The following is a 115,343-nucleotide window of genomic DNA, read 5'->3' on the forward strand; positions in this document are numbered from 1 at the left end:
ACACTTGGCATCATGGTGATGACGTTCAAATGAGTCAAACCGGTGGTGTACGCTTTTTTGGCCGTAGTGATGCCACCCTCAACCCGGGTGGCGTCAGGATCGGCAGCGCTGAAATTTATCAGCAAGTGAACCAGTTGCCAGAAGTCCTTGATTCTATCGCGGTTGGGCGCGTAAAAGAGGGAGACGAAACCATTGTCCTGTTCGTCCAGTTAGCAGAGGGGGTAATACTCGATGAGAGACTCAAAGCTGCCATCACCACTCGACTCAGAAGCCAATGCTCACCACGCCACGTACCCAGCGAAATTTACACGTTGAGTGATATACCCAAAACCAAATCTGGCAAGTTAGTTGAACTGGCGGTGAAACAAGTGCTTCATGGCGAAACAATAAAAAACCTCGGTGCTATTGCTAACCCCGAGGTTTTAGAAGAAGTTCGTCGCTATCAGCATTAAAAGCAAAGACACTCAAGCTCTTAGCGAATTATTTTTTGGCTATCGCCATCAAAACCGGCAGCTTGCCGTGTGGGGTATCTATCGCGAACGGTACAGAAGTCAGCACTTCACTAAAACCAACACCGGTGAGCACTTGGTTCACGTGCTCCTTGCTCATTCCGCTCTCTTGATTGCCGTCAGAGAGCCAATCCCAATGAACAAAGTGGCCACCGGCATCAAGTAGGCTGTAAACCACGTCGGCGGTTTCCGCGTAGTTAGGAAGAAAACTGCACACCGAGGAGGCCACGACGAGATCAAACTGATGTCGAAAAGCCGGGTGCATGGCGACTAAGCCGCGTGAAAGAATATCGACGACGGGCTCAACATTGGCGAGCTCTTTGAGATCGAGTTGTTCAATCATCGCTTCCGAGCTGTCTAGCGCGACGATGTCTTTCACCAATGGAGAGAGTTTTTGGCTCAGTAATCCTGTACCGCAACCAAAATCTAACACATGTGTATTTTGAATGCGGACTGCATTCTCCAATGACTCGAACGCCTTTTGCGCATAAAGGCTGGTGGACTCATCTTTCTCCCAGTCCGGTGCGAGTTCATCCCAAGTTGCCGCCATCATGATCTCCCTATAACATCTTCATTTGGCATAGCAGAAGATTACCAAACCTGCATGAAATTGATAGCATTTCGCTACTGAAAACAGACAGACATCTGTTATTCGTATAAGATCGATGATAACCCAACCAAATTGACCAAAATATGAACTTATCGCAAATTGAGGCATTTTGTACCATCGCCGATACGGGTTCCGTCTCAGAGGCGGCTCGCCAGTTAGACTGCAATCGAACTAAGCTCAGTATGGCCATTAAAGCGTTGGAAAAAGATCTGCAAATCGACCTGTTCATTCGCACTGGCAACCATTTGACCCTCTCTGAGGCCGGCAAAGCCATCTACAAAGATTGCCAAAACTTGCTGGTCACCGCCGCGAGAATTCGCCAAACCTGCGCGCAAGTCTCAGGTGAATTTAACGCCGAAGTGTGGATCGCTCGTGACGATTCATTGCCTGATGATATGTGGCTGGATCTTTCCCACAAACTCAACAACCAGTTCCCTGCCACCTCATTCAACCTCGTCTTGGCATCCAGTGGCGACTTGGCAAACTTGGTCGCCACCGGGCAAGTCGATTTTGCCTTTGGTGTGGATTACGAACGCATCGACGACCCACACATCGCCTACCAACCCTTAGGCAAAATCCGCATGATGTCAGTATGCAGTGCGGATCATAAGCTCAGTCAGTTGCGCCGAGTATCCGACGATGAGCTGCGCAATGCCATGCAAGCGGTCATGGTGTATCTTAATGAGAAAGACAACCCAGAACTTCAGCCTTTTTCATTGCGACACATCGGTTTTTCAAGCTTCGATTATATGCTCAAAACCATTATGGAAGAGGACGCATGGGGCGTGTTACCTGAACCCTTGATTCGCCATTTGTTGCGTCAGCAAAAGCTCTCGGTCATCAAACATACCTACGGACTTACTCAGGAAGATTACTGCATGTTTACGTCTGCGGGCATGGCGGAGCACCCAGGGATGACTTGGCTTGCGGATCGCCTCAATGAATATTTGTTTGATTTCTAAACCGACCGACAGCCAGCGTCAAATTTATTGACACATAATTTTCTTGTTAACCAGCTGATTTATAATAAAATATTTACCAACCCTTCCTTTCACCCTTCGACCATGCACATTTCTCAGTTGTTTAAATGTCCGCTTAAGTAAAAACTATAAGCGTGTTTACGACAGAGATGATGTTATGTGTGCTCAAACCAGCTTGAATGAAAAACGAATACTGACCTTTTCAGCTCTTATTGCGTCTGGCTTTGCTGTGGGTGGTTTGGTACTCGGTTCATTGGTTGGATCACTGGTTATCGTCTTTGACGGCGTCTACTCACTTGTTAGTTTGCTGTTAACTTTATTGTCGCTCGCGGTATCACGTTACATCCAGAGCCCACAGAAAAGTCATTTTCCTTTTGGTAAAGCGGTGTTAGAGCCGGTGGTCATCGCCATCAAAGGAGCGGTTATCTTATCGATTGTTGGGTATTCGCTGTACTCCGCACTTATCGCTGTTGCGAATGGCGGCCGCGAGGTTGATCCTTCGATTGCGTCTCTGTTTGGCATCGTGAACGTCATTGGCTGTGGTTATGCATGGTGGATGATCGCGAAAAAATCTCAGCGTTTTTCCTCTGGCCTGATTGAGGCGGAAGCCAAGCAGTGGCAAATGGATACACTGCTTAGTGTCGCGGTTACGCTCGGTTTCTTACTCGCTTTGGCGCTAACCTATTCGCCGTTCGCGCACTACGCAGTATACGCAGACCCGATGATGATGATTGCCATGTCGTTTTACTTTATCAAAGTACCGTTTGATATGATTCGCGATGCGATGCGAGAACTACTGATGATGGCACCAAGCAAAGAAATTCTGCGCCGCGTGGACAAAGAAGTGAGCGCCCTTGACGCGCAACTTAGCTCGCAACTTGAAGTGGCTGGCGTGACGAAAGTGGGTCGTGAGCTGCGTGTCCGCCTCGATGTCACCACCGACCAGAAACAGCTGAAAGTCTCGGAGTTGGACACCATGCGTCAAGTGCTGAAAACCAAACTCGCCTCGCTGTCGTTGGATTTACAGCTCTCCATGAACATCGCACGTTGAACATCACCACTTCAGTACAGAACCGCTCAAATAAGGAGACCTCGCTAAGGCGAGGTCTCTCTTTTGTTTCTCTTCTCTTTTTTACTTCTTTTTTTTTCTTGTCATACCCAAGGTTGACAAGCCTAGATAAGCAATCGAACTACTTGCGCAGAGCGTTGAGTTTGGCCTGCGCAATACCAAAGATGGTGTCAATCGGGTAGCTGCCCTCATCGCTCGGCTGACCAGCGGCTTTGCCGGTAAACAACTCAATCGCCTCCGTCACATGATCAATCGCCCAAATGTTGAACTCGCCTTTCTCCACCGCTTTGACGATGTCAGGACGCAACATCAGGTTGTGCATATTTGAGCGAGGAATGATCACCCCTTGATTTGGCGAGCGACCTTTGATGGTACACACATCAAAGAAGCCCTCAATCTTCTCGTTGACGCCACCAATCGGTTGAGACTCGCCAAATTGGTTCATCGAACCGGTGATCGCTATATCCTGACGATTGGGCTGCTTAGAAAACGCCGACACCACCGCGCAAAACTCCGCCATGCTGGCGCTGTCGCCATCTACCCCGCCGTAGGACTGCTCAAACGTAATCGTGGTGCTGAGCGGCACTTTCGCGGTTTTACCAAACACCGATGAGAGATAGGCGGTTAAAATCATCACGCCTTTGGAGTGAATGCTGCCACCAAGGTCGACACTGCGCTCAATATCAATCACATCACCATCACCATAACAGGTGGTGGCGGTGATGCGATTCGGCGCGCCAAACATGTACTCGCTGGTACTGAGCACCGACAACGCATTGACCTGACCGACCGCCTCGCCTTCCACTCGAATCAGAGTTGTGCCGTTGGTGAACCCTTCCATCACGGTGTCTTTCAAACGGCTCACTCGCATCTCTTGATTAGCCAGTGCCTCTTCGACGTGGCTGACGCGTATCATATTGGAGTTGGCTTGACGCGCGACGTAGTTCGATTCACGCAACAAATTGGCGATATTGGCCGAATGGAGTGATAACTTGGTTTGATCGCCCGCCAATCGTGAACTGTGTTCGATGATGCGCGCAATCGCTTTGCGGTCACAATGCAGCATACTGTTGTCGTTCACGACACTTGAAATAAAGCGCGCATAGTGCAATTCCGATTCAGGCGTGCGCGTCATCTCATCTTCAAAATCGGCGGTGACACGGAACAGTTCGCTGAACTCAGGATCGTAGTGTTGCAGCAACTGATAGGTGCGATAGTCACCAAACAGGATAATTTTTACATCCAAAGGAATCGGCTCAGGATCGAGTGAGACGGCGCCGGTGAGTGTCACCTCTTTCTCTAGCGCCGTTAAACTGAGCTGACGCGCCCTTAACGCCCGCTTAAGCCCATCCCACACATAGGGCTGTTCTAACACCTTTTGCGCATCCATCAGCAATACACCGCCGTTGGCTTTGTGCAAGCTCCCCGCGCGTATCAACGAGAAGTCGGTGAAGACTGTGCCTTTAAAGGTAGCGGTTTCGATGTAACCGAACAAAGTGTGGTAGTTCGGATTCTCTTCCACCACAATGGGGAACTTACTCTCTTTACGGCTTACCAAAACGTTAACCTTGTAACGGCGAGGCAATTTTTTGTCCAGTGAAGCCGCGGCCACCTCTCCTTGCTCAGCGCTCTGCTCAAGAAAGATGTCGGCATTCTCGACGATGTCTTGTGAAAGTTCACTCAGGTAGGATTTGATCTCTGGGTATCCTGAGTAATCCTTTTTCAACTGTTTGATAAAGTGCGTAATCACATCGAGTGTCACGTCATCATTGAGTTTTTTGATTTTTTCGCTGTAGGCTTCTTCCCACTCGGTGAGCTGACGCACCATGTTTCTCAAGTTGACTTCAAGCTCATCAATGGTCGCGCCGAAGTACTCCTGTTCTTTTTTGCTCAGTGCATCAAACGACTCTTCGGTGTGCATCTCTTCGCCGTTCATCGCAACAAACTGATAATCGCCTTGCGTCGTGATGGTAAGACTGATGCCTTTGGCTTTCGCTTCTTTAGTAATACTGGCAAGCTCAGCTTCTTGCTTGGCGGCCAATTGGTTTTTCAATTTGTCCGCACGGCTGTAGTAGAGTTCGTTATCAAACGCGAGAGGCATCGCATTGACTAACTTGCCCATCAACTTTTCAATGTCTTGCTTTAATCGGCTGCCGACACCACAAGGGAGCTTCAACACTCTTGGCGTACGGATATCCTCGAAATTCGCCACATAGCACCAATCGTACAACGCACTCTCATCGTGTTTGTGGCGGTTGAGGTAACGTAAAATCATGGTGCGCTTGCCCAGTCCATTCTGGCCAATCGCATAAATGTTGTATCCCTTCTCCTTGATCGACATCGCAAACTCTACCGCTTTCTGCGCGCGCTCTTGACCGACAATCTCATCAATAGGGGCCAACTCTTTGGTTGATTTGCTGTCGAGCTTTTCTAGCTCCGCAAAATGATACAGCTGGCTCGCCTCAAGTCTTTGAATAGCCATAGTTCGGTCCTTCATTGTTATTGTTCTGTTTCCTTAGTTTAGGTCAGTTTTATTTAGTTTTTAGTGACTTACACAGTATTCACGTTCAACTGCTCAAATAACCAGCAAATCGCCCCAACAAAATAACAAATGATAATTATTTGCATATAATAACCAATTGCATTTAAATACGCAGTGTGCCGTTTAATGTGGAGTGATATCAATGGATTTACAGCAATGCTGGACACACTATCTCAAAGCCGAACAATTGCTGGAGCAAGGACATTGGCCTGAAGCCTATTACCTGTACGATCAAGTGTTGGCCTACCTACCCAGCCATGTCCAACAGGCGATGGAGGATGACAACACCAAGCCATGCCAGTTTCGCTGTTTGACGACAGCATTACGAGATGCCGCCATCACACAATCAGAAATCCTCAACAAAATGGGGCAACATCATCGTGCCTTTGAACTGCTCAACCAAACCTACGCCCAACTTCAGTTTATGTCGATTGAGTCCAACCCATTGGTTGAGGCCATCAGTCATATTCTGCACCACCAGTGCGAGGATCTGCTCCACCATATGACCGCATTTTGCAGTGCTCAGCGCAGTGCACAATGGATGCTAGAGCTACAAGAGGTACAAAAAGCCCATCACCACTTTGCCACGTTGAAGAACAGAGTATTTGACAAAACCCTAAATGCAGCCATCGAAGTTCATTAAATTAAATATCTACACCTTGATACGGGAAAATAAATATTAAAACTGAAATTAAATTATTATTTAACCTGCGTTTTTATCCAAAAAATTCGACTCATTTATCATAATTAACTCAGTGTTACAATTGCCAATATTATTAATAGTTCTTATCGAAAGAAAATATATTGACTTCTTACTTGGTTTGATGAAAATCATAGCCATCATATTTGGGAGTCAACCGATGAGTTGTGATAAAAGTAAACTTGATTTAAGCGCGCTTCGGATATTTTTGGAAGTCTATCGTACTGGTTCAATTACCGCCGCCGCGGATAAACTGGATATGACCCAACCGGGTGTCAGTACCGCCATAAAACGCTTGCAAAACCAGATCGGGGCCGCCTTGTTTGTTCGCCAAGGGCGCTCTATCACTCCTACGCAAAAAGGCATTAACTTTGCGGAACAACTGAAACAATCCATTTACTTATTAGATGATGCGGTTGACTCTCTTTCTGAATTTACTCCCGCACAACATCGCACATTTAAAGTATTAGTTAACGAAGCAATGCTAAATATTTTACATCCAGCGATAGAGCGAGATAACGAACTCGAAAATATTACAATCGAACTGCATCCTATTCCTATTTCCGAAGAATTATTAGAAGAACAATTGAGCTTAAGTCAATTCGATTTAGCTATCGATATTTATGTGCCGCAGAATAAAGCGTTTATGAGTGAATTGTTAATTGAGGATCACTGCGTGGTAGCGTGTCGCCAAGATCATCCACGTATTCATGATCACATCAACGAAGCGCAGTTTTACGCTGAGAAGCACATCATTATGATGATGGAACGCGGCAGTATGTCCCTTGCTCAGCGATTCACTAAATCTTACATCCCGACCCGTGATATCAGCTCGGTCAGCGATTCTTTGCTCGGGGCCTTACATCTCGCCAGCATGTCGGATTGCTTGTGCACGTCCAGCTACCTACTCGGCCAACAAGTCGAACACCGCTTAGGCATCAAATTGCTCCCTTACCCACTCGACAGCATCTCTATCAACCATACGATGATCTGGCACCGTCGAGACAGTAACTCCGATGCCGGTATTTGGCTGCGCGATAAAATTAAGCACTACATCGCGAGCGCCAAGCACTGAGTTTGGGTTAATTTTCCTACAAAGCAACGCGGCGCCTCAGGCGCCGCGTTTGATTTTGGATTGTTCTCAACCCAATAACACCCGTTACCAAGTCACAAAATAGTTGATCACCAAGGCGTTGACCACATCGATGAAAAATCCGCACACCAAAGGTAGAATGATAAACGCCTTATGCGCGGCTCCGTATTGCTGCGTCACCGCGGTCATATTGACAATCGCGGTGGCGGTCGAGCCTAATGTCACCCCGCCAAAGCCGGCGCACATGACAGCTGCTTCATAATCTTTGCCCATCGCGCGGAATACCACCCAGACGGTAAACACAATCGACAACAAGACTTGAGCACTCATGACCACCGCAAGGTAACCCACGCTACCTTGCAGCTCCCACAATTTGAGGCTCATCAGCGCCATGGTTAAAAACATCCCCAAGCAGATATCTTGGATAAGTGAGAGCCCTTTTTCGGCGTCTTCGGCGTAAGTGTTAAACTCCTCGCTGCGCAGCTTGGTCAAAATCCAGCGACCGAAGTTACCCAGTACAATACCGCCTATCAAACACGCCACAAACATGGGTAGCTTGAGGCCCGCTGCCTCTAGCGACAAATCCAAAAAGTAGCCAATAATTAAAGAGACATTCAGCCATAGCCAAGCGCGCAGCACACCAAAATAATCCACCGAGATGTCTTTTTTGCTGCTGGTGTGCGCCATACCAATATCCAAATCGTGGGCACTATTGGCGCTGATAGCGTGTCGCTTCATCAAATACGCTGCAATCGGGCCGCCGATGACACACGCCGAAATCAAGCCTAGCGTGTTGGCAGCAATGCCGAGTTCCATCGCATTAGCAATACCGAGATCGTCAATAAAGGTGGGCGCCCACGCAACGGTAGTGCCTACGCCACCAATCAGCGAAATCGAACCTGTCATTAACCCTGCTTTCGGGTCAAAACCAAACAAGGTCGCGACGCTGATACCGAGTACGTTTTGCAGTACGATGTAGACACTCGCCAGCAGCAACAATACCATCAAGGGCTTACCGCCATTGAGCAAACTGTCGATGTCTGCTTTAAGGCCAATTCCGGCAAAAAAGTAGAGCAGCAAAATGTCACGCACCTGCAAGTTAAACTGGATCTCTTTCCCAAACAGGTAGTAAACCAAGGCAACCACCAAAGTACAGATAAAGCCGCCAATCACCGGCTCAGGCAAACTGTATTTTTGCAGCACACGACTGCGCGATAAGACGAACTTACCGATAAAAAGTAGGATGATAGCGATAGTGAAGGACACAAAATCCACCACTTCGATGGTGTCGATCACCGATTTCTCCGATAGGGCCATATTACTCTCTGTTTGCCTCTTGTGGGTGAGTGCCTTGATAGATGAAAAGCGCCAGCTCTGGGTGTGTCATTACTTGTTGGTAGCCGTGTTCAATCAGCCGCGTGACCTGCGCTTCTTTGAGATGAAAATCGGTTGGGATGGACTGAACAAAAGCCTGGTCCTCCGCCGTTGAGAGATTGATATCGACAAACAGATAGCGCCTATCAGGCTGCTGTGCTTGCCACTCATCCAAAATCATGCTGAGGTAGGTTTTGGACAAATCGTTGTAACGGTGGATCTGCACGTCACTGGCCGAACCCAATAGATTCGCCATTGTCGGCTCTTGCTTTTGATGGCCGATTTCCCAATCTGGACGCACCGCAGCATCGACCGAAATCACCACCACGGTTTGCAGGCGATCTTTCTCAGCAACTAAGCCAAAATCTTGGGTCGTCACTAAGTCATACAGGGCGTGCAGCCCGAGGTTGTCACTGATGCCACCATCGACCAAATGCAGATATTGATAACGCTCTCTGTCCTCAAATTTTTTCAGCGAACGATTGGTGGCGCTGTGTAAGGTACGGTGCCGACTCTGCGCGCTGTAGACCGCCCGCTCACAGCCGGGATAATTCTCGAGCAGGACAGGTGAGAAGAGCAGAGGAACAGCACTGGACGCTGTGACAGCGTCACTAATTGAGTAGCTATTTAAGTCGGAGCAAATGAGATCAAAATACTCTTGGGTAAATGAAAAACGCGCGCCGGTCGAGAGATCGGTGGCATTGATAATGATCATCGGCCCATCATCGCGTAGCGCCGAGAAGGTGGTATCTTGGAAAATATGCGCGTTGTAATAGTCCGCCGCCGCGGCCGAGCGCGCATGTTTGGAGAACCAGTACTCGGGGCTCATGACGATGTCTTTCAAACTTGTCGTCACATCTTTGTATAAAAACGCCTGTTCAAAATCGTCAAAGATGGCTTCGCCGTACAAGCCGTAATAGGCAGAGGTAAAACTGCCACCAGAGACAGAGCTGATGGCGTTAACCTGATCGAGCAAACGATGGGGTTGCCCTTGGTACTCATAACGGTAGTCACGCAGTCCTTTCATGACACCGTAGGAAAACGCCGCTGCACGAGTGCCGCCGCCAGAAAAGCTCAGCAACACCACCGTATTGTCTGGCAGCGTGGCGATTTTTTCGCTCACTGTATAACGCGGTTCAGCCGAACTCGTCAGTGGTTGGTTGGTTTTTTCGGGGATCGATGAGCAGCCAGCCAAAGCAATGGCGCTGCACACTACCCAAGCGTTGGGTTTCATGTCAGTTCCTTGGAGAAGAAAGCCTCACTGCCCATGAGGAGGACCAGTACTCATCGAGCAGTAAGACTTTGATTAATGGTTAGGTTTACCCGCGTTATTGCACCGACCAATCACCGCCGAGCGATTTGTACACCGCCACGGTCGCTTGCGCCGTTTGCAGTTTGGCGGCAACTTGGCGATCTTGCATCACGCGGTGCTGACGCTGGGCGTCCAGCAGCGCAATGTAGTCAATCAGCCCCGCGCGATAGAGTGACTTGGCTTTATCCAGCGCCCGATCGGTCGCCTGCATAGCAATGTCAATTTGATCGCGGTTTTGTTGGCTGCGGCCATAGGCAAACAGCGTCGAGTCCACTTCAGCAATCGCACTATTCACCGTGTGCTCGTAGCGCAGCGCGGCGTTGTTCAAGCGTGATTCCTGAATCTCTACGTTGGCCTTGCCACGTCCGCCATCAAACACGTTCCAGCTCACGCCAGCACTGCCCGCCCAGCCGAATGAATCACTTTTAAACAGATCATCAAAGCTGCCAGCAGAGACACCTGGCGTACCAGTAATAAAGAACTTCGGATAGCGATTGACCATCGCCGCGCCAAGCTCCTCATTGATGGCGGCCATGTCACGCTCCGCGATACGAATATCTGGGCGGCGGGTCAGCAGTTCAGACGGCAAACCGACAGGAATCAAGCCTTGCAACTCAGGCACATTCTGATGCGTGGCTAGCTGGGTATCGATTTGAGTCAGCGGCACACCGAGTAAAATCGCCATGCGATGCTTATGCACCTGCTCCGCGATCTCTAACTGTGGAATGATCGCCTGCGTGGCCGCCAGCATGGCTTCGGCTTGCGATTGGTCAAGCGCCGAGCCGTAGCCACTGTTCACCACACTCGTCACCAACTTGAGGGTCTTCTTTTGATCCTCAATGTTCTCGAGCGCCAATTGCTTGCGCTGATGGGCGCCGCGATACTGCAAGTAGTTGTGAATCAGATCCGCGCTGAGCGCCAGATTCAACCCTTCACGGTAGATCTCGGCTTGTTCGACACGAATTTTCGCCGCTTCCGATTGCTTATCAATGCGGCCAAACAGATCCAACTCCCATGAGAGATTCGCGCGTAAAGCGAATCCGTCATGTTGATTGTCCATCAAGGTCATCGAACCGAGCCCCGGAGCAATGTTGTCGAGCCCCGGCACACTCTGACCAAGCGGGTTAAGGATCGGGCCTAGCGCCGAATCGTTCTTACTGAACTGGTAGTTGTAGTACCCTGCACCCACATTGACGGTGGGCACTTTGAACGACTCCACAATGGTTTGGTACGCATTCGCCATTTGGATGCGCTCTGCTGCCGTTTTCAGGTGGATATTTTGCTGTTGCAACTGTGCCACCAATTGATTGAGCGTCTCATCACCGAGGGATTGCCACCACAAATCTTGGGTTGCTTGCTCACCGTGCTCGGCGTTGAGGTAAGCCTCGGCCAAGGTCATACTTGGCGCTTGATAATCGGGGCCGACTGCACAGGCCGAGAGCGATAACGCCATCGCAACAGGCAGCAGTTTGTAAGTAAAACGTGTCATCATGATCATTGACCTGCTGGTTGGGTATCGAAGTTAAACGCGTCATCGCCGCGCGTCGGTTGGTCTTTGGTGGTGAGCATGTACACCGCAGGCATCACCATCAGTGACAGCACGGTAGCTGCCGCAAGGCCGCCGATAATAGTGGCTGCCATTTGGTCAAACAGCAGATCACTCATTAGCGGAATCATACCTAGCGCCGTGGTCAACGCGCCCATCGATATCGCCATGGTGCGGTTAAGCGTCGCGGTTTTGACCGCATCGGCCAGGCCAAGCCCTGCTTTGCGCTCAAGCTCAATTTGATCCATCAAGACAATGCCGTTTTTGATGATCATACCGGTCAAGGTGACCGCACCAATCAGCGCCATAAATCCAAACGGTTTATCAAATGCCACCAGCGAGAACACCGCCCCTGTTGCAGCCAGTGGAATGGTCGCGAGGATGATGATCGGCTGTTTAAAGCCGTTAAACATCGCGACCAAGATGATGATCATGATGATCATTGCCTTAGGCAGTTGCATCAAAATATCGGTCACCGCTTTGTGTTCATCGTAATACTCACCGCCCCACTCCATGGAGTAACCGTCTGGCAGTTCAATTGCTTCAATGCGCTCTTTCACCGCGTCACGCACTTGGGCTGGCGTGGCATGACGAGCGACACCTGCTTGCGCTGTGATGGTTTTCACTCGATCTCGGCGCCAAATCATCGACTCCTCTGGGTAGAATTCAAAACCATCCACCACTTGACCAAGCGGCACAGTGTGCATGCCAAGAATCGATTTCACCGGCAAGGTTTCAAGCGACGCCATAGTGCGCTCTGTCGCGCGAACTTGAATGGGGATCAGTTCGTCGTTAAGATTCATCATGCCGACCGTCAATCCGTCGGATGCACGTTTCATCGCCAGCGCAATGTCGGCACGGTTAATGCCTGCGCGGCGCGCTTTGTCTTGATTGATAACCGGCTTCATCACTTGCGTCTGCTGGCGCCAGTCGTCACGCACATAACGTGCATCTGGGTGGCTAGCAAAAATCACCTGAGCCTGCTCAGATAACTCATGCAGCACATTGGCATCTGGCCCTGAGAAGCGCGCTTCAACGGCAAACTTATCAGACGTCGCGAGCTTCAAGGCGCGAAAACGTGGCTGCGCATTCGGGAACTGCTCCGCAAGGTAGCGATCACCACGAGCAACCAGATCTTTGATGCCGTGAAAATCATGCGTATTGATGAGGATCTGCCCATAAGCCGCATCCAATGGCTCCGGCTCCACCGTCACAGAGAAGCGTGGCACGCTTGCGCCCACCGCCGTTGAAATGCTCTCGACTTCAGACTGAGCGAGCAGCCATTGCTCAATCTGACGCATATCACTCGAGGTTTGCTCGATTTTTGCGCCATTAGGTAGCCAGTAATCCAAGAATACGATTTCACGATCCGATTGTGGGATGAAGTTCATTCCGACCAACGGCACTAGAGCAATCGTCACGAGAATAGTTGGCACTAAGGTTGACAAAGCCTTTTTCGGGTTATCGACAATCCAGCCAGTGATCTTCGCCAGTCGATGACTGCTGCCCTCGCCCTGCTGCGCTTTTTTACTGGGTTTGATAAACAACCAACACATCAAGATGGTAAACACCATGGCGACTAGCCAAGAGAGCAGCAATGAGGCTGCGATGATGTCAAACACCGACTCTGCAAATTCCGCCGCATCCGTCTGGGAGAACACCACAGGACTTGCGCCCATGATGGCAATCACGGTCGCGCCAAGCAGAGGGATGGCGGTCTCTTTGAAAGACTCGATCGCTGCGACAGTGCGGTGTACACCTTTGTTGATTTTCACGATCATCATATCGGTGATCACGATGGCGTTGTCCACCAACATACCGAGCGCCAAAATAAAGGTGCCCAGTGAGACGCGGTGCAAATCAATCTCACGCACGTTCATGTAAATCAAGGTCAGCAGAATGGTCAGGATCAAGCTACCGCCGACAATCGCCGCACTTTTGAATCCCATAAAGACCAGCAACACGATGAAGACAATCGCCACGCTCTCGGCCAAGTTGCCAACGAACTCATCGATCGACTTCTGTACCTCTTCTGGCTGATAAGCGACGGTGGATACACTCACACCCAGAGGCAGTTCGGCATTAAATTGTGCGATCATCTCGGTGATGGTATCTCCAAGCGCGACAACGTTGATGCCATCAACCGGACTCACCGCCAAGGTCACTGCTTGTTCGCCGTTAAAACGGCTTTGAGTGAGCGCCGGCTCTAAATAGCCCATCGTCACATCCGCGACATCGCCCAAGCGAATCAAACCCGTGCTCAGCTCGCTGACGCCGCCTTTGATCACCAAGTTTTGAATGTCATCGATGGATTGAAATTCACTGCTCTGCTCGACGCGAATACGCTGTGAACCCGCATCAAAGCTGCCAGCATCAAAAGTCGTGTTTTGTGCGTTGAGTTGATTCAAAACTTGAGTCACTGACAAGCCATACTGCGCCAAGCGCTCATCGGGCATATCAATGTGCACCACGCGCTTTTGCACGCCGTGTAGCTCAATCTTTTTGATACCAGACACGGCTTTCAGTTGGCGCTGCAAGGTCTCGGCGTAGCGACGCAGCTCTTCCGGTTTTGCGTCGTCGCCATAAATGGCGAACAGCATGCCGTAGACTTCTGAAAACTCGTCTTGCACTATGCTGATCTGCGCAGTGGATGGCAGCAGCAATTTGACGTCATTGATCTTGTGACGCATCAAGTCCCAAAGCTGAGGTAACGCTTTAGAATTGGTTGACTCGTGCAGATCAACAAACACCATCGAACGCCCCGGAACAGAAATGGAGCGCAGCTTATCCAACGCGCCGATTTCTTGCAGCTTGGTCTCTATGGTGTCGGTGACTTGCTGCTCGACCTCTTCAGCGCTCGCACCAGGATAAAGCGTTACCACCACGGCGGTTTTGACAGTAAAACTGGGATCTTCGAGCTTGCCAAGATCAAAATAGGAAAACAGACCGGCAATCACGCTCAACGCAGTAAAAAACAGCACAAAGGTGCGCTGTCGAATGGCAAATTCGGCTAGATTCATCATGCTTGCATCTCACCCTTAATCTGCTCGAACCAGAACATTCGCCACTTTTTGTCCATCAGACAAATAGTGCGTACCGCTCACCACCACCTGCTCACCTGCCGAGAGTTGTCCGTCAACACACGCAGTATTGGCATTGAGTGAACGAACGGCGACAGCGCGCTTCTCAACCTTCTGATCACGGATGAGGTGTACGTGCAGTGTGTCTTGCTCGCCCACCAAGGCCGAGTAAGGCAAGCAGTAAGCCGGTACCTGCTGAGCGTTAGTGGTCGACACAACAACAGATTTACCAATAAAGAGTTCGTCACTTGGCTCAGACAGCGCAAGTTTGACCGTGTAGGTTTGTTTAATAAGGTGAGGAAACGGTGCTATTTCGGTCACTTTGGCCGCACGCTGAGCCTCGCTGCCGTACCAGCTCAATGTCGCCTCTTGGCCAGTGTTGATAGAGGCAATCAAGTTTTCCGGCACATCAATTTCCACTTGCAGCGCGTTAGGGGTTTGCAAGCCAATCACCGCCGCGCCCGGCAGCACTTGTTCAAATTCATCATACGCAATACGGCCCACTAGCCCAGAAAACGGGGCGCGCAACTCGGTGTAGCGCAACGCATCTTGCGCGCGCTGAATGTTCTTCTCCACCACTTTGACCATCGCCGCCGAACGCTCATACGCACTCATAGCACGATCAAGATTGACACTGGCGATCGCGTCATCGGCGCGCGCTTGCTTAACGCGTTTCAGTTCATTGCTGGCAAGAGCGTGCGCCGACTTAGCTTCCAGCATCTTCGCTTCTAGCTCTTCAAGCGCGACTTGGTAGTCATGCTTATCCAGTGTGGCGAGCAGTTGGCCTTTTTCAACGAAGTCGCCTTCATCGACCAGCAGCGTCTCTATGGTGCCAGCCACGCGAAACGACAGCCCTGCGCTATTTTGCGAGCTGATGATGCCATTAAAGTGCTTGAGGGTTTGCGAGAAAGGGCTTTTAAGCTCAACCACCTGTACGGTGGTTTGCTCTACGGCAGTCGACGGCAGGGTCACCTCGCCTTCACTGCACGCGGTTAAGCCGAGCGCCATCGCCACCAGTAAACTGTTGTGCGTAAACGTATTCATGGGTTAGGGTCCTATTGGTATGTGAGCCACTGGCTCGTGACAATCGGTTGAGATTGAACGCACCGAAGCGGCCAAACCACTTCGGTGCGGGGGATAACGTTAGAAGTCGTAGCGGATACCAAGCGCTAGCTCGTCTTCTTTTTGCCACTTGTATTGCACATCGCTGTCAGACAAGTTGTTGAAGTTGTATGAGATATAGCCACGGAAGTTCGGCTGGAAGTAGTAGGTCGCATCAATCGCGATGTTATCGGCTGCGTCGCTCTTCTCACCGGTGTATTTGTTTTTCTCTTCTAGGTAGTTGTAGGTCGCAGTAAAGACCGCTTTATTCAGTGTGTACGACGCCGCCACTTCATAACCTGACAGGTCAGACGCTTGTCTTAGGGTGCGGTTTTTATCTTCACCATCGACATACGCGGCGGCAAAGTAGAAGTCACGGAATGCAACCGAGCCTGCGAGCATAAATTGGTCACGTTCAATCACGTAGCCTCGCTCATCAAATTCATTGCCGTCGGCATAACCTAGGCCAAGGTTGATACCAAACTCATCGATATCAAACGCGTAGGTGGACGAAAGTGAGTAGCCATCGGCATCATTGTTGTCGAATTTATCGAGTTTGCCAGTCGCATCTTCTGTAATACGGTCTGCAAAGCGGTACGAACCTTTCACGCCCAAGCCACCAAATTTACCGGTATAGGTGAGCATGTTGTCGGTGCGATCAGCAATGGCGATTTTGTACGCCGCCGAGTTGCCGTGGTAAGCCATGATGTCGGTAAAGTCGGTGATGACGCCCAGCGCGCCTTCGTTCTTACCGTAAGTCACTTCACCAAACAGGGAGCCAAAGCCTGCGTATGCGTAACGGTTGGTGAGGTTATCTGCGTCAGTATCGGTCGCTTGACCTTGCTCATTGGTGGTGAATTCACCTTCGTAGAAGCCGATGCCGTAGAAGCCGTTGGCCAATTCCGCTTTACCTAAGAAGTTAAGACGGATACGTGAGCGATCTTCGAATTCGCCGTCCATGACTGACGCACGCGCTTCTGCGCGTCCACCCATTTGGATCGAGTTTTTACCGTCATTGTAAATTTCTGAAGCCGACACAGAGGTTGCCGTTAGCGATGCGATGGCCAAAGCCAAAAGTGTTTTGTTGCTGTTCATTTGTAAGCCCTCGAATAATTATTGGTAATTGAACGGTGTGCATAATAATTTTCGATAAGCGTAAAATACATAAAGCCAAATTTATTCAAAACATCTTCAATCGTTATGAATCTGATGAATTCTCGATCAACCCGATCGCTTATCTTGGTATGAAAGCGCCATCATCGCCAAGAAGATCACATTTCCTCAGCAATCCTGCACCATTACATCTCCACTTGTTATGCAATGTATAACTGAGCATGCCTGTACGGTGATGAATCAAGATCACTAAAATGGCGCCAACCGCGCGCTCCAAGGCGCTTTTCTTCCTCTTGCAACCAAGACATCTTGATGACTATGACTCTCAGCTCGCCCCCAACGCCCATTGCTCGCTTATGTCTCTCTCTGCTGCTTATTACCAGCCTATATTCCAGCCACGTCACGGCGACGCCATATCGATTTCCCGATTTTTTCGGCATTGGTATTGGCAAAACACCGGAATATCACGGCGCCAAAGAGAGCATGACAGGCGCAGTACCCGGCGGACGCTACGCGTTTGAATCGGGAAGGTATATGGAGTGGTATGGGCCTTATGCGGGCATTAAAGTCAACACTGACTCACACTTTGAATATGGTCCCGCCGTGCTGTACAAACTGGGTCGAGATGAGGTCAAAAATTCGGCGGTGGATCAGCTCAACGCCATAGAGTCCGGCACCGAGTTGGGGCTGTTTGTCGGCTACAGCGTCGTGAACACCGACTACGCGTTACCGTTTCGCTATCGCGCTGGCGCACTCGCAAGCCATGCCTTTAGCGGTGACACCGAAGGCGCCAACATTAACCTCTACAACAGTGTCTGGGTGCCGGTTAACCAAGAAACGTTTGTCGGCGTTGGTGCGGGTCTGACTTGGGCCAACGGCGAGTTTATGCGCAACAACTTTTCCGTCAGTGACCAAGAGAGCCAATTGACCGGCATTGCGCCTTTTGCAGCCAGTGGTGGGCTACGTCAATACTACGCCTGGACGGGAGTAGTCCATCGCCTCAATCGCCACTGGGCACTGGGTGCAGGCGCCTATATGCAGCAACTCACTAACGATGCCAAACACAGCACTATCACCGCTCAACAAGGGGACGATGTACAAGTGACGTACGGGATCGGGTTAGGTTACTTCTTTTAATTGAGGAAGATATTTAATTAAGGAACACATTTGATTAAGGAACATTTAGCATGAAACGCACCACATCGACATTGCCTGTCACCCTAGACTCCATCATAGAGATTCGCTCCGTTCGCACCGCCCTGTTGCTACTTGGCAGCGTCCTATTAACAGGATGTAGCTCCAACAGCGCCACCAGCTCTATTTTGACTTCACTTTGGAAAAACGAAGACGCGATCATGGCTGAGCAAGAACGTTATCGCACCTGCATTATCCATGCTGGTGATACCAGCGCTGTCAATCAGCAAGCGCTCGCACTGATGGTCAACACCGCCTTTGAATCCGACTCCAATGAACTGAAGATTGAAGCGCTGCGTGCCTACTCCGCCGGGGTTTCTCATCAATACAAACGCTCGCAAAGCATTCAGCTCTATCGAGATGCCTCCTTTGCGCTGTGCCAAGCCTATCAATCCGGCATGCTTAGCGAGCCCAAACGGTTCTCTCAATCGGTCGCGAAACTACTCACTCTGCTCACCCATAACGCGACATTAACGCAACTAGACGATGATCAACACACATTGACCCCGGAAAGTGAACGCACCTTCATGCAGTTGCAAAACGAACTCGCCCTGACACGCGATGAACTCGATAGCTTGATTGCGGAATCGACGACGCATGATGCCTACTTGATGGCGCAGCTCGCGATCACCACTATGGCTTTCCAAAGCCTAGAAAAAGAGTACCCCCATTTTTATGATGCTGAGGTAAAGCAAACGGACAGCCAAATGAGCAGTTACCAAGGGATCATCAGCGATTTGAAATCGGATATTCATCAGCTTAAATAGGCATCGGTGCTCGAATAGAGAGCGGACTCAAAAATAGTGCGAAATCGCCAGATATCGGGTGCGGATGTGTTCAATCAACAGCTTGACCTTGTTGGGCGGCTGGCGAGTAAAAGGATAGACGGCGTAAATGCCGAGCCGCTTAGCGACTTGTTCTGGGAAGAGGTCAACCAGCTGACCGCTGCGCAAATCATGGTAAACCAAGCAGCGCGGTACATAGGCAATGCCGTGACCACCGAGCGCCGCTTTGCGCAGAGCAGTGGCGTTATCGGTGGAAAAACTGCCGGAGACTTTAACAAAATAATGGCTCTGCTTGCCCTTGAACTCCCACTCACTGGCGCCCGTGGTTTGATAGGCGTATTGCAGGCAGTTGTGCTGCAACAGATCGCGAGGCTCTATCGGCTTGCCTTGTTTGGCAATATAGGAAGGGGACGCGCACACCACCCACTGCGAGTCTAAAATATGACGCGCGATCAGGCTCGAGTCTTCCAGGTAACCGGTGCGGATCACTAAGTCAAAACCCCCTTCCAGCAAATCGACAAACTTGTTATCCAGTGACATATCGACCGTTAAACCGGGGTGAAGATTGCAAAACTCCGCCACCGCATCAGCCAAGATCAAATCGCCCGAGATGGTCGGCACCGACATGCGAATGTGACCCGATATACTCTCGCCATACCCTGACACCGTATCGAGCGCTTCTTGCGCGGCTTGCTTCACACTTTTCGCACCTTGCGTCAGGGCTTTGCCCGCTTCTGTCAGGGTCAATTTGCGCGTTGTACGATATAAAAGCTGCACGCCGAGATCGTGCTCCAATCTTGCAATTCGTTTGCTAACTACCGAATTTGTCAGGTTATTTTGCTCTGCCACCTTGCTGAAACTGCCCAGTTCCACCACTTGAGAGAAGAGAATAAGATCGTCTGCGCGCATCGTATTATGTCATTTTTGGAATTAATCATTTTCATTATTTCCCTATACCGAGAAAAAGGAAAGCGATAAATTCACAATTAAGAAACAATTCAATCACAATGTAACGCCGTAAGGACATCGCCATGATCATTTCCGCCCCTAGCGACTATCGCGCGGCCGCTCAACGTGCCTTGCCTCCCTTTCTGTTTCACTATATTGATGGCGGCGCGAATCAGGAGCATACACTGCGCCGCAACTGCGAGGATTTACAGGCCATTGCACTTAAGCAGCGGGTACTGCGCAACATGGAAGATCTGTCACTCTCTTGCGATCTGTTTGGCGACACCCTCTCGATGCCTATTGCTCTAGCCCCCGTCGGGCTCACCGGTATGTACGCTCGGCGTGGCGAGGTGCAAGCGGCGCGCGCCGCTGACAACAAAGGCATCCCGTTTACGCTCTCGACGGTGTCTGTCTGCCCAATTGAGGAAGTGGCCCCTGTGATGGCACGCCCGATGTGGTTTCAACTCTATGTACTCAAAGATCGCGGCTTTATGAAACACGCTCTTGAAAGGGCCAAAGCGGCCGGCGTCACCACCTTAGTCTTTACCGTCGATATGCCCGTACCCGGCGCTCGATACCGTGACCGACATTCAGGCATGAGTGGTGACTACGCCGCGCTAAAGCGGGTCTGGCAAGCGACGTGTCACCCAAAGTGGGCATGGGATGTGGGTCTCAACGGTAAGCCGCATGATCTGGGCAATATTTCAGCTTATCGCGGTGAACCGACTCAGTTAGAGGACTACATTGGCTGGTTGGGGGCCAATTTCGATCCCTCCATCAGTTGGAAAGATCTCGAGTGGATTCGTGAATTTTGGCAAGGCCCAATGATTATTAAAGGCATTTTAGATCCTGAGGATGCCAAAGACGCGGTGAAATTTGGCGCCGATGGCATTGTGGTGTCAAACCACGGAGGACGCCAACTCGACGGCGTCCTCTCCAGCGCCAAAGCCCTTCCCGCTATCGCCGACGCCGTCAAAGGTGAGGTGAAGATCATGGTCGATTCGGGCATTCGAAGCGGCCTTGATGTCGTCAGAATGATCGCCCTTGGCGCCGATTGCACCCTGCTCGGTCGCTCATTTATTTATGCCTTGGCCGCGCAAGGTCAAGCCGGGGTTGAACACTTACTGAGCCTGTATGAAAGTGAAATGCGCGTCGCGATGACACTGACTGGCGCAAAATCACTTGCGGATCTCAATCTCGATGCGCTGAGCCAAATATAATCAGCAAACCGTGCAGCAAGACAGGCACCAAACGACATAATAAAAACAAGTGGTTAGGCCATGATAGCCCCACTCTACACAGCAGGAAGCGGATATGCCCAATACGTTAAACTCTCATCCTTATTCGGCCTTGATTGAGACGCTGAGCCAGCGCCTTGATAAGGATAGACTGATCACCGATGACGCCAAGCGCCTTGCGTATGGCACCGATGCCAGTTTCTATCGCTTGATTCCAAAACTAGTGGTCAAGTTGTCCAACCTCGATGAAGTGATTTGGGTGATCCGCACCTGCCGCGAGTTTGCGGTGCCCTTTACCTTTCGCGCCGCAGGCACCAGCCTTTCAGGCCAAGCGGTGTCGGATTCGGTGTTGATCACCTTGACCGATCACTGGCGCGGCCATGAGGTTATCGATAATGGCGAAAAAATCCGCCTGCAACCCGGTGTGATTGGCGCTGACGCCAACCGTTACCTTGCGCCCTATCAGCGTAAAATTGGCCCCGATCCCGCCTCAATCAATACCTGTAAAATTGGCGGCATCGCAGCGAATAACGCCAGTGGAATGTGTTGTGGTACGGCGCAAAACTCCTATCGCACCATCGATAGCCTGACACTGGTTTTAAGCGATGGCACCGTGCTCAATAGTGCTGACCCAGCCAGTGTCGAGGCATTTAAACGCCAGCGCCCTGACATCATTGACGGCTTAACCCAACTGGTGGCAAAAACGCGCGCTAACCCCACACTCACCGAACGCATTCGTCACAAATATCGCCTAAAAAACACCACAGGCTACGCCCTTAACGCACTGGTCGATTTTGATGATCCGATTGAAGTGCTCGAACATCTGATGATTGGCTCAGAAGGCACCTTAGGCTTTATCGCAGACATCACTTACCACACCGTGGCCGATCACCCGTTCAAAGCCTCGTCGTTACTGGTGTTTGCTGATATCGAGACCGCCAGTCGCGCCGTCACGACTCTCTCCCAATCGCCCATTGCCGCCGTCGAACTGATGGATGGCCGCGCGCTGAAATCCGTCGCCGATAAACCGGGTATGCCCGACTTTATGTCGACACTGACCACGGACGCAGCCGCGCTGTTGGTTGAAACCCACGCAGAAAGTGCTGATCAGCTCGAGGCGCAATGTGAGCGTGTGATGGCGGCTCTGACCGATTACGCGATTATCGAATCGGTCGATTTTACCCGCGATGCGAACACCGTCGCCACGCTGTGGGGCATTCGAAAAGGCATGTTTCCTGCAGTCGGCGCCGTTCGTGAAGTGGGCACCACCGTTATCATCGAGGATGTCGCTTTTCCCGTTGAGCATTTGGCCCACGGTGTGCGCGATTTGCAGCAACTGTTCGATCGCTACCACTACGATGAGGCGATCATTTTCGGCCATGCGCTGGAAGGCAACCTCCATTTTGTTTTTACCCAAGGGTTTGATAGCCAAGAAGAGATCGCCCGCTATGGCGCATTTATGGATGACGTTGCCGAGTTGGTCGCGGTGAAATACCAAGGTTCACTTAAAGCAGAGCATGGCACAGGGCGCAATATGGCCCCTTATGTCGAGCTCGAATGGGGCCAGGACGGCTATCAATTAATGCAGCAAATTAAACGCTTGTTTGATCCCGACGGACTGCTCAACCCCGGCGTCATCATCAACGACAACCCCAACGCGCACCTTGAGGATTTGAAGCCGATGCCTGCGGCGGATCCGATTGTCGATCGTTGCATTGAATGCGGCTTCTGTGAGCCGGTCTGCCCATCGCGCACCTTAACGCTTTCCCCTCGCCAGCGGATTGTGTTGTATCGTGAGATCCAGCACCGCAAACGCCATCAACTGCCTAGCGCGCATGAGCTAGAGCAAGTGTTTGAACATCAAGGTTTGGATACGTGCGCCGCCACCGGACTGTGCGCCGATCGCTGCCCGGTGGGCATCAACACGGGTGATCTGGTCAAGCAACTGCGCAGTGCCAAGTATCAGTCCTTCACGCGGATTGCACGTTGGACAGCGGATCACTTCGCCACTACGACCACGTTAACCCGCGCCGCGCTGGGCGCAAACCGTATCGCCTCTGCCCTACTACGCCCTAACAATATGGCGGCGGTCATGAGCCAAATTCGCCGAATCACCAAAGGCAAAACGCCACAATGGTTAGCAGAAATTCCCACCGCAAACCGCCACCGCGTCAATAAGGCGATGGAACTCTTGGTCAAATCCGATAAAAAAGTGGTCTATCTGCCCTCATGCGCTTCAAGAACTATGGGCCAGCAAGCGGACAACCCAGACTCACGCAGCTTGACTCAAGTCACACTCTCGCTGATCAAAAAAGCAGGCTTTGAAGTGATCATCCCAGACCAGCTCGACAGCCTCTGCTGTGGCATGCCCTATGACAGCAAAGGAATGGCGGATCTCGCCAAGCAAAAATCCCTACAACTGGAAAAAATGCTCTACGCCGCCAGTTACCAAGGGGAGTATCCTATTTTGATGGACACCAGCCCGTGCGCGAAGCGAAGTATTGAGCACTTTACCCAGCCGCTGACCATTGTCGAGCCGACGGGCTTCGTTCATCGTTACTTGCTGCCACACTTAACGTTGACGCCCAAACAAGAAACCGTGATGTTGCATGTCACCTGTAGCGCAAGACGCATGGGATTGGAAGCCGACATGCTCGCGCTCGCCAAGGCGTGCGCCACCGACGTCGTGCTACCTGAGCACATCGCCTGTTGTGGCTGGGCGGGCGACAAAGGCTTCACCACACCGGAGCTCAACCAAGCAGCGCTCGAATCGCTCAAAGCGCAAGTTCCCGAAGGGTGTCGCCGCGGATTTAGTAACAGTCGCACCTGTGAAATCGGATTGTCCCATCACAGTGGCATCCCGTATCAATCGATTCTGTACTTGGTGGATGAGGTGTCGACGCCGTCCTAATCCTCCCCTATAAAAACATGGCTTCGATTTGCGCTCTTTGTGCGCCGCTTACGTAAGACAAGCGATAACGTATTTTGACTCAATACGTACTAAGCTTGTTGAAACAACGGAGGTGAACAATGAAAAAGAGAATCGGGTTAGGGTTAACGCTACTCAGTAGCGCGCTGATGAGCGTCAATGCGTTGGCAGGCGAAAGTAAAATTTACAATGTAAATGGTAGTGAATACGAGGGCTACTGGTCCAAAGCGGGTGACGATGCCCCGTTGGTCTTACTGGTGCACGACTGGGATGGGTTGACCGATTATGAAATGAAACGGGCACAGATGTTGACAGAGCAAGGCTACAACGTCTTCGCTGCGGATTTGTTCGGCAAAGGGATTCGGCCTGAGAAAATTGAAGATCGTCGCCAACACACTGGCGAGCTCTATAAAGACAGAGACAAATTGCGTGCTTTGATGCAAGGCAGTTTAGACTTTGCCGCCAGCTTAGGGGGCGATGTCAGCAACGCGGTGGTCATGGGTTACTGTTTTGGCGGAGCCGCAGTTCTTGAATCGGCGCGTGCAGGCATGCAAGCAAAGGGTTTTGCGACGTTTCACGGCGGCCTATCGACGCCTGAAGGGCAATCCTATCAACAAACTAAAGCGCCTATCCTAGTGCTGCATGGTACCGCGGACACGGCCATTACCATGGATCAATTTGCCGCGCTCGCAACCAAGTTAGAAGCGACCCAAGTGCCCCATGAAATGATCACCTACAGCGGCGCGCCCCACGCATTCACCGTGTTTGACAGCGACCGCTATCGAAAAGACGCCGACGAAAAATCGTGGCAACGCTTTGGTGAGTTTTTGGCCTCGGTGACGCGGTAATAGACGCGCTGTCAGAAACGCAATGAAGAAAAGCAGCCTCCTTCCAGATGGCTGCTTTTTTGTTTGGCGACAATACCGTTTGAATTATTGACTCAGCTTGCCCGCACCAACCTTATCTTTCAATATGTTAAGCAACTCTTCGGGTGCTTTGACATCATAGGCGTAGTGTTGGCTTGGGTGCCAAAAACGCGCCTCTTGAGCCGGATCTAGCGAGATCAGCGGCGCATTGCTTTTGCCTTTTTTCGCCTTCGCGTGGGCAACCTCGTTCAACTCAACGGGCTGACCGTTCAACCAGTTGTTGTGCGCGAAGTAATAAGAGCCGCACTTTGCTTCGCTCCAACCCGCATTAAGACACTTCTTCTTGTTGCTTTGGCTAGAGCTGTAACCAATCAAGCCAACCTTATCGTGATGCTTGAAGTGGTTGTTCGAGACCGTCACTTTGGTTGACGCGCCAACGATATCGATCAAGGCGTCGTGGTGTTGCACTTTTTGCGTCTTTTCGTTGTATGGAGCGTCCCAAACGGGTGGGAAGCGATCGTCAGTCCGTTCACCATTGCTAAAACTGTTGTGATCAATCCAAACCATAGACGCGTTTTCTACTGTGATGTTGTCGTACTCAGAGTTCCAACGTCCTCCGCGCAGCGTGCACCCGGTTGGATTGACCTTGTCATCAACAAACGTCTCACTGCAATTTCCTTGACCAAATTCTTTTTTGTCGACTTTAAACGAATCTCTTGGTCCCCACCCTGGGAAATCATCAAACGCATCGGTAAAGCGAAGGTTTCGGATCACGATATTTTGCGCATGATAGTTGTACGGTTTGGCTTGATTCTTTTCTCTGTCATAGCGCAGTTGACCTAATCGCAACTGACCATGCTAAATTTCCGCGTCGGTGCCAACGCCAATCAGTGATGTATTCGAGCCGACACGCAGCACGATATGGTTGTTTTGCTGGCGACTAAAGCATTGACGCAGAGTTTCCAGTTCACCCGTTAACTCCGGCGGACGACCGTTTACAAGCGATTGTTTGTTCCACTCTTGCGGACGATAGGCCTGATAATAAGCGGCATAGAAATCGTCGTAGCTATCGTATGGCGAGTCACAACGTGCCATATACTGCTCAGGTGCGATGGGTTGACCTGTCGCATCACCGTTCAAATCGATGGAACCTTTGACGTAAATGATTTTTGCCTGATGAGATGGCTCAACCCACGCACCATCTGAGGCGATGCTTGGTTGACCCTCGTAGAGTGCATCCATCAGCTCTTGACGGTTGGTGACTGTGGTGATTTGTGTCGCGCCGCATCCCCCCGTCACACCAGTCGCCCAGCCTGTTGCACCAACAGAGCTTGGCGTCGAATCGGTGTCAGGTGAACACGCTGCCCATGTGGGTAGCGCCAACATGGTACATGGAAGAATGAAAAGTGAGGCGATTTTCATCGTGTTGTACTCCATAAAAAGCGATAAAAAAAGGCTTAGCGTTTGCTAAGCCTTTCGGTGGTTAGGGTTGTGATAACAACGCTTTTAAGCGCATCGCTTCCGATTGACCGGGAACCGGTTCGGTAGCGGAAATTTTCGATGCTTTTTTCAGCTCCACCAAACGCTGCGACTCTATCGCCTGACCTTGGTCATTGACGGTAATGCCATCCGCAAGCAGGTAGTTGTTCTGCTTCACATCCGCGTTCACCACATCACTGTAGTCACTGTCAACAAAGAAGCGGTATGACTGGTTACCCGTAAAGGTACCCTGCTTCACTGTCTCTGTGTATGGACTCTTACGTACGAGGAAATTGAAACGTTTGTTGTCGATAGACACGTTATTTTCCAATTGCAATGCACCCGGGTTGAAGTTATCGGTAAAGCCGTCCATGTGGTTGTGGAAGGCTAAGTTGTTGCGCACAATATGCGCCACAGGTAAACCTTCACCGCCGAGCTTAAAGCCATTACCACGTGAACCGCCTTTACCTGCTACTTCAAGCGTTTGTCCATTTTGGTACGCAACAGAATCTAGAATAGTCACGACGCCATTGGCACCATCTTCAACCTTGTTGAACAAATCCCAGCCATCATCGATGTTGTGATGGGCAACACAACGGATAAAGGTGTTCCCGTCACCGATGCGCATTTTGGCAGCAAAACCGTCAGCATTGATTTGTGACTCATCCATGTTGTTGTAGCTTTCGCTGTTTTCCACCACGTTGTAGCTTGCCCACAGTGCACGGCCAATCTTCGCCTGTGAGGTGATTTGGAAACCTGTGTCAGGTGCACTGTGCGTCACAATGCGATCAAAGTGGTTGTGGCTGCCGTGAACGATATAGCGCGCACCTGCCACCTCGATATTCTTCACATTCCAGTAGCTGGCGTCATGCAAAATATCGCCGCTAAAGGTCACGCCATCTTTTGCGATCAGATGCTTGGGTTTATCTTGGGTACCACTCACAGACACTGGCAGCGTCAAACCTGGGTAGACACCCGGCTCTAATGTGATGGTACCACCCGGTGCCACTAGCGCTACTGCGGCTGCAAGATCAAGCTGGCTGTTAGGGCTAACGGTGAGGTTCATTGGATCGCTCACCGTGACTTTTTCAACCGATTGAACGTAGCTTTTCGCGCTCAGATCCGGCCCTTCGACAGGGGTATAAGTCACAGTAAATTGCGCTTGGTTGTGCTTGAGCGTGGCATCATAGTTGAAAAACTCACCGGCACTGACCGCCACGTTATCGACCAAGGTCTGACCGTTTTGGCTCACGCTGAACGTGCCCGAGTAGTTGGCACGCGACTGCAAGGTATAGTTATCAATCGCACTGCGATCAGGTGACGCTTGTTGCAGCACCACGTCTTCTAATGTGGCTTTGTACAACGGCGCATCAACTGTGTTGGCTGGAGTTAGCGTGAGATCCACATCGCTGACGGTGATTTTTGCATTTCGAGAGGCAAAGAAACCGATATATTGGTAATTCGGATCTTGCACTTGAACAATATTGGCATTCGCACCTTTGATCTCTTCGCTCTGCTGCACTGTGCCATCATCATAGGTGACAAGGTAGCCGCTGTCGGTACGTGTTAGCGACATTTTGTAGGGCTTATCTGAGCCAAATGGCACGCCTTTAATGAACTCATCACGGCTCATACGGTTGCCGCCCGTACCCCAAGGTTGGTAGATACCTTCACGGTAATTGGCGTTGATGTTCACCAAACCATTGGTCGCTTTTTTGTTTGCACGCAGCGCATGCATCACCATGTTCGATGCCGAAGGAAACTCTTCCAAACCTTCAGGTTGAGGATTCAATCTTGGTTCACCAATAATATCGCGTACCATGATCCCAGCCCCTTCTTGGCGGTTGGGTTTTGAACCGGTTTCAGGGCCAAGCTGATCCAAGGTGATGGTCGCAGACAGGGTGAAATTCACATCGGTTGGGATTTTGGTGTAGTAAAAAGTCACACCTTCATGAGAGTTAGCGAGCTTGCCGCCACGGCTTTCAATGGTAAAGGTGTCCGCCAAAGCACCTGCGGTGGCCGGTTGGCCATTAACGAGCACTTCATTGGTGCCGACTTTTTCCGGCAGTATGGTTGAACCAAAGTTTAAATCGGTGGATTGACCAAACGTAATGGCCTGCCAAGTGAGCGTATCAGGAGAGAGAGATTGTGATTGTTGCGTATCGGTCGCACATCCAGTGATAGACATCGCCGCCGCGATACACAGAGCAATGGGCGTTTTTTGCATAATGGGTATCCTCATTTAAACCCTATTGGCACCGGAGTACCAACAGGGTTTTAGGTATCGTCAAGATGGTGATTAGAAGCTGTATTTCATGCCGATACGGTAACGAGGTTTCCAAGCATCTTTCTCAGAGCTGTTCTCTTTCTTATCTGGTGTCACACCAAATTCAGCAAACGGATACCATCCGCCACCCATTTTGTACTCTGCTTTGAAGTTGAATTCAGTAAATCCGTCACTGTCACCTTTCCACACATCTTCACCCTCTTGTTTCCAGGTGTAGTCTGACGATGCACTCAGCGACCAGTTGTCGATGCCTTTGTAACCTAGGCCCACAGTCCAACGGTTGTAGTGTGAGTTATCGTCGCCACCATTTTTGATCTCATAGTGGTAACGATGACGGAAAGATGTCGACCAATCGTCGTTAATTTTGTAACCCAACGTTAGGTTAAACTGGTGGGCATGTTTATTACTGCCCGTTTCCCATTTGTACTGAGGGGTTAGAGTAAATTGGCCATCAAGCTTCCAGCGGTAGCTGATGTTGGCTTGGTTACCCGCATCAACAAACTGGTCGAAGTCAAAGAAGCCGTCACCACTTTGCCACTTAGTTTCCACTTCCCAACCGACACCATTCGCATGGCGATGGGAAACCGCGATACGGTCTTTATGGACTTGGTCTTTGCCCTCAAATTTAGGCGTCCACTCGTGACGCATATTGATAGAGACCGCATGCGCCGCTGTACTGGTTAGTGCGAGTAGGATAGCAGAAGTTATAATTTTATTTTTCATTTCGAAACACCGTTTTGTTCTCGTTAAGTTCAATTTAACTTACGCCTTAAAGACCCTTGTTTGAAAGTGGTATTTAACCAAAACGTGATCAGTGAAACGATGTTTTAATAAATTACGTTACTAAATGTGATTTAAATAATATTTACTAAACTCCTATAAATTAATATAAAAACACTTAGTAAAGGCAAATCAAAAAACCTGAATCAGATCACAATAAAACAGCGTTTCTATTTATTTTCAATGAAATAAACAAAAGGATTTACAGCGTGAATAGATTGGTAATTCTTGGAATCGGAGCGACGTCAGCCCTGCATATTGTCACAGCAAACAGTATGATGGATGAGAACGGGAAGAAGTTTGGCACCTTTGGCAGTCGTACGGTCAGTGTCGATGCCGCTGACTTTCAAGCTCGAAGCCTCATGATAGAAAATGGCTTTGATTTCCCACAAAACCAAAAGAAAGCAAAAGACGATCCAGGCCGCCAGAATGGGACTCAAGCGGTGGCGTTGCTTATTTCCCATCAAGGGGATCGGGCTCAATTTCGAGATGTTTCCGTTAACAGTTATCAAGACACATTATATTTTCGTGCAGGGCGCGCCTATTTTGACGAATCACAAATCAGTGGCACCGTCGATTTCATCTTTGGTCATGGCACCGTATTAATTGAGCGCAGCGATATCATTGCTCGATACTAAGATAGTGCCATCATGTCAAACGAGCATGGGGGCTGTACGAAACCCATGTTCGCTCACAGCATCTCTTTGGCGATCAGTTGCAGCAAGAAGGTTTCGCGCTCGATGCTCATGCCCTTTTTGTCACTTTGCTCCATGGTTTTCTCGTTGTGAGCGATGGCATCGTGGATATTCATCCACACAGGTTTCATCCCGTTTTTTATTTCATAATCTTCGTAGGCCGTCTCACCGAGCTCTCTGTCCACCTTGCAGGTGTAGCAGTAGGAGATCATGTGCATCACATCGGCGTCATCTTTGTACCAAGGACGAAACTCTTCATATAGGCCGAATGGCTTGATGGCGTGAATATTTTGCGCGCCGGTTTCTTCTTGCAGTTCGCGCACCATGCCTGCGATGACATCTTCATCGGGATCGAGGCCGCCACCAGGGATAGTGTAATCGTGGTAACGCGCGGTATAGAGTAAGAGGATATCCTCTCCACTAATGACAATGGCTCGTGCAGCATTACGCTTAAACACAGTTTTTTCGTCTAGGTGATCAATATCGGGGTGAAGAGTAGTTCTAAGGTGTCTCATAATGAATCGCGCAGCTCTGATGGATGTTGCTCTAAATAATGGGTCGTGATTCTATCATCAGAGCTGGCGATTTACCTCAGTTGTCGAAAGACGTGCCTTGTGTGTTGAGAGACGTTTATGCCAGCTTGAAGCGCTGAATCATGGCCAGTAGATCATTGGAGACACGGTTCAACTCTTGACCTGATGACGCCATTTGTTTTGACTCTACCGACACTTCTGACGCCATATCACGCAGGCTGACAACATTGCGGTTGATGTCTCCGACCGTGACCGTTTGTTGCTCCGCAGCCGTTGCGATGTGCTGGTTCATCTCCTCAATCGTGTGTACCTCTTTGTTGATGAGATTCAGCGCATCTCCCGCTTGGCTCGATAACGCAGACGCACTGCCCGCTTTTTCAGCGCCTTGGTTCATCACCTCCACCACATTTTTCGCACCGGCTTGCAGTTTTTCAACAATACTCTGGATCTCTAATGTCGACTCCTGCGTTCGCACCGATAGCGTTCTTACTTCATCGGCGACCACGGCAAAGCCTCGACCTTGTTCACCGGCGCGCGCCGCTTCAATGGCGGCATTGAGCGCCAATAAGTTGGTCTGCTCAGCGACGCCTCGAATGACTTCCAGAACCGTGTCAACGTTATTCGCATCGCTCGCTAGTTGCTGCACCACCTCTGTTGCTGCTTCGATTTGCTGTGCAAGTTCATTGGCGACCGTGACATTTTGACTAATAATTGCGTGGCTATTCGAGGCTTCTTTCGCCGCTAATCCACTGGCATCATTGGCCTCAACGGTGCGACTGGCCACTTCTTCCACCGTCGCGAGCATTTGAGTCATCGCCGTCGCCAACATATCGACGTCGTTTTGCTGCTGGTTCAAACTGTCATCAATATGATGCACCGAGTGTGTCAGTTGCGAAGCGGATGCTGAGACTTGAGCCCCGGCATCGCTGATGCTCTGCATGATGGTCTGTAGTGAGGCAATAAACTGGTTGAAATAACGCGCAAGTAATATCAGTTCTGCACTGCCCTCTTCCGGCAAGCGCTGAGTCAGATCGCCTTCACCTTTTGACAACTCACGCATCGCTCTCACCGTGCGTTTAATTGGGCTAGTGATGGTTTTTATGAAGTAACCGACAATCAAGGATAAGACCACCAATATTCCCAACGCGTAGCTCAATGAGGCGATTTCCGACATTCTGGTTGCATTTTCAAGCGCCACCATGTTCATCCCAGACCCTATCATCCAACCCCAGGGTTCAAACTGCATCACATAACTGGTTTTCGGATCGATGGTGTTTTTATCTGGATTCTTCCAAGTGTAGTTGACGAAGCCGCCACCACTTTGCGCCATCTTGTACAAGTCTTTAACAAAAAAGTGTCCAGAGCTGTCTTTGAACTCCATGATGTTTTTGCCTAGCAAAGAATCGACACCCGTTGCCAATTGGACACCGTGTTTGTCTCCCACGAAGATGTAGTTCCCCTCGTCAAAACGCATTGCAGAGATCGATTGAAGGGCGTTCTTTTGCCCCTCTTCCAACGTCAGCTCGCCACTTTGGACTAATTCGTAGTAGCGATTGGCGACACCCATCGCGCTTTGCACTAAGGTTTCAACCCCATGCTCGTAGTTGTAACGCATGTGCTCTCGGGATTTGTCGATGTTAAGTAGAGTGTTAACAATAAGCCCCAGCGCGAATAGCGCTAGGATTGACCATGCTCTGACCGCAATGGACACGTCCTTGATTTTTAGTGGTTTCATACCTGTTTTCCTAGCCATTCTGAATCGATTTTATCGTTATTGCTTTGAACTGCTTCCAACGTCACACACTGGGTATGATGTTGAATTCGTCGCTGTTGTTATTATTTTGTAAATTTAGCACTCTTTTTAGGGCTCGATATCACAAAACACTGAATACAGAGCGCAACATGTCCTATTAATAATTCAATAGATAAAACCCTCTGATTTAGAGCATTAGCACCATGAATGATTAGCATTTTATGCTGGTTAATTTCCATACTGGCATAAACATCGGAGCATCCTACTTTTGAGACGGCGTGATGACGATCGCTTTATCTGTTGCATAACAGCCTCTCGAAATTGGATTTACCGCGACAGGGAATAATTTTGAAGTGGCTATTGCGTTGAAAATGAAGATGCGTTACTGATTACAGGTTGAGCAAACCCAATCCCGAGGATCTGCTCGGCATGTTCTAAGACCTATCGGCGGGGTGGTGCACTCCGTCCATCGTCGTTATGTCGCCAAGATCAAACGGGTTCACCTCTTCAAGGCATCCGACATTGTAGCCATACTCTGTCGGGTCCGAACGGCGCTTATGATGAGTGTAGATGCCACATATTTTGCAAAAATAGTGTTTTGCTGTGTGGGTATTAAATTGATAGAGAGTCAGGCTCTCTTCTCCTTGCAGTAGGGTGATCCCATCCAATGGCACAGAGGCCACTATCGCTCCTTTACGACGACATAAGGAGCAATCACAACGGCGCGGTTTCTCAATCCCATTAGGCAAAGAGAGCGCCAGTTTAACCGCACCACAGTGACAACTTAGCGAGTGTGTTTCTTTAATGGTTGTCGGACCCACTTGCTTGATCATGCTTTCCTCCTTGAGAATTTCTTGATAACGCTACGGCGCTACCTTAGGAAAACGCTGCTCATACAACGCCATAAAATCCATACGAATCCCCTGCTCTAGATGAGACGCTTTGTCTGTAGGGCAAAAGAGAGTGAACTGAACAATTTGCTCACCCGTCGCCGCACTAGTGACCGCGATATGAGGCTCTGAACCGGGCAAATCGACCCCCGCTCGCTTTTCAATAATGGCATTGTATCGTTTGGCGACTTCACTAAAGTAATGAATGCGTTCATTAATTTTATCTTCGACATCTTTAAGCATCGGATAGAGATTGACAAAATCCGGCACGATGATTGAGAAATGGTGGAACACGTACCGCTTCATGAAGTTCAAGTTTTTGACCGGATAGGTAAAAAATAAGCTGTTTGGTAAGGTGATGGTCTTGCCTGTGTAGTTGTACTCACCGTGATAGATATCAATCTCCTGAATCACGGTGGCCATCAAATTGTGTTCGATGACTTCACCAGTACTTTTGCCCACTTCGATCCAATCGCCCATGCGAAACGAACGCGAGCTCGCACGCTGAATGGAGCCAGTGAAACAGAGGATAATCTCTTTTGAGGCAACCACAATGGCCACCGCAATCGCCGTCACTGAGAGGGCGAATTCACTGATTTCCGGTTTCCACAATGTGAACAGCAACACCACAGTGACCGCAAAAGCAGCGTTTTTTGTGCGATACATCCAGCTGCGTTGCTCTTCACTGACAAAAGCCACGTCACCACGAATCTTAGCCAATACCACGCGACGAACCAAAGCAATCAGCAAAATAATCAGCGCTGTAAAAACCATTTTGTGAGTCAACAGGAAGTCAATCACTAGGTGAATTTTGTCCACACCAAACCTCGTTATGTTGCACAGTGCCCATCGCCTAGCACCGCAAATATTATTTGTCCTTAGTGTACTGAATACCTAACCATACAAACAATGGATGAAGAGAATAAATAAGTGACTTTGACCAAGGGGCTCGTGTTTTGAACGTCAAACACGCTTTATTTGTAACGGGCAGAAGTAATAAATTCTTTGAAGGTTTCACACCAGACGATCACCGTGTTGTACTCTTCCACATGGACGCCAGCAGGAATAGTGAGATAAAAACGCTCGAAGGTGTTCACATCCCCAATCAGCACCATTTCTGCCTGAAGGTCCAAAAACGACGCTTCGCTTTCCACATATTGAGGCGAAAGATAGAGTTTATAATCTGGGCCCGGTGCAAGCTGACCTATAAACCCGATAGCATCTGGCGTAATCGACACAGAGCCCTCACCCCAATGAAGAAAATCACTGTCTTGGCGTGCTCTATCAAATGTGGCGCTGTAGAGCGCGGTATGAGACAAGGCTTTAATCTGACTGATATCTGGAGACGGAGGCTGGGTAATAATCGGCAATGCGTAGATACCCAGTCCAATCCCCGCAGCAAACACCAAGAGATGGCTGAGTAACCCCAACAATACTCTCATCTAACACCTCATCTCCTTGTCATCATCCAAATAAGCGTAATGGTATTCGCCAAATTTTTCAGTTATTTAGCAAGGTGTTTAATGAGATTGTGATAAAGATTGCATCCCGCCCTTTAAGTGATTGAGTAGAGATAGGAACTCGATAGCGTGGTGACCTTACACAATTTTGAAGTGAGATCACAGTTTAGGAAGAATAATCGATATCATTATCAACAATTATTTGGCAAACCGAGATCGCTCTTCTAGATTTACAAAGCAAATCTGGCGCGAAGCGTGTACAGACTAACAACGACATTGGCTAATCACATCCCCCCTCACTGAGCTCAAATTAATGCGCAGCGAGGGGGGATTTTTGTTTATGTACCCGAGTTAGTCAATTCCTGTGTATGTTGACCAATTCTTTTCACTGCGCCTCTGTTAGACTTCATCCAAACCGAGCAACACCAACATAAGGAAAGGATGATGAAGATACTGGTAACTGGCGCGAGTGGTGGAATTGGTTACGCGCTGACGCAGCAGCTCTGCGCCCAGCAGCACCAAGTGTTTGCCACCGGAAGAAATGCAGCAGCACTGGCCACCTTACAACAAGAGACCGGATGCCATGTCGCAGCGTTTGATCTTGCCGACGCCAACCAGTGCATAGCGCTATTCAAGCAAGCGACCGACACCTTAGGTGGGCTAGACGTGCTGATCAATAACGCCGGTATGAACAGCCGAAAGTGTGGCCTTGATGAGTTCACCCTAGAAGAGTTTGACCAGCAATACGCGATCAACCTACGTGCTCCCGCTCTTCTTTGCCGAGAAGCGCTACCACTGATGAAAGCGCAGCAATCCGGCTACATCATTAACGTCGCCAGTACCGTGGCCAAACGCTCCAGTGAAACCATGGGGGTATATACGGCGATGAAGCAAGGATTGGCAGGTCTGACGGGCGTATTGATGAAAGAAGCGCAACCACACGGCATTAAAGTCACCAACTTATTCCCAGGTGGTACAGACACTGGATTTCGCGCTGCAAGTCGCCCTAACTATATGCAGCCCGCTAGCGTGGCACAGACCGTCCTCACTTTATTGAACCTACCCGACGATGTCGTCATTCATGAAATGGTCTTTAGACCGCCAGTGGAACTGGAGTAATCCGACCTACTTGGCTCACGCTTGCGGCTATCTTAGCCTTTGTCCGGATGAAGTAGTTTGTTCTTGTATTGCTCTGGCGTTTGGCCAGAGTACTTCTTAAACATGCCAATAAAGGGGCTGGCTTGGTTATATCCGAGCGTCAACGCCACTTCTTTCACGGAGTGACCATTACGCAGCAGTTCCATCGAATGCAGATAACGAACGCGCAATCGCCACTCGGTAAAACTCATCCCCAGCTCGGCTTGGCAGTGACGGGCTAACGTGCGTTCTGTGGTATGGACGCGCTCAGCCCATTGCGACAAGCTCGTGTTATCGATGGGGTTCTCTTCCACCGCCGCTAGAATCGGTGCTAAATATTTATGATCGCTCGAGGGCAAGAAGTGATGCTGAGTATCTCGGGTGGCTAATTGGTCAAGCAGCACCTGAACCAAGCGTTTATCCGCATCAGAATCAGCAACGTTGATGTCTCGCTGACGAAAATCATCAATGATCGCGGAAACAATCGGCGTCACTTTAATCAGGCTGGTTCTATCTGGGAAATTTGTCGTCAGCGATTGCGCCACATTGAGAGAACAGTAGGAAATAGGTTTGCGATTGTAACTGGTGTGACGAACGCCCGCAGGCACCCAAATAGCCAAATGGGGCGGAGCCAAAAAGCGCGTATCTTCGGCTTCCATCTCCAATATTCCACCACTGATCAGTTGAACTTGCCCCCAAGGGTGGCTATGCATACGCGTTTCTGTATTCGAAAGAAACGCCTCGAAATTCATAAATACGTCTGATGGTGCCTTATCAATGGATAAGGAAGGATGAAGGTGTTTTGCCGATTTTCTCAAGATTGTCTTCCTATGACGCGCAATGTCTTTATGGAGATATTTATAATTATATAGACCTGTCACACTCGGTTCCACTGATTACTTTGCGATGGGGCTCACATGAACTACTTACTTCCACTGTTTACCGTATTCATTTGGGGCGGGAATACCATCGTAACCAAACTGGCCGCCAGCCACATTGAACCCGGTGCGATGAGTTTCTATCGCTGGTTTGTTGCCGTGGTACTTCTATCGCCTTTTTGTCTTCCGAGCGTGGTGAAACAGTGGCACCACGTCAAACCACACCTGACGAAACTGGCGTTTCTTGCCATGCTGGGCATGGTGCTCAACCAGTCGCTCGGTTACTACGCAGGCTTAACAACGACCGCCTCGAACATGGCGCTCATCACCTCTTTGGTGCCGCTGCTTAGTGTGTTTCTGAGTGTCCCCTTGCTGGGTAAGTCGATCTCTGCGGTGAGTATTCTCGGTGGCGTACTTTCATTAATCGGCTTGAGCTATATGTTGGGCCAAGGCGATATGACCTATTTCCTCCATCAAGATATGACGCCAGGAGACGGCTTGATGCTGTTAGCCGCACTTTGCTACGCCGCCTACTGCGTGTTGCTTAAACGTTGGAAAATGCCACTCTCAAACTGGGTCATCATCTATTTACAAGGCGTATTTGCACTCATGATGCTATTTCCACTGCTCGTCACCAGCGCGTCGCCAATACCCAGTAGCGACGCTCTGCCGCTTATCGCTTACGCTGGCATCGCCGCCTCAGTGCTCGCGCCTTGGATGTGGGTCAAATCGATAGATGCGATCGGCGCAGACTCAAGCGCAATGTTTATGAACTTGTTGCCGATCTTAGCGGTGACATTGGCCTCTGTGTTACTGGGTGAAACTATGCATTTCTATCACCTTGTCGGTGGTTTGATGGTGATCACTGGGGTCATTTTGTCGCAGCTCAAACTGGGGCGTGACAAACCGCTATTGGCATCACCTGTGGCCAAAGAGACGGCCTAGTTGCACACTCCGGATGCGCGAGTCCGAGTTTTTCCGCTGAAAACTTAAACTCGTCACGCGCGTTTTTGTGAACATTTTCTGAAAACGCGCATACTTTCACTTCGAACGACCAAGTTCATTGGCTTTTCTCTTCGACTGTCCGTACACTTCTGTGTTGTACGCCATTTAATAAGGAAGTGAATTTGAAAGCATTAAAACGTCATCAAGAGATCATCGAGCTCGTTCAAACCCAAGGTTTCGTCAGTACCGAAGAGTTAGTTGAGCGTTTTGATGTCAGCCCACAAACAATTCGTCGTGACTTAAACGAGCTGGCCGAGGCGAACAAGATCCGCCGTAACCACGGCGGCGCGACCATTGTCTCAAGCTCAGAAAATTCTTCCTATCAAATCCGTCAAGTGTCTCACCAATCGGAAAAAAGCAAAGTAGCACAAGAACTTGTGACTCACATCCCTGACGGTGCCACCTTATTTATCGACATCGGTACAACGCCTGAAGCCGTCGCACGTGCACTGATGAGCAAGCATCAAAACTTACGTATCGTCACCAACAACATCAATGTCGCCACCCTATTAATGAGCAAACCGGACTTTAAAGTCATCTTGGCAGGCGGCGAAGTACGCGGTAAGGACGGCGGTGTGACGGGTGAAGCGACACTGGATTTCATCTCCCAGTTCCGCCTCGATTTCGGCATCTTGGGCATCAGCGGAATTGACTTCGATGGCTCATTGCTGGATTTCGATTATCATGAAGTGCGCGTCAAACGCGCAATTATGGAAAATAGCCGTTGTGTCTTTCTTGGCGTCGACTCAAGTAAATTTGGCCGCAATGCGATGGTAAAACTGGGTACCTTGGCCGACATTGATTTAGTCATCACCAACGAAGCGCCGCCGGAAGAGATTGCGCTGTTTGCACAGGAAAACGACACACCGGTTATTGTTGTCAGCGGATAGTGAGCCCCCCTCTCACATTAAGGCCCCAATCGCACGGATTATATGCTGCATATCTTCCGCGAAATTGGGGCTTGTTTCATTTCAGAGGTAAGGGTATCTCTTTATTTAACTGATCTATTTAACTGATGACTTCGATGTCCGATTTCGGCACACAGCAGCAAGCTAACGCTAACCCCGGTTCGTGAGCAAAGCCATGAAGTGCCGGCACATCTTCTTGGTCCACTTCGCCAGATTCCACCGTAACGCGGCACGCACCACACAGCCCAGCACGACAACTGTTTGCCATCGGGATACCCGCTTCCTCCGCTTGCTCAAGTAAGGTGCGTTGGTTATCACCACTGAAGATGTTGCCGTTGACACTGATGGTCAGCGATTTTACTGAGTCCGGCACTGGCGCTTCCACAGCAGAGAGACTCAGTTGACCTTTGTCAGCGTAGAATTCTGGCTCTTTGTATTCCAACACTTCTATATCATCACCTTGTCGAATCAAGCCTTCGTTCTTTGCGACCAAGTTTTGACCAAAGAACACGCCACCGCGCTCATTGGCGCGAAATTGCGATAAGGTTTGTAAAGGCTCTTTACTTCGACGAAACGCACCTTTTTCTACGTCCACTGTGGTCAACACACAGCGCTCACAAGGCTTCACCGCTTCGAACTCAACGTCACCGATTCGAATGCGCTTCCAGCGATCTTCCTCAAAAGGCGCAGTGTTGCCCGCCACTAAGTTGGTACGAAACTGATCCATATCGTGGCGTTCAGGGCTACGGCGGTTGAGTTCATCAAGCGACGCCTGACTGATAACAAGCAGCGGATAACCATCAGCGAAGCTGACATTGTGACCCAGCTTTTCACGCACACGATTGGACTGTTCGCCGGTATAAAGCAGCTCGACCCGTTGACCAATGACCGCGCTAAACCAGTCATCGGCCTCATCCGTGGTGGTGTAAGCAGTAAATCGGTCATTCCACACTTGAGCAGACGCCGCTTGCATTTTAAACGCGTCGTAGCGTAGGCGAAGTGGCGCATGCCCCTCGGCGGTCATCACCAGCCCATCTGCCGTTAAACTGGAACGAACCGTGACCATCTGCGGGAATTTGCGCGCGGTGACCATTTGACCATCGGCAGTCGCAAGCATAAAGCGACGGTCAAACGTGAGACCTTGTTTTTCCACCCACGAGGTCGAGAGTGCAATACCGCCCACCGATTTGACGGGGTAGACATTGATTTGGGAGAGTTGCGGTTGTTGTGAAGAATCTGGCGCTGACATTGCTAATCCTAAGCGTAATGATTGTCTCAGCAGTATACGCTGCAGCGCGCGGATACTTAAGGCGAAATCGGTCAAAATCCGAGAAAGTAGATGAAATTCCAGTGACTTTGCTCTATCATCCTGTCGCCTAAACGTAAGCGTTTGCCTTCACATTTTTCGCCGCGTTTAGGCTCCAATCCGATAATTCAATCTATGGTGGGAGCAATCAATGACAACACTTACGATCACACGTCCTGACGACTGGCATGTTCACTTACGCGACGGTAACGTACTCAAAGACACCGTGCGTGACATCAGTCGCTACAACGGCCGCGCGCTGATCATGCCAAACACTATCCCACCTGTGACCAACACCGATATGGCGCTGGCTTACCGAGAGCGCATCCTGGCAGAAAAGCCAAGTGAGCAGTTCGAACCATTGATGGCGCTGTATCTGACTGACAACACCACCGCCGAAGATATCCGCCAAGCGAAAGCGTCAGGCAAAGTGGTGGCAGCGAAACTCTACCCAGCGGGTGCGACCACTAACTCCGATTCTGGGGTGACCAATGCGAAAAATATCTACCCCGTGCTTGAAGCGATGCAAGAGGTGGACATGCTGCTGTTAGTCCACGGCGAAGTGACTCATCACGACGTGGATATTTTTGATCGTGAGAAAGCGTTCCTCGACACTGTACTTGCGCCAATCGTCAATGACTTCCCTAATCTAAAGATTGTGCTTGAGCACATCACCACTGCCGATGCCGCTGAGTTTGTGAATAACGCCAATGACAATGTGGCAGCAACGATTACCGCTCACCACCTTCTCTACAACCGCAACCATATGCTTGTCGGTGGCATTCGCCCACATTTCTACTGCCTGCCGATCCTTAAACGCAACACCCACCAAAAAGCATTGATTGAAGCGGCCACCAGTGGCAGCAAGAAGTTCTTCTTAGGCACCGATTCGGCACCACACGCCAAGGGCAAAAAAGAAGCGGCTTGCGGCTGTGCGGGTTCTTACACGGCACACGCAGCGTTAGAGCTCTACGCTGAAGTGTTTGAGAACGAAGGAAAACTGGACAAACTGGAAGCCTTCGCCAGCCACAACGGCCCCGATTTTTACGGTATTCCTCGCAACAGCGACACCGTCACTTTGGTGAAAGAGAGCTGGTCGGTCGAAGCAACCATGCCGTTTGGTGACGACATCGTGGTTCCTATTCGTGGCGGCGAAACCATCGCTTGGCGTGTGAAATAAGCCACACCCAGCGCGCGATCGAGCCATCGGTCACTTTTATTTACTCAGACCACCGAATTCGGTGGTCTTTTTCTATTAAACACAATTATATCAACTACACTTAAACACAAATAAATCAAATGGATCATAAACTTGCCGCGTTTAGATATTCCGACCTTGTCGGTGATTTGTGTTTTTTTGTCGTTTACGTACGCGTGTGGGCTTTTGCTGATTCAGCGCCTACAGCCAAACATTAGGGGAATCAATACCATAGCGCTAGCGCTGCTTTTGCTCGGCGTGGGTTTTCTATTTCTGAGTTTTGGTAATCACACCTCTTACTGGATCTCAAAAATCATCGCCAATTCAGCGATTGTGCTCAGCTTTGTTTTGCTGCTCCACGGCGTGTGCTTGTTGCGCAGCTTTCCTCATCGTTTGGCGAACATCGGCTACTATGGCTTGCCGTTGATCATTTTGGGGCTGACCTACTTTACCTATTTTTCCCCCTCGACTAATGTACGGATTTTTTTGGTCGCAAGCTTTATTGCATTAATGTCTTTCCTCACCTTATACGCCAACCTCAAAGGGACGCACAAAGACATCCCTGGCTCAAAACGTTTACTTTCTATTGCCATGATTATTCAAGGTGGATACAGCCTGTTTCGCGTCGCTACTCTGCCGTTCCAACAACAAATTCAGGATTTCATGCAGTCAGGCTTAGTACACCAACTGGCGTTCATCTCTCTCATTTCTATGGTGATTTTTATTGGTTTTTCGATCACTTGGCTCTTAACCGGTCGCTTGGTCGCCACCATCTACGACACATCCCTGAAAGACGACCTCACCCAACTCTATAATCGACGTGCACTGTCTGAATTAGCACCCAAAGAGTCCGCCCGAGCACGCCGTTTTCAAACCGACCTCTCTTTCGTGTTGCTGGATATTGATCGGTTTAAAGAGATCAACGATTTCTATGGCCACCAAACAGGCGATCGCGTGTTAAACAGTATCGGTCGTATCCTGCACGTAGAAACCCGCGCCAACGATTTTTGCTTTCGTTACGGCGGTGAAGAGTTCTTGCTCATTTTGCCCGAAACGTCACTTGAAGACGCTGAATTTGTCGCAGAGAAGCTGCGTCAGGTCATTGAGCGCACTCACTTGCTTCCCAAACACGATGAATTCTGCACAGCAAGCTTTGGAGTCAGCAGCCTCACCATGCATGATACTTGGAGTGAAGCGGTATCGCGTGCTGACCAAGCGCTGTATGAGGCGAAAAAGGCGGGGAGAAACCAAGTCGTCGCCAGATAGTCGTTGGCGCCGCGCCCACGTCGATCAACACAACGGCCATAGGGGATAAAAAGCAAAAAGGTTGGCAATGCCAACCTTCTCTTCTGCTTTCTTGACCAAGTAAACCAGCGCAATCAGTGAATCGGCGCGTCCGTCTTGGCGTAGAATTTTCCAAAGTACTCTTCCAATACCTCTGGAGTCAATTTACCTTCGGCTTCAAGCTCTTTCAGCTTTTGTGCGATGGCTTTTTGCTCTTCGATTGATGGCAATGCCACCTCTGGCTCATCCCCCATCTCTTGAGACATCAGCTCCAGTTCTTTTTCAACATCACTCATGATTGACATACCCTTACCAAAATAAAACTGGGGCAAGTTTACCTACTTAACCCCAGAGTTTCTAGTTTGACACGTGAAAGCGTTGAACGCCGTTATAGCTTGAAGCTGCCAACCATTTTATCCAACCGAACGGACAACTCTTTCAATTCAGTACTCGCTGCTGCTAACTCTTCCGCAGTGCTAGTGGTCACTTCATTGATGGCGTTGATCTCTTCAATATTCTGGTTGATGGTGTGCACCACGGTAGATTGCTCCTCCGTCGCTGTCGCCACTTGAGTGTTGCGATCCGAGATGTCATGGATACGCTCTGAGATACTCAGCAGCACTTTCACCGCTTCGTCCGACGCAGACACCCCTTCACCCGTAACGGATTTACCCGCCTCCATCGCCGTTACCGCGTCTTTGGCATCGCTTTGTAACTGGTTGATCATCTTTTGGATCTCTTCGGTCGAATCGGCGGTTCGACTGGCGAGGTTACGGACTTCATCCGCCACAACCGCAAAGCCTCGACCTTGCTCGCCCGCACGTGCCGCTTCAATCGCCGCATTGAGCGCCAACAAATTGGTTTGCTCGGAAATGTCGCGAATCACGTCCAAAATGGAGCCAATTTCTTGCGTTGTCGACGCCAACTGCTCCACCACTTGACCGGTATTTTCGATATCAAGCGCGAGACGACTAATGGCATCTTTCGCTTTGCTAACCACTTGTTGCCCCACTTCACTGTTGTCGGACGCTTGGGTGGCAGTTTCTGCAGCAGTGGCAGCGTTGGTGGCAATCTCACTGATGGTGGCGCCCATCTGGTTGATCGCGGTCACGACTTGTATGGTTTGATCACGCTGCACTTGACTATTGTCGTGTGTGGTATTGGCTTTGTGTGAGACCCCATCCGCCGCTGACTGAAGCGCACTACTGGTCGAGGCTACTTCTTTCATTGATTGATGAATCTTCTCAATAAAGCCGTTAAACCCTTCTGACAATTGACCGATTTCATCGCGACCTTTGATCTCGATACGTTGAGAAAGATCGCCATCACCTTTGCCCAGATCGCTAAAACGCAGTGCAATCGCACGAATCGGCTTAGCAATGCTGTTGGCCAAAAACAGCCCCATCAAAATAAACAGTGCCGCGACGACAATGGTCGTGATCAGCATTTGATGCGCCACTTTGGTCAAATCCGCGAACACTTCATCTACGGGTACCACGCCCACTACAAACCAATCCATGACCGGAATATAAGTGGAAGAAACAAAGACGTTTTGGCCGTTGTAATTCGCTTGGACAAGGTTAAAGTCTGACTTATCCAATAGATCAGACGCGTTGCTACCATAGAGTTGCGCCAATGTCGCTTTTGATTGGCTTTGGTCGCGGTGGATTTGTACTTCACCTTTGGCGTTGGTTAAAAAGACAAAGCCGGTTTGCTCAATCTTGAATCCATTCAGTAGCTTCACCATATCATCCATTGATTTTGACACCCCTGACATGGAGAACCCGTCGACTTGCTGGAAGTTAGCGAACATCTTCACTTCACCGCTGGCCTCTTGGAACATGCTGACCATAGTCGCATTGCCTGACTGCGTGAAGCCAAAGAACCAACCATCCTGCTGCTTGTTAAGCTCACGTAGGAAGCCATTTTGGTTCCAGTAGTAGGCGGTCTCTCGGTTGGCCACTGACGCATCGTTGAGCTTGTACTGCGTGCGGACGTTATTTAGTGACTTCACCAAAAGACGCTCGCTATCGGCATCGATATTACGAGTGTTGATCGCTTGCTGGGTGAACTCATTGTTGGCGATCTGTTGTGCTGCCATCAACAACTGGGTCACTTCGTTGTCGATTTCTCCTTTGATTTTTTCCAGCATGGTTGGCAACTCAATATCGATCAAGCGATGCTCTAATACTGCTCTCGCTTGACGTTGAGCCATCACGCCGACAATGATGGTAGACGCCAGTACCGCAAAGGTAATCCCTGCGACCACTTTCTGTTTAATACTAATGGAGTTCAAATTTATCATGCTGATCCTAGCCCTATTGCACAAACAAGCACATCCCGCGACAGACTGCTTTCACAGAGTCTAAGCCATCGAGTGTGCTATTCACTTTACTTATATCGTAAGGTTTAAGCATTACTTTACCTCTTTCATTTAGACTAGCTCACACTTTGGTTGTATTTCCACAATGTCTTATGCCCATTGGCAAAATTTTGGTCAATTGACCGGGGAAAGAGTTGTATCTCGAGGGAAAATACCCATATTCTAATTGTTCTCAATATCAGAGACTTAACCTGCGCTATCGCCTATGGCGAGAACTCATGGAGAGATACGGCTCATGCACACTCACGCTCTATCACAGCTGCAACACTATTTGAACGGTCAAGTGATTGGTCAAAGTGAATTGGTCAAGCAATTGCTTGTTGCACTCTTGGCTGACGGCCACATCCTTGTCGAAGGACCACCGGGGCTTGCTAAAACACGCGCGGTAAAAGCCCTAGCCGATTGCATTGAAGGCAGCTTCCATCGCGTGCAGTTTACACCGGATTTATTGCCGGCGGATTTGACAGGAACCGACATATTTAGACCAGAAACCGGGGAATTTCGCTTCCAACCGGGCCCGATTTTCCATTCGTTGCTGCTCGCTGATGAGATCAACCGTGCCCCCGCCAAAGTGCAAGCCGCAATGCTAGAAGCCATGGCAGAAAAGCAAATTACTGCCGGCAAACAAACCTACCCGCTGCCCGAGCTGTTTTTGGTGATGGCGACACAAAACCCGATAGAGCAAGAAGGTACCTACCCCTTACCTGAAGCTCAGCTTGATCGCTTTTTGCTCCACCTTAACGTCAGCTACCCTGACGCCGACAGTGAGCTCGCGATCCTGCGCTTAAACCGCGGTGAAGCCAAAGGCGAAGTCGGCGCGCAGAAACCGCAACTCTCGCAACACGATATTTTCACCGCCAGACAAGAAGTGCTCAACGTACATATGGCTGAGAGCGTCGAGCAGTACATCATCCGATTGGTGATGGCGACCCGCGAGCCCGAGCAGTACGACGACAACCTTGCAACGATGCTGGAGATGGGCGTCAGCCCGCGCGCCACCATCGCACTGGATCGATGCGCACGCGCTCACGCTTGGTTGGCCGGGCGAGATTTTGTTACGCCAGAAGACGTCCAAGCAATGGCCTACCCTGTGCTAAGACATCGACTACTGCTGACCTACCAAGCCCAAGCAGAAGGCATCAGCCGCGATCACGTGGTCTCTACCTTGCTCTCTCTGGTCGGTAGCGCATAAACATGGCCATAGAAAATACCGTCCTCCCTACGCCGACACTGCCGCCTCATAGTGATGGTGTGAACCTCACCATGAAGGAGTTGCTTCATCTTAAGCAGCACGCGGTGAAATGGCTGCCACCAGCCAAAAGTTTGTGGTCACAAATGGCAGGGCAACACCAAAGTCGCCAACTTGGCCGCGGGATGGATTTCAGTGAAGTACGACAATATCAACATGGCGATGACATTCGAAGCATCGACTGGCGCGTCACGGCGCGCACAGGCAAGCCACACACCAAACTGTTTAGTGAAGAACGCGAAAAGCCGGTTATCGTCTATGTCGACTTCAGTCCGAGCATGAGGTTCGGCTCAACGTTGTTACTAAAGTCGGTGCAAGCGGCGCATTTTGCCGCGCTCACCGGGTGGATAGCCACCGAAGGGCAAGATAGAATCGGCGCCGTCATCGATACCGGCTCAACACTGACTGACCTCAAGCCCCTTCCAAGGCAGCGAGGGGCGTTGGCACTCAATCACGCTTTGGTCAATGAACACCAAAAAGCGCTGATGAACCATCACGTCACGCAAAACAGCTCGATGGCACCCGCGCTGGAAGCACTCAACCGTCTCTGTCCCAAGGGCAGCGATATTATCTTACTGAGCGATTTCGCCCGACTGACAGAACAAGATGAGATCACCCTATCTGGGCTCAACACCCACAATCGCGTGCGCATCGTGCAGTTGTGGGATCCTCTAGAGCAAGGCGTCACTGATTTTCGCGGCTGCGAACAGGTGACGGATCGTCAGCATACCCAATGGATTGATTTTGGAAAAAAAACAACGCGAAAAAACATTGAAGCCGCCTTTAAAGCCAAGCAAAATCAGCTTTCTAGGCTCTCGCTTAAACTAGGAATGAGCGTCAGCGCACTCTCTAGTGCACAACCACTACAACAACAATTACACGGATTTTAGAATGAGCTCGAACAGTCAATCTTCATTGCTGCCGCTAGACCCTATGATATTACCCTCGCCACCAAGTTGGCTACCGCTTACCTGGGCATGGTGGGCGAGTATCGCCGCCGGTATCATGACGCTGCTCGCTATTTGGGGCTTCACCCACTGGAAGAAAAAACGCCTTGCACCGAAAAAAGCCGCCCTACGCATTTTGAAACAAGGCAGCACACCTTCATCAGCGATTGAGTTGGTTCGCCAATCGGCGTTGTGCTATTTCCCACGCGAAGAGATCGCTCAGCTAACAGGAAAAGAGTGGTATCTATTTTTGGATGAGCAATTGAGCACCCCGCTCTTTGCCGACAATTACGATAAATGGCAACATGCACTCTACAGCAAGCAACACAATGATGAGTCTCAGGCGTTGATCGAACACTGCGCCCATTGGATAGAGCACGCGCTGCCACCGAAGAAACGGAGGAAATCTCGTGGCCCTGTTCGAGGCTGATTGGCAACTGCTGTGGTGGTGGGTGCTGTTTGCACTGCCGCTGCCCTTGTTGGTTTACCGCTTCGCTCCTGCCAGCGCGCAGCGAACGCCGCTCTATCTGCCCATTTTACCTCAGGGCGCAGCCCAGGCTACGCCGAATTTGCGCGTCACACGTCTGCTCCTCTCACTCACTTGGCTACTCCTGTTACTCGCGGCGGCGAGACCGGTGTGGTTTGGCGATCCCGTCACAATACAGCCGAAACACCGTGACTTAATGTTAGTGCTCGATCTCTCTTATTCGATGAGCCAGCAAGACATGCTTCAAGGGGACGACTACATTGATCGGCTGAGCGCAGTCAAACAGGTGGTCAATGATTTTGTCGCCAAACGGGAAGGCGATAGGATCGGCGTGGTGCTGTTTGCTGATCACGCCTATCTGCAAACGCCACTGACCCTAGACAGACGTACCGTCGCCAAACAAGTGGATCAATTGGTTTTGCGCTTAATCGGTGAAAAAACCGCCATCGGTGAAGGAATTGGCCTTGCGACCAAAACCTTTATCGACAGTGATGCGCCGCAGCGCGTGATGATCCTCCTCAGTGATGGTTCGAACACCTCGGGCGTTCTTAATCCTCTTGAAGCCGCAGACATTGCCAAGCAATATGGCGCGACCATCTATACGGTCGGTGTCGGCGCCGGTGAAATGGTCGTCAAAGAGTTCTTTATGAGCCGTAAAGTCAATACCGCCCATGATCTCGATGAACGGACCTTGATGGCAATCGCTGAGACAACCGGCGGGCAGTACTTTCGGGCCAGAAACGCCGATGAGCTCGCCACCATCTACGACACCATTAATGCGCTTGAGCCTGTCTCGTTGGCAACGCAAGTCTGGCGCCCTCAAACTGAATGGTTTTATGTCCCGCTCACGCTCGCCCTTCTCACCCTACTCGGCCTGATTATCGTGCGGAGGCATCATGTCTGACTTTACGCTACTCTACCCGATGTGGTTGTGGGCACTGCTGCCCACCTATGCATTGCTGTACTGGCTCAGCAAACGTCAAAAGAGCCATACGCTCATTGCGCCGCACATTGCTGCCGCGCTTGGTATGAGCTCATCACAGCCCACTCATCGACTATTGCCACTGCTAGGCGCAATGCTGACGCTTGCCATCGTTGCGCTATCCGGGCCAAGTTTTAGCCAAGCAGAGCGACCGGCGTTTTCCAGCACCGAAGCGCGAGTGATAGTGATGGACATGTCGATGTCCATGTACGCCAATGACATCAAACCCAATCGTTTGAGCCAAGCCAGATACAAGGTGTCGGATTTATTGGCCCAATGGCAAGAGGGTGACACCGCGCTGATTGCTTACGCCGGGGACGCGTATGTGGTAAGCCCGCTCACCTCAGACAGCCAAACCATGCTCAACCTGCTGCCAAATCTTTCACCTGACATCATGCCCTACCCGGGCGCTCGGGCAGACAAAGGTATCGAACTAGCGATTGAGTTGATGAAAAATGCGGGCTTAGATCGCGGCCATATCTTGCTTGTTAGTGATGATCTGGATGATGACGAGCAAACACGCAGCGCCGAGCTGATCGATTCTGGTGCTTGGTCGCTGTCGGTCTTGGCTATTGGTACTGAAAGCGGCGCGCCAATCCCTTTGCAAGATGGGCAATTGCTGACGCATAACGGCCAAACGGTGGTCGCGAAAAGCAATTTTGATAATATGCGCCGCTTGGCGTCCACCAGCGGAGGTATTTTTGTGCCCGTTCAGGTGACAAACGACGACATCAACCTCATTCACCGCGTGATGAATCAAACCGACCAAGCCACTCGCGCCGTCAGTCATCAATCGGTCAGCAATCAGGTCAACCAAGGCTATTGGCTGCTGCCACTCATCGTGCTGCTCTCGCTTCTACTGTTTCGCCGTGGCGTCTTGCTGTCGGCGCTGCTAGTGCCGCTGCTCTGGCTCTCGCCCAGTCAGGAGGTTGCCGCTAACCCGTTTAAACCTCAAGATCTCCAAGCGTATGAAGATTATCTCTCGGGTAACTACTCAGCCGCCGCCGAGAAGTTTAACGATGCGCAATGGCAAGGCTTGGCACACTATCAAGCGGGCGATTTTGACGCCGCCATTGAAAACCTAAGCGGCGCAAAAACGGCCAACCAGCACTACAACCTCGCCAATGCACTCGCACAAAGCGGTCAATATTCCGCCGCCATTGAGCACTATGAGCAAACGTTGGCGCTTAACCCAGAGCTCTCATCGGCAAGCCACAACAAAGCGATTGTGGAACAAGCGCTACAACAGCAGCAACAGCGGGGTGAATCAGGTGAGCAATCTGAACAAGCCGCGTCTCAGCCTAATTCCCAATCTGGTAAAAACTCTCAAGGCAACGCTAGCGCGCAGCCCGAGCAACAAGACGAAGCACCGCGCCCAAACAATGAACCTCAGCAAAGCCAAGAGAGCAATCCTTCGCAGCCGTCTACGTCCGAGGCACCTTCTACTTCTGAGAACTCTTCTAGTTCAGAGCAATCTTCAACTACAGAGCAATCCACGACTTCTGAACAAGACTCGATGTCAGAGCAAGAGAGAGGTTCGCAGGAGGCAAACGACCAAACTGAGCCGCCTAACACATCGGCAACACTCGGCGACACCAAGACCAACGAGATCGATCCCGCGCTGCGTAAACTTGAGCAAGTCGAAGCCGCACGCGATCCTAGCCGCCTATTGCGCGCGCAACTGCTGTTGCAAGCGCAGCAAAAGTCTCCCCCAGCATCAACAGGAAAAACATGGTAATGACAGCGTTTCGATCCCTTTTTATCTTTTTTTTCCTTTGGTCTAGCGCCATCAGCGCCGCCACGCTTCAGGTCACCGTGAGTAAAAATCGGGTCGTGAAAAATGAGGTATTCCAACTGCGTGTGGTACTGGATCAAAAAGCCGAATCGGATGACATTGATTTTAATCTGCTTAGCGATGACTTTTATCTAGGGCGACCAAGCTTTGGCTCCTCGCTCAACATCATCAATGGCAACCGTTCAACACGCAGCGAATGGAATCTCTCACTGGCTGCCAGTCGCATTGGCACCGCAGTGATCCCCGCTTTTGAGGTCGGCGGTGCGCGCTCTGAGCCGATTGAGATCACCGTCTTGGCCGATCAAAATCCGCCACAAGTCTCGGATTTAATTGAAATCCAATCCACATTAAGCAAAGAGACACTCTATCCAGGTGAAAGTGCCACCTTGCGCACTAGGCTCATCGTCAAGGCCAATCCGCGTCGACTACAAAATCCGCAGGTTATCGCCCCTCAAGCTCAAGGGCTGACGCTCTCGCCGCTTGGAGAACCCAACCAATACCAAAGTGTGATGGATGGATTAGAGGTCACCCTTGTCGATCAAGACTATCGAGTCACGGCGACCACACCGGGTGCACAAACACTGCACAGTATTGGCTTTCGCGGTAGTATCGTCTACGGCAGTGATCGTGACGGGAGTACCCGCCTGATTGATGCCAGCACTGCTGCGAAGGGCTACGCCATCACCGTATTGGATAAACCAAGCGACTATCAAGGCACTTGGCTACCTGCCTCGGAGCTGACGCTGCGTCAGCAGTGGCAATCATCACAAGGTGAGCTCGGTGAGACAACGAACCGCTTAGAGTTAGGCGATTCCATCACGCGAACCTTCACCCTTGAGATCTCTGGGATCAGTGCTGAGCAGTTACCCAGCCTGTCCATAACCTACCCATCGTCTGTGCGCCAATACGCCGAAAAACCGCAGGTAAGCGAACCACAACCAGGTGTCGTTCGCATGGAGTTAAAACAAGTATTGATCCCTCAACTGACCGGAGAGATCACTCTACCTGAGGTCATCGTGGATTGGTGGGACACCACCACACAGACCCAGCGCCAAGCAATCGTTGATGGTTTGACGCTGAGCATCAAGCCTGCCGTCACAAGCCATACCTCTACTGCGCCCTCAATTACCGCTGCGGCGCCCGTCGAGACTGTCCCACCCACTGCCACCATTGAGCGTGGTTTTTGGCCTTTGCTGAGCGCGCTACTCGCGCTGGGTTGGTTGATTACCCTTGGGCTGTGGTGGCGCACCAAACGCGCGCTTCACACGCTGACCACTGAGCAACAAAACCGTGAACCCACGCTAAACAGCGCTGGTTCGTTGATTGAGGCGCTGCGCCAACAAGACTATGTGCAAGCCAACCGTCTGGCAGCGATCTGGTTGGATGAAGTGTCGATGTCAGAAGAGTTGCGGGCATCTATCCACGCCGAGTTGGAGGCGATGAACCGCAGTCAGTTTTCACCAAAAACCAGTGCTTGGTCGAGCTCAACCTTGATCGCACTGGTTAAAAAAGCCAACAGAAGAAACAACAGCGGCAAACCGAAAGGTTCGCCGCTCGCTAAGCTCTGAGGTGGATAAAGGGTTAGCGCTTTGCCAATCCTTTACTATTCAAGTAACCCAAGATGTGCGGGCGAGATTCGCCCGACAATTTGGCCGTCACTTGCTCTGACCAACCACTCTGCTTGTTGTTGCTAGAGCGCTGTTGATAATAGGTGTGCATGGTCTCATCGTAGTGTGCAACGGCCTGTTTATCGAGCGGGTGATAGTGATTTTGATGGACAATCACCTCTAGCGGCAATCTCGGTTTTAGATCTGGATCTTGAGCGGGATGCCCAAGGCACATGCCAAATAACACCGCGCAGTGCTGTGGTAAACCCAACAACTCGTCTACCTCAGCCGCGCGATTACGCAAACCACCAATGTAAACGCCACCGAGCCCCATCGACTCTGCCGCTACCAAACAGTTTTGCGCCATAATGCCCGCATCGACAGCACCGATTAACGTTAGCTCGGTAAAATCTGCCTGCACATTTGGGTTGAGTTCCACATGGCGCTGGTAGTCGATACAGAACACGAGAAACTCGGCCGCACTCGCCACATAAGACTGATGGCCGGCAAATTCGGCCAGACGTGCCCGCTTGCCAGGGTCTGTCACACGAATCACTGAGACCACCTGTAACAAGCTCGATGATGATGCCGCTAATCCCGCTTTGAGCACAGTGTCAAGCTGCTCAGGGCCAATCGTCTCAGACGTAAACTGACGAATGGAGCGGTGATTCAATAACGTGTCTATGGTGCTGTTCATGGCAAATCCTTGAGTATCACAACATGAAGAATCAACACCTTATAGTGCTTTGGCGTTAGGGTAAACCCTCTTCGCTGTATGGCGCTTGCCATGAGGAGGGTTCGCCCTCTAGGGTAAGGGGGTGAAGCGGTTGGTCTGGTTTTGCATAACTCAATCGATGGACTCTCTGCGTGACGTGGTAACTATCTAGACCCGAGATGGTCACGGTTTCTAACTGATCGTGGTCAAGATACCCATCGGGCATCACTGCCTGCTCTGGCAGCAATAATCTGACCACTTCACCAATCAACATTTCTGTTTGATTGCTTTGAATCACGATATGCTCAACCAATTTTAATCCGATTTTTATTGGACTTTCGAGTACGAAGGGCGCTGCGAAATCGTCATGGTAATAGCGAGTCAGCCCCGTTTCATCGAACTCGCTTACGTCACTAGGATAACGCGCCGAGGTTTGATGGGCCTGCAGTGCGCACTCGCGTGTCACTGAGTTGATGGTAAACACACCCGTGGTGAGGATGTTAGTTAAGCTATCGCGTTGCGCAGGTCTTGGCCTCGACACAAAGCCAAGTAACGGCGGGTTAGAACCAAAATGAATCACCGAGCTGACAATAGCAAGATTATCGTTCCCCTGCCCATCCGTGGAGCCAATCAGATTAGCGCTCTTAAAACCTGGCAAGGAATTGATTAACCGAGCACGGCTACGCGGCGCCATTTGGTCAATATCGTCTGCGCTCCACTCTTTCTCTATCATGCTTGTTCTACCTGCGTGTCATCAACATTACTGATGGCGATTCGTACGCGGTCAACTCGCTATCGATCACCATGTATTGATCACCGCGCGTTGACTTTTGACGAAGCACGAACATGAGTGGCAAGCACCTTACGTCCCTCACGTTTAACATCTAGACGCTTTTTCCAACCCCATAAACGCTCTCGCGCTTCACTGGCCGCTGCATCGAGATCAATCACTGGCCTGAGATAGGGGCTCTCTTGGGGCAACTGATACAACGCGGCTTCCATTGCACTCATGGTCCACGGTTTGAACAGCAGCGGTGTGGGCACCTCAGAAAGCTCCGGTATCCACTGGTAGATAAATTTTCCGTCGCTATCGTGCTCCTGCGCCTGTTTGACCGGGTTGTAAATGCGAATGGTATTGGTGCCCGTGACACTGGCTTGCATTTGAAACTGGGGATAATGAATACCCGGTTCAAAGTCGAGAAACAGCTGGGCCAAATGGTCAGCGCCCAAGCGCCAATCGATGTTCATGTGATGCGTCAACACACTGACCAACATCGCGCGCATACGAAAGTTCAAGTACCCCGTACGATGCAAACAACGCATGCTGGCATCCACCAAGGGTATTCCGGTTCGCCCTTCTTTCCATGCATTGAGTTTTGTTGTGCTTTCCACGCACTCTCTGGCCAACAAGGCATCATACGCCCTATTGACGCAAACAAACTCCATCTCACACTGAGACTCAAACTTTTGCATGAAATGGCAATGCCAATGTAGCCGCGAAGAGAAGGCGACCATGCTTCGCCTCAACCCCGGACTATGCCAATGAGCCAGCAGTGCTTGATAGACTTCGCGCAACGACAGATTGCCCCAAGCCAGATAAGGTGACAATCGACTGCACGCATGTCGAGCAGCCGTAGGGCTTGAGATACTTCGATAATAAGAAGTCGCTCGGCGATCAAAAAAATCTTCTAATGTACGCCACGCCATCGTCACGCCACCAGTTTGAAAGCCACTCACTTTTTGTTGCCAAGCCTCAGGGGGATCCATACGCCATTGCTGGCAGCGTTGATCGAGTTGAGCGATATTGCCGTCGGAAAGCGGCACAGATTCAATCGATGTGCGCATTACGGATGACCAATGTTGATCCCAACCGTCTCGATTCTTCGCTCCCCTAATCACTGCGCCCATCGGCGATTCAAACCAAGCAATCTCTTTTTGTTTGAACCATTGGCTCATGCGCCGATCTCGTTGGAAAGTCACATCTAAACCAATTTCTTGATGGGAATAGACGGCGGCAATGGTGTAACACTCCGCCAACGCCTCGAAACACGCTTCTGCTGAACCTTGCAGGCAGTGAACCTCAGCCTCAAAGGGGGCCAGTTGCTGATTGAGATCTTGTAGTGACTGCCACACAAAGCGCCAATGCCGCTCACTGTAGTGGGGATTTCTGAGCAACTCTGGCTCAAATAGATACAAAAGTAATGTCGGTCTTCCTGTCTTTAAAGCGCGATTTAGTGGCTCATGATCGCTCAGCCGCAAATCGCGCTTAAACCAGACGACGTTGATAGATTGCATGTGTACTCCTCATTATTCGAGGGTTTTACGTGCAATCCAAATGAAGCGGTCACTCTTACTTTACCGTAATGTCAACTCTGTTCACGATGAGATCAACGCGATGAAGACTGCGCCGATTCTAACCGTTTGGCTATTTCCTCTTGCTGCTGAGAGATCGAGTCTAGCGCCTGTGCTGTGGTCTTTATTGCTCCGGCCATTGAGGAGAGATGTGAAGTCGCGCCGAGCAGTGTCGCTTGCATCGGACGCAACACGAACCAAAAAATGGCCGATATTATCCCGATGATGACCACTCCAATCAGTGCGATCGCCACCAGCACTTGCTGGCGCAGCTCATCAAAGAACTGCTGACTTTTTGTGGCGATGGTCTGTTTAGAGTGCTGAAACGCGCTTGGCAGTGCCTCCATAGACTGTCTAGAGAGCAATACCAATTCGTTGAGATTGCCAATGGTTTGGTCGAGTTTTTCTTGCTGTTGCCCTGTCAAGTGCTCACTTTGCGCGATGTCTGCAAGCGCGCTACCAATGGTATCTAACGACTGTCGGGTGTCATCCAGTGCCCGCTCAACTCCCTCCAACTCTAATGTCATCGACACCTGTACAAAGGGCTGATGCGCCTCCTCCTCTGCATTCACCACTGATGCCAATAGCACCATACTCACGCCTAGCCACCACTTCATCGCCCTATCCTTTTGATTGTCTGTTCTTTGACATCATAGCGCTAAGCCATCGAAGATGTCGTCTTTAATTACTTGGATAAGGAGATTGAGACTCAAGCGCCATCGCCAACAACGTCATCGGGTGGTGACACGCGAGGGAAGTATTTTCTTCAATCTGCCATTTACACGCCTCACAGTCGGTTATCGCATAGTCCGCACCGGATTCTTCCATCGCCGCAAATAAAGGCGCCCCTATCGCCATTGAGGTGGCGTAGTTTTCCGATTTGAATCCATAAGTACCCGCTAATCCGCAGCACTGACTGTCTAACACTATCACGTTTAGACCGGGGATCCGTTTAAGCAGTTCGATGGTAAAAAGATGCTCACCACTCCGCTCAAGGTGGCACGGCGTGTGGTACACCACCACTTTGTTTAATGGTTTGAGTGTCGGCCCCTCGCCTTGCTCAAACGCGCGCAGCAAAAAACGACTGAAAAAATGCACGTCGTTGACAATGGCATCATTCTCAACCCCTAGCACGTGAGGGTACTCCTCTTTCAATGCTAAACAGCAACTGGATGACGTTGAGATCACGCCGTGGCTGGAGCCATGTAACGCAGCGGTCATCTGCTCAACGTTGATTCGCGCGTTTTTACGCGCTTTGTCTAAAAAACCATTGGCAATCAAGGGTACGCCGCAGCACTTTTCTTTATCGAGTAAGGTCACGCCATAATTCATCGCATTTAGGACCGCAACCACATCTTTGCCCAGTTGCGGATGGTTGTAATTGACATAGCAGCCGTGAAAATAGCTCACATGTCGGGAAAACTTTACTTGTGACGACTTGTGCTTTTTAAACCATGCGCGAAACGTGCCTTGGGCATATTTAGGTAAGGACTTGTGGTGATCCACCCCTAAGGTTTTGTCCAAAATAGTTTTGACTGGAATCAGTTGCGTCATCTTGTTGACAACGTGTCCCATCGGCGTGGCCAGTGAACCGAACAAGTCGGTGTGGCTGAGCACGTAATCGCGTACGGTTTTTGGGCTAAGCGTTTTTTTCCCTAAGGAGCCTTTGGCGTTCGCGATCAAATCACCAATGCGAACCCCAGAAGGACAAGCGGTTTCGCATCGCTTGCAGTTGGTGCACATCGACAGGGCCTCATCATAGTAATCTGGGCTTTTGATGCGCAAGCGTTCGCCATCCGGGCCACACTGTTTCGGGCCGGGGTACAGAGGGTTGGTCTTGGCGACCGGGCAATACACGGTGCACACCGTGCATTTGATGCAGTTTTCAAAAGACAATTGACCAACTTGAGCGTTCATACCTCAACCTCCTCTTTAAAAGCTGCGTGTTGATGGCTCTTTGCGATTGCAGTGGCTGCGTGATAAGCGGTGCTGATGGCGACGCCGCCCCCGCAACCTTGCTTAATCGGATCAAAGCCCTGCAACAGAGTGCCAACGCAACGCACGTTGCCCACCGTCTCGCCATTCAGTAGAGGGGAAAAATCGGCATTGGTCTTGACGCCAAACGCCAAGAAAGGTTGGGAGTCGGCAGCAAAAAACACGTCATTGGCCCAGTGGTCACGCTCGTCATCGGCACTAACGTCAAAGTGAAAACGCGGCTCCTGCACGGCTTGTCTCTCAGCCACCAGTCCACCACTAAAGAAACTGCCGGTCGCCATAATATAGTGAGCCGCACGCAATGGCGTCTTGCTCATCTTCTCGGTATAAATCTGCTCCAGCTGATATCCCGATTCCGACTCGATGAGCTCGCCGCCAACCACGCTGTCACCTTTGAGCACCACGCCACCCAACTGACGAACCGCGCGAGTCAAACACTCTTCAATGCGTATGCCCATCAACGATGGTGGCATGGTCGCCACTTCAAATAACTGTCGCTGTGTCTGCACTCTCAGCTGTTCAAGGAGGATTAGCCCATCGCCATTTCCGAGCAAGGCAGGTATCACCACGGCATCATCCGCTTGAGACACACGTAAAAGTTGGTGAGCGAATTCGTTCAGGACGTGGGGCTGTCGCAATAAGCGCGATAAATCAATAGAGCGCAGATCGCCACATTGACGGCCAAACCCACGCAGCGAAGGCAGGTCTACAGTGATACTGCGGATGGTTTTGCCTGTGAACATCGGTTGCTGCGCAAGGTAATCACGAGTCATGTTGGGGTGAAAATCTCGAAAGCCCGCTATCGATACCACAGTAATTCGGTGAAAAACGCTGAGCGCTGACCCATCAAAATCCGTACACAACGCATAAGGCTGAGAAAACCACGTCGGTTTAAGCGTGCCCACCGTTGTGAGTCTCAAGTGGTTTTCTTCTTGACCTAAGGTGCGCATCGGCAAGCCTTGCTCAGCCATCATAGCGCCGAACCATTGCATCGCTTGTCGCACTTTGTCTGCGCCTAATTTAGCGTAGGGATGCATTGGGCAAGCTTGCGTCAGTTCGTCTATCGCGGGATACGGTAAGCGCACCGCCTGTCCCGTCACTGGCGAGTGGGCGAGCAGATCAATCGAGCCTGATGAAAAATGCATCGCACTTTGCCCACTAGAGACCACCGCTGTCTTAAGGCCCAATTGCAAACAGCGCAGTGCGGCACTTAGGCCGGATAGTCCTGCGCCCATCACAACCACATCATAATTGAGCATCTGTCGCCTCCTCGTTGCGGGTTAACTGTGCGTTATAGTCGGTGGGTTCGATACTCAATAGGCCCTGATAGACCCAATAACTGAACTCGGCCTCACGTAGCGCATCTCCCCATAAAATCGGTTTCACCCCTTTCCAGCGCTCTTCAAGAAACTCGACCAACAGCTCGCCTGATTCTATTCCGCTACATTGGGTAAACTCATCGAAAAGCCCCGCCGCGCGGTAGGTGCAAAGCTCCCCTTGGCAGGGTCCCATTCCAAGACGCGTCCGGCGGCGAAGATCAGTCAGGTTGTGAACATCAAGCTCTTTAATCGCGTATTCGATTTCGCCACTGGTGACCATTTCACACTCACATATCACACTTTGGCTTTGCGGGGTTTTCATGAGATAGCTGATAACGCGTTGACCGTGGCGATCCACCGCGGCTAATTCTGCCGGTTTGGCCTGCAATGCATGGCGACGCTTGGCGGTTTGAGGAGGTTCAGAGCCGGGCAGCGGACGGCGGTGAGTGTCACACTCCGCCACATGACCTAATTTAGTAGCAATCAAATCCGTGGTCATTTGGGCCATCAAGCGGTAGGTCATCAACTTACCACCGGTAATGGTCGTGAAGCCCTTTAGGCCGTCGCGACTTTCATGGTCCACCAACACAATACCACGGCTGATATTTCGACCACTGCCATTGTCATCCAAGGAGACCAAAGGACGCACCCCCGCATAAGCGCGCAGCACACGACTGTGCGCCATGATCGGCGCAAGTTTCGCCCCTTCTTCTAACAGCAAATCCACTTCTTTGGCGCTCACTTCTAAGCGATCGATCTGATCGTAATCAATGTGCTCTGACGTAGTGCCGATGAGCGAAATCGTATCGGCGGGGATCAGAATGTCAGCGTCAGCGGGCTGGCGACACCGATTTAACACCACATTATTGATGCGATAATCGAGCACCAACAGCGAACCTTTCGCTGGGAACATGGTGATATTGAGATCGGCGTATTCGCAAATAGTCTGCCCCCAAATGCCCGCAGCATTGACCACCTGATCAGCCCAGATCTCAAAAGACTCGCCCGAGCGTCTACTTTGGCAGCGTACACCCAGCACTTGATCTGCAACTCGAATAAGCGACGTGACCTGAGTATGGGTAAATAAACGCGCGCCGTGATCTTTGGCATCAAGCACATTGGCGGCACACAAACGAAACGGATCCAAAGTGCCATCGGGCACTTGCACCGCGCCGAGCAGGCTTGGATTTGCATTGGGTTCCAGCTTAAGCGCCTCTTTAGCACTGAGAAGTCTTGTCTCTATGTCAGCGGCTTGGCATGCGTCGACAAAGGTTTTTTGGTACTCAAGACCATCTTCTGGTAATGAGATAAATAACCCGCTGCTGTCTTCAACACAATGGCGCGCAATGCGTTTAAGGATCCGATTTTCTTGAATGCACTCTCTCGCCGAATGCGCATCCGTCACCGCATAACGCGCACCGGAATGGAGTAAACCGTGATTGCGCCCCGAGGTGCCCGCAGCCAAATCATCACGCTCGACCAAAATACAATCGATGCCGCGCAACGCGCAGTCACGCATGATCCCTGCTCCCGTTGCGCCGCCGCCAATAATGACCACCTGAGTTTCAAATCGCGTTGCCATCGCCGACTCCCGTTTGTCTATTCTGCTTTTAGTCTCGCACGGTTTGTGGCTACCGTTTCGAGATCACACTCACAAATGCTCGAACGAACATTAATTGAGTATTTTCACAACATAGATGGAGTAAGAGAAGAATTGATAGTTTTAATGAACAACTGGTGAACAATCAGGTAAAACACTAATAATAAAGTACTATAAGCGAGTATTTCTACGTAATCCAAGATTAACTATTAGTTAACACCACTAATTAACCATGATATTTATGTGGAATAGATAACAAAAACGAACAAAATAAAAACATTTTCGCTCAAATCAACTTCATATGAGAGCGAAGTACCGTTTCATATCCAACCTTTTCTATACACTCACTCGCGCTCAATCGGTTTTTGTTGTACCGAACCAACATCCAACCTTAAGGACATCATTATGGCTATACGTAAAGATCACACTCTATTAGGGCAGTGTATTGCCGAGTTTATAGGAACCGGATTACTCATTTTCTGGGGGGTGGGCTGCGTGGCAGCGTTAGTACTGACAGGCGCTCAATTTGGTCAGTGGGAAGTGAGCATTGTATGGGGCATGGCGGTCGCTCTGGCGGTGTACTGCACCGCAGGTGTATCGGGCGCGCATATTAACCCAGCGGTGACCATCGCGCTTACGGCTTTCCATGGGTTTGAAAAACACAAAGTCATCCCCTACATCGGCTCACAAATCGCTGGCGCGTTTTGCGCAGCGGCGCTCATCTATGGCTTATATGGCAATCTGTTCGTCGAATGGGAACTGGCCAACGGCATCGCAAGAGACACGCCTGAAGCGCTGGCGACCGCCGGTATTTTCTCCACCTTCCCTAACCCATCGCTCTCCTTTGGCGGTGCGATGGCCGTGGAATTTTCCATCACCGCCGTGCTGATGTTTGGCATTTTGGCCTTTGGTGATTCCAACAACGGTGGTGAATCTCGTGGAGCGATGGTGCCGCTATTGATTGGCTTACTGGTCGCAACGATTGGCGGTTCATTAGGGCCTTTGACCGGTTTTGCGATGAATCCCGCGCGCGATTTTGGTCCTAAACTGTTCTCTTTCTTAGCGGGCTGGGACTACGCTCTCACTGGCGCGAAAGAGATTCCTTATTTCATCGTCCCCATCATCGCTCCCATCGCTGGCGCCTGCTTTGGCGGTTGGCTGTACCCGAAAGTCATCGGCGCGTACCTCCCCGACGATGGCGGCTGCACCAGCCCAGCGCAATGTGATGATTGCGTCGTTGAAGATAATGAAGTGCACCCATAATGCACGCGGTGCCTCGTCAACTCGACAAGGTCTACCTACAAAAAAGCATAACGTGATAACAAGGATTACCCTATGACTACTCAATATATTGTTGCTCTTGACCAAGGAACTACCAGTTCTCGTGCCGTTGTACTGGATCACGACGCCAACATCGTCAGCGTCGCACAGCGCGAATTCACGCAAATTTATCCCGAAGCCGGCTGGGTGGAACATGACCCACTGGAAATCTACGCCACACAGAGCTCGACACTCATCGAAGCGCTAGGACAAAAAGGCATCACCTCAGATCAGGTCGCCGCGATTGGTATCACCAATCAGCGTGAAACCACCGTGGTATGGAACAAAGAGACCGGTACCCCCATCTACAATGCGATTGTCTGGCAATGTCGTCGTACAGCCAACTTGTGCAAAGAGTTGAAGCAACGTTCCGGCCTTGAAAGCTACATCAAAGAGAACACTGGCCTGGTGTTAGACCCGTATTTTTCCGGCACCAAAGTCAAATGGATTCTCGACAATGTTGAAGGCGCCCGCGATCTGGCGAACGAAGGGAAGTTGCTGTTTGGCACCGTTGATACCTGGCTGGTTTGGAAGATGACTCAAGGGCGTGTGCACGTCACCGATTACACCAACGCCTCTCGTACCATGTTGTTTAATATCAACACCCTTGAGTGGGATGAACGCATCTTGCAAGAGTTCAACATCCCCCTATCCATGATGCCTGAGGTGAGACCGTCCTCAGAAGTGTATGGCAAAACTAATATTGGCGGTAAAGGCGGCACTCGCATCCCTATTGCCGGTATCGCTGGCGATCAACAAGCGGCGCTGTTTGGTCAAATGTGTGTCGAGCCCGGCCAAACCAAGAACACCTACGGAACCGGCTGCTTCCTACTGATGAATACCGGTCATGAGAAAGTCACCTCGAAAAATGGCCTCCTCACGACCCTTGCTTGCGGGCCAAAAGGTGAAGTCGCCTACGCACTCGAAGGCTCTGTCTTTATGGGCGGCGCATCGATTCAGTGGCTCAGAGATGAAATGAAACTGCTCGAAGATGCCCACGATTCAGAGTACTTCGCGACCAAAGTAGACTCATCCAATGGCGTGTACGTGGTGCCGGCGTTTACTGGGTTGGGTGCGCCGTATTGGGATGCATATGCTCGCGGCACCATTGTCGGAATGACACGAGGTACAGGTTCGAATCACATCATTCGTGCCACGCTCGAGAGTATCGCCTATCAAAGCCGCGATGTGATTGATGCGATGCAAGCCGATTCTGGCATCAAACTCTCCACACTGCGCGTCGATGGCGGCGCTGTGGCGAACAACTTCTTGATGCAATTCCAAGCTGACATCTTAAACACCCAAGTTCAGCGACCAAAAGTGACTGAAGTGACCGCACTAGGCGCCGCATACTTAGCCGGTATTGCGGTCGGATTCTGGGATGGATTGATGGAAGTCTCCAACAAAGCGGAAATCGATCATACCTTTATCCCTCACGATGATCCGGAGAAACGCGAAGCCCGCTACAGTGGTTGGAAACGCGCCGTGCGTGGCGTGCTCGCTTGGTCTGAAGTGGTGAATTAAGCACTAACATTAGCAGCGCACTCATACCGTGTGCGCTGCTCTTGTCTGTTAGTTGGTGTTCACCTGCAATGGTCCCAAATCAATGAAAGTCCCATCCACGACCTGATCTTCTCTCACTTGAACAATCATCTCTTGCGCAGCGCCATCATAGAAGTAGACTCGGTAATGGCCCGGAGGGAGAATATCCAGCTCAAAGCTGCCATCTTCACCGGTAAAAAACGGGTAGGTCTGTGAGGAGTTCTCTTTTTGAAACTCACCGACCAAGTCTACGATGGGCTGTTCATTGCGGTCATAAAATTGGCCGCTCACAAAATAACCACGACTTATCGATAGCTCGTAAGCCGTACCCGATCGCCGATGGCTAATCGATGCAAACTTACTGACCATCAGCTCTTCGTTGAAGTCGAGCTCACTACCGTCAACGTTGATGGTTTTATAACTGCGATTGGCCCCCTCAACCAGCTTATACGCCCCTTCTCCCTCTTCTTTAGGAACAATCTTCATCCGACCATATCGGTCCGTTTTTAACGCGTAGGTGTCTTGAAACTCTTCAGGCAATGAGACTATGGTAAAGCTTCCTGACACGGGTGATGTCCAAACTACCTCGCTGCCCGCCCAAGCCACCGCGGTCTCTGCACCCACTGTCAGGGTTCGGTTTTTGCTGTCTGTGTTTTCATTGCTGGTCGAGTAGCGCGCGTTCCAATCAACCCTATCTCCGTAGATTTTCCCGTACCCATCGAAGCCCTCGTAATCCGTATCATTGAACCTCGCACTGGTGCGCCAGTAATAGTCGGTTTGAAACTGCGATGCGGTCAGTTCATTTTTGTTCACATCGGTACGCGTATCATAAGAGGAGCGCGAATAGACACTGACATTGTTCCAATTCAATGGCAGAGACATCGAAAAATAGACACTGTGGTTGTCTTCACCATAGGCCCGCTCCCAGCGAAAATTCAAGCTGGTACTCAACCGATTAAACCAACGATAACTGGTATTGATCGACGCAGTTTGCTTGACGCTCTCACTATTTTCGAATGCGTTACTCAAAACGAATGATAAATACCCGTTCTGAAGTGGTGTACGGACACCGGAGCTTAACGACACTGTGTGTGTCAAATGCTCGGCAGCCGACGAATCATTCAGTTCGTAGTTCACATTGACACTTTCTAAACTGTCAGCAAGCAACGTATCGGCATAGAAGCTGATATTGCCTTGGTGACTATACACATCCGACTCTTCGAGATAATACCCATCAATGGAAATAAAATAGTCACTGAGCGCAAAATTGTTGCTCAGCATAAATTTCTTGCGCTCCTCTCTCCACTCAACCTGAGGAGCGCTCGTCCACCAATCAGTCACACCGTAAGACATAATGGCTTGGGCACCCAGTTTATCTCTATCGAGATACTTGAAACCGTCGTCGTCATAGTCTTGTACGACACCCACCACCCATTGCGTTTCCAAATCGCCTTGTAGTATCAGATCAGGACTGTCGACAACATTAAAGAATCGGCGCTGTTCCACACCACTCTGGTCAACATAAACAACTTCGACTTCATTTACCCCCTGTTCCAACGGTAAATCGCGGATGTTGTATTGACCGGCTGCCAACCTCAGCACTCGATAGTCTTCACCATTGATACGAACCGTCACAAGAGATGCCGACTCTAAGGTTAGAGGCACGCTGTTTGGACGATTGAAACTGTTCAAGTATCGGGGCTGATAAGAGTAGGACAAACCAAATAAGTCTCCACCCGGTAAAGTGCTAATCGAGGTCTGTGTTTGGTAGTCCCCCAGCTGAAACAAGCCAAAATCATCAGGTAAGTCGTAAGTCAGGCGAGTTTGATTTCGATACCACTGACCTTGCCCATCCCAATGCCGATAACTGTAGCTATGCTGATCTTCCAGCGTGAAATGACCTAATGCGATAGCGCCTTTTAAGGTCATCAACGTCGATTGATACTCAGTGTCAACCAAGTTTCTAGAATGTGACAGACTGGTGTTGATCACACCGCTAAATAAATTTGGCGTCACGTGCTCAATACCTTGCGGAGGGACATGCGAGCCTCGCATCGTCATAGGTAAATCAATGATCTGTTTTTCTTCGACGGGGATAGCGATAATGATCCTGAGCTCATCGGGTAAATATTGAACCTGCCATCCAAGCGCGGTCAATTGCTTGTTGGTTATCTCGCTGTCAGCGAACTGGCTTCTCAATGACTCTAGTCTCGTGCTGTCTAATGACTGCGCCAGTACCTCGATAAGCTCATCACCGCTGAGCGCCCAATACATTTCGTTCTCATCATCAAGGTATGCCGTTATTTCATATGGCTTATCGAACACGATCACATCGAGCGGAAATTCCAGCACAGAGCCAGAACTCAACGGCGCTACCAGACTCAGCAGTAGGACAGCACAAGACCCACACTTCACGCCACGCACCATAGCACTCCTTGCCTCCAATGCGCGTTATTGAAGCAACACTTGCGCTTGGTCATAGCGCCCTTGCACACGATTGAGTGGGATATGCACTTCACTGTCGGCTAAGACATTGATATTGGGCAGTGTCCCCTCATACTGCGTACTGCCTTGCTGGCTACTGAGTTCTAACTTCCAATCCGTTAGAACGATATGTTTATTGCCTGCGTTCTTGAGTTGCAGAATGTAGCCCTGCCCTTGCTCAACTAATGTCGATATCAAGTTCGCCTTAGCTTCATCAGGGGTAACGTATAAGGCTGTTGCAAAGTTGTATTTTGTTTTGACTGACTGCTCCTGCTGCTCTGAGACATCAATATCTAGCGATTGAAACAGCACACGAAAGGCTTGCTCACTGGTGAGATTTCGCTTGCCAAGATACACCACTTTAATCCGCTTCTTCTGCCCCGACTCCAAGATAATTTTGGATGGGAAAGCGCGCAGCAACTTAGTCGCTTCACGTTGCTCCTTGCCATCAAGAGCAATACGTCGTGTTGTCGCGACTATCTCGTAGGCAGCGCGCTCAGAGCTAAGATTTTCTAAGGTAAAACTCGCCGATTTTTCTTTTACGCCAAGAGATACACTGAGTGGCGAGATGTTGAAGTTAGCCAGAACAGGACAAGCCATTAAGATCAATAGAGCGATAAGGTAGTGCATACTATTCCCTCACTGTCTACAAAGATAGGGAGGGTTTCCCCTCCCAACTTCTCGTTATAGCGCAACGAGGTCGAACGTTAGTGTCTCGGTATAAACACCGGAGTAATCAAAACTCTCGGTCGGTACGAGTTTAACTTTAAAACTCGTCAAATCAGTCGTTTCACCACCACCAAGTAGATAGACTGAGCCTCCATCCATATCTACAGCTCCACCGCTAAAATCAGAACCAGTATAGTCAAATTGAGATCCAGTAGATACTGCCTCTAGCGTATATTCAACAGTACGAGCAATAGCTGAATCATTGTTTGAAAGTACACCATTTGACGCTACTACAGAGACCTCGAAGCCTCCTGAAGCATTACACTTGACTCTACCTGTAATTGGTTGGCTTCCATCTCCCAAACCGTTCAGCTCGCTCGTCACATATTGTTCACCTACACTACTGACAGAATCCACTGGACCGTCAACGCTTCCATCGCTGCTCGTTGCCCACATACCGATGTTACATTCCTCTGCGACGGTCTTAGAAATCGTGGTTGCTGCGGATTTCATTTCGGCTTGTGCAAGTGAACTGCCAGTCGCAGCAAGAATGGCGACGGTGATTGCTAACTTTTTCATAGTATTTCCCTTTTTTACCTATTCATTTCATTGACGTTTAATTGCGTCTCAAAAGTGACTTCCTTCGTGAGACGTCAATTATCTTAAACAAGAACATCCGTCATCCTAGAACCAAGATAAGAATGATTTGGAGTGTGAGAAATAGGCGTAACAAGGGAGAAAAAGTATGAATAGTTACTCATACTTTTCTCTATTTACGTTGTGGTTCGATTCATACTACGCGTATAAAAAAAGCAGCGTCGTTACGCTGCTTTTCGTCCACCTCTAATTTTTATTGCCCTTTTTTAAAGATTTTCTTTCGCCCACATAATTGCCTGTGATCGGTTTTGTGCATCAATTTTCCGAAATATACGATACAAATGGGACTTAATGGTGTGCTCACTGACAAACAGCGTCTCAGCAATGTCGGTATTTGAACCCCCTGACGTCAAGGACTTTAACACTTGCCTTTCGCGTCTCGTCAGAACCATATCATCGCAGTGCAGGCTCTTTTCAATCGGACTTCTCTTCTGCAGATAATCGAGCAAATCATGACACAATTTACGTGATAACCAGCTTTCTCCTCTTGAAATTGCACGTAAGCCTTCACATACGTGTTCAAGTGAATCTGTTGTATAAAACACGGCGCGAAGTTTCTGCCAACGTGCCAATTCACTGGCTCGCGTTTGTGGATCAACATTCAGCAAGACAATGCCAGACACGTTATCCTGGGAATTAAAATGCTTACAGACTTCTATCGGCCACTTCAATTGATAATCAAACATCATGATAGAAGGCTGTATCGGTTGATGAAATTGCAGGCAGGCACTCGAATCAATAAGCCGAACAGGTTGGTCCGTTTTTTCTGCAATCGTTGATCTAAAACTTTTATTTTGTAAGCTAGGTTGTGTAACCAAGTTAAGATGTAGCTGACGTTGTTTCATCATTATTTTCATCCATAAATATTTATGAGAAAAACATTGATTCCATTATTGCTAAACCAAAAAACATGGATTCTGCTTAATCAGCCACATTATAGACATCAGACTGAACCATTTATTATGAAAGACTGAGTATATAGTGCTCAAACTCTAGTGCGAGTGCCTATTTCTATTTTCATCCCAAAATAAGAGTTGCTCTCATAAACATGACTGGAGTGAACATCAACTTTGAAAAAAGTGATAAATCTAAACTAATTGTAGATTGCACTGAATGGTGACAATAAGGTATACCCTATATGCTCACACGGCAACACAATGAAAAATAGAGAGAAGTCAAATCACTTCATACTATTTTCTTAGTCATGAAAATAATAACTTTGTAGAAAAAGCACACTCTGGCGTCACGCTTAGGTCAACTCGAAACTTTTCCCCAGAGCCAAAGGTCACCTTCTATTCTTTCATTTTCGTTATTGAGAAAGCCGGTCACTTCCAACACAATGAACCGAGACATCAAAGAATCAATTCCATTTTGATCAAATCCCAAGACACACCTCCATGCTTTCGTGCACCTTGCTCAAACGCCACCGTTTCGAAACCAAGGGATTGATAACAGCGGATAGCGGGGTGATTGTGTGCAAACACAACCAGAGAGAGTTTTCGGACCATCAGTGTTGTCGCCGCGTGAATGATCAGCGCCTTAAGCATCTGCTTGGCCACGCCTTGGCCTCTGTGTGAATCACTGACAAACACTCGGCATATACGATAGTGCCCCTCTTCAACAAAAAATAGTTCGGCAACACCAACGCTCTGTTCATCACGTTCGTAGAGAAATGGCGTCACTTCTTGACGTTTAATGTGTCTAACGATCTGTCTTTTTGTAAGGGGGAATTGATAGGTAGGCCCGCCCCATTGGTAATTGAGCGAAGAAGAATCGATCCAAGCAATGAGTTGATCAATATCACCTTTGTTGAATGGTCTGAGCGGCATGCGTTCCCTTTCCTATGGTACTTACTCTATTCAACATAGAGTGTCTCGAAAAGAAAAACCAGATCCCAGAAACGAAAAAACCGCTGTAAAAACAGCGGTTTTTTCTAGAATAGTGGCGGAGAGATAGGGATTTGAACCCTAGATACGCTATTAACGTATGCCGGTTTTCAAGACCGGTGCTTTCAACCACTCAGCCATCTCTCCGTCGGTGAGGCGTATATTAGGTACTTGGAGAAAGGTTGTAAAGTGCTAATTTGCTTTGAATTGTTCGAGTGATGACAATGTGAGCAAAAACTGTCTCTCTACTGTGATTTTTTAGCCAATTAACGGGTGTCATTGGTTTGAAACACTAGTGTTGTAGCTCTAATTTTAATGAGCCAATAAAATAGTGTTTTATTGTTAATTATTTGAATTTATTAATTAAAATACTGTTCAGTTAACACATGTGCGCCCGAAAGTATTTGAACAATAATGTGAACTAATTCAAAATTAGAGAGTTCGTTAGGTATTCTGTATAAATTCGAGGCTGTTATGAAAGTTGCTGACTTGTTCAAACATCGTGGTGAGTCAATTTCAAAGCATCATTCTGATCTCATGCAATGGATGTCGCCTGCAGTACGTGAGTACTGGGGAGACTTTTTAAGCAAGGCCAATAACCGTCAATTGTTCACTCGACTGCGCGATCTTCAACAACCCGCAGTGAACGATGAGGCATCTGAGCCTGTTGAGAAGCCAATCGAACTTAAACCGCAAGCCCAAGCTGTCTTTGATGAGCTACAGACTCAATTAGGCGAGATCATTCATACGGGTGAATGGCTCGATGTCTCACAAGAGCGCATCAACCAATTTGGTCTGGTCACGGAAGACATGCAGTGGATCCATACCGATCCTGAGCGTGCGGCCAGTGAATCGCCATTCAAAACAACCATCGCTCACGGTTTTCTGACCTTGGCTTTGCTGCCAAAATTGACCGACAGTGTCGATCCAGACAACAACCTATTCCCGACGGCTAAGATGGTCGTCAACATTGGGTTGAACCAAGTGCGTTTCCCTTACCCTGTCAAAGCTGGCAACCGAGTCCGTGCGGTCAGTACTTTGTCTAAGGTCACGCCGATCCGTAAAGGATTAGAGGTGGAGCGCGAGATCAAAGTCGAAATTGAAGGCGTTCGCCGTCCAGGTGCCGTTGTCACGTCTGTCATTCAACTTCATTTTTAGCAGTGTGGCTCAAAAGCCAAACCCAATAACCTAAAAAGGATACGCATGACGTATCCTTTTTTGACTTTGTACTAGAGTGGCGCTTAGTTGCCCATAGTGTAGCAACAGCCTAATTGGTAATCGTCGCCATTTTTCGCCGTGAACTCTTTCTCTTCTGTACACGCTTGGGGTTTACCCTTCTCATCGCCTTTTACGAGGCTAATCCAGTGACGCATTGCCGACATCTCACCCATTTCGTGAGGGAACATGGTGCAGGTTTCAAGCTGGATGTCATCGATACACACGAGCTCCACACAACCTGTCCCTTTGTGATGGCCAAAGGTCACTTCAACATGGCTGCCAGTCCCATCACGAAGCAGTAAGGAGGCAGGCGTCTCTTTACTTCCTGTGTAAGCAACAAAGTGTTTGGGATGCTTGAGACCACTGTGACTGCCGTCTTTGAAGTACGCCATAACGTGTCGATAGTCGATCACGTACGCTGTGACATTTTTGTGCGACCCATTTTCTAGGGGGAACAGTCTATCGAGCAGCTGCTTCGATTTGGTTTGCTTTTCACTTGCTTGATTAGCGTTGATGGTTTCTACCGCGAAGACTGCTTCAGCGATAAAAGGGCGGTTTTGATTTTGGATTTCTGTCTTATCGAATGTCAGCATATTCATAGTGTTTCCCTCACGGATATTTCACAGCATCATGTCCTAGAGCAAATATTTCAAACTCGCGTTTAACAAGTTGCAAATTTGTGACTTTGCTTACTTTGTATACTAGTGAATTTTTGACTACAATTTCACAACAAAAATTTTACAATGTGAATTTTACAAAATGCCAGTGTCAAAAAGCTTGATTCGCCAATCCCATTTCCTCGGGACGAAAATTAGAAACCTGAGAAAACGCAACCACTTAACTATGGAGGATCTCTCTGCACGCTGTGTGAGAGTTAGCCCTGAATACGCACCGTCGGTCTCTTACCTTTCAATGATCGAACGAGGAAAACGCGTGCCAAGCATCGACATGCTGGAGGTCATTGCACAAGTTTTCCAAAAAGATCCCGCTTGGTTCTTAGATGACGAGCCAGAACAGGCCGACATCACGCCTGATAAAGGCAACCGCGGTGGGATCAGCGGCATGGCGCTTGAGCCGAGCTTTCTGTTCTCGAATGAAATTCTCCAAATCGCCATTCCGGAGATGCTCTCGCAAACCGGCATTACAGGTCGTCAGTTTGCTCATTTGCTGATTCGCGCTCATCAAGAGAGCCATCAAAACCACTTTCCTGATCTCGAACGTGCAGCAGAAGAAGTGGGCCTCAAACGCCTGAACCTCTCAGCGGAAGATTTGATGGGCATTGCCCGAAGCCTTGGGCTCACCATTCGCTGGGTCAAACGCGCACCGCAAGATGTGGTGGATGAGCTTGGGATTAACGCCAAGCAAGTCGTGACATCCTTCTTTGAACCGCCCGGAACTCTGTTCCTTAATGAAATCCTCAAAGAGTATCCGACTCGCCTTAAGTATGATTTGGCGGTCTATATCGGCCATTGTGTTCTGCACAGCAAAGAAGGGTTGAAAAGCGTACTGACGGTGGGGCATGCCAACAGTTGGGAGGACTACAACCAAACCACGCCGAGCTCAGAGCTCAACTCGCAAGACATTTTGCAAGCGTGGCGTGATTTTGAGTCGAGTTTTTTTGCGGGCGCGCTACTTTGCCCTAAAGTCCCTTTCCGACAATTACTAGACCGTAGCGGGTATGAGATTGACGTCCACCTCAAAGCAGGCGTATCACCATCGGTTGCGATGCGTCGTATGACCGTGGTTTCGCCCTATCCTCACTGGCACTATTTTGATGCGTACGGACAAAACAAGCTTAAAGCGGTCTATCGTGGTAACGGGATCCCGCTTCCTTGGGGCAACATGCGGAAGGTCAATGACCCGTGTCAGCACTGGGCTGTTTTCCGTCGCTTGTCTGAGCCACAACAAGGTAGCTCTGCGCAGATCTCTATTCTCAACGTCGGGGATGAGCCAAGAATTTACTGCTGTGAGTCAGTCAACATGACCGATCCTGCAGGGAACAACCGCGTCTTGTGCGCAGGCATCGATCTTAACCCAGCCATTGATGCTCAGGGCGGGAATTCACACGATATCGCTCAGGAACTCAAAAGTTTATGCGTCAGTCAGGGTGGTAGCGCCCCCATTCCACGTCATATCAGCCGGGAATTCACCACCATCGCTAAAATACTCAACATTAACTGGATTGAGCGAGGCATTCAGTCAGATGCGCGCGTGATATGCTCACGAGGTGCCGTGTGTCCGAGGAAACCAAGCTGTTATGAAAATTGCCAAGGTGGTGAATAGAGGTTGAAGAAACCCATTCGAGACAGAGAGGCGAGACAGAAAGAAAAAAGCCAATCACAAATCGGTGTGATTGGCTATATATGATTGTGAACAAAATCGTATTCACTAACAACGTCAGTTGGCTAGGTGACCCTCGGCTTAATAAGGGTCACTATAAATAAAGCAGTAACCGTGCCAACTTTTAAGTTAACCAAAAATCAATCACTTCGCTCACTTCGTCATCAGTTTCATGCAAACAGAACACATAATCGTCAAGCAAAATAAGAATAATTGCGTTTTGCGAAAATGTTGATCATTGCAAAATGCAAACCATGACGCATCGAGTTTCCCAGAGATCAAAAAAGCGCCGCCCAACATCGGTTAGGCGGCGCAGAGAACAAGGGATAGAATCATCGACTAGCGTTTACGAAACACCCAAATCGGTCCAATCAGAAGAAATTGGATATCTTCGAAAAACGACGGCTTCTTCCCTTCGATCTTATGACCAATAAATTGTGCTATCCAGAGCACCGCAAACAGTGCTATGGAGACCAACAACACCGGCGCCCTCATGATCTCCAGAGACCAAATTAACGCAATACACGCGAAAAGGAAGCCTAGCATCATAATAAACACGCTAAGCGACAAGCGAAAATAGAACATCATCACAGGGAGTGCGGCCACCCAAACCCAATTGAGACGGAGCCCATACAACTCCAAACTCGGCAGTGACCAAATCAGCCCAACGACCGACAAGAAAATACCCGGCACAGCCACTTTATGAATTTTCTGATTAATCGGGTTTTGATGGCTCTCACCGTACGCCGCTAGCCATTGAGTCAAGTTCTTCATCATCCACCTCTAAGACGTGCCGAATCCCTTGCGGTGATGGCGTTTGATGTCATACATACTGCTATCCGCGAGCTTGAGCAGCTGATTAATATTGCGCATATTCGCGTTGTACATCGCGTGGCCGATACTCACCTCAATTGTGATCAAGTGTTGCTCATATATGATTGGGTTGCGGGCAATCGCTTTAGTTAACTCCGTGCGAATGCGGTCTACGTCCTCTTCACGATTGACGCGAGGCAGCATAGCTAAAAACTCATCCCCGCCAACACGAGCTACAGTGTCCGAGGCGCGTAACGTGCTAACCAAACGCTCAGCCACCGCCACCAGCACCTTATCACCCGCGGCATGCCCGTAGGTGTCATTAATGAACTTAAAGCCATCTAGGTCGATATTCAAAAGAGCAAAGCCGCCTTTTTTCTCATCTCTTGAGACCAGATCAAACTGCTGCTGGAGTGAGTACATAAAGTAGCGACGATTGGGCAGCCCAGTGAGCTCATCTTGCAGGGAGCGTTTGTGCGCATTGTCATACAATCGATAGATAGTAGAGAACGCGAACAAAAGCAGCATGGTCATCGGGTAGCCTAAAATGCGCACGGCGTTAACGCGATACCACTCAATAGTGGCGAGCAAATCGGTTTTCTCTGACGCAGCAATTTGCCAGTTCCCATAGGGGAAGCGTACGATCTCTTCAGAAAATGCGTCATCAAATACCGCTTGGCTGCCGTAGAAAATCTCGCCTTCTTCACCAGAAGAGTCTACCCCTCGCATCGCTAGGTGGTATTTGTATTCAAACGCTTCCACCCCGACTTGTTGATAGAGAGACTCAAGTGACATGACCACACTGCACACTCCCCAATACTTGCTGTTGTAGGGAGGGTCCATAAAAATCGGCACGCGTGCAATCAATCCTTGTCCGCCTTGCACGAGATCGACGGGTCCGGCAATGAAAATTTCTTGTAATTGCTGCGCTTTTCGTACGGTACGCCATTGCTCTGGAATCGATTGATACACCAAACCTACGGCCTTTTCATTACCATCTAGCGGGTAGATGTATTGGATAACATCATCCGGTGCCAGTGCGACGACCATGACATTATTACTGCGGCGCATAATGCTCGATGCGATTAAATCCCAACCAGAAAAGTCAAAGTCAGGATTGGCAGCAACCAAAGAAGAGAGGCCGTTAGCCACATAAATATCGGACACGATTGAGGCTTCAATCTCTGAGCGAATAATGGACAACTCTTCTTTCGCTCGCGCTAACATACTATCGCGCAGAAAACTCTTTTGGCTGCGGTCTAGGAACTCCACCAAACTCACGGAGCAAACACACAACAGCATAAACAGGAGATAGACTGGCCACTGCCTACCAAAGCTTGATTTCACTCAGCCTCCTATGGCTTTGAAACACATAAAAATAAAAAACATAAAGATCAGTGATTTATTATTGGCGCAAATATTAGTTATTACCAGTATTGCCCATAAGGTTACACACCTTTGTTAATATTTTCAGTCGCTTCATTCACACTTGTTAATTTAATGATAGCTAAATTAACAACAAAGACGTGACTTTCTCAACCTCTCCTCTCCATCGCTTGTGCTTTACCTCATCTCACGCATTATTCGCCTTCATTTGACGGGGCGCTCACATAACATTGAAGAATGTTTGTTTTACTCCACGCTCACCGTTTTTGTCTCGGTATCCGATTGTAAGGACACATGAATGCGACTCCCTACCACTTTGCTTATTTTGTGCATAACCACTTTGAGTACGCTGCTTCACGCTCAGACGATGACGTACGAGCAGTCGGCAGAGGTTATCCGCCAAACTTACGAGCGTAAACTTTACACTTTGCCAGCCTTTAAAGAGGGCCATTACGGTTTGAGAATGTATCGCCAAACGCTTGATGACCAATACGCAGCCGCAGTGTGGAGCGATATGGCAAGGGTGGCGAGTCGACTCAACCGATTTGCAGCGCAAGTACACACTCCAGAGCAAATCATGGCCTACGCCCAAAAGCGCAATCGCAGCTATGAAGGGGATTCAGATGAGCGCAGTCAACGCCGTTATCAAATGACTAAGCGCTACCCAGAGTACATTTACCTGGGTGTCGACCTGCTCGGCTCTCTGGCTCGCGCCAACGAATATCATTTAGAGCATCTGGATGATAACGCGCTACGAAACGTGATCCGTCGCTACGATTTCAAACGCTATGTCACCGACCCAGACATGATCAAAGCGTGGGCAGCCCAACTGGCCAATCAAGTCTATTGGCTACAACAACTCGAAGAGCAAGATGTGGTTGAGGCATTTACACAGACCTTTCGAAGCACCTACCCAGATGCCGAAGACGCTGCCTTATCCAATCAACAATACGGCAATAAAATCTACGGTATGACGCACATCATTTTTGCCGCATCACACTACTATCAGCACGCGGTTGACGAGAAACAGTATGAGTGGCTTTACCACTATCTACGCGAGAACATCGACACCATTTTAGCTCGTACCAAAGAGGACATTATCGCCGAAGTGGGCATCGCCTTTTTACTGGCGGGGCTTGAGGATGATCCTGTTGTCGATAAAACGCGCGCCGCGATTCAGCAATCCATCAATGCTGAGCGCGGTATGATCGCTTCAGTCAGCGGTGATTTTGATTTGACCTACGGTGAACATCGCAACGTATTGGCTATTATGCTGCTTGACTGGCAAGGCGTGAATGAGGCTCCAATACCGTCGCGTCACAAATCGGTGTTCAGTGCGCTGCCTTATGGCTTGCGCATCAAGCCATCATCGATTGACTAGTGGCACTCGGCTTACGAAGTACTATCTATTCCATAACAGCTTGGGCTTTTTGTTGTGCCAGTGAGGTACTAGCACCACCATAACGTTAGCGAGAACGATAATCGACAGGCCAATCCACTGCCATAGATGGTAATGCTCATCATAAAAGGCCCATTGCCATAGGGTGGAAAAGATTAAATTGGTGAAAATAAGCGGAGCAAGTTGAGAGCCCGAAGCCGCTAAACGGTACGCCTTGGCTCGAAATACCTGAGTGTTAATGATTAGCAGCGACATCAACACAATCAACAAAGCCAGTAAGCCCCAGCCCCAATGGAGCGAATATCCAGTCAGAGGAGAAACAAGCGGCGCAGAGGTGACCGCTTGCCAAATCAAATAGGGGGCAACCAGCAAGGCCGCAAACACGAAGGTCCAAAGGTTAATCGCCAAACTGCTCATCGACGAATGACTGACTCGGTACAAACTGAGCTGCGAGCCCGCATTAAAAAGACCGGCCAGTAACCCAACCAATAACGCCGGTTTGAAGGTCAGCGCTCCCCACTCCCCAGCAAGCAATACCACACCAACAAATGTCAACGTCAGTCCCCACAGCGCCTTTGCTCCAATAGCAGTGCGAAAAATGAGTTTTTCCAACACGGGGATAAACAGCGGCCCGGTACCAAACAGCACCACGCTTTCAACCAAACTGAGGTGGCTCAAGGCGTAGATAAAACAGATCTGACACGCAGCAATACACAGCGCACGTACCCAAAGTGCTTTTCGGACTTCTCCGCGAGGCGGCGCCCATGACGACCGACTGATCATCAACCCAATCAACAGTGCAGGCACCGAAAAACGCAAAAAACTCAGTGCGCTCGGTGCGATAGAATCTGTTAAAAGTTTTGACATTAGCCCAGTCAGTGACAAACTGAAGGTAGAGGCCAACATAAAAAGGACAGGTGATGCAGAGATGTCTTGTGTGGTTTTCATTATTCCTCCGTTATCTGCGCCCAGTCTATCGACCTTTTTCAGCAATGAATAACGAGTAATCACAACATCAACTGTTAGAAAAACTTACAAATGAAAATAGTTGCTCCGATGAAATCCTTATATGCGTTTGTTGCCGTTGCCGAAACCGGAAGTATGACGGCCGCCGCTAAAGCCTTGTATGTCAGTCATTCCGCGATCAGTCAGGCGATAAAAACCCTCGAGCAACAACTAGAGCAACCTCTATTTACTCGCGTTGGTCGTCAAGTGGTTCTCAACTCAGCGGGGCGGCAATACTATCGCCGCGTGGCACCAGCACTGGAAGAGATCGTCGCGGCGACTTCGCACCTTTTAGCCAATCGCCATAGCAACCGTCTGACCCTCAACATGGTTAACTCGCTTGCTATGCACTGGTGGATCCCGCGGGTAAGCCAGTTCAATCAACACGCGCCCGATATTGATATCCGTATTTCCACCTTGATTGGTCAATTCGTTTTAGAAGAAGAAGGGGTGGATGTGGCGCTCATTCATGGCAAGACCAGCGATTGGCAGGACTACTACTGTGAAAAACTCGCCGATGACGAACTTGTACTGGTCGCCAGTCCAGAGGTCGCTAGGCAGTGTTATGCCGGTGACGTTGAGGATGCGCATTTGATGGATCCCGCGGTCATTCTCACTCAACAACCCGCCATTGTCGCGCTCAACGATCGACGCAAAAACGACTGGCAAATCTGGTCTGAAGCCCATCAACTTGCTCTGCCCACCTTCGCCAAGAATCTGAGCTTTAGCGCATCCATCCAAGCCGTACAGGCCGCAACACGTCACTTGGGCGTGTTGGTTACGCACCGAATGTTCGTTCGAGATGACATTAAATTGGGGTATTTGGTCGAAATTGGCCAACCTGTGCTCAATCCGCATCAAGCTTTCTACTTTGCTTGTGCGAAAGAAAAACTCAAAAACGAGCACGTGTTGATTCTGCGTAATTGGATGAGAAGTGAGTTTAACGAGACATGTACATCAACCACAAACTGAATACCATCACAACCACCAGCCATACGGCATAACGAACGGTATTGGGTTTGTCTTTTTTAGGACGATAGACAGGGCGAAATGCCGCATCCTTCGCAGCGCGCGCAGCGGACACTACCGAACCGCTCTCTGCCAGCTCTTTACGCCTTTCATGCGCTTTGCTAGCCGCTTTACCAAAGCGATGAAGCTGGTCGGCGGTTAAATCCTGGCTGGGATCGTAACGGCTATTCTGGTCTTTGTGTTTGGGTACAACGGCCATAGTCACCTCCTCACGATGCATCACGGCATACTAATGAGTATAGTTCATGGCTGTCGTGATTAAACTGATAATAACTGACTATCCTTTCGGATTTTTCGAAACAACCGTTATCATTTTGGCGCAGAGACAAAAAAACCACGCCATTGCGTGGTTTCAAATCTAGACCAATACGGTTCTCACTGCATCAGAGATATTCACACAGGTAGGCCGTCGCCTCTTTGACTTGCAGATCAAACGAAGAGTCGCTCGCCACGTCAAATGACTCGCCGCTGGAATAGGTTGTCCAGTCTGCATCACCCACACGTTTGATGGTCAATGCCCCTTTCACCACTGTCATGCGCTCTGGTGCTGCTGTACCGAAGGTGTACTCACCCGCGAGCATGACACCGACACTCGACGCTTCACCTTGCTGATTAAACCCTAACGACTGAACGTTCCCTTCGAAGTACGAGTTGACTTTGATCACGATTCTCTCCTTGAATAACGACTCGATTATCATTGATGGAGTGAAACTTTTATACGAAACCGCCCGACAGAGCAAGCATTTCCTTTGCCGACTTTCCACTGCATCATCACGCCAACGCATCGAACGCTATACTTATTGGATTCCTATTGCGTCACCGCTTATCAAAGCATCATTATTTGGCTAAAGATCAAACTTTTTTGTCTAAGTTCTGAATTGGTCTCATTTGAGATATCGAACCGGCGAGCGAGGGGTTAGACTGGTAGGACGTTGTTTATTCACACAAGATCGAAGCGAAACTATGAACAAAGTATCCATCTTTAAAGTGGTATTGCCCGTTGTGATCATCGGTTTAGCGCTCGGCTTTTCCGCACTCTTGTATGTGAGTTATCAAGACTATGTGCACCCTAAACATGTCTACGGACGCTGGATAGAAATTGGTGCCCCCACCTACAATACCGAAATACTGACGCTCAGTAGCGAAGGGGTATTTCGTAACGACCGATTAGTGGCAACAGATTTCGAGTTTGATGGCAAAAAAGTCTTCTTCACCACAGGGGGCGGTAAGTCCATTTACCAAATTGCAGGCACTTTCAGCTCTCCGCAATTGAAACGACTCGAGCCCAACAGCCCCACGCAGCGCTTTATCAAAGAAGGCTATGAAGATACGGTCGATTTAGAAGGTGGCGGCGCGGCCAAGCACCGACGTACGGCACTCTCCGATCATTTCAGCAGTCAATAAACTCTGACATTCGGCTGGTTTTCACAGCTCACCTAAACCTCTATACTGAACCCTCTGCGCATAACCCAAAGATAAATAAAATGAATGAGTTAGTCTTAGCTTGGCAACAGGATGTGCTGCTGTTTATCAAAGAGTGGAACAGCAATGTTATTTTCATCACACTCGCCAGTTTTGTCGCTTGGATAGTCTGGCGTCTGGTTTATGGGCGCTTAGAAGTCTTAGTGGAGAAAACGCATTTCCATTGGGATGACCTCGTGCTCTCAGCGCTCAAAACACCCGTTAGCACGCTGATTTGGTGTTGGCCTGCGACCATCTCTCTCGGCTTTGTCTTGCAAGAGCAAACTGACTCTAACCTCAACTGGTTAAGCACATTAAAGCATTTTCTCGTTGTGGGTATCTTCATCTGGGTAGTGATGCGCCTGATCAGCAATGTTGAAGAGTACATTCTCAAACAAAAGAAGCGTGATGAAACCACGGTACAAGCCATCGCTAAAGTGACGCGCCTGTTCTTTGTCGTCATTGGCGCATTAACCGTTGTGCAAACATTCGGCCTAAGCTTATCAGGCTTACTTACCTTTGGTGGTGTCGGTGGCTTAGTGGTCGGTTTTGCCGCAAAAGATCTGCTGTCAAACTTCTTTGGCGGGATGATGATTTACTTTGACCGCCCATTTAAAGTCGGCGATTGGGTGCGTTCCCCAGACAGAGAGATTGAAGGTACCGTCGAGCGAATTGGTTGGCGTATGACCATCATCCGCACCTTCGATAAACGCCCTCTTTATGTACCCAACTCCGTGTTCAGCAGTATTGTAGTGGAGAACCCATCTCGCATGCTCAACCGTCGGATTCACGAAAACATCGGCATTCGCTATGACGACAGCACCAAACTCGAACCGATCGCCAATGACATAAAAAGCATGCTGCAAAATCACCCAGATATTGACGCAAAACAGACCTTGATTGTTAACTTTAATGGCTTTGCTCCCTCATCACTCACCATCATGGTTTACACCTTTACGAAAACCGTCAATTGGATTCGCTTTCACAAAGTAAAGCAAGATGTGCTGTTGCAGATTTTAGATATCGTCCACCGTCACGGAGCGGATATCGCCTTCCCAACCCAAACGCTCAAAATAGACGCCAATCAAACACCCTTAATTGGCCCGGACGAACAAGTTTGACCATCCAGAAATACAAAAAGCCTGCAAAATGCAGGCTTTTAGCTACAAGTTAGGCGATGATCGCAGACTAATTTTGGTAGCTCAATTGGGCATTCGCCAGATAGGTCACAGGCTCTTGCCACCAGTAGCTGGTTTGAATGTCGTCACTGACCAAAATCGTCTCACCAATCATCGGCGTGACCAACTGGGCGCTAGCGTGCTTCGCTTCCGCGATCAGGTCTGTCATCGGCTCATCCCATTTGTGAGCAAACAGCTCAAACGTGGACCAATGCACTGGGAACAGGTGTTTAGCCTCTAAATCCAAGAACGCTTGCATGGTATGTTTGGCCTGCATGTGGCCCCAGTTTTCAACGGGGAAGCCTTTGCCCTCTTTAACGTTTGCCGCCACCTCAATAAAGGCCATGTCAAACGGGCCCAACTTTTGGCCGATTTGAGCAAAATGATCGTCATACGCGCTGTCGCCGCTATAAAACAGTGAACCATGCTGACCTTTGATCGCCCAGGATGCCCACAGCGTGGTATTGGAATCAAAGCCCGTGCGGCCTGAGTTATGGTTAGCGGGTGCAGCGATCAGCTCCACACCGTTCACGCGAGCAGACTCCCACCAGTCGAATTCTTGGATTTTTTCCGCTGGCACGCCCCATTTTTCGAGGTGACGACCAACAGCAAGAGGCACAAAGAACAATACCTCTTTATCGGCATAATAACGGACCGTCGACTCTTCTAAGTGATCATAGTGGTCATGGGATATCACAATCACATCCGGTGTAGGTAGCGCTTCACGGCTGACTGGCGCGCTCACATTACGATCAAACCATCGCTTCGCTAAGCGCGGGGAAGCGTATTCGAAAACCGGATCGATAAGGATGCGCGTTTTGTCGATATCGATAAACAGGCTCGAGTGCCCAAGCCAAGTGACACGCATCTCATCACTACGCTGATTCAAGCGTTCGATATCAACTGGCCTATTGGGTAGAGAACCTTGCGGCTTTAGGGAGCTGCGCTCAAAAAAGAAGGTCCACATCACTGAAGACATACTTTCAGGAGAAGGCACTGAAGGCATCCTAGTGATCACTTTACCACCTTGAAACTGAGGCGACTGGGCGATGCGCTCAGCGCGCTGTTGCTCGCTACGAGCGAGGGCTGAATCGGGATTGGCTTTGCTAAATTGACTTAATCCTACGACACCTAACGCAGAAATCACTGAGGCTTTAATCACGTTGCTCATTTTCATGACCTATTGGCTACCCAAAAAAGTAAACGATGGTGTATACTTTAGGTTCTATCCTAAAAAAAGTAAACACTATCGTTTACTTTTAGTTTTGTTGGGTTCGGCTAATGAGCACTAGAAGCGATATAAAACAAGAAGATATCATCAAATCCGCCATCGAAGTCTTTGCAAAAAAAGGCTTTGAGCAATCGAGTATGGAAGGGATTTCTCGCCATGCGGGCGTATCAAAACGTACGCTCTACAAGTACTACCCAAACAAAGATGCCCTGTTTGAGGTTATTGTAGACAAGCTGATGTGTCGCTTTGATGACCAAAACGACCTGAAGTTTGACACTTCTGTTGCAATAGAGCAGCAGCTTAAAGCCATCACACGCAAACAGATGTGTCACATCAACAATGACGATTTCCAGATGACGGCGCGCATGGTGATGACCGAGTGTATGCGCTGCGCAGAGACGTCTGCCTTAATGATGGAGAAATTCTCCTCAATTGAGGATTCTTACGGCTTGTACCGCTGGGCGCAGCAGGGCATCGACGCAGGTATACTCGAGATCGCCAACATTCCACTCGCCATCGATCAATTTATTGGCTCAATCAAAGCCGTGATCTTTTGGCCTCAACTGCTTGGCCATCTACCAACACCCAGTGATGATGCGGTTGACGCCGCCATCGATCAGGCGGTGGTCACGTTCTGCGCCGCTTACGTTCGCAGCAAATAGCTGACTTCCAAGCCCTAAGAAGTCAGCGTCAAGCTAGCCAATCTTTCGGTTGGCTAGCTTAATGACGCTAATCGTGCATGATCACATTGCGCTCAATTAGGGTGGAGACAATCTGCGATGAGTCCATCTCAGCAAAACTGATTTGCTGACCAAGATCTTTTAATGTCACAGTTTGACGCGCACCGTTTTCTCCCTCGGGATGGATCTCCAGCTCGATATCATCATCATCGACCAGTCTGGCATTGACATGACTGAGCAGCACATCCATATCCACCTGATTGGCTTTGAGCTCAGGAAGCAGTTCCCTCAAATCAATCCTATCGCCCTCTGCGATATTGAGATCCGTGACCGTATCTGCCGCGCCATCTTCAATGCTGTTCCACACAAAGGTGTCCATTCCCGGACCACCGGTGAGAATATCAGAACCTAAACCACTGACAATGATGTCATCACCACTGCCCCCGACCAGTTGAGTATCTTGGTCACCTGCAATGATCCACTGAGGACGGGTTTGTGAAGAGCCATCAATGTCACTGGCCTCCTCTACCACCGTCAGTGACAACTCGATGGGTTCAGAGAAAGCGCTGTCGATCCCAATGCCCTCTTCAATCTCTGTCGATACTGCGGTTAACGTCAAGGAATACTCACCTAGGCTAACGTTTTGTATTTGTAAAGAATTAATCGCATCGGCACTGGCATACCAATCCCCACTCTCGTTGACTACCGTACCGCTGTCGCTACTTAGCACTGCGCCTTCTGGTACTCCCTCAATCAACAAGCTCAGTTCTTCACTACTGTCGGTGAGTGCTGCGACAATACCGAGCAACGCAATACCTTGGTTGCTCACGCTTTGACTGGCAGTGATGTGTCTGATTGCCTCATTTTCTGGGGCAATAGTCAGTGTCGGTATGTCACTCACGCCTTGAACATGCAATTGCAGCTCCGCAGTATCTTGAAGAAAGTCGTCATTACCTTGGGTTTGACCATTGTCTTCGATGGTGTAGCTAAACCGCACAGGCCCAGAGTAGTTTTCACCTGCAGTAAAAGTCCAAGATAAACCGTCAGAGCTTGCAACCAGGTTCCCTACCCCTTCCATCAGTTGAAGATTGATCACTTTCAACGTATCGCCATCAATATCTGAGCTGGCATCAATCAGTGATTGCGCGCTAATGACTATCGAGCCTTCTTCGGACATGGTACCTAGATCCAGCGAGGCCGCGACAGGCTGATCATTCACTTCAGTGACTCGAATTGCGAACGAGGTTTGTGCACTCTGACTGGTTGACGCGTTGGTATCATCGACTAAGCCAAAATTACCTAAATCGTTCACTTTGGCAGTGACGAGAGCAGGACCACCACTATTCAAGTCGTTCGCATTGTCCGCAGGCTGATAGACGACCACAGACGCCGCAAGTGCAGCATTGATGTTCGCGAGCTTGCCTTCCAAAATCCATTGACCGTCACTCCCTTGCACTGTGGTCAAGCCATAGACGAGTTCTGCATCACTGAGCACCAGCAATGAGCCCTTATCCACGCTGAGAGTGAGATGATACATAGCATCCGGGTCATCAAGCGTGCTGTCGATATCGTCAATCTGCAAAGTGTTGAGTGCCACCGATGTATCTTCTAAGGTGTCTACATCCAAAACATTAACAAACCTTGGCTGATCGTTTACTGCATCGATGAGCAGCATCACCGAAAACTCAGCCGGAGTGCCTAATACCTCAACACCTTGCGCGTCGCTATCTACCGATTGGACTTTGACTGTCAACGGCTTATCGATAGCCGTCGCACTTTGGCTATCGCTGTTGCGATCACCTGAATTGAACACGATTTTGTCTAGATGCGGCGCATTGATATTGAGCACCCATGTCTGTGTCGCGTCGTCGAACTGCGCTAACGTCACGCCATCGGGATAGTAAATGCTCGCGCCTTCAGGCACATCTGTGACGGTAACGCGCAGGGTTTCTGGACCATTTTCATTTACCCCTGAAACGCTCGAGGCGCTGTACACATTGTCGATCACTGACGCATCTACCTCGATATCGATGTTATCTCCTTCCAAGCCTTCGATGCGATCCGTGCTGTCGAGGTCGACGTCATCGCCTATTGGATTCACGGTAACGACAAATTTAGGTAGCGGCGCTGTCACTTCCGTTGGCACACCAAGCAGTGACTCTTGAGTAAATACCGTTAGGTTGAACTCCACCGTACCACTGAAGTCTTTCGGCGCTTGAAGTGATATTCCACTCAAATCCACATGAGTCATCTGCGCCGATGGTAAACGCACACTCCACACACCGTCGCCGTTATTTTTCACGCTGTAGTCGCTATCCGCATCGGCAAGCAGTAAAAATCCCTCGGGTACCCCAGTCAACTTGATCGACACAAACTGCTCGGAGCCATCATCGTCGGTGAGCGCAATATCGATCGGCCCCGATGCGCTAAGCGCTATCAGCTCATCTTCATTACCTTCAATCTCTATCGTTTCCGCAGAGTTTCCAGGCCCTGACACGATCACGTCATCAACCACTGGCATGACCTCAAAGCTCACCGACGTGGTGAACGTTTGGCTATCGGTTGCCTCTCCGGTTGATGGTGACTGATTGAAGAGCGCGCTATCGACAACTTCACCACTAATATTCACCACCACCTGATTATTGCCATCTGCAGACGGATAGTTTAACGCTGGCTTGAACAATAACGTATCTAATGCTCCGTCATTGATGGCTTGCTGATCAAACGACACCGACGTGCCTATCCATTGATAAACTTGACCACCTGTTCCGTCATCGACCACTTGATAAAAGGCGCCCACATTAGAATTGGCCAGCGTCAACATCACTTGATTCAAGGTTTCTTGGCCACCTTCAGTCTCACCGTTCAATTGATCAGCAATGGCGTGGGTGACGGCAAGCTGAATGTAACTGTCTTCATAGCCGATAGCATCGGATTGGCCGTTGTTATCAGCGTCAATCGCGCTCATGTCGTCGTCCAGTGAACCTAGAACATCGATAGAAAAACTCGGCTTGGCGCTGTTACCACTCTCCACATCGGCGACAGGGGCAACTTGCACGATCACACTGGCAGACGCGACGTTTTCATCACCGCTGGTGGTATCTTTGCTGATCACCGTAAACGGTAATAGAAAATCACCGGAGTAATCGTTTGGCAGCACAAGCGACAACCCATCGATAGAACCCAAAGCGCCGTCATTGTATTGAGTCTGATAAACAAACTTACCATTAACGAAATCGACATCGCCCCCTTGAATCGTGATCGGATAAACAACACCACCTATCTCAACGCTTGGTTCAAACACCAAGGTGACTTCATCAGGTGAGCCATCAATAGCGCCGCTCAACGACAACACGCTCAGTGTGGTCATCTGCTGACCGAGATTGACAACCGTATCTTCTTGCGCCGTCACAATCTGATCGTCTGTGATGGCGACCTCTGCAGCCACCTCATCTCCCGGAATAATCTGTTTTGCAAAAGCGATGACAACGCTGGTTGAGCGCTGAGCACCAGTCGATGATTCATTCGGCTCCAAGAGTTCACCATTGGCATCAATATCACCGGGGTCGACCACTTGGGTGTGCAAGGTCATCTGGAGCTCATTCGTACCGGTTAAATCGATATCACCAAAGTTAAGTCCTTCTGGTGCTTTGACACTGAAATTACTCTCGTCAGTGATCACCCAGCGCCCATTGCCTTCATAGGCCGCCCCTGTCACCAGCAACTGATCCAGTACAGAGTCTGGTAACGTTAGATCTTTAAGAGGATTATTAGGGTCTGGTACATAACTCAGTTCAAGCACCACTTGAGAGACCAACTCGACCGACGAGTTATCCGTTTCTTGGTACGAGATGATGACCTCATCATTGAGATCAGGATTGTCTTGATTAGTGGTAAACGTAATCGCACCCGACGTCGCGACGATAGGCACATAGTTTAGCTGCCCATCTCCTGTCAAAGAGAGAGGTTCAAACACCACGCCTTGCTCATTAGATAAACGCAGGCCATTGTTTTCATCTTGTGGCTCGACGACTGGACGCACCACCACTTCTATTGAGCCTGTGAGTGTCGCGCTAACACGACCGCCTTCACCGACAATATCATCACTGGTGTATTCGACATCGCGCTCTTCTATCTCGACGCTTGTCGAGAGCGTGAAATTAGTACTGGCATCTTTGGCAGGGGTGAGTTGAATAAAGTCCGCTTCTAACGCGACTTTAGTGAACGCCTCATGGCTAAGTCCGTTAGGCGTGACGACCAAAGTACTTACCCCATTGGCGTCTTGCGTCACGTCGACACTGACATCTGAGTTGTTGACGTTAATCATCGCTCCGCTTGGAATACCAGTGATCGTGATCGACGTAAAGTGCTCATCGCTATCAATATAGTCGCTCCCTTTGGGGTGCCAATCGATATTAATAGCTGAATCCTCATTGCCCACCGAGCGGTTGGTGTATTGCTCTGAGGCATCAATGACAGGGGCGACATTGACGCGAATGTCAGTATCAAAACTTAAGCTGTGACCATCGTTTTCTGTGACGACAATGGTGGCGGTAATATCGATATTTTGGGTTGAAGAATCGACAGGGCGAATAACGATACCAGAATCATTGATCGCACCGGTAATGTTCGCCTCGTAGCTAGGTTGACCATTCACATAGCCGACGAAGTTTAAGTCAATGACACTGCCATCCGTATCCTCGATTACCACCCCTTGTGGAATGTTCGACAAAATCACACTGAGCGTCTCTGAGTTATCCGTCAGCTCTTGCGCCCTTTCACCGGAGATCACTTCAAAATCAAGTTGTGCAAAATTGCTCGCATTTTGGCTCTCTTCAATGGTGGTCTCGATACGCATTTGGCCATTATCGGTCACCGCTACCCAGCCCGAATCAAATTCATCGTTGAGTATCGGAACATCAGCCACCCCTTTCACTTCAACATTGACCACTTTAGGCCCGGTGTAGGCGTCGTGTGTAGCACTCAACGTCGCGTCATCAGACAGTGACGCACTATCTCTCACGACACCCGTCACTTCAAAGCGGAAATCTTCATTGCTGTGCGCAGCGGGCACGACTTCAACCTGCGAAATAACGGCATATGGGATCTCTTGGTACGTTACGCCATCGACGTTGATCTCCACAATTGGGCTGTCGCCCGTACCGACCCAAGCCAGCGACGCACCCTCGGTGATATTGGCGATACGCACAAACAGGACTTCAGAGTCATCTGCGTCTGCCGAAGGCAACATTTCAATCACCTCATTTAACGTCAATGAGTCACGATTACCTTGCAGATCGGTATTGTCTGGGTCTGCGATGTTGTCTTCATTGATGCGAATCCGGCTCACTTTGAGTGTGCCAGTATCGGCATGTGGCGCCACATCGATAGTAATGGTTTTCGCCTCGGATCGCGCCGTCGACTTATCGACAGACCCGACGATGTATGGATTCACCTCTTCTTCACTGATTGCAACCACACTCAGTTGAATTTGCCCCGAAAAGTGCTCCGCAGGATCAATCTGAATCGAATTGATATCGCTGGAAGATACAAGATAAACACCCTCACTATTTGCCGTCAGCGGCTGACCGTCTTTATCGAGCAGTTCGAAGTCTCCCGTCACTGCTCGAAGTTCATAGGTAATGGTCTCTGGCGCACTGGTATCTTGGGTCTGGGCGTGTAGAGTCAGTGTGACGTTACGATCATCTTCAAGCACTTCATAGTGATCGATGCTATTTTCTTCATCCCAAACAGCGATGTCTGCAACCGACTGAACGTCTATTCGGATTCGGCCATTCACGCTGTGATCAACTTCGGTACCATTGAGAATATCCAGTGAATACCGCACAGTCATATTGCCATTGGTGGCCAAGTTACGATCAGGCACAAAGTAGAGGTTATCAATAGTGGCAATGACATTGTTGCCATCTTGAGCTTGGCTCTGCACCAGTTCACTGCCATCTAAACGCAGTTTTCCATCTGTATCCTGTTTAATGGCGTGGAATACACCGGCACTGTCTTGGTAATAGAATGTCCCTGAGTAATTACCACCAATGATGGTCAACGCGCCAATCGACTCGTCATTATCGACATCATAGAGATTGACCTGCACGCTCAATTTGGTCGGTGCATTATCAAGCTCAGATTGATTGTCATTGATGTTCTCGCGCTCGGGCTCATCACCAGCGGCGTAAACAATAGATGCATCTCGACCGGCATCTTCAAAGGTGGTGACATTTAAATTGATCGTGCGGGCGTTTCTGTCTGTGATGATGACATCTAACGTCGCTTGATCGATATCGTCATCGCCATCAGTCGCAATGGCATGGACACTGAACGTGATGTCGTCACCATCATGATCCAAATAACCGTTGGCTTTAAACTGAACCGAACCATCGCTGTTAATACGCAACACACCTAACTGTCTGGGGGCGTCATCCCCACCTAGCTGCTCAAACACTCGCACAGTTTGTTGCCCACTCGAGAGTTCAATGGCGCTTTCATAGGTATTGGCTGAGACTCTAAATACGATCGGATTGCCATCTCCACTGACTCCGCCTTCTAGGCGCGTTAGTTCAGCACTATCAGCCCCTTGGTCCGTTATCTGGTCAAAGAAATTGACGCTCGTACGGCCGAACCCGCTGCCTTCTACTTTGGTGATGGATTGGTCAGCCAAGGTTGGAATATCATCAGTAATCACAATCGGCAATGTCAGTACGTTACTTGCATCGTGATCATAATCTACCGCTGCTACAGTGAAGTAGAGTGTCACATCGTCTTCACTGGTTGCGACCGGATGATCAATTGGCCCCAACAACTCGAACGCGTAACTGTCATCTTGCGTATCAAATATGATTCGGAAAACCGGGGTGGCATTGGTTGCTGTGACGGCGGTGTAGCTCCATGTGGAGCCAGTGTTAATCACATCTTGCCAGACTAAAGCGTCTTCACCCGAACTGACACTGGCCAAAATGGCGTCCGCGTCCATTAATCGATACTCGGTGACACCATCCACACCGTCATCGACAGCAAACTGCCCCGAGACGCGACTGGAATCACTTTGATCTGAACCAATAGACTCAATGTCATCTTCATCGACGGCATTGCCCCCACCCCAACCATTTAAAGTGGGTGCGTCATCCGCAACATTGATTCCGAGACGAAATGCAGAAGAGCGATCCCCATCGCCGTCCACAGCTACCACATCAAAAGGAATGGTCAGAACATTGGAGTCTTCAGCATGGTCTAAAGCCCTCAGTTGCTGATAGCGATAACTGCCGTCATCACCAAGAACTAAAGTAAAGACGGGTTGCTGATTGGCGATACCTTGATAGCTTGTCGTACCATCTGCGCCTTCAATCAGTTGAATGACGACAGGAGTACCGCCCGAAGTCAGGCCACTTTGAGTCTGAGCGAGATTGCTGAGCGCAAAACTCACCACGCTATCCGCGCCCTGCGTATATTCCAGTTGCCCTTCGACCCATGCACCACTGCCCTCAATATTGGCTTCTTCGACATTCCACTCGCTGGTATTACTTAACCCGTCGATACTGGCAATATCATCGGTGACACTGATTTCAATGTCTGCGCTTGAAGACGCGTCGCCATCAGCATCTATCGCGACAATAGGTAAAGCAATGATTTGGCTATCAAGGCCTTGCACGGTGTGATCGATATTAGCCAGTAAGGTGAAGTGATAGTCACTTAGCGACGGCTGACCTAAATCCAGCTCAAATATGGGTAGTTTATCACCATCAAGTTCGATATAGCCTACATAACTGCCTGACTCAGCAGACTTTTCTTCGACCCTAATACGTTGACCGGAGGCGTAGATACCTTCGTTATTGAGATCATTGAACTGCTCCACATCGAACGCCAGTTTGGCAATATCGTCACTGCCTGTCGTCATGGTAACGGTACCTCTGACGTCAAGATTTGTATTCTCCCCACCAGAACCGCTTGAAAGGCCCGCCTCAAAGACACTGCCACCCGACACTTGAGTGATCACAGGAAGGTTGCCATCTTCTATGTCGATAGTGACCGTGCTGGTCAACACATCACCATCGCCATCTTCAATGGTCGCCACTAAGGTGTGGCTCACCACGTCACTGACTGAGTGATGATCGATGTTTCTATCTGGCGCAAACGAGAGTGTGCCATCGGCAGACACAATCACTTTGCCGTCGGTAACGACATACTCACTTTGACCGTCGACTAACGTAATCGGGTCGCCGCCATCAAAGGTGAATTGCGTCACCACGCCTTGCTCCGCGCCCGACGCACTGATGAGCGTAATCGGGTGTGATTCGTTATCGTACTGCGTATCAGGCTCAGTGACCTTTATCTCGCCATCTACCACCGTCTGAATGTCGTCATTCACTGTGATCGCGAGATTCACCGATGCTGATTCATCACCATCGCTGTCCACCGCGACCACCGGCAAGTTAATCACCAAGCTCTCATCATTATCACCGCTGTGATCGAGCGGTCTGAGCAAGGTAAAGGTGTAATCTTTAAGGGTGGCTTGATCGAGCGCGACCGCAAAAACAGGCACATCTTGCCCGTCAACGGTAATCACTCCCAGGTATTGACCGGGCACATCAGAGTCTTCTATCAAGCGCACGGTTTGCCCTTGCGCTTTCAATGTCGATTGCTCGGTAAAGCGCGTGATATCGAGTGTCAGCGCGGCAATGTCATCACTGCCGACATCGATGGTGATGGTGCCACTGTCTTGCACAGCAGCTTGGCCGTCTTCGGTGCCGCCCGTTAAACCGGACTCTGACACTTGCGCCGTCTCGATTTGAGTGATGACAGGGTCATTACCATCGTTAATATCGATAGTGACCGTGCTGGTCAGCACGTCACCATCGCCATCTTCAATGGTCGCCACTAAGGTGTGGCTAACCACGTCACTGGCTGAGTGATCGATGTTTCTATCTGGCGCAAACGAGAGTGTGCCATCGGCAGACACAATCACTTTGCCGTCGGTAACGACATACTCACTTTGACCGTCGACTAACGTAATCGGGTCGCCGCCATCAAAGGTGAATTGCGTCACCACGCCTTGCTCCGCGCCCGACGCACTGATGAGCGTAATCGGGTGTGATTCGTTATCGTACTGCGTATCAGGCTCAGTGACCTTTATCTCGCCATCTACCACCGTCTGAATGTCGTCATTCACTGTGATCGCGAGATTCACCGATGCTGATTCATCACCATCGCTGTCCACCGCGACCACCGGCAAATTAATCACCAAGCTCTCATCATTATCCCCGCTGTGATCGAGCGGTCTGAGCAAGGTAAAGGTGTAATCTTTAAGGGTGGCTTGATCGAGTGCGACCTCAAAAACAGGTACATCTTGCCCGTCAACGGTGATCACCCCCAGGTATTGACCGGGCACATCAGAGTCTTCTATCAAGCGCACGGTTTGCCCTTGCGCTTTCAATGTCGATTGCTCGGTAAAGCGCGTGATATCGAGTGTCAGCGCGGCAATGTCATCACTGCCGACATCGATAGTGATGGTGCCACTGTCTTGCACAGCAGCTTGGCCGTCTTCGGTGCCGCCCGTTAAACCAGATTCTGAGACTTGCGCCGTCTCGATTTGAGTGATGACGGGGTCATTACCATCGGTAATATCGATAGTGACCGTGCTGGTCAACACGTCACCATCGCCATCTTCAATGGTCGCCACTAAGGTGTGGCTCACCACGTCACTGACTGAGTGATGATCGATGTTTCTGTCTGGCGCAAACGAGAGTGTGCCATCGGCAGAGACGATCACTTTACCGTCGGTGACCAAGTATTCACTTTGACCGTCGACTAACGGAATCGGGTCGCCACCATCAAAGGTGAATTGCGTTACCACGCCTTGCTCCGCGCCCGACGCACTGATGAGCGTAATAGGCTGTGATTCGTTATCGTACTGCGTATCAGGCTCGGTGACCTTTATCTCGCCATCTACCACCGTCTGAATGTCGTCATTGACGGTGATCGCGAGATTCACCGAGGCCGAGTCATCACCATCGCTGTCTACCGCGATCACCGGCAAGTTAATCACCAAGCCCTCATCATTATCACCGCTGTGATCGAGCGGTCTAAGCAAGGTAAAGGTGTAATCTTTAAGGCTGGCTTGATCGAGCGCGACCTCAAAAACAGGTACATCTTGCCCGTCAACGGTAATCACTCCCAGGTATTGACCGGGCACATCAGAGTCTTCTATCAAGCGCACGGTTTGCCCTTGCGCTTTCAATGTCGATTGCTCGGTAAAGCGCGTGATATCGAGTGTCAGCGCGGCAATGTCATCACTGCCGACATCGATAGTGATGGTGCCACTGTCTTGCACAGCAGCTTGGCCGTCTTCGGTGCCGCCCGTTAAACCAGATTCTGAGACTTGCGCCGTCTCGATTTGAGTGATGACGGGGTCATTACCATCGGTAATATCGATAGTGACCGTACTGGTCAACACGTCACCATCGCCATCTTCAATGGTCGCCACTAAGGTGTGGCTCACCACGTCACTGACTGAGTGATGATCGATGTTTCTGTCTGGCGCAAACGAGAGTGTGCCATCGGCAGAGACGATCACTTTACCGTCGGTGACCAAGTATTCACTTTGACCGTCGACTAACGGAATCGGGTCGCCACCATCAAAGGTGAATTGCGTTACCACGCCTTGCTCCGCGCCCGACGCACTGATGAGCGTAATAGGCTGTGATTCGTTATCGTACTGCGTATCAGGCTCGGTGACCTTTATCTCGCCATCTACCACCGTCTGAATGTCGTCATTCACGGTGATAGCGAGATTCACCGATGCTGATTCATCACCATCGCTGTCCACCGCGACCACCGGCAAATTAATCACCAAGCTCTCATCATTATCACCGCTGTGATCGAGCGGTCTGAGCAAGGTAAAGGTGTAATCTTTAAGGCTGGCTTGATCGAGCGCGACCTCAAAAACAGGCACATCTTGCCCGTCAACGGTAATCACTCCCAGGTATTGACCGGGCACATCAGAGTCTTCTATCAAGCGCACGGTTTGCCCTTGCGCTTTCAATGTCGATTGCTCGGTAAAGCGCGTGATATCGAGTGTCAGCGCGGCAATGTCATCACTGCCGACATCGATAGTGATGGTGCCACTGTCTTGCACGGCAGCTTGGCCGTCTTCGGTGCCGCCCGTTAACCCAGATTCTGAGACTTGCGCGGTCTCGATTTGAGTGATGATAGGGTCATTCCCATCGCGAATATCGATAGTGACCGTGCTGGTCAACACGTCACCATCGCCATCTTCAATGGTCGCCACTAAGGTGTGGCTCACCACGTCACTGGCTGAGTGATGATCGATGTTTCTGTCTGGCGCAAACGAGAGTGTGCCATCGGCAGAGACGATCACTTTACCGTCGGTGACCAAGTATTCACTTTGACCGTCGACTAACGTAATCGGATCGCCACCATCAAAGGTGAATTGCGTCACCACGCCTTGCTCGGCGCCCGAGGCGCTGATGAGCGTGATAGGATGAGATTCGTTATCGTACTGCGTATCTGGCTCAGTAACGGCTATCTCGCCATCCACCACCGTCTGAATGTCGTCATTCACGGTGATAGCGAGATTCACCGATGCTGATTCATCACCATCGCTGTCCACCGCGACCACCGGCAAATTAATCACCAAGCTCTCATCATTATCACCGCTGTGATCGAGCGGTCTGAGCAAGGTAAAGGTGTAATCTTTAAGGCTGGCTTGATCGAGCGCGACCTCAAAAACAGGCACATCTTGCCCGTCAACGGTAATCACTCCCAGGTATTGACCGGGCACATCAGAGTCTTCTATCAAGCGCACGGTTTGCCCTTGCGCTTTCAATGTCGATTGCTCGGTAAAGCGCGTGATATCGAGTGTCAGCGCGGCAATGTCATCACTGCCGACATCGATAGTGATGGTGCCACTGTCTTGCACAGCAGCTTGGCCGTCTTCGGTGCCGCCCGTTAAACCAGATTCTGAGACTTGCGCCGTCTCGATTTGAGTGATGACGGGGTCATTACCATCGGTAATATCGATAGTGACCGTACTGGTCAACACGTCACCATCGCCATCTTCAATGGTCGCCACTAAGGTGTGGCTCACCACGTCACTGACTGAGTGATGATCGATGTTTCTGTCTGGCGCAAACGAGAGTGTGCCATCGGCAGAGACGATCACTTTACCGTCGGTGACCAAGTATTCACTTTGACCGTCGACTAACGGAATCGGGTCGCCACCATCAAAGGTGAATTGCGTTACCACGCCTTGCTCCGCGCCCGACGCACTGATGAGCGTAATAGGCTGTGATTCGTTATCGTACTGCGTATCAGGCTCGGTGACCTTTATCTCGCCATCTACCACCGTCTGAATGTCGTCATTCACGGTGATAGCGAGATTCACCGATGCTGATTCATCACCATCGCTGTCCACCGCGACCACCGGCAAATTAATCACCAAGCTCTCATCATTATCACCGCTGTGATCGAGCGGTCTGAGCAAGGTAAAGGTGTAATCTTTAAGGCTGGCTTGATCGAGCGCGACCTCAAAAACAGGCACATCTTGCCCGTCAACGGTAATCACTCCCAGGTATTGACCGGGCACATCAGAGTCTTCTATCAAGCGCACGGTTTGCCCTTGCGCTTTCAATGTCGATTGCTCGGTAAAGCGCGCTAAATCGAGTTTCAGCGCGGCAATGTCATCACTGCCGACATCGATAGTGATAGTGCCACTGTCTTGCACGGCAGCTTGGCCGTCTTCGGTGCCGCCCGTTAACCCAGATTCTGAGACTTGCGCGGTCTCGATTTGAGTGATGATAGGGTCATTCCCATCGCGAATATCGATAGTGACCGTGCTGGTCAACACGTCACCATCGCCATCTTCAATGGTCGCCACTAAGGTGTGGCTCACCACGTCACTGGCTGAGTGATGATCGATGTTTCTGTCTGGCGCAAACGAGATCGTGCCATCGGCAGAGACGATCACTTTGCCATCGGTGACCAAGTATTCACTTTGACCGTCAACCAGCGTAATCGGATCGCCGCCATCAAAGGTGAACTGCGTCACCACGCCTTGCTCCGCGCCCGACGCACTGATGAGCGTAATAGGCTGTGATTCGTTATCGTACTGCGTATCAGGCTCGGTGACCTTTATCTCGCCATCTACCACCGTCTGAATGTCGTCATTCACGGTGATAGCGAGATTCACCGATGCTGATTCATCACCATCGCTGTCCACCGCGACCACCGGCAAATTAATCACCAAGCTCTCATCATTATCACCGCTGTGATCGAGCGGTCTGAGCAAGGTAAAGGTGTAATCTTTAAGGCTGGCTTGATCGAGCGCGACCTCAAAAACAGGCACATCTTGCCCGTCAACGGTAATCACTCCCAGGTATTGACCGGGCACATCAGAGTCTTCTATCAAGCGCACGGTTTGCCCTTGCGCTTTCAATGTCGATTGCTCGGTAAAGCGCGTGATATCGAGTGTCAGCGCGGCAATGTCATCACTGCCGACATCGATAGTGATAGTGCCACTGTCTTGCACGGCAGCTTGGCCGTCTTCGGTGCCGCCCGTTAACCCAGATTCTGAGACTTGCGCGGTCTCGATTTGAGTGATGATAGGGTCATTCCCATCGCGAATATCGATAGTGACCGTGCTGGTCAACACGTCACCATCGCCATCTTCAATGGTCGCCACTAAGGTGTGGCTCACCACGTCACTGGCTGAGTGATGATCGATGTTTCTGTCTGGCGCAAACGAGAGTGTGCCATCGGCAGAGACGATCACTTTACCGTCGGTGACCAAGTATTCACTTTGACCGTCGACTAACGTAATCGGATCGCCACCATCAAAGGTGAATTGCGTCACCACGCCTTGCTCGGCGCCCGAGGCGCTGATGAGCGTGATAGGATGAGATTCGTTATCGTACTGCGTATCTGGCTCAGTAACGGCTATCTCGCCATCCACCACCGTCTGAATGTCGTCATTCACGGTGATAGCGAGATTCACCGATGCTGATTCATCACCATCGCTGTCCACCGCGACCACCGGCAAATTAATCACCAAGCTCTCATCATTATCACCGCTGTGATCGAGCGGTCTGAGCAAGGTAAAGGTGTAATTTTTAAGGCTGGCTTGATCGAGCGCGACCTCAAAAACAGGCACATCTTGCCCGTCAACGGTAATCACTCCCAGGTATTGACCGGGCACATCAGAGTCTTCTATCAAGCGCACGGTTTGCCCTTGCGCTTTCAATGTCGATTGCTCGGTAAAGCGCGTGATATCGAGTGTCAGCGCGGCAATGTCATCACTGCCGACATCGATAGTGATGGTGCCACTGTCTTGCACAGCAGCTTGGCCGTCTTCGGTGCCGCCCGTTAAACCAGATTCTGAAACTTGCGCCGTCTCGATTTGAGTGATGACGGGGTCATTACCATCGGTAATATCGATAGTGACCGTACTGGTCAACACGTCACCATCGCCATCTTCAATGGTCGCCACTAAGGTGTGGCTCACCACGTCACTGACTGAGTGATGATCGATGTTTCTGTCTGGCGCAAACGAGAGTGTGCCATCGGCAGAGACGATCACTTTACCGTCGGTGACCAAGTATTCACTTTGACCGTCGACTAACGGAATCGGGTCGCCACCATCAAAGGTGAATTGCGTTACCACGCCTTGCTCCGCGCCCGACGCACTGATGAGCGTAATAGGCTGTGATTCGTTATCGTACTGCGTATCAGGCTCGGTGACCTTTATCTCGCCATCTACCACCGTCTGAATGTCGTCATTCACGGTGATAGCGAGATTCACCGATGCTGATTCATCACCATCGCTGTCCACCGCGACCACCGGCAAATTAATCACCAAGCTCTCATCATTATCACCGCTGTGATCGAGCGGTCTGAGCAAGGTAAAGGTGTAATCTTTAAGGCTGGCTTGATCGAGCGCGACCTCAAAAACAGGCACATCTTGCCCGTCAACGGTAATCACTCCCAGGTATTGACCGGGCACATCAGAGTCTTCTATCAAGCGCACGGTTTGCCCTTGCGCTTTCAATGTCGATTGCTCGGTAAAGCGCGCTAAATCGAGTTTCAGCGCGGCAATGTCATCACTGCCGACATCGATAGTGATTTTGCCGCTGTCTTGCACAGCAGCTTGGCCGTCTTCGGTGCCGCCCGTTAACCCGGACTCTGACACTTGCGCGGTCTCGATTTGAGTGATGACGGGGTCATTACCATCTTTAATATCGATAGTAACCGTGCTGGTCAACACGTCACCATCGCCATCTTCAATGGTCGCCACTAAGGTGTGGCTCACCACGTCACTGGCTGAGTGATGATCGATGTTTCTATCTGGCGCAAACGAGAGTGTGCCATCGGCAGAGACGATCACTTTACCGTCGGTGACCAAGTATTCACTTTGACCGTCGACTAACGTAATCGGATCGCCACCATCAAAGGTGAATTGCGTCACCACGCCTTGCTCGGCGCCCAAGGCGCTGATGAGCGTGATAGACTGAGATTCGTTGCCATATTGAACATCCGGTTCGGTCACCACAATCTTCGCATCAGATACCAAAGGAACATCATCCACGACGGCAATGACTAAGTTGCTATTGGCGGTAGTATCGTTGTCGGCATCAATCGCGAAAACAGGCAATGAAACTAAAACGTCGTCTTTGCCCTGCTCTGAATGGTCAAGCGGCGCAAGCAGTTCGAATTGATACGCGACTTCAAAGCCGCCAGAACTCAGGTTGCTGACGCTCTCAATGATGAGAGAAAAGACATCGACTCGCTCCTCACCTTGTATGACAAATCCAACATACTCACCCGGTTGCGACGGGTTAGCCTCAAGAGTCACGATTTGCCCTGCAGAGGTGAGACCATTGGCCTGCTGACTCTGGTTGAATGCCTCGACGTCCAGGCGAACATCCACCACTTGATCACTCCCAAGCTGACCGGCTATCGATCCCGTTACAATCGGGCTAACACTGCCTGCCTCCGTTCCCGTCGCCAAACTTGATTCTAGTGCCGTTTTACCGTCGATAGGAGACAGTGTCGGCGCCTCACCGTCACTGATCGCCGTGCTCACACTGACGGGTGAGCGTAATAGGTTACCTAAAGCATCCGCTCCCTGAATCTCAATGTTGATCCTGATTTGGTCATCATTAATCGCCACCAATCCTCCCGCCACTGACGGAAGATGATCGATCGGTTGACTCAGCGTTGTGGTGATCTCCAGATTGATGTCTCGACCAATATTGGCTGCGTTAATGTCAATGCGTAATACTTCCCCTTGCACATTGACACCAATAATTGCATTTTGCGAGTCATTATAGGAAAACAGGACATCCCCGCCATTCGAAGTGATATCACTATTGAGTTCTGTGAGCAGCGCGGCTATGGATGAGGTCTCAGGAACAAAAGACTCGGGATCGAGAGTAAGATCCCCGGCAGCAATGAGAGTGCTGCTGACAATAGTGGCAGGATAGGTCCCGAGAGATAACGAACCTTCAGACAGGGTGGCTGCTACGCTCTCGCCACCTTGAGAAAATTGAAAGCGGCGTCCAGTATCTTGCGTTTCAGACTGGGCCTGAGCATTGAAACCCGCGGTTTCGAAAAAGGTGCTCGCCAGTACTTCGGGATTATTGTACGCGATAGTAATGAAGCCGCCGTTGGCTGAGCCACTCGTCCCTGCACCCGCTGCCGTGGCTTCTAAAATCGCCGTCGGGTCAGCGCCCGCAAGAATAGCCTCTTGAATGGCCGCCAATTCATCACCGCTCATTGCCCCTTCACCAAGTAGCGCATCATCAACCTGAATGTCGCCGCTGACTGGCGCGGTTGCCCAACCAAATCCCTCACCTGGTTCTATGCAGCTGACGCAATTTTCATCAATAAACAGTGTTTCTGATACGTCTTCGAGAACGAGCGTCCCACCTTGAGCGGTGATGATCATCTCACCGATGTTGATATTCTCACCGACTTGCGCTTTGCGCGCCTCCCCGTTGGGCGAGGCGATCACGACATCACCATTCACTTCTTTGACACGACTTGGCTGGCGAATGACTTCTACGTCCATAACATTTCCCTTTGTGAATTAGCGTCCCACGTCTTTGACGTGGATACGGGTTATGCACTAGAGCGAACTGACTGAAACGAGAATTTATTATTAGAGTTGTAATTTTAGAGAAGCAAAAAACATGCACATCTAACATCATCACTCAATCTCATAGCGAGAGTAAGAAAAGATTAAGCTTTTTCGCCACAGTCTCAACAGTGATATTTGACACTTTCAGTATAGGGGACGATAAAACAAAAAGAGCCAGCAAATGCTGACTCCCTTCTCATTATTATTCTTTTGCGATTTCTATGGCACACCGTGCCCTTTCGATGCAACCCAAACACGATACCACTGCTCACGTGTGAGCTCGAACGGAAGCGACTCGACGGCCGATTTCACTCGCTCAATTTTGCCTGAACCGATAATAGGCAGCGGATTCGACGGTAGACGACATACCCAGGCGTAGATCACTTGATCGATGCTGCTTGCGCCGATTTCAGCGCGGATCGCTTCCAGTTCATCACGTACGCGAGCTGCTTGCTCTGTGTCCCCGCTGAAAATGCTGCCTCCACCAAGACAAGACCACGCCATCGGTAGCGTGCGAAGCATTTGCATTTGATCTAGGGTGCCGTCATGGACAACATCAAAATTGAGTGGGTTAATTTCCACCTGATTGGTCACCAGAGGCTGAGAAACGCGCGATTGCAGCAGTTCGAACTGACGAGGAGAAAAGTTCGATACACCAAAGTGCTTCACTTTACCTACTTTGCGTAGCTCGGTAAAAGCCTCTGCCACTTCGTCTGCGTCCATCAAGGCATCTGGACGATGGATCAGCAATACATCAATCTGCTCCACTGCCAAACGCTCCAGTGAATTATTCACCGATTGGTAAATGTGGGCCGCACTGGTGTCGTAGTGGTTCACTTTACGCTGCGGGAACTTGTCCACGCATAGGTTGATATCGCACTTAGTGACAATCTCAATTTGGTCACGTACACAAGGATCCAGCTTCAACGCTTCACCAAACAGCTGCTCACACTCGTAGCCACCGTAAATGTCCGCATGGTCTACCGTGGTTACGCCTAGCTCAATGTGCTGCTTAAGGAACGTCAAACGCTCTTGCGGCGTCATACCCCATTCTGCTAAACGCCAGTAGCCTTGAATCATCTGTGAAAATTCGGGGCCCTGCGGCGCAATTGTTACTTTAGACACCATCTTTTACCTCCTAAAAAAGAACGCTTCTACCCTATTCTTGTTTGTTTCAACCTACAACGTATACTGTGCAGAATTTCGAACTGGAGTACGAAAATGAGTTTTGCACTGCGTCTTCAAGCCCTCATCGGTGAAGAGTCCATTTCTGGTTTTGCGCGTCGGGTCGAGCTCTCCGAAGCCCTGATTCGCAAATATCTCAAAGGTAGCGAACCCAGCTTGGCCAAAGCGAATCAGATCGCGATGAAGGCCAACTGCTCACTGGAGTGGTTAGCCACAGGGTGTGGGTATCTCTACAGGCAGGCGGAAGTGGTCGATATGCCCGCTTACACCATGGCGTATGAGACTGTCATGGGCCAAACACCAGAGCCCATCGAGCAACATCGCAAAGTGATCGCGGCATACCAATATTTACGCGCCCATAAAAAACCCGATGGCTATCTTGACCAGGCGTCGATGCTGCAATTTCTTCATCGTCACAGCCCGAAAGAACTGTGACTAAGAGCAAAATTTAGGGCGTAGATCGGGGGTAGGATGTGGCGCCGCTTCGTTCACAGTATTCTGTCTAAAAAAACAACAAGGACAGAACGTGAAACGATATCAACCACACTGCATAGTGATTGGTGGGCTGTTGAGTGCGACTGCATTCGCGTCACCCACGCTCACTCTCTCAACCACAACCACCAGCCGAGATTTTCCTCTCAATAGCGATACGCCCTTGGTCCTACCGCTGCCCAAGCAAGAGTATACGCTACACATTTCCCCTACCGGTGGTGACTGCCCCACCACAAACCTCGAGCAGGTCAAGTTTAGGCAGCCGATTGCCCTGAACTGTCAAACGGCAACGACTCTGCCCATCAACATCCGCTTTAGCGGCGATTACTCCTTCGAATACGATGCCGATGCGAATACATTGGTGATCGCCCGCGAAGCGAAGAAAAACACCACTACAACGTTCAAACGACCACTACCGGATGTGAATTGTCGTCAATACGTGGGTGGCCCCGTCACACTAAACTTAGGTGACACCTTCCCCGATGGTACCGAGCTAAAAGAGGCCTTAAGCGGTCAAATCGTCACCGTTCGCGACGGCCAAGTCTCACTCGAACCGAGTGAGAGCAGTGGTGGCGTCCTACTCCTTGAACCAGTGCTCACAGAGCCCGTAGAGCGCGACTTTACCTATCGTAACGCCAACATTTATTTCGCTATGGTGGACAGGTTCCACAACGGCGATACCAGTAATGATGCCAGCTACGGTCGTCGCAAGGATGGCAAAGATGAAGTGGGCACCTTCCACGGCGGCGATCTTAAAGGGGTGATAGAAAAACTCGATTACATTCAAAGCTTAGGAACGGATGTGATTTGGCTATCACCCATAGTAGAACAGGTGCATGGCTTTGTGGGGGGCGGCGAAAAGGGCAGCTTCCCGTTTTACAGTTATCACGGCTACTGGACTCGTGATTTCACGAAAATTGACGCCAACTTTGGGCAAGAGGACGACCTGAAAACGTTAGTCGCCGAAGCCCACAAACGCGGTATGAAGATTTTCCTCGATGCCGTGATCAACCATTCGGGGTACGCCACCTTAGCCGATCTGCAAACCGACAACATCGACGTTGTCAATGCAGGTAAAATGCCGGCCACTTGGCAAGATTGGCAGCCAAACGATGATGAGAATTGGCACAGTTTCCACCAAGCCATCGATTACAACAGCCCACAATGGCAATCTTGGTGGGGTGGCGATTGGGTCAGAGCGGGCCTACCGGGATACCCTGCACCGGGCTCCAGCGACATCGAAATGACACTGGCTGGGTTACCTGACTTCCGTACTGAATCACAACAATTTGTGACACCGCCGCAATGGCTATTGGAGAACCCGGGCACACGCGTTCAACGCCGCGACAATTATCGCGTCTCGGATTATCTGATTGAATGGCATAGTGACTGGGTTAAACGTTTTGGTATTGATGGTTTTCGTGTTGATACCGTCAAACACGTCGAGGGCGAAGTGTGGCAACGACTCAAAGAGCAAGCCAGTACAAGCTTAGAGCAGTGGCGTGAAGCCAATGATCAATCGGGCGAGCCGTTTTGGATGATGGGCGAAGTCTGGGGGCACTCGGCTTACCGCTCTCCCTATGCCGACCAAGGCTTTGATGCCCTAATCAACTTTGATCTACAAAAGAAAATGGATAAGGGCGCAGCGTGTTTTAGCAAGATGCAAAGCACCTATCAAAACTACGCAGATTCCATGCAAGAAACGCCGGACTTTACCCCGGTAAGCTACATGTCATCACACGATACCGAACTGTTTTTCAGCCGGTTCAACTCGCTTGATGTGCAGCGCAGTGCCGCCAACGCGCTGCTGCTCAGCCCGGGGGCAGTCCAAGTCTATTACGGCGATGAAGTGGGACGTGAAATAGGCCCTTATGCCGATGACTTCCATCAAGGGACACGCTCAGACATGCTTTGGACACTGGATAAAGAGCGCCAGGCGCTTCTTGCGCACTGGCAGCGTGTGGGTCAATTTCGTCAGAATCACCCAGCGATTGGCGGCGGAGTCCACCGTGTGATTGACAACAACCAAGAGTACGTATTCTCTCGTACCTTAGGAGACGACAAGGTCGTTGTTGCCTTTGTCGGCACCAAGCGCGAGTAAAAAGTGAACGAGAACATTAGCCGCTAACGCACATTAGCGAGTGCAATAGAAAAGCAAACGGGCTCCGCAGAGCCCGTTTTTCTTGGAAAGAGGTCAAGAAGGTGAGAATTAACGGTTATTACGACGCGTTTCGACCGCTTGAGCGAGCTGGCGCAGTACCTTCTCGGTATCATCCCAGCCAATACACGCATCGGTAATCGATTGACCGTACGTCAGCTCACAGCCCGCCACCAAATCTTGGCGACCTTCCACAAGGTGAGATTCAATCATCACGCCAAATACTGCGTCTTCACCGCCTGCAATTTGTCCTGCCACGTCCTCTGCCACAACCATCTGGTTTTGGTACTGCTTTGAACTGTTCGCATGGCTAAAGTCGATCATCACTTTTCGTGGCAAACCTGAGGCTTCCAGCTCCGCTTTGATGGTGCCGACGTGATCGGCGCTGTAGTTTGGCTCTTTACCACCACGCAGAATAATGTGGCAATCTGGGTTGCCTGCTGTCTCGACAATGGCTGAATGGCCAAATTTGGTCACCGAAAGGAAGTGGTGCGATGCGCCAGCGCTTCGAATTGCATCAGACGCGATCTTGATGTTGCCATCCGTGCCGTTCTTAAATCCAACCGGGCAAGAGAGACCCGAGGCGAGTTCACGGTGCACTTGTGACTCTGTCGTACGTGCACCAATCGCGCCCCAGCTGATCAAATCCGCCACATACTGCGGGGTGATCATGTCTAAAAATTCGCTTGCGGTTGGCATGCCCATGTCGGTCAAATCCAACAGTAATTTACGCCCCATACGCAAACCATCATTGATCGCAAATGAGTCATTTAAGTACGGGTCGTTGATCAAGCCTTTCCAGCCAACGGTGGTACGCGGCTTTTCAAAATAAACGCGCATCACGACTTCAAGACGATCACCCAACTCATCACGCAAAACCTTGAGACGCTGACCATATTCCAACGCGGCTTCAGGATCATGAATAGAACAAGGCCCGATGATGACCAACAAACGGTCATCATCGCCTTTTAAAATATTAGAAATCGCTTCACGCGAACGAAACGTGGTTGAAGAAGCAGACTCAGTCGCCGGAAACTTCTCTAAAACAGCAACAGGGGGTAATAACTCTTTTACTTGGTTAATTCGTACATCATCAGTTTGAAACATCGCTTACTTCTTCCTATTTTCTTGGCCTGAACACAGCATCAAAGACAGTGATGCAAAAATGTTCAATCTCTCGTCACTCTGTTCCCAGTAACTTATCTGCCAAAAACAAGGCTTGCAAGCATTATTTTATTTAAAAGGCAATATTATCTCCAACTTTAAAATTTACACCATCCGTACATTAATATTTACATCCAGTAATGATCAACTAAAAGCAGCAGAAACAGCAGCATTAACTGATAGATTGAGTACTTAAACGTCTCAATGGCTGACTTGTCGGTGGGGGCGAATTTCAGTTTCCAGGCATGAGCAACAAAGCCGAGGCAGAGCAGAGTTGCCCCGACCCAATACATGGTGCCTGCCATACCGACTAAGGCAGGCATTAAGCAAACCAAGGTCAACAGCACGGTGTAGAGCAAGATCGAGGTTTTGGTGTACTCCTCGCCATGCGTCACAGGGAGCATGGGGATGTCGGCTTTGGCATAATCCGCTTTGCGATGGATAGCCAGCGCCCAAAAATGAGGCGGGGTCCAGATGAAGATGATCATCACCAGCAACCAAGCGTGTGCGTGCATCTCACCTGTGACCGCCGTCCAACCAAGTAAGGGAGGCATAGCGCCAGCGATCCCTGCGATAACAATGTTTTGCGGTGTCGCACGTTTAAGGTAGAGCGTGTACACCACCGCGTAACCAAGAAGGCTCGCTAATGTCAGCCAAGCCGTGAGTGCGTTGACGCCAAAGAGCAACACCCCCATCCCCACGGCGCCAAGAGCAAAGGCGAACACAAATACATTGACCGCCTTGATGCGACCAGAGGGCAGAGGTCTTTGATAAGTACGCGCCATAATCGCGTCAATTCGGCGATCGATCAGGTGATTAAACGCCGCTGCTGAACCCGCCATCAAGGCGATGCCGACCAATCCAAGCACCGTTTTCTGTATGGGTAGTGAGCCTTCCACGGCCAAACACATCCCCACCAGTGCGGTAAGCAGCATCAGTGCCACCACTTTCGGTTTAGTGAGCGTGAAATAGTGATGCGCGAGTGATTTCTCCGCGCTGGAGGTAAACGTCGCGGTTTTACTCATGAGCACTCTCCTTAATGTCGATCACTGACTGGCGCTTTGGGGATTGCACCCTCACAGACGCGGCGATTCTCGGGCTGATGCGCTGCGTCGCTTTCGTTGACGCACTGACTTGGCTCAGCAAGTAATTGGCTCTCAGCGTGGCGACCAACAGCAGCGCTGCGCCCAGGTTGTGTGCAACGGCAATAGCCAAAGGTAAACTGAGCAGTACGTTACTTACTCCCAATGCGATTTGAAGGACCAACAGCCCAAGTAGCCAATGGGCACAGAGGGTAAACTCCGTATTCCGATAACGCTTAAGCGCAACCACCAACGCGAGAACAAACAGCATCACCAGCATAGCGCCAAAACGATGCGTGACATGAATCGTCATTCGCGCGCCATAGTCGAGAGTACCGAATTCGTAACTCTCACTCTTAGGCTGGATAAGCTCAAAGGCCGTCCCAAAATCCAAATATTGCGTCCAGTTTCCCTCACAAATCGGCAGCGAAGTACACATCAGCGCGGCGTAATTTGATGAGGTCCATCCCCCTAACGCCACCTGCGCTACCACTATCAATGCCGTGATCCCAGCCAACCAGCGCAGTCCACGAGATACTGAAATGTCACCCAGTCGGTGCGCCAAAGGATAACGAGTCACATGCCAATAGCTCAAACAAAGAAGGCTAAACAGCGTAAAACCACCAAGCAGGTGCCCCATGACGACAATCGGCATCAGCTTCATCGTGACCGTCCACATCCCCAGTAACGCTTGAAACACAATCACGGCAGGGAGTGCGAGAGACAGCCCAACAGGTAACGCTCGATGCTTCAAGCCAAGGTAGGGGATAGCAAATACCAGTAAGCCAAGGCTGCCGGCAAAGTAGCGATGGATCATCTCAAGCCACGCCTTGTCAGCTTCTACCGTCAGCTCAGGGTAAAGCGCGGTCGCTTTGGCCAGTTCGTGGCTTTCATTGGGCACCGTTAAATGGCCATAACAACCGGGCCAATCCGGACACCCGAGCCCTGCGTCAGCCAAACGGGTATAGGCACCAAGAAGAATGACCATCAAGGTGAGCAGTAAACTGGCTCTTAGTAACGTAATCACACTTCCCCCTTACCCGACGCGAGACAGCTTGAGCAATTTGCGCAAATCCGCCAGTAAGCCTTTGCTTTGCGCGGGTAGTTGGGCGAGGTCTTGCTCTGGTGGATAACGCATCACTAACTGCCCCAATGGGTCGATAATCACATACTCAAAGTCCCCGACCACTTGATGAAACGCCTCATTGATCGCAATGCTGGTCAGCACGTGCTCTTCTAGGTACGGTGCGCTTTTATCGGTGCGCAGCAAGACTGGGGTGACGCGTTCTTTATATTTTCCTAGTGCAATGTGAGTTTGACCAAGAAGATGAATTTGCTGTTGGCATCGCGCCTCACATTCGCTCGGCAAGACGTAGCCCAGTTGCCACTGTTTATGCTGAAAAGGATTGGCGACACCGAGCGAATCAAAGGTGGTGAGCGGTTCGATTAGAGTCCCTTTATTGGTCACGCCCGAGTTGTACCACTGCTTGACCAAAATCGCCTTGGCGGCAATCACGGGGAGAGTGAAAAACAGCACCAACGCGATCAGCGTCAAGCGCCCTCGGGTGACACGACGTGTATCGACCGAATTCGGGGTTCCCATTTTAGCGGCATGAGTCATGCGACACCTCCTTGTGAGTAGAGTCTAGGCTGCGATGATGCGCCTTGACCTCTGCAAGCGTTCTTTTGATGGTACGAAACAGCAGCAGTGAGACAATCAGTAGCAAAGCCAGCGCCATAGAGAACCATTGCACGGCGTAACCCAAATGCTTCTCTGGGCTCATCGATATGGGTTGCCACGGCTGAGGGTAGGGCCAACTTTCCCCAGTGGTTGCACCCATCGACCAAGTGGTAGGCTGCGCAATAAATGTCGCCATCGGTGCGGCCCACTGTTTGGTAAGCGCCTCTGTATTGATGTTTTGCACCCGCGCGGGGTTGCCCGCTTCGTAATACAGCTCATTGCTGAGCGGGTTGAACGATTTCTGATACAACCTTGCGCTCATCGAACCGGGCTCGCGCAACCACTCCACCTCAGGTAATACATCTCGTGTTGCTTTTGCTTCCACCCAACCGCGCTCGACCAACAGATGCTCATCCACACCACGCACATCCACCAATTGAATCGCTAAGTAGCCAACCTTGCCTTGGTATGACTGATTGTCGAGCAAGACGGTTTTTCCTGCGATGGGGGTGTAATCGAAATGCACCATCACACCGGTTGGCTGCGCTCTCTGCGCTTGAGACAACGCACTAAGCGCGACAGGGCCTTGCTGCAAATGCTCTGCGACGCTTTGCGCGATCTGCGCTTTTTCTTCTGCGCGCGAGAGCTGCCACAAGCCAAGTTTGACCAAAAAGCAAAAGGCAACCACAGTTAACAGAACCATCAACGCAAAGCCTCGGGTATAAAACCGGCGACGTAAGGAATCTCGGATGATTTTTTTGTTTAAACTGCTGCTCGTGCTCTTACTACTGTTCATTCTGTTTAATCTTGGCCTTGCATTAATTGAGATGGTCAAAGGCCCGCGCCAAGACACCTCCAAAGAAGACAACAAACCCATGAGTCACTATTTGGGGCGACGTGTGTTCCTCTCTGCTCTCGCGGTCATTTTGTTAATTGCCGCGCTGCTTAGTGGTTTCATTGAGCCGAACGTGCGCCCCTATTAACCGCTCTCATCTGCCTGTCTTTTTCTTTGTCTACCTCTTTAAAGCACGTAGACAAAGACAAACAAACACAGCCACACCACATCCACAAAGTGCCAATACCAACTGCCCGCTTGGAAAGCGAAATGGTCCTTCGGCGTAAAATGGTCTTTCGCCACACGTGCCAGCAAAATGATCAAAAACGTTGTCCCGAGCAGCACGTGCATGCCATGAAATCCCGTCAGCAAAAAGAAGGTGTTGCCGTACACCCCGGATTGCAGAGTGAGCCCTAAATCTTGATAGGCGTGCACATATTCCACCCCTTGGTAGTAAAGGAAGAAGCAGGCCAACACAATCGTCAGCTCCAACCAAACGATCAGGGCCATACGGTGATTTTTTTCCAAACTGGTGTGGGCCAAATGCAGCGTGATGGAGGAAGTCAGCAGCAACAAGGTATTGATCAGCGGGATGCCCTGCCAAGGCATCGCTGTGGTGGTCGTGCCTGAGGGAGTGGTGGTGAGCGGCCACAACGCCTCAAAAGCGGGCCACAGCACCTCATGAGTCATGGCGTTGTTACTCGCGCCGCCAAGCCAAGGGACAGAAACCATGCGCGCGTAAAACAGCGCACCAAAAAAGGCGCCAAAGAACATGATTTCCGAGAAGATAAACCAGCTCATTCCCTGACGAAACGAGCGAGAAAGCTGCTCGGAGTATTTGCCACTCATGCTCTCAGTGATCACATTGCTAAACCAACCTGCAAACATATAGAGTAAAAACAGTAAGCCTGCGGTTAAGATCAGCTTTCCGAAGACACTGGTATCGCCCCCTTCTGCCATACTCTGCACCGTGATCCCGGCGCCAACAGCAATTAAAAAGAGCGCCACGGCGCCGACGATAGGCCAGCTACTCTGCGCGGGAACAAAATACGGTTGATGTTTCGTACTCATGGGGTAACTCCTTGCTCAAGGCTTCCTTGACTCACCCTTTCTTGACTCACAATACCTCGACTTCCATTCTCTTGACGTCCATTACCTTGACTCCGACTACCTTGACGGAATATGTCTTGAGCCGCCAGTGGCACCGATGCGACCCGAGCCATCGCAGTGACAGGCGTTGAGGCATCATCAACAGCAGGTGGCGTCTCTTTTTGCGTGATGTCGTACAGGGTGTAAGAGAGTGTCAGTGTATGAATCGAATCGGGAATGTCCGGTTCGATGTAAAAAATCAGTGGCATCTCGGCATCTGCCCCTGAATCTAGGGGCTGCTGATTAAAACAAAAGCACTCTATTTTGTTGAAATAGGTGGCCCCTAGGCCGGGTGAGACCGACGGTACTGCTTGCCCCACTACGGTATGATTGGCGAGGTTTTTCGCCTGATACGCGGTTTGAATCACCTCGCCCGGGTGCACATCGAGATGGGTCAATTTGGGTTGAAACTGCCACTCGATACCCGGATTATTGTGCGCCATAAATTCCACTCTCACGGTGCGCGAGGTATCGATACTCAACCCGGCAGGTGCCACCACCGACTCGCTGTTGGTTTTGCCATTGATGCCCAACGCATCGCACATCACGTCATACAGCGGCACGAGTGCAAAACCAAAACCGAACATAGCGACGACCGCAGCGCACAGCTTTAAGGTCAATTTCTGGTTCGCATTTGCTTGGTTCATCTCTCACCTCAATCAATCTTAGGTGGTGTTGAAAAGGTGTGATGTGGTGCAGGGCTAGGCACGCTCCACTCCAAACCTTCTGCACGCTCCCACGGTTTCGCGCTTGCCTTTTCGCCGCCGCGAATGCACTTAATGACGAGCCACAAGAAAATCAGTTGAGAGAGACCAAAGGCAAACCCACCAATGGAGACGATTTGATTGACGTCGGCAAACTGAATGGCGTAATCAGGAATGCGTCTTGGCATCCCCGCAAGGCCAAGAAAATGCATCGGAAAGAACAAGATATTGACGGAAATGACCGAGCACCAGAAATGCCACAAGCTCAACCTATGGTCATACATGTGACCCGTCCACTTCGGCAACCAGTAATACGCTGCCGCCATGATCGAGAAGACCGCACCCGAGACTAAGACATAGTGAAAATGTGCCACCACAAAGTAGGTATCGTGATACTGGAAATCCGCAGGAACGATCGCCAACATCAAGCCCGAAAATCCCCCAATCGTGAAAAGAATGATAAACGCGATAGCAAACAACATAGGCGTTTCAAACGTCATTGCCCCTCGCCACATAGTCGCGACCCAGTTAAACACTTTCACCCCAGTCGGCACCGCGATAAGCATGGTGCAATACATAAAGAACAGCTCAGCAAACACCGGCATGCCGGTCGTAAACATGTGGTGCGCCCAAACCAAAAAGGAGAGCAGCGCGATACTGCACGTCGCGTAGACCATTGAGTGATAACCAAAGAGTTTTTTACCACTAAAAGCGGGGATAATCGCCGAAATGATACCGAATGAGGGCAAAATCATGATGTACACTTCCGGGTGACCAAAGAACCAGAAAATGTGCTGGAACATCACCGGATCGCCGCCCCCAGCCGCATCAAAAAACGAGGTGCCAAAGTACTTATCGGTCAACACCATGGTGACCGCCCCTGCCAACACCGGCATGACCGCGATCAGCAGAAACGCGGTGATAAGCCAAGTCCAAACAAACATGGGCATTTTGAACCAAGTCATGCCTGGCGCACGCATGTTGACGATAGTGACGATGACGTTGATCGCGCCCATGATGGAGCTGATGCCCATAATATGTACAGAGAAGACAAACAGCGCGGTGCTATCAGGGCCATAGGTGGTCGACAGCGGCGCATAAAACGTCCAACCGAAATCGGGGCCACCGCCTTCAGTAAACAGCGAGGCAATCAGAATCAAGAACGCAAAAGGCAGAATCCAAAAACTCAAGTTGTTCATGCGAGGTAGCGCCATATCCGGCGCGCCAATCATCATTGGAATCATCCAGTTTGCAAGCCCAGTAAAAGCCGGCATTACGGCGCCAAACACCATGATCAATCCATGAACCGTGGTCATTTGGTTAAAAAACTGCGGCTCCACCAGTTGTAGACCCGGTTGGAACAACTCAGCGCGAATCACCATCGCCATCGCGCCGCCAGTAAGGAACATGATAAAGCTGAACCAAAGATAGAGCGTGCCGATGTCTTTGTGGTTGGTGGAGTAAATCCAGCGGTAAATACCGCTTGGCGCATCGTGGTGATCGTCATGATGATCTTCTATCACGCCCTCAGCGTGACCAGCGCGGCTTAGCTCCGCATCCGTTACAGGCGCAGATTTGACGTTGTCTGCCGTCATAGAGTCAGATTTGGACGTTTTCATTGTCCCTCCTCGGCTGCGCCAGCATTGTTAGCGCTTTTTGAAGCTTTATAGGCATCGACGTCTGACGCTTGTATGACGTCACCCGTATTATTACCCAGTCCATTACGTTGATAAGTCACCACCGCCGCAATTTCTTTGTCGGTCAATTGATTGGCAAACGCCTGCATGGCGGTGCCCGGGCGGCCATAGACAATGGTGTCAATGTGATTGTTTATCTCACCCGTCGCCACTTTACTGCCCGTGATTGCCGGGAACGCCCCCGGAATACCAGCGCCATTGGCTTGGTGACATACCGCGCAGCGATCGAGATAGACTTTCTCGCCCAAGGTGACGAGCTCTTCGAGAGAGAGTGTTGCCGTCAGCGACGTCGCAGCCTCTTGTTTGGCTAAAGCGAGTTGTGTTTTTTTATCCGCTAGCCACTGCTCGTACTCTGCTTCTTCCATTGCGTGGACCACGATCGGCATAAAACCATGCGCCCTCCCACACAACTCAGCACATTGGCCGCGATACACCCCAGGCTTATCGATGCGCGTCCACGCCTCGTTAATAAATCCTGGAATGGTGTCTTTCTTGACTGCAAAATCTGGCACCCACCAAGAGTGGATCACATCATCGGACGTCATCAAAAATCGTACTTTGCGATTGATCGGCAGCACTAAGGGGTTATCAACCTCCAGCAGGTAATGGGCGCCTTTTTCTTCAATGCCATCGATCGCTTTTTGACTGGTCGCGAGCAAGCTGAAAAACTCGACGTCTTCATCAAAGTAGCTGTAGTGCCACTTCCATTGCGACCCGGTGATTTTGATCGTTAAGTCCGATTGTGACGTGTCTTCCATGGCCACTAAGGTTTTGGTGGCGGGGATTGCCATCAAGACCAAGATGACTATCGGGATCACCGTCCAGATCACTTCGACTTTGGTGCTTTCGTGGAAATGCGCCGCAACCGCGCCTTTGGATTTTCGGTGGTGATACATGGAATAGAACATGATGCCAAACACCACCAGTGCGATGGCGCAGCAGATGTAAAAAATCAGCATGTGCAGTTCATACACCTGACCGCTGATATTGGTCACACCTTGTGTCATGTTGTAGGTGGTGTCCTTGGGGCTTTCCTCGGCCGACGCGTGGGCGGGTAACACCAACCACACACTGGTTATTCCATAGCCAAGCCATTGCCCAAGTAATCGCCACAGTGCCTGCTGTACTCGTTTCAAACGATGTCTCCTTTGCTCGGTAGCCTACTGGCTAACTCGCTTGAACTCAGCGTTCCCTCACCGCACCTTGGCCTACTACACATCACCCGAAGGGAGTCGCTCAGTTGATTCCTATAAACAGCGAAATTTGGTTTAATTTGTTATGTTTATGTTAACAAAATGAATGTAATTAAAAGCTAGTTGGCGTTTTCAGATTGTGCAAGCGGTTGACAAGGTCCAATGATTTTTTTGTGACCCAATGTTTTTTATCGGCAAAGTAATTTTGTCGGCATAGCCATTTTGGCCGCATAGTGATTTAACGATTGCGCTCCTATAAATGATAATTGATATCAATTAAAATCATCACAACCATAGTTACACTGTCGTCCATTGCTGTAATAGATAGCTACAATACAAAGAGAACGACATACAAACCGTCAGTCGCAAGACCTACGAGGACCCCTTAACATGAAACAGTATGATCAATGGCTAGCACGCGATCCCGATCCCGCCACCCGTGAAGAGCTACAACGTCTCATCGAGCAGCAGCAACAAGCAGAACTTGACGATCGTTTTAGCCAACGGCTCGAATTTGGCACCGCGGGCCTAAGGGGCAAAGTGGGTTGTGGGCCTAACCGTATGAATAGGTTGGTGATTCAAGAAACCGCCAAAGGGCTAGGTCACTATCTGCTAGCACAAATCCCACAGGCGGCTGAGCGCGGCGTCGTGGTCGGCTACGATGGCCGCATCGATTCCAAACAGTTTGCACACGATACCGCTGCGGTACTGACGGCCCTTGGGATTAAAGTCTTTCTCACGCATCACGTTGCCGCGACGCCTATCGTGGCGTTTGGTGTCAAACACTTTGGCGCGGCAGCGGCGGTGGTGGTGACAGCTAGCCACAACCCACCGGAATACAACGGATTTAAAGTCTACTGGGAGAATGGCGCTCAGATCATTCCACCGCATGATTCCGGCATTGCGAAGCACATTGAAGACGCCGCGACGGCGCCGCTCGCGCTGATGGATCTTAGTGATGCTGAGGATCAAGGCTTGCTCGTTTGGCTTGATGACGCGTACTACAACACCTATCGACAGGCCATCAACACTCACCCGCAACTCAGCCAAGCGCCTGCGCCCATCACCATCAGCTACACCGCCATGCATGGTGTCGGCGCAGAGATGGCAGAAGCCCTGCTCGGCGATGCGGGCTTTAACCAAGTATACAGCGTCAAAGATCAGCGTGAGCCAGATGGCCATTTCCCGACCGTCAACTTCCCCAACCCCGAAGAAGCGGGCGCGATGGACAAAGTGATTGAATTAGCCAAGGCGCACAACGCCGATCTCGCCTGCGCCAATGATCCCGATGCGGATCGCTTTGCGGTGGCGGCGAGAACCGCGCAAGGCGACTATCAAATGTTAACCGGCGATCAAGTGGGCGCGCTGTTTGGTCATTATCTACTGAGTCATTTTGATCGTAGCCAAGGTGTCACGCCGCTAGTGGGAAATACCATTGTCTCTTCGACACTGCTCGCCAGCATCGCACGCTCGCTTGGCGGTGAGTACTACCAAACGCTGACGGGCTTTAAGTGGCTGACTAACGTTGCCATGAGTAAAGTATCGAGTGAGCGCCCGTTCCTGTTTGCCTATGAAGAGGCGTTAGGTTACACCATTGGCACCACTGTCTGGGATAAAGATGGCCTGTCAGCGCTGGTGGCGTTTGCTCAGTTGACGGCAGAGTTAGCACGCCAAGGAAAAACCGTGTGGGATCAACTGGAGACGATTTATCGTCAACATGGCATGGTGGTCAATGCGCAGCGCAGTATTGCCCTTGACCCAAGCGCCCCCGCTATTGGAGAGAGCCTAAGAGCCTCACCAGTCAGCCAAATTGCAGGGCGTGACATCGAACGGGTCGACGATCTCAAAACGCTCACCACCACCCATCAAGATGGTCGAGTGGAGACCATAAATTTACCGGCCAGTGATGTGCTTATCTATCATCTCGCGGGTGGCGCGCGTGTGATTGTTCGCCCTTCCGGCACTGAACCTAAAATTAAATGTTATTACGAAGTGGTCGAAGTCTTCCCACCTGAGCAAAGTTTTGCCGAAGCCAGCAGCCACGCTCAGCAAGTGATGGATTTGCTCATCAGTGAACATCAAACCAGCTTAACGCACCTTTAGCACTCAAGCGCTTTTGTGACACGAAAGCGCTTTGTATAACGGCCTCATTATCGATAAGCTAGCAGAATCAATGGCATGTCGCCTATCGCGCTGGCTTTTCACCTGGCGAAAAATAGAGACCAGTGCAAAACGGATAATTGAGGCTTATGGATACCGACACACTCCCCACCCACCAAACCAGTAAACGAGAACAATTTCTCAAAGGTAGCCTTGCTATGGTGCCTCTGAGCATTGCGGTGATCCCTTGGGGATTGCTCGCAGGCTCGTTTGCCATCGACGCGGGATTGACCAGTTTAGAGAGCCAAGCGCTCTCGGCGATTTTGTTTGCGGGTTCCGCGCAATTAGTCGCAACGGGCATGTTTAAAGCGGGCGCAGGGCTTGCCACTATGTTGCTCACCACCTTCTTTATTACTTCCCGTCATTTG

At 50.1% G+C, this 115,343-nt stretch carries 87 protein-coding genes, 1 tRNA gene and 1 pseudogene (1 of these 89 running past the window's edge); 36 read left to right on the forward strand and 53 right to left on the reverse strand.

The features are described from left to right. On the forward strand, nucleotides 1–452 hold a 452-nt coding region (locus AC6R03_RS05830; protein ID WP_500653647.1), incomplete at its 5' end, for an AMP-binding enzyme. A 28-nt stretch (nucleotides 453–480) separates the two neighbouring features. On the opposite strand, the gene AC6R03_RS05835 is transcribed toward AC6R03_RS05830, so the two are convergent. Beyond that, nucleotides 481–1,059, reverse strand: coding sequence for a class I SAM-dependent DNA methyltransferase (locus AC6R03_RS05835; RefSeq protein WP_500632132.1), 579 nt, complete (start codon nucleotides 1,057–1,059; stop codon nucleotides 481–483). A gap of 143 nt (nucleotides 1,060–1,202) precedes the next feature. Here AC6R03_RS05835 and AC6R03_RS05840 point away from each other — a divergent pair, with 143 nt between their 5' ends. After that, the gene (locus tag AC6R03_RS05840; RefSeq protein ID WP_487902307.1) at nucleotides 1,203–2,081 is read left to right on the forward strand and encodes a LysR family transcriptional regulator; all 879 of its coding nucleotides are present in this window, start codon (nucleotides 1,203–1,205) and stop codon (nucleotides 2,079–2,081) included. Between the two features lie 175 nt (nucleotides 2,082–2,256). Beyond that, a complete protein-coding gene (locus AC6R03_RS05845; RefSeq protein ID WP_500632128.1) occupies nucleotides 2,257–3,150 on the forward strand; it encodes a cation diffusion facilitator family transporter in 894 nt (297 codons plus the stop codon). Between the two features lie 139 nt (nucleotides 3,151–3,289). Here AC6R03_RS05845 and AC6R03_RS05850 read toward each other — a convergent pair whose 3' ends face one another. After that, nucleotides 3,290–5,650, reverse strand: a complete 2,361-nt coding sequence (locus tag AC6R03_RS05850; RefSeq protein WP_500632127.1) for a Lon protease family protein — start codon at nucleotides 5,648–5,650, stop codon at nucleotides 3,290–3,292. Between the two features lie 202 nt (nucleotides 5,651–5,852). Here AC6R03_RS05850 and AC6R03_RS05855 point away from each other — a divergent pair, with 202 nt between their 5' ends. Beyond that, nucleotides 5,853–6,353: a hypothetical protein gene (locus tag AC6R03_RS05855; RefSeq protein ID WP_500632126.1), complete on the forward strand. Its 501-nt coding sequence runs from the start codon at nucleotides 5,853–5,855 to the stop codon at nucleotides 6,351–6,353. 217 nt (nucleotides 6,354–6,570) lie between these two features. Continuing rightward, the gene (locus AC6R03_RS05860) at nucleotides 6,571–7,485 is read left to right on the forward strand and encodes a LysR family transcriptional regulator (protein WP_500628736.1); all 915 of its coding nucleotides are present in this window, start codon (nucleotides 6,571–6,573) and stop codon (nucleotides 7,483–7,485) included. A gap of 84 nt (nucleotides 7,486–7,569) precedes the next feature. On the opposite strand, the gene gltS is transcribed toward AC6R03_RS05860, so the two are convergent. From gltS to AC6R03_RS05890, 6 genes are all read right to left on the reverse strand, one after another. Then, nucleotides 7,570–8,820, reverse strand: a complete 1,251-nt coding sequence (gene gltS, locus AC6R03_RS05865) for a sodium/glutamate symporter (RefSeq protein WP_500632125.1) — start codon at nucleotides 8,818–8,820, stop codon at nucleotides 7,570–7,572. Nucleotide 8,821: 1 nt separating this feature from the next. After that, nucleotides 8,822–10,111, reverse strand: a complete 1,290-nt coding sequence (locus AC6R03_RS05870; protein WP_500632124.1) for a patatin-like phospholipase family protein — start codon at nucleotides 10,109–10,111, stop codon at nucleotides 8,822–8,824. 94 nt (nucleotides 10,112–10,205) lie between these two features. Beyond that, a complete protein-coding gene (locus AC6R03_RS05875) occupies nucleotides 10,206–11,681 on the reverse strand; it encodes an efflux transporter outer membrane subunit (RefSeq protein ID WP_500632123.1) in 1,476 nt (491 codons plus the stop codon). Nucleotides 11,682–11,683: 2 nt separating this feature from the next. Further along, the gene (locus AC6R03_RS05880; protein WP_500632122.1) at nucleotides 11,684–14,758 is read right to left on the reverse strand and encodes an efflux RND transporter permease subunit; all 3,075 of its coding nucleotides are present in this window, start codon (nucleotides 14,756–14,758) and stop codon (nucleotides 11,684–11,686) included. Between the two features lie 15 nt (nucleotides 14,759–14,773). Next, the gene (locus tag AC6R03_RS05885; protein WP_500632121.1) at nucleotides 14,774–15,859 is read right to left on the reverse strand and encodes an efflux RND transporter periplasmic adaptor subunit; all 1,086 of its coding nucleotides are present in this window, start codon (nucleotides 15,857–15,859) and stop codon (nucleotides 14,774–14,776) included. Nucleotides 15,860–15,958: 99 nt separating this feature from the next. Next, nucleotides 15,959–17,011, reverse strand: coding sequence for a porin (locus AC6R03_RS05890; RefSeq protein WP_500632120.1), 1,053 nt, complete (start codon nucleotides 17,009–17,011; stop codon nucleotides 15,959–15,961). A 330-nt stretch (nucleotides 17,012–17,341) separates the two neighbouring features. Here AC6R03_RS05890 and AC6R03_RS05895 point away from each other — a divergent pair, with 330 nt between their 5' ends. Then, the gene (locus tag AC6R03_RS05895; RefSeq protein WP_500632119.1) at nucleotides 17,342–18,166 is read left to right on the forward strand and encodes a MipA/OmpV family protein; all 825 of its coding nucleotides are present in this window, start codon (nucleotides 17,342–17,344) and stop codon (nucleotides 18,164–18,166) included. A 50-nt stretch (nucleotides 18,167–18,216) separates the two neighbouring features. After that, entirely contained in the window at nucleotides 18,217–18,990 is a 774-nt protein-coding gene (locus AC6R03_RS05900) for a hypothetical protein (protein ID WP_500632118.1), read from the forward strand. Between the two features lie 27 nt (nucleotides 18,991–19,017). Here the strand turns inward: AC6R03_RS05900 and AC6R03_RS05905 are convergent, their stop codons facing one another. Then, nucleotides 19,018–19,917 carry a LysR family transcriptional regulator gene (locus AC6R03_RS05905; protein WP_334552215.1) on the reverse strand — a complete coding sequence of 300 codons (900 nt, stop codon included), beginning with the start codon at nucleotides 19,915–19,917 and terminating at the stop codon, nucleotides 19,018–19,020. A gap of 122 nt (nucleotides 19,918–20,039) precedes the next feature. On the opposite strand from AC6R03_RS05905, the gene lldD reads away from it, so the two are divergent. From lldD to AC6R03_RS05920, 3 genes are all read left to right on the forward strand, one after another. Then, complete coding sequence (lldD, locus tag AC6R03_RS05910) at nucleotides 20,040–21,176, forward strand: FMN-dependent L-lactate dehydrogenase LldD (RefSeq protein WP_500632117.1); 1,137 nt, start codon at nucleotides 20,040–20,042, stop codon at nucleotides 21,174–21,176. 94 nt (nucleotides 21,177–21,270) lie between these two features. Continuing rightward, nucleotides 21,271–24,105 (forward strand): FAD-binding and (Fe-S)-binding domain-containing protein, encoded by a 2,835-nt coding sequence (locus AC6R03_RS05915; protein ID WP_500632116.1) that lies wholly within the window; start codon nucleotides 21,271–21,273, stop codon nucleotides 24,103–24,105. Nucleotides 24,106–24,224: 119 nt separating this feature from the next. Continuing rightward, on the forward strand, nucleotides 24,225–24,971 hold the full coding sequence (locus AC6R03_RS05920; RefSeq protein WP_500632115.1) for a dienelactone hydrolase family protein: 747 nt from the start codon (nucleotides 24,225–24,227) through the stop codon (nucleotides 24,969–24,971). Between the two features lie 84 nt (nucleotides 24,972–25,055). On the opposite strand, the gene AC6R03_RS05925 is transcribed toward AC6R03_RS05920, so the two are convergent. The 4 genes from AC6R03_RS05925 to AC6R03_RS05940 form a co-directional block, all read right to left on the reverse strand. Then, nucleotides 25,056–25,838 carry a pectate lyase family protein gene (locus AC6R03_RS05925; RefSeq protein ID WP_500632114.1) on the reverse strand — a complete coding sequence of 261 codons (783 nt, stop codon included), beginning with the start codon at nucleotides 25,836–25,838 and terminating at the stop codon, nucleotides 25,056–25,058. Between the two features lie 9 nt (nucleotides 25,839–25,847). Further along, on the reverse strand, nucleotides 25,848–26,411 hold the full coding sequence (locus AC6R03_RS05930) for a hypothetical protein (RefSeq protein WP_500632113.1): 564 nt from the start codon (nucleotides 26,409–26,411) through the stop codon (nucleotides 25,848–25,850). Between the two features lie 61 nt (nucleotides 26,412–26,472). Then, the gene (locus tag AC6R03_RS05935; RefSeq protein WP_500632112.1) at nucleotides 26,473–28,695 is read right to left on the reverse strand and encodes a right-handed parallel beta-helix repeat-containing protein; all 2,223 of its coding nucleotides are present in this window, start codon (nucleotides 28,693–28,695) and stop codon (nucleotides 26,473–26,475) included. A gap of 72 nt (nucleotides 28,696–28,767) precedes the next feature. Continuing rightward, on the reverse strand, nucleotides 28,768–29,478 hold the full coding sequence (locus AC6R03_RS05940) for an oligogalacturonate-specific porin KdgM family protein (RefSeq protein WP_500632111.1): 711 nt from the start codon (nucleotides 29,476–29,478) through the stop codon (nucleotides 28,768–28,770). 266 nt (nucleotides 29,479–29,744) lie between these two features. Here AC6R03_RS05940 and AC6R03_RS05945 point away from each other — a divergent pair, with 266 nt between their 5' ends. Further along, nucleotides 29,745–30,173 (forward strand): pectinesterase family protein, encoded by a 429-nt coding sequence (locus AC6R03_RS05945; RefSeq protein WP_500632110.1) that lies wholly within the window; start codon nucleotides 29,745–29,747, stop codon nucleotides 30,171–30,173. A 53-nt stretch (nucleotides 30,174–30,226) separates the two neighbouring features. Here the strand turns inward: AC6R03_RS05945 and AC6R03_RS05950 are convergent, their stop codons facing one another. From AC6R03_RS05950 to AC6R03_RS05970, 5 genes are all read right to left on the reverse strand, one after another. Then, nucleotides 30,227–30,745 carry an NUDIX hydrolase gene (locus AC6R03_RS05950; RefSeq protein ID WP_500632109.1) on the reverse strand — a complete coding sequence of 173 codons (519 nt, stop codon included), beginning with the start codon at nucleotides 30,743–30,745 and terminating at the stop codon, nucleotides 30,227–30,229. 115 nt (nucleotides 30,746–30,860) lie between these two features. Beyond that, nucleotides 30,861–32,498, reverse strand: coding sequence for a methyl-accepting chemotaxis protein (locus AC6R03_RS05955; RefSeq protein ID WP_500626738.1), 1,638 nt, complete (start codon nucleotides 32,496–32,498; stop codon nucleotides 30,861–30,863). A 452-nt stretch (nucleotides 32,499–32,950) separates the two neighbouring features. Next, nucleotides 32,951–33,349, reverse strand: a complete 399-nt coding sequence (locus AC6R03_RS05960; RefSeq protein WP_500632108.1) for a GFA family protein — start codon at nucleotides 33,347–33,349, stop codon at nucleotides 32,951–32,953. A 30-nt stretch (nucleotides 33,350–33,379) separates the two neighbouring features. Continuing rightward, complete coding sequence (locus AC6R03_RS05965; protein WP_420378201.1) at nucleotides 33,380–34,180, reverse strand: mechanosensitive ion channel family protein; 801 nt, start codon at nucleotides 34,178–34,180, stop codon at nucleotides 33,380–33,382. 200 nt (nucleotides 34,181–34,380) lie between these two features. Further along, nucleotides 34,381–34,848 carry a DM13 domain-containing protein gene (locus AC6R03_RS05970; protein WP_487902224.1) on the reverse strand — a complete coding sequence of 156 codons (468 nt, stop codon included), beginning with the start codon at nucleotides 34,846–34,848 and terminating at the stop codon, nucleotides 34,381–34,383. Between the two features lie 459 nt (nucleotides 34,849–35,307). Between AC6R03_RS05970 and AC6R03_RS05975 the strand changes: the two genes are divergently transcribed. Then, on the forward strand, nucleotides 35,308–35,985 hold the full coding sequence (locus AC6R03_RS05975; protein ID WP_500632107.1) for an SDR family oxidoreductase: 678 nt from the start codon (nucleotides 35,308–35,310) through the stop codon (nucleotides 35,983–35,985). 32 nt (nucleotides 35,986–36,017) lie between these two features. On the opposite strand, the gene AC6R03_RS05980 is transcribed toward AC6R03_RS05975, so the two are convergent. Then, nucleotides 36,018–36,821: an AraC family transcriptional regulator gene (locus AC6R03_RS05980; RefSeq protein WP_334552110.1), complete on the reverse strand. Its 804-nt coding sequence runs from the start codon at nucleotides 36,819–36,821 to the stop codon at nucleotides 36,018–36,020. A 99-nt stretch (nucleotides 36,822–36,920) separates the two neighbouring features. On the opposite strand from AC6R03_RS05980, the gene AC6R03_RS05985 reads away from it, so the two are divergent. Both AC6R03_RS05985 and AC6R03_RS05990 read left to right on the forward strand, forming a co-directional pair. After that, nucleotides 36,921–37,826, forward strand: coding sequence for a DMT family transporter (locus AC6R03_RS05985; protein WP_500629142.1), 906 nt, complete (start codon nucleotides 36,921–36,923; stop codon nucleotides 37,824–37,826). 182 nt (nucleotides 37,827–38,008) lie between these two features. Then, on the forward strand, nucleotides 38,009–38,776 hold the full coding sequence (locus tag AC6R03_RS05990; RefSeq protein WP_334552112.1) for a DeoR/GlpR family transcriptional regulator: 768 nt from the start codon (nucleotides 38,009–38,011) through the stop codon (nucleotides 38,774–38,776). 118 nt (nucleotides 38,777–38,894) lie between these two features. Here the strand turns inward: AC6R03_RS05990 and AC6R03_RS05995 are convergent, their stop codons facing one another. After that, complete coding sequence (locus AC6R03_RS05995; RefSeq protein WP_500632106.1) at nucleotides 38,895–40,043, reverse strand: YcbX family protein; 1,149 nt, start codon at nucleotides 40,041–40,043, stop codon at nucleotides 38,895–38,897. A 208-nt stretch (nucleotides 40,044–40,251) separates the two neighbouring features. On the opposite strand from AC6R03_RS05995, the gene pyrC reads away from it, so the two are divergent. Both pyrC and AC6R03_RS06005 read left to right on the forward strand, forming a co-directional pair. After that, on the forward strand, nucleotides 40,252–41,280 hold the full coding sequence (gene pyrC / locus AC6R03_RS06000; protein ID WP_500632105.1) for a dihydroorotase: 1,029 nt from the start codon (nucleotides 40,252–40,254) through the stop codon (nucleotides 41,278–41,280). 132 nt (nucleotides 41,281–41,412) lie between these two features. After that, entirely contained in the window at nucleotides 41,413–42,564 is a 1,152-nt protein-coding gene (locus tag AC6R03_RS06005) for a GGDEF domain-containing protein (RefSeq protein WP_500632104.1), read from the forward strand. Nucleotides 42,565–42,677: 113 nt separating this feature from the next. Here AC6R03_RS06005 and AC6R03_RS06010 read toward each other — a convergent pair whose 3' ends face one another. Then, nucleotides 42,678–42,878, reverse strand: coding sequence for a restriction endonuclease subunit S (locus AC6R03_RS06010; protein WP_334552116.1), 201 nt, complete (start codon nucleotides 42,876–42,878; stop codon nucleotides 42,678–42,680). Nucleotides 42,879–42,970: 92 nt separating this feature from the next. After that, nucleotides 42,971–44,887, reverse strand: coding sequence for a methyl-accepting chemotaxis protein (locus AC6R03_RS06015; protein ID WP_500632103.1), 1,917 nt, complete (start codon nucleotides 44,885–44,887; stop codon nucleotides 42,971–42,973). A 313-nt stretch (nucleotides 44,888–45,200) separates the two neighbouring features. On the opposite strand from AC6R03_RS06015, the gene AC6R03_RS06020 reads away from it, so the two are divergent. The 6 genes from AC6R03_RS06020 to AC6R03_RS06045 are packed head-to-tail and all read left to right on the forward strand — an operon-like array spanning nucleotide 45,201 to nucleotide 51,993. Continuing rightward, a complete protein-coding gene (locus AC6R03_RS06020) occupies nucleotides 45,201–46,157 on the forward strand; it encodes an AAA family ATPase (RefSeq protein ID WP_500626746.1) in 957 nt (318 codons plus the stop codon). A gap of 2 nt (nucleotides 46,158–46,159) precedes the next feature. Continuing rightward, nucleotides 46,160–47,104: a DUF58 domain-containing protein gene (locus AC6R03_RS06025; protein ID WP_500632102.1), complete on the forward strand. Its 945-nt coding sequence runs from the start codon at nucleotides 46,160–46,162 to the stop codon at nucleotides 47,102–47,104. A 1-nt stretch (nucleotide 47,105) separates the two neighbouring features. After that, a complete protein-coding gene (locus AC6R03_RS06030; RefSeq protein ID WP_500632101.1) occupies nucleotides 47,106–47,591 on the forward strand; it encodes a DUF4381 domain-containing protein in 486 nt (161 codons plus the stop codon). Next, nucleotides 47,572–48,552, forward strand: a complete 981-nt coding sequence (locus tag AC6R03_RS06035; protein ID WP_500632100.1) for a vWA domain-containing protein — start codon at nucleotides 47,572–47,574, stop codon at nucleotides 48,550–48,552. Before AC6R03_RS06030 ends, AC6R03_RS06035 begins: the two co-directional genes overlap by 20 nt. Next, complete coding sequence (locus AC6R03_RS06040; protein ID WP_500632099.1) at nucleotides 48,545–50,368, forward strand: VWA domain-containing protein; 1,824 nt, start codon at nucleotides 48,545–48,547, stop codon at nucleotides 50,366–50,368. The genes AC6R03_RS06035 and AC6R03_RS06040 overlap by 8 nt, the downstream gene beginning before the upstream one ends. Then, nucleotides 50,368–51,993 carry a protein BatD gene (locus tag AC6R03_RS06045; protein ID WP_500632098.1) on the forward strand — a complete coding sequence of 542 codons (1,626 nt, stop codon included), beginning with the start codon at nucleotides 50,368–50,370 and terminating at the stop codon, nucleotides 51,991–51,993. The genes AC6R03_RS06040 and AC6R03_RS06045 overlap by 1 nt, the downstream gene beginning before the upstream one ends. A gap of 13 nt (nucleotides 51,994–52,006) precedes the next feature. On the opposite strand, the gene nfsA is transcribed toward AC6R03_RS06045, so the two are convergent. The 7 genes from nfsA to glpA all read right to left on the reverse strand — a co-directional run bounded on the left by nfsA (nucleotide 52,007) and on the right by glpA (nucleotide 59,995). Beyond that, nucleotides 52,007–52,729, reverse strand: coding sequence for an oxygen-insensitive NADPH nitroreductase (nfsA, locus tag AC6R03_RS06050; RefSeq protein WP_500632097.1), 723 nt, complete (start codon nucleotides 52,727–52,729; stop codon nucleotides 52,007–52,009). Between the two features lie 55 nt (nucleotides 52,730–52,784). Beyond that, a complete protein-coding gene (locus tag AC6R03_RS06055) occupies nucleotides 52,785–53,480 on the reverse strand; it encodes a flavin reductase family protein (protein ID WP_500632096.1) in 696 nt (231 codons plus the stop codon). Nucleotides 53,481–53,560: 80 nt separating this feature from the next. Continuing rightward, nucleotides 53,561–55,042 carry an FAD-binding domain-containing protein gene (locus AC6R03_RS06060; protein ID WP_500632095.1) on the reverse strand — a complete coding sequence of 494 codons (1,482 nt, stop codon included), beginning with the start codon at nucleotides 55,040–55,042 and terminating at the stop codon, nucleotides 53,561–53,563. Nucleotides 55,043–55,134: 92 nt separating this feature from the next. Next, nucleotides 55,135–55,716: a hypothetical protein gene (locus AC6R03_RS06065; RefSeq protein WP_500632094.1), complete on the reverse strand. Its 582-nt coding sequence runs from the start codon at nucleotides 55,714–55,716 to the stop codon at nucleotides 55,135–55,137. 64 nt (nucleotides 55,717–55,780) lie between these two features. Beyond that, complete coding sequence (gene glpC, locus AC6R03_RS06070) at nucleotides 55,781–57,016, reverse strand: anaerobic glycerol-3-phosphate dehydrogenase subunit GlpC (RefSeq protein WP_500632093.1); 1,236 nt, start codon at nucleotides 57,014–57,016, stop codon at nucleotides 55,781–55,783. Next, nucleotides 57,013–58,353, reverse strand: a complete 1,341-nt coding sequence (gene glpB / locus AC6R03_RS06075) for a glycerol-3-phosphate dehydrogenase subunit GlpB (RefSeq protein ID WP_500632092.1) — start codon at nucleotides 58,351–58,353, stop codon at nucleotides 57,013–57,015. The genes glpC and glpB overlap by 4 nt, the downstream gene beginning before the upstream one ends. Continuing rightward, complete coding sequence (glpA, locus tag AC6R03_RS06080; protein ID WP_500632091.1) at nucleotides 58,340–59,995, reverse strand: anaerobic glycerol-3-phosphate dehydrogenase subunit A; 1,656 nt, start codon at nucleotides 59,993–59,995, stop codon at nucleotides 58,340–58,342. The genes glpB and glpA overlap by 14 nt, the downstream gene beginning before the upstream one ends. A 423-nt stretch (nucleotides 59,996–60,418) precedes the next feature. On the opposite strand from glpA, the gene AC6R03_RS06085 reads away from it, so the two are divergent. Together AC6R03_RS06085 and glpK are read left to right on the forward strand one after the other, a co-directional pair. Next, nucleotides 60,419–61,276: an MIP/aquaporin family protein gene (locus tag AC6R03_RS06085; protein WP_500632090.1), complete on the forward strand. Its 858-nt coding sequence runs from the start codon at nucleotides 60,419–60,421 to the stop codon at nucleotides 61,274–61,276. 72 nt (nucleotides 61,277–61,348) lie between these two features. Then, nucleotides 61,349–62,857 (forward strand): glycerol kinase GlpK, encoded by a 1,509-nt coding sequence (gene glpK, locus AC6R03_RS06090; RefSeq protein WP_500632089.1) that lies wholly within the window; start codon nucleotides 61,349–61,351, stop codon nucleotides 62,855–62,857. A 48-nt stretch (nucleotides 62,858–62,905) separates the two neighbouring features. On the opposite strand, the gene AC6R03_RS06095 is transcribed toward glpK, so the two are convergent. The 6 genes from AC6R03_RS06095 to AC6R03_RS06120 form a co-directional block, all read right to left on the reverse strand. Further along, entirely contained in the window at nucleotides 62,906–65,302 is a 2,397-nt protein-coding gene (locus AC6R03_RS06095; protein ID WP_500632088.1) for a hypothetical protein, read from the reverse strand. A gap of 24 nt (nucleotides 65,303–65,326) precedes the next feature. Then, nucleotides 65,327–65,989 carry a fimbrial biogenesis chaperone gene (locus tag AC6R03_RS06100; protein ID WP_500632087.1) on the reverse strand — a complete coding sequence of 221 codons (663 nt, stop codon included), beginning with the start codon at nucleotides 65,987–65,989 and terminating at the stop codon, nucleotides 65,327–65,329. A 54-nt stretch (nucleotides 65,990–66,043) separates the two neighbouring features. Continuing rightward, nucleotides 66,044–66,607, reverse strand: coding sequence for a hypothetical protein (locus AC6R03_RS06105; protein ID WP_500632086.1), 564 nt, complete (start codon nucleotides 66,605–66,607; stop codon nucleotides 66,044–66,046). Between the two features lie 284 nt (nucleotides 66,608–66,891). After that, complete coding sequence (locus AC6R03_RS06110; protein WP_500632085.1) at nucleotides 66,892–67,533, reverse strand: LuxR C-terminal-related transcriptional regulator; 642 nt, start codon at nucleotides 67,531–67,533, stop codon at nucleotides 66,892–66,894. Nucleotides 67,534–68,037: 504 nt separating this feature from the next. Then, nucleotides 68,038–68,514, reverse strand: a complete 477-nt coding sequence (locus AC6R03_RS06115; RefSeq protein ID WP_500632084.1) for a GNAT family N-acetyltransferase — start codon at nucleotides 68,512–68,514, stop codon at nucleotides 68,038–68,040. Between the two features lie 113 nt (nucleotides 68,515–68,627). Beyond that, nucleotides 68,628–68,718, reverse strand: a tRNA-Ser gene (locus AC6R03_RS06120). A gap of 327 nt (nucleotides 68,719–69,045) precedes the next feature. Between AC6R03_RS06120 and AC6R03_RS06125 the strand changes: the two genes are divergently transcribed. Next, nucleotides 69,046–69,729, forward strand: coding sequence for a MaoC family dehydratase (locus tag AC6R03_RS06125; RefSeq protein WP_334552137.1), 684 nt, complete (start codon nucleotides 69,046–69,048; stop codon nucleotides 69,727–69,729). A gap of 83 nt (nucleotides 69,730–69,812) precedes the next feature. Here AC6R03_RS06125 and AC6R03_RS06130 read toward each other — a convergent pair whose 3' ends face one another. Next, nucleotides 69,813–70,388 (reverse strand): aldolase/citrate lyase/malate synthase family protein, encoded by a 576-nt coding sequence (locus AC6R03_RS06130; protein WP_500632083.1) that lies wholly within the window; start codon nucleotides 70,386–70,388, stop codon nucleotides 69,813–69,815. 160 nt (nucleotides 70,389–70,548) lie between these two features. On the opposite strand from AC6R03_RS06130, the gene AC6R03_RS06135 reads away from it, so the two are divergent. Next, nucleotides 70,549–72,072, forward strand: coding sequence for a DUF3612 domain-containing protein (locus AC6R03_RS06135; protein ID WP_334552139.1), 1,524 nt, complete (start codon nucleotides 70,549–70,551; stop codon nucleotides 72,070–72,072). Between the two features lie 396 nt (nucleotides 72,073–72,468). Here AC6R03_RS06135 and AC6R03_RS06140 read toward each other — a convergent pair whose 3' ends face one another. Both AC6R03_RS06140 and AC6R03_RS06145 read right to left on the reverse strand, forming a co-directional pair. Beyond that, nucleotides 72,469–72,903 carry an Mpo1 family 2-hydroxy fatty acid dioxygenase gene (locus AC6R03_RS06140; protein WP_500632131.1) on the reverse strand — a complete coding sequence of 145 codons (435 nt, stop codon included), beginning with the start codon at nucleotides 72,901–72,903 and terminating at the stop codon, nucleotides 72,469–72,471. A 9-nt stretch (nucleotides 72,904–72,912) separates the two neighbouring features. Beyond that, nucleotides 72,913–74,244: a diguanylate cyclase gene (locus AC6R03_RS06145; protein WP_500632130.1), complete on the reverse strand. Its 1,332-nt coding sequence runs from the start codon at nucleotides 74,242–74,244 to the stop codon at nucleotides 72,913–72,915. A 382-nt stretch (nucleotides 74,245–74,626) separates the two neighbouring features. Between AC6R03_RS06145 and AC6R03_RS06150 the strand changes: the two genes are divergently transcribed. Further along, complete coding sequence (locus AC6R03_RS06150) at nucleotides 74,627–75,709, forward strand: DUF3541 domain-containing protein (protein ID WP_500632082.1); 1,083 nt, start codon at nucleotides 74,627–74,629, stop codon at nucleotides 75,707–75,709. Between the two features lie 21 nt (nucleotides 75,710–75,730). Here AC6R03_RS06150 and AC6R03_RS06155 read toward each other — a convergent pair whose 3' ends face one another. After that, entirely contained in the window at nucleotides 75,731–76,675 is a 945-nt protein-coding gene (locus AC6R03_RS06155; RefSeq protein ID WP_500632081.1) for a DMT family transporter, read from the reverse strand. Between the two features lie 90 nt (nucleotides 76,676–76,765). On the opposite strand from AC6R03_RS06155, the gene AC6R03_RS06160 reads away from it, so the two are divergent. Continuing rightward, nucleotides 76,766–77,704 carry a LysR substrate-binding domain-containing protein gene (locus tag AC6R03_RS06160; RefSeq protein ID WP_500632080.1) on the forward strand — a complete coding sequence of 313 codons (939 nt, stop codon included), beginning with the start codon at nucleotides 76,766–76,768 and terminating at the stop codon, nucleotides 77,702–77,704. Here AC6R03_RS06160 and AC6R03_RS06165 read toward each other — a convergent pair. Beyond that, nucleotides 77,673–77,960 carry a hypothetical protein gene (locus tag AC6R03_RS06165; RefSeq protein WP_334552143.1) on the reverse strand — a complete coding sequence of 96 codons (288 nt, stop codon included), beginning with the start codon at nucleotides 77,958–77,960 and terminating at the stop codon, nucleotides 77,673–77,675. The genes AC6R03_RS06160 and AC6R03_RS06165 overlap by 32 nt on opposite strands. Nucleotides 77,961–78,144: 184 nt before the next feature. Continuing rightward, a complete protein-coding gene (gene ppnP / locus AC6R03_RS06170) occupies nucleotides 78,145–78,426 on the reverse strand; it encodes a pyrimidine/purine nucleoside phosphorylase (RefSeq protein WP_500632079.1) in 282 nt (93 codons plus the stop codon). Between the two features lie 298 nt (nucleotides 78,427–78,724). Here ppnP and AC6R03_RS06175 point away from each other — a divergent pair, with 298 nt between their 5' ends. Continuing rightward, nucleotides 78,725–79,165, forward strand: a complete 441-nt coding sequence (locus AC6R03_RS06175; RefSeq protein WP_500632078.1) for a DUF2850 domain-containing protein — start codon at nucleotides 78,725–78,727, stop codon at nucleotides 79,163–79,165. 80 nt (nucleotides 79,166–79,245) lie between these two features. Further along, nucleotides 79,246–80,343, forward strand: a complete 1,098-nt coding sequence (locus AC6R03_RS06180; protein ID WP_500632077.1) for a mechanosensitive ion channel family protein — start codon at nucleotides 79,246–79,248, stop codon at nucleotides 80,341–80,343. Between the two features lie 67 nt (nucleotides 80,344–80,410). On the opposite strand, the gene AC6R03_RS06185 is transcribed toward AC6R03_RS06180, so the two are convergent. Beyond that, nucleotides 80,411–81,571, reverse strand: a complete 1,161-nt coding sequence (locus AC6R03_RS06185; RefSeq protein ID WP_500628462.1) for an MBL fold metallo-hydrolase — start codon at nucleotides 81,569–81,571, stop codon at nucleotides 80,411–80,413. A gap of 110 nt (nucleotides 81,572–81,681) precedes the next feature. Between AC6R03_RS06185 and AC6R03_RS06190 the strand changes: the two genes are divergently transcribed. Then, entirely contained in the window at nucleotides 81,682–82,293 is a 612-nt protein-coding gene (locus AC6R03_RS06190; RefSeq protein WP_500626767.1) for a TetR/AcrR family transcriptional regulator, read from the forward strand. Nucleotides 82,294–82,360: 67 nt separating this feature from the next. Here AC6R03_RS06190 and AC6R03_RS06195 read toward each other — a convergent pair whose 3' ends face one another. Together AC6R03_RS06195 and AC6R03_RS06200 are read right to left on the reverse strand one after the other, a co-directional pair. Further along, the gene (locus AC6R03_RS06195) at nucleotides 82,361–99,406 is read right to left on the reverse strand and encodes a retention module-containing protein (RefSeq protein ID WP_500653648.1); all 17,046 of its coding nucleotides are present in this window, start codon (nucleotides 99,404–99,406) and stop codon (nucleotides 82,361–82,363) included. 288 nt (nucleotides 99,407–99,694) lie between these two features. Next, nucleotides 99,695–100,603 carry an aldo/keto reductase gene (locus tag AC6R03_RS06200; RefSeq protein WP_500630194.1) on the reverse strand — a complete coding sequence of 303 codons (909 nt, stop codon included), beginning with the start codon at nucleotides 100,601–100,603 and terminating at the stop codon, nucleotides 99,695–99,697. 93 nt (nucleotides 100,604–100,696) lie between these two features. Between AC6R03_RS06200 and AC6R03_RS06205 the strand changes: the two genes are divergently transcribed. Together AC6R03_RS06205 and AC6R03_RS06210 are read left to right on the forward strand one after the other, a co-directional pair. After that, a complete protein-coding gene (locus tag AC6R03_RS06205; protein WP_500630195.1) occupies nucleotides 100,697–101,095 on the forward strand; it encodes an XRE family transcriptional regulator in 399 nt (132 codons plus the stop codon). Between the two features lie 91 nt (nucleotides 101,096–101,186). Next, the gene (locus AC6R03_RS06210) at nucleotides 101,187–103,253 is read left to right on the forward strand and encodes an alpha-amylase (RefSeq protein ID WP_500630196.1); all 2,067 of its coding nucleotides are present in this window, start codon (nucleotides 101,187–101,189) and stop codon (nucleotides 103,251–103,253) included. A gap of 108 nt (nucleotides 103,254–103,361) precedes the next feature. On the opposite strand, the gene aroG is transcribed toward AC6R03_RS06210, so the two are convergent. The 5 genes from aroG to AC6R03_RS06235 all read right to left on the reverse strand — a co-directional run bounded on the left by aroG (nucleotide 103,362) and on the right by AC6R03_RS06235 (nucleotide 107,940). After that, entirely contained in the window at nucleotides 103,362–104,417 is a 1,056-nt protein-coding gene (gene aroG / locus AC6R03_RS06215; RefSeq protein WP_500630197.1) for a 3-deoxy-7-phosphoheptulonate synthase AroG, read from the reverse strand. 185 nt (nucleotides 104,418–104,602) lie between these two features. After that, nucleotides 104,603–105,499 (reverse strand): heme o synthase, encoded by an 897-nt coding sequence (gene cyoE, locus AC6R03_RS06220; protein WP_500630198.1) that lies wholly within the window; start codon nucleotides 105,497–105,499, stop codon nucleotides 104,603–104,605. Continuing rightward, nucleotides 105,492–106,583, reverse strand: a complete 1,092-nt coding sequence (locus AC6R03_RS06225) for a COX15/CtaA family protein (RefSeq protein WP_500630199.1) — start codon at nucleotides 106,581–106,583, stop codon at nucleotides 105,492–105,494. Before AC6R03_RS06225 ends, cyoE begins: the two co-directional genes overlap by 8 nt. 9 nt (nucleotides 106,584–106,592) lie before the next feature. After that, the gene (locus AC6R03_RS06230; protein WP_500630200.1) at nucleotides 106,593–107,177 is read right to left on the reverse strand and encodes a redox-active disulfide-containing membrane protein; all 585 of its coding nucleotides are present in this window, start codon (nucleotides 107,175–107,177) and stop codon (nucleotides 106,593–106,595) included. Beyond that, nucleotides 107,161–107,940: an SURF1 family protein gene (locus AC6R03_RS06235; RefSeq protein ID WP_500630201.1), complete on the reverse strand. Its 780-nt coding sequence runs from the start codon at nucleotides 107,938–107,940 to the stop codon at nucleotides 107,161–107,163. The genes AC6R03_RS06230 and AC6R03_RS06235 overlap by 17 nt, the downstream gene beginning before the upstream one ends. A gap of 46 nt (nucleotides 107,941–107,986) precedes the next feature. Here AC6R03_RS06235 and AC6R03_RS06240 point away from each other — a divergent pair, with 46 nt between their 5' ends. After that, nucleotides 107,987–108,220, forward strand: coding sequence for a DUF2909 family protein (locus AC6R03_RS06240; protein ID WP_487902182.1), 234 nt, complete (start codon nucleotides 107,987–107,989; stop codon nucleotides 108,218–108,220). A 38-nt stretch (nucleotides 108,221–108,258) separates the two neighbouring features. On the opposite strand, the gene AC6R03_RS06245 is transcribed toward AC6R03_RS06240, so the two are convergent. The 4 genes and pseudogenes from AC6R03_RS06245 to coxB all read right to left on the reverse strand — a co-directional run bounded on the left by AC6R03_RS06245 (nucleotide 108,259) and on the right by coxB (nucleotide 112,701). Then, nucleotides 108,259–109,143 carry a cytochrome c oxidase subunit 3 gene (locus tag AC6R03_RS06245; protein WP_500628470.1) on the reverse strand — a complete coding sequence of 295 codons (885 nt, stop codon included), beginning with the start codon at nucleotides 109,141–109,143 and terminating at the stop codon, nucleotides 108,259–108,261. A 155-nt stretch (nucleotides 109,144–109,298) separates the two neighbouring features. Beyond that, nucleotides 109,299–109,868: pseudogene (locus tag AC6R03_RS06250) on the reverse strand (cytochrome c oxidase assembly protein); the annotation flags it as partial. 8 nt (nucleotides 109,869–109,876) lie between these two features. Next, a complete protein-coding gene (gene ctaD / locus AC6R03_RS06255) occupies nucleotides 109,877–111,544 on the reverse strand; it encodes a cytochrome c oxidase subunit I (RefSeq protein WP_334552161.1) in 1,668 nt (555 codons plus the stop codon). After that, a complete protein-coding gene (coxB, locus tag AC6R03_RS06260; RefSeq protein WP_500630262.1) occupies nucleotides 111,541–112,701 on the reverse strand; it encodes a cytochrome c oxidase subunit II in 1,161 nt (386 codons plus the stop codon). Before coxB ends, ctaD begins: the two co-directional genes overlap by 4 nt. 504 nt (nucleotides 112,702–113,205) lie before the next feature. Between coxB and AC6R03_RS06265 the strand changes: the two genes are divergently transcribed. Together AC6R03_RS06265 and AC6R03_RS06270 are read left to right on the forward strand one after the other, a co-directional pair. Beyond that, a complete protein-coding gene (locus AC6R03_RS06265; RefSeq protein WP_500630202.1) occupies nucleotides 113,206–114,918 on the forward strand; it encodes a phospho-sugar mutase in 1,713 nt (570 codons plus the stop codon). A gap of 146 nt (nucleotides 114,919–115,064) precedes the next feature. Further along, nucleotides 115,065–115,343, forward strand: partial view of an AzlC family ABC transporter permease gene (locus AC6R03_RS06270; RefSeq protein ID WP_500628472.1) — the 5' end (the start) only. Its footprint extends 438 nt past the window's final position; the window shows 279 of its 717 coding nt (coding positions 1–279); it begins with the start codon at nucleotides 115,065–115,067; the stop codon falls past the right edge of the window.

Source organism: Vibrio sp. R10-SG-ISO4 (assembly GCF_059834135.1).

Excerpts from the sequence above, each read along its gene's own strand:
- AC6R03_RS05835 (WP_500632132.1), bottom strand. The coding sequence starts at position 1,059 with ATGGCGGCAACTTGGGATGAACTCGCACCGGACTGGGAGAAAGATGAG.
- AC6R03_RS05840 (WP_487902307.1), top strand. The coding sequence starts at position 1,203 with ATGAACTTATCGCAAATTGAGGCATTTTGTACCATCGCCGATACGGGT.
- AC6R03_RS05845 (WP_500632128.1), top strand. The coding sequence starts at position 2,257 with ATGTGTGCTCAAACCAGCTTGAATGAAAAACGAATACTGACCTTTTCA.
- AC6R03_RS05850 (WP_500632127.1), bottom strand. The coding sequence starts at position 5,650 with ATGGCTATTCAAAGACTTGAGGCGAGCCAGCTGTATCATTTTGCGGAG.
- AC6R03_RS05855 (WP_500632126.1), top strand. The coding sequence starts at position 5,853 with ATGGATTTACAGCAATGCTGGACACACTATCTCAAAGCCGAACAATTG.
- AC6R03_RS05860 (WP_500628736.1), top strand. The coding sequence starts at position 6,571 with ATGAGTTGTGATAAAAGTAAACTTGATTTAAGCGCGCTTCGGATATTT.
- gltS (WP_500632125.1), bottom strand. The coding sequence starts at position 8,820 with ATGGCCCTATCGGAGAAATCGGTGATCGACACCATCGAAGTGGTGGAT.
- AC6R03_RS05870 (WP_500632124.1), bottom strand. The coding sequence starts at position 10,111 with ATGAAACCCAACGCTTGGGTAGTGTGCAGCGCCATTGCTTTGGCTGGC.
- AC6R03_RS05875 (WP_500632123.1), bottom strand. The coding sequence starts at position 11,681 with ATGATGACACGTTTTACTTACAAACTGCTGCCTGTTGCGATGGCGTTA.
- AC6R03_RS05880 (WP_500632122.1), bottom strand. The coding sequence starts at position 14,758 with ATGATGAATCTAGCCGAATTTGCCATTCGACAGCGCACCTTTGTGCTG.
- AC6R03_RS05885 (WP_500632121.1), bottom strand. The coding sequence starts at position 15,859 with ATGAATACGTTTACGCACAACAGTTTACTGGTGGCGATGGCGCTCGGC.
- AC6R03_RS05890 (WP_500632120.1), bottom strand. The coding sequence starts at position 17,011 with ATGAACAGCAACAAAACACTTTTGGCTTTGGCCATCGCATCGCTAACG.
- AC6R03_RS05895 (WP_500632119.1), top strand. The coding sequence starts at position 17,342 with ATGACTATGACTCTCAGCTCGCCCCCAACGCCCATTGCTCGCTTATGT.
- AC6R03_RS05900 (WP_500632118.1), top strand. The coding sequence starts at position 18,217 with ATGAAACGCACCACATCGACATTGCCTGTCACCCTAGACTCCATCATA.
- AC6R03_RS05905 (WP_334552215.1), bottom strand. The coding sequence starts at position 19,917 with ATGCGCGCAGACGATCTTATTCTCTTCTCTCAAGTGGTGGAACTGGGC.
- lldD (WP_500632117.1), top strand. The coding sequence starts at position 20,040 with ATGATCATTTCCGCCCCTAGCGACTATCGCGCGGCCGCTCAACGTGCC.
- AC6R03_RS05915 (WP_500632116.1), top strand. The coding sequence starts at position 21,271 with ATGCCCAATACGTTAAACTCTCATCCTTATTCGGCCTTGATTGAGACG.
- AC6R03_RS05920 (WP_500632115.1), top strand. The coding sequence starts at position 24,225 with ATGAAAAAGAGAATCGGGTTAGGGTTAACGCTACTCAGTAGCGCGCTG.
- AC6R03_RS05930 (WP_500632113.1), bottom strand. The coding sequence starts at position 26,411 with ATGAAAATCGCCTCACTTTTCATTCTTCCATGTACCATGTTGGCGCTA.
- AC6R03_RS05935 (WP_500632112.1), bottom strand. The coding sequence starts at position 28,695 with ATGCAAAAAACGCCCATTGCTCTGTGTATCGCGGCGGCGATGTCTATC.
- AC6R03_RS05940 (WP_500632111.1), bottom strand. The coding sequence starts at position 29,478 with ATGAAAAATAAAATTATAACTTCTGCTATCCTACTCGCACTAACCAGT.
- AC6R03_RS05950 (WP_500632109.1), bottom strand. The coding sequence starts at position 30,745 with ATGAGACACCTTAGAACTACTCTTCACCCCGATATTGATCACCTAGAC.
- AC6R03_RS05955 (WP_500626738.1), bottom strand. The coding sequence starts at position 32,498 with ATGAAACCACTAAAAATCAAGGACGTGTCCATTGCGGTCAGAGCATGG.
- AC6R03_RS05960 (WP_500632108.1), bottom strand. The coding sequence starts at position 33,349 with ATGATCAAGCAAGTGGGTCCGACAACCATTAAAGAAACACACTCGCTA.
- AC6R03_RS05965 (WP_420378201.1), bottom strand. The coding sequence starts at position 34,180 with ATGGTTTTTACAGCGCTGATTATTTTGCTGATTGCTTTGGTTCGTCGC.
- AC6R03_RS05970 (WP_487902224.1), bottom strand. The coding sequence starts at position 34,848 with ATGAGAGTATTGTTGGGGTTACTCAGCCATCTCTTGGTGTTTGCTGCG.
- AC6R03_RS05975 (WP_500632107.1), top strand. The coding sequence starts at position 35,308 with ATGATGAAGATACTGGTAACTGGCGCGAGTGGTGGAATTGGTTACGCG.
- AC6R03_RS05985 (WP_500629142.1), top strand. The coding sequence starts at position 36,921 with ATGAACTACTTACTTCCACTGTTTACCGTATTCATTTGGGGCGGGAAT.
- AC6R03_RS05995 (WP_500632106.1), bottom strand. The coding sequence starts at position 40,043 with ATGTCAGCGCCAGATTCTTCACAACAACCGCAACTCTCCCAAATCAAT.
- pyrC (WP_500632105.1), top strand. The coding sequence starts at position 40,252 with ATGACAACACTTACGATCACACGTCCTGACGACTGGCATGTTCACTTA.
- AC6R03_RS06010 (WP_334552116.1), bottom strand. The coding sequence starts at position 42,878 with ATGAGTGATGTTGAAAAAGAACTGGAGCTGATGTCTCAAGAGATGGGG.
- AC6R03_RS06015 (WP_500632103.1), bottom strand. The coding sequence starts at position 44,887 with ATGATAAATTTGAACTCCATTAGTATTAAACAGAAAGTGGTCGCAGGG.
- AC6R03_RS06020 (WP_500626746.1), top strand. The coding sequence starts at position 45,201 with ATGCACACTCACGCTCTATCACAGCTGCAACACTATTTGAACGGTCAA.
- AC6R03_RS06025 (WP_500632102.1), top strand. The coding sequence starts at position 46,160 with ATGGCCATAGAAAATACCGTCCTCCCTACGCCGACACTGCCGCCTCAT.
- AC6R03_RS06030 (WP_500632101.1), top strand. The coding sequence starts at position 47,106 with ATGAGCTCGAACAGTCAATCTTCATTGCTGCCGCTAGACCCTATGATA.
- AC6R03_RS06040 (WP_500632099.1), top strand. The coding sequence starts at position 48,545 with ATGTCTGACTTTACGCTACTCTACCCGATGTGGTTGTGGGCACTGCTG.
- AC6R03_RS06045 (WP_500632098.1), top strand. The coding sequence starts at position 50,368 with ATGACAGCGTTTCGATCCCTTTTTATCTTTTTTTTCCTTTGGTCTAGC.
- nfsA (WP_500632097.1), bottom strand. The coding sequence starts at position 52,729 with ATGAACAGCACCATAGACACGTTATTGAATCACCGCTCCATTCGTCAG.
- AC6R03_RS06055 (WP_500632096.1), bottom strand. The coding sequence starts at position 53,480 with ATGATAGAGAAAGAGTGGAGCGCAGACGATATTGACCAAATGGCGCCG.
- AC6R03_RS06060 (WP_500632095.1), bottom strand. The coding sequence starts at position 55,042 with ATGCAATCTATCAACGTCGTCTGGTTTAAGCGCGATTTGCGGCTGAGC.
- AC6R03_RS06065 (WP_500632094.1), bottom strand. The coding sequence starts at position 55,716 with ATGAAGTGGTGGCTAGGCGTGAGTATGGTGCTATTGGCATCAGTGGTG.
- glpC (WP_500632093.1), bottom strand. The coding sequence starts at position 57,016 with ATGAACGCTCAAGTTGGTCAATTGTCTTTTGAAAACTGCATCAAATGC.
- glpB (WP_500632092.1), bottom strand. The coding sequence starts at position 58,353 with ATGCTCAATTATGATGTGGTTGTGATGGGCGCAGGACTATCCGGCCTA.
- glpA (WP_500632091.1), bottom strand. The coding sequence starts at position 59,995 with ATGGCAACGCGATTTGAAACTCAGGTGGTCATTATTGGCGGCGGCGCA.
- AC6R03_RS06085 (WP_500632090.1), top strand. The coding sequence starts at position 60,419 with ATGGCTATACGTAAAGATCACACTCTATTAGGGCAGTGTATTGCCGAG.
- glpK (WP_500632089.1), top strand. The coding sequence starts at position 61,349 with ATGACTACTCAATATATTGTTGCTCTTGACCAAGGAACTACCAGTTCT.
- AC6R03_RS06095 (WP_500632088.1), bottom strand. The coding sequence starts at position 65,302 with ATGGTGCGTGGCGTGAAGTGTGGGTCTTGTGCTGTCCTACTGCTGAGT.
- AC6R03_RS06100 (WP_500632087.1), bottom strand. The coding sequence starts at position 65,989 with ATGCACTACCTTATCGCTCTATTGATCTTAATGGCTTGTCCTGTTCTG.
- AC6R03_RS06105 (WP_500632086.1), bottom strand. The coding sequence starts at position 66,607 with ATGAAAAAGTTAGCAATCACCGTCGCCATTCTTGCTGCGACTGGCAGT.
- AC6R03_RS06110 (WP_500632085.1), bottom strand. The coding sequence starts at position 67,533 with ATGATGAAACAACGTCAGCTACATCTTAACTTGGTTACACAACCTAGC.
- AC6R03_RS06115 (WP_500632084.1), bottom strand. The coding sequence starts at position 68,514 with ATGCCGCTCAGACCATTCAACAAAGGTGATATTGATCAACTCATTGCT.
- AC6R03_RS06125 (WP_334552137.1), top strand. The coding sequence starts at position 69,046 with ATGAAAGTTGCTGACTTGTTCAAACATCGTGGTGAGTCAATTTCAAAG.
- AC6R03_RS06130 (WP_500632083.1), bottom strand. The coding sequence starts at position 70,388 with ATGAATATGCTGACATTCGATAAGACAGAAATCCAAAATCAAAACCGC.
- AC6R03_RS06135 (WP_334552139.1), top strand. The coding sequence starts at position 70,549 with ATGCCAGTGTCAAAAAGCTTGATTCGCCAATCCCATTTCCTCGGGACG.
- AC6R03_RS06140 (WP_500632131.1), bottom strand. The coding sequence starts at position 72,903 with ATGAAGAACTTGACTCAATGGCTAGCGGCGTACGGTGAGAGCCATCAA.
- AC6R03_RS06145 (WP_500632130.1), bottom strand. The coding sequence starts at position 74,244 with ATGCTGTTGTGTGTTTGCTCCGTGAGTTTGGTGGAGTTCCTAGACCGC.
- AC6R03_RS06150 (WP_500632082.1), top strand. The coding sequence starts at position 74,627 with ATGCGACTCCCTACCACTTTGCTTATTTTGTGCATAACCACTTTGAGT.
- AC6R03_RS06155 (WP_500632081.1), bottom strand. The coding sequence starts at position 76,675 with ATGAAAACCACACAAGACATCTCTGCATCACCTGTCCTTTTTATGTTG.
- AC6R03_RS06160 (WP_500632080.1), top strand. The coding sequence starts at position 76,766 with ATGAAAATAGTTGCTCCGATGAAATCCTTATATGCGTTTGTTGCCGTT.
- AC6R03_RS06165 (WP_334552143.1), bottom strand. The coding sequence starts at position 77,960 with ATGGCCGTTGTACCCAAACACAAAGACCAGAATAGCCGTTACGATCCC.
- AC6R03_RS06175 (WP_500632078.1), top strand. The coding sequence starts at position 78,725 with ATGAACAAAGTATCCATCTTTAAAGTGGTATTGCCCGTTGTGATCATC.
- AC6R03_RS06180 (WP_500632077.1), top strand. The coding sequence starts at position 79,246 with ATGAATGAGTTAGTCTTAGCTTGGCAACAGGATGTGCTGCTGTTTATC.
- AC6R03_RS06185 (WP_500628462.1), bottom strand. The coding sequence starts at position 81,571 with ATGAGCAACGTGATTAAAGCCTCAGTGATTTCTGCGTTAGGTGTCGTA.
- AC6R03_RS06190 (WP_500626767.1), top strand. The coding sequence starts at position 81,682 with ATGAGCACTAGAAGCGATATAAAACAAGAAGATATCATCAAATCCGCC.
- AC6R03_RS06195 (WP_500653648.1), bottom strand. The coding sequence starts at position 99,406 with ATGGACGTAGAAGTCATTCGCCAGCCAAGTCGTGTCAAAGAAGTGAAT.
- AC6R03_RS06200 (WP_500630194.1), bottom strand. The coding sequence starts at position 100,603 with ATGGTGTCTAAAGTAACAATTGCGCCGCAGGGCCCCGAATTTTCACAG.
- AC6R03_RS06205 (WP_500630195.1), top strand. The coding sequence starts at position 100,697 with ATGAGTTTTGCACTGCGTCTTCAAGCCCTCATCGGTGAAGAGTCCATT.
- aroG (WP_500630197.1), bottom strand. The coding sequence starts at position 104,417 with ATGTTTCAAACTGATGATGTACGAATTAACCAAGTAAAAGAGTTATTA.
- cyoE (WP_500630198.1), bottom strand. The coding sequence starts at position 105,499 with ATGAGTAAAACCGCGACGTTTACCTCCAGCGCGGAGAAATCACTCGCG.
- AC6R03_RS06230 (WP_500630200.1), bottom strand. The coding sequence starts at position 107,177 with ATGACTCATGCCGCTAAAATGGGAACCCCGAATTCGGTCGATACACGT.
- AC6R03_RS06235 (WP_500630201.1), bottom strand. The coding sequence starts at position 107,940 with ATGGTTCTGTTAACTGTGGTTGCCTTTTGCTTTTTGGTCAAACTTGGC.
- AC6R03_RS06240 (WP_487902182.1), top strand. The coding sequence starts at position 107,987 with ATGATTTTTTTGTTTAAACTGCTGCTCGTGCTCTTACTACTGTTCATT.
- AC6R03_RS06245 (WP_500628470.1), bottom strand. The coding sequence starts at position 109,143 with ATGAGTACGAAACATCAACCGTATTTTGTTCCCGCGCAGAGTAGCTGG.
- ctaD (WP_334552161.1), bottom strand. The coding sequence starts at position 111,544 with ATGAAAACGTCCAAATCTGACTCTATGACGGCAGACAACGTCAAATCT.
- AC6R03_RS06265 (WP_500630202.1), top strand. The coding sequence starts at position 113,206 with ATGAAACAGTATGATCAATGGCTAGCACGCGATCCCGATCCCGCCACC.